General features: G+C 50.4%; 67 protein-coding genes and 2 tRNA genes. 57 read left to right on the top strand and 12 right to left on the bottom strand.

The window, feature by feature from the left end; genetic code table 11:
- Positions 1–6 precede the first annotated feature (6 nt).
- Positions 7–567: an AraC family ligand binding domain-containing protein gene (locus DWZ56_RS17855; RefSeq protein ID WP_118557961.1), complete on the bottom strand. Its 561-nt coding sequence runs from the start codon at positions 565–567 to the stop codon at positions 7–9.
- A gap of 392 nt (positions 568–959) precedes the next feature.
- Here DWZ56_RS17855 and DWZ56_RS17850 point away from each other — a divergent pair, with 392 nt between their 5' ends.
- From DWZ56_RS17850 to fucO, 7 genes are all read left to right on the top strand, one after another.
- Complete coding sequence (locus DWZ56_RS17850; RefSeq protein ID WP_118557960.1) at positions 960–2,627, top strand: extracellular solute-binding protein; 1,668 nt, start codon at positions 960–962, stop codon at positions 2,625–2,627.
- Between the two features lie 74 nt (positions 2,628–2,701).
- Positions 2,702–3,631, top strand: a complete 930-nt coding sequence (locus tag DWZ56_RS17845) for an ABC transporter permease (protein WP_243095347.1) — start codon at positions 2,702–2,704, stop codon at positions 3,629–3,631.
- A 20-nt stretch (positions 3,632–3,651) separates the two neighbouring features.
- A complete protein-coding gene (locus DWZ56_RS17840) occupies positions 3,652–4,545 on the top strand; it encodes a carbohydrate ABC transporter permease (protein WP_118557959.1) in 894 nt (297 codons plus the stop codon).
- Positions 4,546–4,583: 38 nt separating this feature from the next.
- Complete coding sequence (locus DWZ56_RS17835; RefSeq protein WP_118557958.1) at positions 4,584–6,803, top strand: hypothetical protein; 2,220 nt, start codon at positions 4,584–4,586, stop codon at positions 6,801–6,803.
- Positions 6,804–6,832: 29 nt separating this feature from the next.
- Positions 6,833–8,368 carry a hypothetical protein gene (locus DWZ56_RS17830; protein WP_118557957.1) on the top strand — a complete coding sequence of 512 codons (1,536 nt, stop codon included), beginning with the start codon at positions 6,833–6,835 and terminating at the stop codon, positions 8,366–8,368.
- Positions 8,369–8,436: 68 nt separating this feature from the next.
- Positions 8,437–10,539: a hypothetical protein gene (locus DWZ56_RS17825; RefSeq protein WP_118557956.1), complete on the top strand. Its 2,103-nt coding sequence runs from the start codon at positions 8,437–8,439 to the stop codon at positions 10,537–10,539.
- 130 nt (positions 10,540–10,669) lie between these two features.
- On the top strand, positions 10,670–11,818 hold the full coding sequence (gene fucO / locus DWZ56_RS17820; RefSeq protein ID WP_118557955.1) for a lactaldehyde reductase: 1,149 nt from the start codon (positions 10,670–10,672) through the stop codon (positions 11,816–11,818).
- 164 nt (positions 11,819–11,982) lie between these two features.
- Here the strand turns inward: fucO and DWZ56_RS17815 are convergent, their stop codons facing one another.
- Both DWZ56_RS17815 and DWZ56_RS17810 read right to left on the bottom strand, forming a co-directional pair.
- On the bottom strand, positions 11,983–13,770 hold the full coding sequence (locus DWZ56_RS17815; RefSeq protein ID WP_158584650.1) for a sensor histidine kinase: 1,788 nt from the start codon (positions 13,768–13,770) through the stop codon (positions 11,983–11,985).
- 48 nt (positions 13,771–13,818) lie between these two features.
- Complete coding sequence (locus tag DWZ56_RS17810; protein ID WP_118557953.1) at positions 13,819–14,559, bottom strand: response regulator transcription factor; 741 nt, start codon at positions 14,557–14,559, stop codon at positions 13,819–13,821.
- A 284-nt stretch (positions 14,560–14,843) separates the two neighbouring features.
- Here DWZ56_RS17810 and DWZ56_RS17805 point away from each other — a divergent pair, with 284 nt between their 5' ends.
- The 13 genes from DWZ56_RS17805 to DWZ56_RS17740 all read left to right on the top strand — a co-directional run bounded on the left by DWZ56_RS17805 (position 14,844) and on the right by DWZ56_RS17740 (position 32,315).
- Complete coding sequence (locus DWZ56_RS17805; protein ID WP_118557952.1) at positions 14,844–16,223, top strand: ABC transporter substrate-binding protein; 1,380 nt, start codon at positions 14,844–14,846, stop codon at positions 16,221–16,223.
- Between the two features lie 77 nt (positions 16,224–16,300).
- Entirely contained in the window at positions 16,301–17,194 is an 894-nt protein-coding gene (locus DWZ56_RS17800) for a carbohydrate ABC transporter permease (protein ID WP_118557967.1), read from the top strand.
- A complete protein-coding gene (locus DWZ56_RS17795; protein ID WP_118557951.1) occupies positions 17,195–18,040 on the top strand; it encodes a carbohydrate ABC transporter permease in 846 nt (281 codons plus the stop codon). It abuts the gene before it with no gap.
- 58 nt (positions 18,041–18,098) lie between these two features.
- Positions 18,099–19,823 (top strand): hypothetical protein, encoded by a 1,725-nt coding sequence (locus DWZ56_RS17790; RefSeq protein ID WP_118557950.1) that lies wholly within the window; start codon positions 18,099–18,101, stop codon positions 19,821–19,823.
- Complete coding sequence (locus tag DWZ56_RS17785) at positions 19,820–21,769, top strand: ADP-ribosylglycohydrolase family protein (RefSeq protein WP_118557949.1); 1,950 nt, start codon at positions 19,820–19,822, stop codon at positions 21,767–21,769. The genes DWZ56_RS17790 and DWZ56_RS17785 overlap by 4 nt, the downstream gene beginning before the upstream one ends.
- Positions 21,766–22,497 (top strand): SGNH/GDSL hydrolase family protein, encoded by a 732-nt coding sequence (locus DWZ56_RS17780; protein WP_118557948.1) that lies wholly within the window; start codon positions 21,766–21,768, stop codon positions 22,495–22,497. The genes DWZ56_RS17785 and DWZ56_RS17780 overlap by 4 nt, the downstream gene beginning before the upstream one ends.
- 294 nt (positions 22,498–22,791) lie before the next feature.
- A tRNA-Gly gene (locus tag DWZ56_RS17770) sits at positions 22,792–22,862 on the top strand.
- A 40-nt stretch (positions 22,863–22,902) separates the two neighbouring features.
- Positions 22,903–22,974, top strand: a tRNA-Gly gene (locus DWZ56_RS17765).
- A 248-nt stretch (positions 22,975–23,222) separates the two neighbouring features.
- Positions 23,223–26,516: a glycoside hydrolase family 2 protein gene (locus tag DWZ56_RS17760; RefSeq protein WP_199679621.1), complete on the top strand. Its 3,294-nt coding sequence runs from the start codon at positions 23,223–23,225 to the stop codon at positions 26,514–26,516.
- Between the two features lie 269 nt (positions 26,517–26,785).
- A complete protein-coding gene (locus DWZ56_RS17755; protein ID WP_118557946.1) occupies positions 26,786–27,970 on the top strand; it encodes a helix-turn-helix domain-containing protein in 1,185 nt (394 codons plus the stop codon).
- Between the two features lie 134 nt (positions 27,971–28,104).
- Positions 28,105–29,337, top strand: a complete 1,233-nt coding sequence (locus DWZ56_RS17750) for an MFS transporter (protein WP_118557945.1) — start codon at positions 28,105–28,107, stop codon at positions 29,335–29,337.
- A gap of 142 nt (positions 29,338–29,479) precedes the next feature.
- Positions 29,480–31,420 carry a glycoside hydrolase family 127 protein gene (locus DWZ56_RS17745; protein ID WP_118557944.1) on the top strand — a complete coding sequence of 647 codons (1,941 nt, stop codon included), beginning with the start codon at positions 29,480–29,482 and terminating at the stop codon, positions 31,418–31,420.
- A 22-nt stretch (positions 31,421–31,442) separates the two neighbouring features.
- Complete coding sequence (locus tag DWZ56_RS17740) at positions 31,443–32,315, top strand: AraC family transcriptional regulator (protein ID WP_118557943.1); 873 nt, start codon at positions 31,443–31,445, stop codon at positions 32,313–32,315.
- On the opposite strand, the gene DWZ56_RS17735 is transcribed toward DWZ56_RS17740, so the two are convergent.
- Positions 32,312–32,803, bottom strand: coding sequence for an MGMT family protein (locus DWZ56_RS17735; protein WP_118557942.1), 492 nt, complete (start codon positions 32,801–32,803; stop codon positions 32,312–32,314). The two genes, DWZ56_RS17740 and DWZ56_RS17735, sit on opposite strands and share 4 nt — an antisense overlap.
- Before the next feature lie 380 nt (positions 32,804–33,183).
- Here DWZ56_RS17735 and DWZ56_RS17730 point away from each other — a divergent pair, with 380 nt between their 5' ends.
- From DWZ56_RS17730 to DWZ56_RS17655, 16 genes are all read left to right on the top strand, one after another.
- Positions 33,184–33,546 carry a GntR family transcriptional regulator gene (locus tag DWZ56_RS17730; RefSeq protein ID WP_118557941.1) on the top strand — a complete coding sequence of 121 codons (363 nt, stop codon included), beginning with the start codon at positions 33,184–33,186 and terminating at the stop codon, positions 33,544–33,546.
- Entirely contained in the window at positions 33,546–34,244 is a 699-nt protein-coding gene (locus DWZ56_RS17725; protein ID WP_118557940.1) for an ATP-binding cassette domain-containing protein, read from the top strand. Before DWZ56_RS17730 ends, DWZ56_RS17725 begins: the two co-directional genes overlap by 1 nt.
- Positions 34,228–34,878, top strand: coding sequence for a hypothetical protein (locus DWZ56_RS17720; RefSeq protein ID WP_118557939.1), 651 nt, complete (start codon positions 34,228–34,230; stop codon positions 34,876–34,878). Before DWZ56_RS17725 ends, DWZ56_RS17720 begins: the two co-directional genes overlap by 17 nt.
- 118 nt (positions 34,879–34,996) lie before the next feature.
- Positions 34,997–36,685, top strand: a complete 1,689-nt coding sequence (locus DWZ56_RS17715; RefSeq protein ID WP_118557938.1) for an FAD-dependent oxidoreductase — start codon at positions 34,997–34,999, stop codon at positions 36,683–36,685.
- 70 nt (positions 36,686–36,755) lie between these two features.
- A complete protein-coding gene (locus DWZ56_RS17710; protein WP_118557937.1) occupies positions 36,756–37,934 on the top strand; it encodes an amidohydrolase in 1,179 nt (392 codons plus the stop codon).
- A 360-nt stretch (positions 37,935–38,294) separates the two neighbouring features.
- Complete coding sequence (locus DWZ56_RS17705; protein WP_118557936.1) at positions 38,295–39,278, top strand: lactonase family protein; 984 nt, start codon at positions 38,295–38,297, stop codon at positions 39,276–39,278.
- A gap of 113 nt (positions 39,279–39,391) precedes the next feature.
- The gene (locus DWZ56_RS17700; protein WP_118557935.1) at positions 39,392–41,809 is read left to right on the top strand and encodes a GNAT family N-acetyltransferase; all 2,418 of its coding nucleotides are present in this window, start codon (positions 39,392–39,394) and stop codon (positions 41,807–41,809) included.
- A gap of 121 nt (positions 41,810–41,930) precedes the next feature.
- Complete coding sequence (locus tag DWZ56_RS17695) at positions 41,931–43,100, top strand: aminotransferase class I/II-fold pyridoxal phosphate-dependent enzyme (protein WP_118557934.1); 1,170 nt, start codon at positions 41,931–41,933, stop codon at positions 43,098–43,100.
- Positions 43,097–44,854: a B12-binding domain-containing radical SAM protein gene (locus tag DWZ56_RS17690; protein ID WP_118557933.1), complete on the top strand. Its 1,758-nt coding sequence runs from the start codon at positions 43,097–43,099 to the stop codon at positions 44,852–44,854. Before DWZ56_RS17695 ends, DWZ56_RS17690 begins: the two co-directional genes overlap by 4 nt.
- A gap of 16 nt (positions 44,855–44,870) precedes the next feature.
- Positions 44,871–45,497, top strand: a complete 627-nt coding sequence (gene nth / locus DWZ56_RS17685; protein ID WP_118557932.1) for an endonuclease III — start codon at positions 44,871–44,873, stop codon at positions 45,495–45,497.
- Between the two features lie 327 nt (positions 45,498–45,824).
- Positions 45,825–47,306: a VanW family protein gene (locus DWZ56_RS17680; protein ID WP_158584648.1), complete on the top strand. Its 1,482-nt coding sequence runs from the start codon at positions 45,825–45,827 to the stop codon at positions 47,304–47,306.
- A 46-nt stretch (positions 47,307–47,352) separates the two neighbouring features.
- Positions 47,353–48,048: an AIR synthase-related protein gene (locus tag DWZ56_RS17675; protein WP_118557930.1), complete on the top strand. Its 696-nt coding sequence runs from the start codon at positions 47,353–47,355 to the stop codon at positions 48,046–48,048.
- A 41-nt stretch (positions 48,049–48,089) separates the two neighbouring features.
- Positions 48,090–48,572 carry an Lrp/AsnC family transcriptional regulator gene (locus DWZ56_RS17670; RefSeq protein WP_118557929.1) on the top strand — a complete coding sequence of 161 codons (483 nt, stop codon included), beginning with the start codon at positions 48,090–48,092 and terminating at the stop codon, positions 48,570–48,572.
- A complete protein-coding gene (locus DWZ56_RS17665) occupies positions 48,569–49,747 on the top strand; it encodes an aminotransferase class I/II-fold pyridoxal phosphate-dependent enzyme (RefSeq protein ID WP_118557928.1) in 1,179 nt (392 codons plus the stop codon). Before DWZ56_RS17670 ends, DWZ56_RS17665 begins: the two co-directional genes overlap by 4 nt.
- On the top strand, positions 49,744–50,232 hold the full coding sequence (locus tag DWZ56_RS17660; protein WP_118557927.1) for a tRNA (cytidine(34)-2'-O)-methyltransferase: 489 nt from the start codon (positions 49,744–49,746) through the stop codon (positions 50,230–50,232). Before DWZ56_RS17665 ends, DWZ56_RS17660 begins: the two co-directional genes overlap by 4 nt.
- A gap of 354 nt (positions 50,233–50,586) precedes the next feature.
- A complete protein-coding gene (locus DWZ56_RS17655) occupies positions 50,587–51,534 on the top strand; it encodes a calcium/sodium antiporter (protein ID WP_118557926.1) in 948 nt (315 codons plus the stop codon).
- Positions 51,535–51,593: 59 nt separating this feature from the next.
- On the opposite strand, the gene DWZ56_RS17650 is transcribed toward DWZ56_RS17655, so the two are convergent.
- Positions 51,594–52,121: a GNAT family N-acetyltransferase gene (locus DWZ56_RS17650; protein WP_118557925.1), complete on the bottom strand. Its 528-nt coding sequence runs from the start codon at positions 52,119–52,121 to the stop codon at positions 51,594–51,596.
- A gap of 732 nt (positions 52,122–52,853) precedes the next feature.
- On the opposite strand from DWZ56_RS17650, the gene DWZ56_RS17645 reads away from it, so the two are divergent.
- From DWZ56_RS17645 to DWZ56_RS17630, 4 genes are read left to right on the top strand one after another with little or no spacing between them, the layout of a single operon-like run.
- Positions 52,854–53,897, top strand: a complete 1,044-nt coding sequence (locus DWZ56_RS17645) for a hypothetical protein (RefSeq protein WP_118557924.1) — start codon at positions 52,854–52,856, stop codon at positions 53,895–53,897.
- Positions 53,897–54,748: a TPM domain-containing protein gene (locus DWZ56_RS17640; protein ID WP_158584647.1), complete on the top strand. Its 852-nt coding sequence runs from the start codon at positions 53,897–53,899 to the stop codon at positions 54,746–54,748. The genes DWZ56_RS17645 and DWZ56_RS17640 overlap by 1 nt, the downstream gene beginning before the upstream one ends.
- Positions 54,749–54,784: 36 nt before the next feature.
- A complete protein-coding gene (locus tag DWZ56_RS17635) occupies positions 54,785–55,318 on the top strand; it encodes a peptidylprolyl isomerase (RefSeq protein ID WP_118557922.1) in 534 nt (177 codons plus the stop codon).
- A 40-nt stretch (positions 55,319–55,358) separates the two neighbouring features.
- Positions 55,359–55,874: a GNAT family N-acetyltransferase gene (locus tag DWZ56_RS17630; RefSeq protein ID WP_118557921.1), complete on the top strand. Its 516-nt coding sequence runs from the start codon at positions 55,359–55,361 to the stop codon at positions 55,872–55,874.
- A 116-nt stretch (positions 55,875–55,990) separates the two neighbouring features.
- Here DWZ56_RS17630 and DWZ56_RS17625 read toward each other — a convergent pair whose 3' ends face one another.
- Positions 55,991–56,680 carry a hypothetical protein gene (locus tag DWZ56_RS17625; RefSeq protein ID WP_118557920.1) on the bottom strand — a complete coding sequence of 230 codons (690 nt, stop codon included), beginning with the start codon at positions 56,678–56,680 and terminating at the stop codon, positions 55,991–55,993.
- 404 nt (positions 56,681–57,084) lie between these two features.
- Here DWZ56_RS17625 and DWZ56_RS17615 point away from each other — a divergent pair, with 404 nt between their 5' ends.
- Positions 57,085–57,879, top strand: coding sequence for a DUF624 domain-containing protein (locus DWZ56_RS17615; protein ID WP_118557918.1), 795 nt, complete (start codon positions 57,085–57,087; stop codon positions 57,877–57,879).
- Between the two features lie 124 nt (positions 57,880–58,003).
- Here DWZ56_RS17615 and DWZ56_RS17610 read toward each other — a convergent pair whose 3' ends face one another.
- The gene (locus DWZ56_RS17610; RefSeq protein ID WP_118557917.1) at positions 58,004–59,236 is read right to left on the bottom strand and encodes an AI-2E family transporter; all 1,233 of its coding nucleotides are present in this window, start codon (positions 59,234–59,236) and stop codon (positions 58,004–58,006) included.
- 138 nt (positions 59,237–59,374) lie between these two features.
- Here DWZ56_RS17610 and DWZ56_RS17605 point away from each other — a divergent pair, with 138 nt between their 5' ends.
- From DWZ56_RS17605 to DWZ56_RS22960, 5 genes are all read left to right on the top strand, one after another.
- Positions 59,375–61,129, top strand: coding sequence for a M3 family oligoendopeptidase (locus DWZ56_RS17605; protein ID WP_118557916.1), 1,755 nt, complete (start codon positions 59,375–59,377; stop codon positions 61,127–61,129).
- A gap of 267 nt (positions 61,130–61,396) precedes the next feature.
- A complete protein-coding gene (ispE, locus tag DWZ56_RS17595) occupies positions 61,397–62,269 on the top strand; it encodes a 4-(cytidine 5'-diphospho)-2-C-methyl-D-erythritol kinase (RefSeq protein ID WP_118557914.1) in 873 nt (290 codons plus the stop codon).
- Between the two features lie 82 nt (positions 62,270–62,351).
- Positions 62,352–63,044: a GntR family transcriptional regulator gene (locus tag DWZ56_RS17590; RefSeq protein ID WP_118557966.1), complete on the top strand. Its 693-nt coding sequence runs from the start codon at positions 62,352–62,354 to the stop codon at positions 63,042–63,044.
- 4 nt (positions 63,045–63,048) lie between these two features.
- Positions 63,049–63,243: a hypothetical protein gene (locus DWZ56_RS17585; protein ID WP_118557913.1), complete on the top strand. Its 195-nt coding sequence runs from the start codon at positions 63,049–63,051 to the stop codon at positions 63,241–63,243.
- 49 nt (positions 63,244–63,292) lie between these two features.
- Positions 63,293–63,457 (top strand): hypothetical protein, encoded by a 165-nt coding sequence (locus DWZ56_RS22960; RefSeq protein WP_176927196.1) that lies wholly within the window; start codon positions 63,293–63,295, stop codon positions 63,455–63,457.
- 63 nt (positions 63,458–63,520) lie between these two features.
- Here the strand turns inward: DWZ56_RS22960 and spoIIR are convergent, their stop codons facing one another.
- The 3 genes from spoIIR to DWZ56_RS17570 all read right to left on the bottom strand — a co-directional run bounded on the left by spoIIR (position 63,521) and on the right by DWZ56_RS17570 (position 66,459).
- Positions 63,521–64,135: a stage II sporulation protein R gene (spoIIR, locus tag DWZ56_RS17580; RefSeq protein ID WP_118557912.1), complete on the bottom strand. Its 615-nt coding sequence runs from the start codon at positions 64,133–64,135 to the stop codon at positions 63,521–63,523.
- Positions 64,136–64,295: 160 nt separating this feature from the next.
- Positions 64,296–65,339 carry a lipid II:glycine glycyltransferase FemX gene (locus tag DWZ56_RS17575; RefSeq protein ID WP_118557911.1) on the bottom strand — a complete coding sequence of 348 codons (1,044 nt, stop codon included), beginning with the start codon at positions 65,337–65,339 and terminating at the stop codon, positions 64,296–64,298.
- Positions 65,340–65,343: 4 nt separating this feature from the next.
- Complete coding sequence (locus tag DWZ56_RS17570; protein ID WP_118557910.1) at positions 65,344–66,459, bottom strand: alanine racemase; 1,116 nt, start codon at positions 66,457–66,459, stop codon at positions 65,344–65,346.
- A 202-nt stretch (positions 66,460–66,661) separates the two neighbouring features.
- Between DWZ56_RS17570 and murI the strand changes: the two genes are divergently transcribed.
- Complete coding sequence (gene murI, locus DWZ56_RS17565; protein WP_118557909.1) at positions 66,662–67,480, top strand: glutamate racemase; 819 nt, start codon at positions 66,662–66,664, stop codon at positions 67,478–67,480.
- 88 nt (positions 67,481–67,568) lie between these two features.
- Positions 67,569–67,991, top strand: a complete 423-nt coding sequence (locus tag DWZ56_RS17560) for a DUF1934 domain-containing protein (protein ID WP_118557908.1) — start codon at positions 67,569–67,571, stop codon at positions 67,989–67,991.
- Between the two features lie 6 nt (positions 67,992–67,997).
- Here DWZ56_RS17560 and DWZ56_RS17555 read toward each other — a convergent pair whose 3' ends face one another.
- Entirely contained in the window at positions 67,998–68,462 is a 465-nt protein-coding gene (locus DWZ56_RS17555) for a hypothetical protein (RefSeq protein ID WP_118557907.1), read from the bottom strand.
- A gap of 338 nt (positions 68,463–68,800) precedes the next feature.
- Here DWZ56_RS17555 and rpoB point away from each other — a divergent pair, with 338 nt between their 5' ends.
- From rpoB to tuf, 9 genes are all read left to right on the top strand, one after another.
- Positions 68,801–72,655: a DNA-directed RNA polymerase subunit beta gene (rpoB, locus tag DWZ56_RS17550; RefSeq protein WP_118557906.1), complete on the top strand. Its 3,855-nt coding sequence runs from the start codon at positions 68,801–68,803 to the stop codon at positions 72,653–72,655.
- Between the two features lie 85 nt (positions 72,656–72,740).
- A complete protein-coding gene (gene rpoC, locus DWZ56_RS17545) occupies positions 72,741–76,415 on the top strand; it encodes a DNA-directed RNA polymerase subunit beta' (protein WP_118557905.1) in 3,675 nt (1,224 codons plus the stop codon).
- 150 nt (positions 76,416–76,565) lie between these two features.
- Complete coding sequence (locus tag DWZ56_RS17540; protein WP_118557904.1) at positions 76,566–76,730, top strand: FeoB-associated Cys-rich membrane protein; 165 nt, start codon at positions 76,566–76,568, stop codon at positions 76,728–76,730.
- 344 nt (positions 76,731–77,074) lie between these two features.
- Positions 77,075–77,680 (top strand): hypothetical protein, encoded by a 606-nt coding sequence (locus DWZ56_RS17535; protein WP_118557903.1) that lies wholly within the window; start codon positions 77,075–77,077, stop codon positions 77,678–77,680.
- 42 nt (positions 77,681–77,722) lie between these two features.
- Positions 77,723–79,351 carry a flotillin family protein gene (locus DWZ56_RS17530; protein ID WP_243095345.1) on the top strand — a complete coding sequence of 543 codons (1,629 nt, stop codon included), beginning with the start codon at positions 77,723–77,725 and terminating at the stop codon, positions 79,349–79,351.
- Between the two features lie 261 nt (positions 79,352–79,612).
- Entirely contained in the window at positions 79,613–80,026 is a 414-nt protein-coding gene (gene rpsL, locus DWZ56_RS17525) for a 30S ribosomal protein S12 (protein ID WP_118557902.1), read from the top strand.
- 272 nt (positions 80,027–80,298) lie between these two features.
- Complete coding sequence (gene rpsG, locus DWZ56_RS17520) at positions 80,299–80,769, top strand: 30S ribosomal protein S7 (protein WP_199679620.1); 471 nt, start codon at positions 80,299–80,301, stop codon at positions 80,767–80,769.
- A 44-nt stretch (positions 80,770–80,813) separates the two neighbouring features.
- Entirely contained in the window at positions 80,814–82,931 is a 2,118-nt protein-coding gene (gene fusA, locus DWZ56_RS17515; RefSeq protein WP_118557900.1) for an elongation factor G, read from the top strand.
- 103 nt (positions 82,932–83,034) lie between these two features.
- Positions 83,035–84,228 (top strand): elongation factor Tu, encoded by a 1,194-nt coding sequence (tuf, locus tag DWZ56_RS17510; protein WP_118557899.1) that lies wholly within the window; start codon positions 83,035–83,037, stop codon positions 84,226–84,228.
- 97 nt (positions 84,229–84,325) lie between these two features.
- Here the strand turns inward: tuf and DWZ56_RS17505 are convergent, their stop codons facing one another.
- The gene (locus tag DWZ56_RS17505; protein WP_118557898.1) at positions 84,326–85,966 is read right to left on the bottom strand and encodes a recombinase family protein; all 1,641 of its coding nucleotides are present in this window, start codon (positions 85,964–85,966) and stop codon (positions 84,326–84,328) included.
- Positions 85,967–85,979: the final 13 nt, after the last annotated feature.

The raw sequence follows: 85,979 nt of genomic DNA, 5'->3' as shown, positions 1-85,979 counted from the left end.
GGCGGTCTATCTCTTGTTTTCGGTTGCTTGCTTCCTTACCGTACATGAGCATTTTCGCAGGGTATCATTCAGATGCATCATAAAGGCATAAGCGCAGGCAGAGGCGGTAAAAAAGTTATTCATATCATTATCAACCGACAGCCTGTAGAGTGTTTCCCAATAGTCCATTGCGCTGCTGGAAGAAGGAAGTGTGAAGACATTACCGTATTCGTTTATGATGTTTTTCAATATATTATTGCTGACGGAATTAAAGGAAATGAATTTCAACTCCCAGTGTGAGCTGCCTTTGGGCAGAAAGTAATGTGTTACGCTCGGGCGTTCAATCAAAAATGCCTGTCCCGGTTTCAGAGAATAGGTATGGGAATTTATAGTGATGGCGCCTTCGCCGGAAACGGTGTACTGAAAGATAAACTGCTGCTCCGGTGAAAGCATATTGTTAATGGAGTATTTTTGCGGATACTGCCAATATTCCCATCCGATGGAACTGAAAGAGTAATAATCCTGATAAAGCTTGTAATATTTGAAGTGGTATTCAAAGGTCATTCGTTCATCATAACTCTTTTTCATGGATGTTCCTCCTGTTGGTCCGGTGTGAGGTCGGCGATGTGTTTGTATAAATTTACCAAAAAGCACGAATAGCACTATTTGCTCATTTTTTACAGAATATTCTTTTTAATTCGATTGGGAAAAAACCAGATACAGTAAGTGAAAAAGTGAATTCTGTAAATATATATTGAATAATAAAAAACGTGATTGTGCTATAAATGAATTATATCATATATTCACTATTATGTATAGAAATGATATGATTCCTTTATCACAAATCAGCAGTTTTGTTACTGTTTCCGGCTGCACGTGACGTTTCTGGCAGCCATGATCAGTAACGCAGTTTTCATATGTTTGGGCCCTCAATATGAAAAGTGATAACAACAGGTAATGAATAATTGGAGGAAGTTATTATGATGAAAAGAATACTGGCTATTGTTTTATGTATTTGTATGGTTCTGTCCGTTATGGGCTGCGGAAAAGATCATGACGCCGGCAGCACGGCTGCTGGCGCAACGGAAAGTCAGGGAAAGCAGGAAACCGTTACGGAATCGGTAGGAAACAGCGCGGCGGATCAAAAGCCGGAAGCCGCAGACCCGTTCGGAGGATATGAAGAGCCGATCACACTGTCTACCATTGCTTTTCAAACGCTTACCCAGTCCTGCCCGGAAGGCGTCACTCTGGAAGACAATCCATGGCTGGATCTGTGGGCGGGCAAGGGTATACATGTTGAATACTCCGCCATTGCCGCGGACAGCGAGGATATAACAACCAAAATCAATCTGGCGATTGCCAGCGGAGAAATACCGGATTATATGAGCGTGGGCTACAGCACATATAAAGAATTGCTGGAAGCGGATATGATTGCGGATCTGACGGATGTATTTGAGCAGTATGCCACGGACGATCTGAAAAGCATCATGTATGCGGACGGCGGTGCCATGGCAGAAAATGTAACAAAGGACGGCCGTTTGTACGGGATCACACAGCCGGCGGATTATCTGGATCGGGGCGGCGTGGTGGCGATCCGCACGGACTGGCTGCAGGAACTGGGGCTGGATGAACCTAAGAGCATGACAGAGCTGTGGGACGTTGCAAAAGCATTTAAGGATAATAAGATGGGGGGAACATGTTCGATCGGTATCGGCGCTACAAAGGAGATATCCGCGCTGCTGCCCATGCAGTATCTGATCAATGCCCATGGAGGACAGACGAGCATCTGGCTGGAGAAAGACGGCGGCCTGGTATTCGGGCTTGTTCAGCCGGAGATGAAGCAGGCACTGTCCGAACTTCATGATAAATATGCGGAAGGGCTGCTTGATCAGGAATATGGGACAAAGACAGAGCAGCAGCTGTATGAGGATGCGGTATCCGGCAAAAGCGGCGTGGTGATCGGTAACTTTACTTCACCGTTCTATCTGGATAACGGCATATCGTTAGGCCAGGAGTGGGGATATTTCCCTCTGTACGCGGATGACGGAAGTTTTGCGAAGGTAGAACAGAATGTCGGCTTCAGTTCCTGTGTGGTGGTGAGCAAGGAATGTGAGCATCCGGAAGCGGTTATCAAATTATTCAACATGTTTGTCAAATATGGTACGGAAGAAGCGGATACTTATGCCACGGACGGAATCAATAATCTGTCTTATCCGGCTGTGATCAGTGAGACAGGCGTAAACCCGGCGATTTATCAGGCGTATAAAGTATTTCTGGAAACCGGAACAGCGCCTGCCGATCTTCCTACCGGCTATGAGGGAACTGTGAGCTCGTGTGAAAAGTGGCGCCTTAACGGCGATGCTGAAGGGAGAACGCTCTACTGTATCTTCGGGCCAGACAGCACGGAAGCCGCTATTGCAGAAGAGATAGAAGGCGGAGGGTATCTGCTTAGCGCATTCACCGGGACGGCCGGAGATGCGGCGATCAAATACAGCGGAAATCTGGGCAGCATGGCGAATCAGATGATCGCCAATATCATTACCGGGGCGAAGGATGTGGATTATTTTGATGAGTTTGTAGAACTCTGGAACTCAAATGGCGGTGCAGAGATTACAAAGGAAGTAAATGAATGGTATCAGGAACGGTGATGCTGCATGGCTGAATAGATTATGAACAGGCCGTCTTAAGGGCGGCCTGTTTCTTTCGGAAAGTGAGGAAAGGAATGGCTGCAGTCAATACTTGCATGAACAGAAAGCGGCGCATGGTGAAGTTTAAGAAAAATATTCCTCTTCATCTGATGCTTTTGCCGGGAGTTTTGCTCATACTGATTTTTAATTATCTGCCGATGGGCGGAATCGCGATGGCCTTTCAGGATTATAAGGTAACAAAGGGGTTGTTCCGTTCGGAATGGGTGGGGCTTTATAACTTCCGATTTCTTATGTCCTATCCGGATTTTTGGAACATTATGAAGAATACGGTATGCATCGCCGGAATGAAGCTGATTCTGGGCCTGGCTGTGCCCGTGATATTTGCGCTGATGCTGAATGAGATCAGGTCCAAATATTTTGCCAAGATCACGCAGACGCTGGTTTACCTGCCTAATTTTTTGTCATGGGTAATCCTGGGAGGAATCTTTTCCACTCTGCTGTCTCCAAACGGGATTGTGAATCATGCTCTGGGGGCTTTGGGCATGGGAAATTACTATTTTATGGGAGATAATAAGCTCTTTCCGGGAGTGCTGATCGCCACAGATGTGTGGAAGGGATTCGGCTATGGTTCCATCGTTTACCTTGCGGCTCTTACCGGCATCGACACGGGCCTGTATGAGGCAGCCGCAATAGACGGAGCGGGAAAGTGGAAACAGACACTTCATATCACATTGCCGGGAATTGCGCCGATTGTATTTGTCATGGCGGTTTTGTCCATGGGAAATGTACTGAATGCAGGAATGGACCAGGTGATGAACATGTACAGCCCACAGGTATATTTGTCCGGCGATATACTGGATACCTATATCTACAGAATCGGTTTGGAAAATGCGCAGTACAGCCTTTCTACTGCGGCGGGGCTGTTCAAGTCGGCTGTTTCTGCGGTATTGATGTCCCTGGCATATTTCTTTGCGATTAAATACGGAGATTATCAGTTGTTCTGACAGGAAAAGGTGAAGCGAAAATGGTTGAAAATTCCAAAGCATATAAATGTTTTTTAGTATTTGATTACATAATAGTGGGCTTCCTAGCGTTATTGTGTTTCCTTCCGATTCTGCATGTGTTCGCAGTATCCCTAAGCGACAGGGTCGCCAATAGCGCCGGCATGGTCTCCTTCTGGCCTGTGAATCTCAATTTGGAATCGTATCGCTACATGATGAAGGATCTGGAATTTGTCCGGGCTTTTTTCATCAGTGTGGTTCGTACGGCGGTAGGCGGAGCCGTGCAGGTGGCGATGACGATCCTGTGCGCTTATCCTCTATCCAAAAGTTCAGTGAGGATGCCGTCCAGGATCGTTTATGTCTGGTTCTTTTTGATCGCTTCTCTGTTCAGCGGAGGCCTTGTGCCGACCTATCTGCTGGTTAAGCAGCTGGGGCTGTTGAATTCCTTTTGGGCGATGATCATCCCTGGGGCGGTGCCGATCGGCAATGTGATACTGATGCTGAACTTTTTTAGAAATCTGCCCAAAGAGATGGAGGAGGCTGCACTGATAGACGGAGCGGGCCAGATGAAGGTATTGCTTCATATCTATATTCCTCTCTCGAAAGCGAGCATAGCGACGATCGCGCTGTTTTCCATGGTTGGGCATTGGAATTCATGGTTTGACGGCAAAATTTATTTCACAAAGACAGCGATGCAGCCGCTGGCTACGTATCTTCATACTATGGTGAGCCAGTCCACGCTGAACGTGATTATGGAAACCACGGATATGAGCGTGTTGGAACAGCTTATGACAATTACCAATGAGAGTCTGAAATCGGCACAGCTTTTTATCGGCATGATTCCAATCCTCTGCGTATATCCGTTCATTCAGAAATATTTTACAAAAGGGATTGTGGTAGGAAGCCTGAAAGGATAAGCAGTATGGCCTGAACGGGCAAAGAAAGGACTTTAAATATGGCTGAATTTGAACATTGCCAGGCTGGGGAAATCCGCAATCGGTATTACAGCCTGTATATGGACGAGTATGGGGTAAAGACCTTCAGCAGGGTAAAAAGCGGACAGGTTTTATTTACGCTTACCCCCCTGTATGAATTTGCATTGCAGGTGGACTCCGGTGAGTGCAAGGGCATGGTGACTTCCGAGCAGTGCGGCAAGCAGTTTATACAGATGAATCACTGTATACGTACGGTTTATCGCCACGAGCTGTTTGATATGGATGTCCGTTATACGATAGATGACGAGGCTGTTTATAAAACGCTGCGCCTGACGGCCGGTAAGAGGATGACGCTTTTGTACGCTCAGACAGAAGTCAGCAGAACGGAGGCAGTTCTTAGGCGGGGAGGCGAAGGACAGCCCATATTTGTGGCGGACAGCGCATATATCAGCATTATCTTTCCGGCAGCTCAAAATTACTTCGACGGGAATACGGTCCGTCTCGAACAGGCGCCCTACATAACGCTTGGACCGGGAGAATCCTTCGATTTCTGCAAAATTATCTATGGCTTCAACACGGAAGGGACTCTGGAAAGGAGCTTTTCACAGTATATTATAAACCACAAAAAGAAAACTCCCGCTGGGCTGCGTATTTACGGCGACTGGGGAGCGCACGACGAATTGGCGGGTGAGGCCGGGCTCAATGAGGAGCTGGCGCTGCGGCTGCTTGAAGAGCTGGAAGGGGGCAATAAACAGGAAAGATGTTTTGACTATTATCTGATGGACGCTTTCTGGTTTGAAGCGGACGATTCCTATCAGTCCTTTAAGAGCGAGGCCTGGCCCAACGGCCCCGGCCGTTTTAAAACCCGGCTTAAGGAGCTGGGGATGCGCTTCGGGCTCTGGTTTGATGTTAATATGGAGAAGCTGATACTGCCCCGGGATTGTGTGAGGCAGGGGGACAGCGGCAGGAGCTGCCTTAGTTACGGTAAAAACTGCAGGCTGTTATTTGACGGAATTCGTGAGCAGATCAGACAGTGCGGCTGTGCTATGCTGAAACTGGACTTCGCATACTTTGACTGCACCTGTGCCGGACATGCCGCGCATTCTCCGGAAAGGATCAGATCGAAAGAACCGGCTATCCGTAACTTCCTGGAAGAACTGCTCTCTCTCTACAAACTGAATCCGGAACTGCTGGTGCTGGGATACAATGGATTTACGACGGATCTTGAGTGCATCGCATCCGTAGATCCCAATTACAAAGGCTATCCGATTTCACCCTGGTGGTGCCTGTATCTGGATTATCTTTACTGCGGTGACCCAAGGCCTTCCGAACTGCCGTCGGAGAGTATCGGCAGTTCTATGATCTGTTATACGGACTGCATGATAGAGCGCTTTTCGGACTCTCTGATGCCATATCCGGCGATTGACGATCACGGAACCATGATAGGCAATACCAACACGATCTACTATATTGGAAAAGATAATTTTAAGGATTCCTGGATCATGAATATTTCCCGAGGGGGAAGAAAACTCCATCTGTACGGTGCGCTGGAGCTGCTCGAAAAGGAGGACTGGGAGTTTATAAGAGAGAGCGGGGAATTCTTTGATTTTACCTGCAGGGAGGATGTACGGACGGCGCATGTGGCGGGAAGTGCGCAAAAAGGCGAGGTCTACGGATACAGCAACAGCGGCAGAGACAGCGGTTATCTCACGCTGGTTAATCCAGGTGATGCGGAATCATCGGTTTCACTTGCGATGGAGGAATGGGAGGGCGGTGAAGAAATTCTGTTCAGGCCCTGTTATAGAAACACGCAGTTTCAAAACAGCGGTTATGAGGCAATAAGGGGGAGAGCGGCCATCCGCCTAAAGCCTTATGAGGTAGCGCTGTATCACTGGAAGCGGGGGAAGAGAAAGAATCCCGGAAAGGAAGGATATGCCGTGCTGGAGGGAAGGGCCAGTCTTTTACTCACTCTGTCCGGAAGCTGTGCAGGATTTTCTTTGAGCATCACGGACGAACAGGCGTCTCCCATCCGGCTGTTTGGAGGGGAGGAAGATCCGGTCCGGGCGGAATGCCTGAATGAGGGAGCGGTGCTGACTAAGGCTTTCACAAATCCGATCTGGAGCGGCTGCTCCTGGGCGGCGTATACGGTTGCTGTCTGTCCGGATGCGAACGAAGCGAAACGGATCATGCTGCATAATCGGGGAGAACGGTGCCTTTTTATCCGGTGGCATGAGGAGTAGTTAAAGTGCATATGGAAGAAGGAGGAAAAATGAAGAGATCGGCGAGCTATTTTTGCACGTGGAATGCGCAGAATTTTGGCAGGAAGGATGCCGCCCTTGAAAAGAACGGGAGTATTTTTCTGGGATCGGAGGGCGCTAAGAAGGCCAGAGATGCCATGAATGAGGAGTTTATCTTTGGCCAGGGCGGGCTGGCGGACCAGTACGGGCCGATCCGTGACTGCCTTTATTTCGTATTGGATGACGGGTGGGATGTGCCGTATGGGGTACATCCCGACAGTCAGATTGAAGCCTTTGGTTCCCTGGAAATGTCCGGGGACCGTTTTCCCTCGTTTCCGGGTTCTCCGGCAGAGAGGCTGAAGGGAGTCAATCAGGCGCTTATGGAGCGGGGATGGAAAGGGCTTGGCCTATGGGTGGCCGCACAGGCAAAAGGAGAAAGCTATGAGGCGGGCTTTTTTGAGCCGGACAGATCGAGGAGGTACTGGCGGGAACGTCTCGCCTGGAGCCGGGAGGCTGGTGTGGGATACTGGAAGGTGGACTGGGGATGCAGGCAGTTTGATCCGGCATGGAGAAGGATGCTGGATGAGCTTAGAGATAAAGAGGCCCCTTCACTTCTGATTGAACACTGCCACCCGGCGGCAGCACCGGTCAATAACGCGTACTTTGAAGGTGGACGGCAGGTGACGGACGGACGTTTTGCTTCCTGGGGACAATGGCCAGAGAAATGGGCCGAAATCATGGAAGGGGCGGGAATTTTCCGGACTTACGACGTGCTGACCCAGTTCACACAGGTGAGCACGGTAGACCGGCTGGCGGCGCTGATGGCGGCCAGACCGGATGCGGATACAATCTTGAACTGCGAGGACGAAGCGTATCTGGGAGCGGTCATGGGCTGCAGCCTGGGGGTGATGAGATCGGAAAAATGCAGGGATATTCCGGTGTTTTGTTATGACCCGCAGGGAAATTCCCACAGGACGGCGGAGACAGTCAGGGCGGTGAACTGGCAGCGGATCGCTCCGCCTTATCCGATCCGGGAAGGGCGGTTATCAGCCGGCCGTGAATTAATAGAAGAGGCTTTCCTCTTCAACGCCGGTGAAACCTGGATGGAGGATTATGTGGGCCATGAAGTGATTCAGCGCTGTCCTAGCACTGTTATGAGAGGAGATATCAGCTGTGAGATCGTGGATCTGGAAGGGCGGCGCGCGCTGGCGGCTGTTTCACGCCATCCGTCCGGCCCGGTGGCGGCAGCAATTCTTCCCAGGGGGGATAAAAAAGGAGGAGTCAGTATACCGAAGGCCGGAATCGTGCTGGATCTGACGGACAGCGGACAGCCGATAGGGATATTTGGGAGCTGGGAATGGGTGCTGCTGAAGCACACATGCGGCAAACGGATTTTTGCATGCGATCTGGCGGATGATCCGGGAGCAGCGCTTACGGATGTGACCGGTGAGACCATATGGCAGGAGGATGAGATCACAATCCCGGCGCGGCTGCTTGACAGGATCTGCCAAAATCCGCCGGGCGGGGCCGGTCAGTCGGAACCGGGTGCGCTTTTTTGTCTGCGTTAATGAAAGCACACTGAAGTGTGCGTAGGTCATCAACCTTTGGTTGGTGACATTACATAGGAGATAAACGAATGATTTATGAGAAAGAAGTTTTTGAAAATCCTCCGTCGAGATACCGGATCCGTCCGATGACTCATGTCTGGCCAGGGCATGACAGGGAAATCTTTGTGCAGATGCTCAAAGACTATGGCTACGGCGGTGTGGTTACTAATGTCAGGCAGGAGGACGGATTTACCGCAAACCGGAAAAATCTTGAGGAATTTAACGGGCTGGTTGAGCTTCTAAAGAAAAATGAAATGAGCTACTGGCTTTATGATGAGAGCGGATACCCCAGCGGCAGCGGAGGCGGGTTGGTGCTAAAGGGCCATGAGGAGCTGGAGGCCAAAGGGCTTTATATGCACAGAATCGTATCCTATGAGAAACGCACGGCACACTTCCGGCTGGATATGGAATCGGATAAAATCGTATGGGCCGCAAAGTACAGGCTGGATACCGAGCGGCCGGAGGACAGCATTTTCCTTGAAAACAGCTGTCTGCCGGTGGCCTTTGAAAGGGAAACTCTCACATGTGAGATGGATGCAGGAGAGGTGCTGTATATTTTCTGCCGGAAATCTGCCTATGAGGGATCTCACTGTACGCATAATATCTGTTCCTATCACCGCTATATCAATATATTAGATCCGGCGGCGGTAAAACGTTTTTTGAAGCTTTGCTATGAGCCGGTGGCCGCGGTCTGCCCAGATGCTTACAGCCGGGCGGAAGCCGTATTTACGGATGAGCCCAGTCTGCAGAGCTTTTATGTAAGGGAGTATGAAGCCTGGCCATATGCGCTGATACCGTGGACAGATGATCTGCCGGAGATGTATCAGGAGGAGTACGGCAGTCCCCTGTATCCGGGCCTGCCGTATCTGTTCGAAGGGACGCAGAGCGCCGGGCCGGTTCGGGTCCGATTCTATAATCTGATCGGCAAAAGGATTGCGCGCGCTTATACGGGGCAGATTCGGGAATGGTGTGAAGCGCATGGCGGCCGTTTTTCCGGACACTATTTGGGCGAGGAAATGATGGCGGACCATGTCCGGGCATACGGAAGCCTGCTGGAGGTTTTGCTGGCGTCCTCCTATCCGGGGATCGATATTCTGGCCTGTTATCCGGAAGGATACTACTATAATACGGCAAAATACGCCCAGATGGCTGTGCGCAAGAATCGGACGAACGGCATGATGGCGGAAGTATGCCCATTTGATCATCCGGAGATATTTGAGCAGGCGCCGGTGGATAATTTCCTGGCCACCGTGGCGTTAAATTTTCTTTCGGGGGTCCGGGTGACGCACAGCTATTTTGAAGCGGATTATTCTGGCTATGATGGCGGGCGCTTCCGGGATTATAAACCCAGAGACGAGCAAAAATTCGGAAAATACAGAGGATACATGGATGAGGCAACAGCCCGCAGGGTTAATGAATATGTGGGACGTCTGGGATATGTGCTGGATAATCTTGAAAACAGGACCGATCTGTTTATCTACTATGGGCTGGAGGATGTACAGGCTAAAACAAAGCCCTCCCACACCGCGGCCGTGGGGGACGCCATACAGGCTGATATGAGGACTATTCCGGTAATGCGAAGAATCTATGAGGCGGGGTATGATTTTTATTATATTGATAAGGAGGATCTGACGGAGGCCGCCAGGTTCCAAAATGCCGGTAAAAAAACGGAAATTTCCGGAAATCCTGTCTCAGCAATCGTTATTCCGGCTCTGGATGTGATGTACGAAGAATCCATGGAAGCGCTGTGTTGTCTGCAGGAAAAGGGAGTGAGAATTTTCTTCCTGGATCAGATCCCGCAGCGGGGCTGCCAGGGAAATGAACTGCCAGGAAGGGAGAAGTTTGTGCCGGAAACGCTGGAATCGGTCATGACATATCTGGATCGGAGAGAAAAAACATTTCAGATAGATGTGGAGGGGACTGTGCCATTGCAGGCGGCTTTCTGTAAAGAAGGAAAGGAACTTCATTTCCTGGTAAACCGCAGCAGAGAGGACATCACATTTAAGTTTTCACACAGGGAAAAGACGGAAGGACAGTTGCTGAACCCGGAGGATGGGACAATAACCCCGGTCCGCGCCGGAGAACGCGAGCGGATAAAAGCGTTAAGAAGCGTGTTTTTATTGTTTGATTGACATGCTTAGAATAAGCACCCTCAGGATTGCATAATACCCCCGCTTGGTGTAAAATGGAAATATAGCAGGTCCCATATATTTCTGTGAATTCGGAACTTGCACAAACACATATTATAAGGAGGTAATTCCAATGAGCAATCGTTTTATCCTCAATGAGGTGGCATATCACGGACCGGGCGCGGTGAAAGAAATCGCGGCAGAGGCAAAGGGCAGAGGTTTTAGCAAGGCGTTTGTATGTTCCGATCCGGATCTGGTGAAATTCGGTGTGACTAAGAAGGTGCTGGATGTTCTGGAGAATGACGGGCTTTCCTATGAAGTTTATTCCAATATAAAGGCTAATCCCACCATTGAAAATGTTCAGGCCGGCGTAGAGGCTTTTAAGGCTTCCGGCGCGGATTATATCATTGCTGTGGGCGGCGGATCTTCCATGGATACGGCGAAAGCGGTCGGCATCATCATTGCAAATCCGGACTTCGCGGATGTGAGAAGCCTGGAGGGAGTAGCCCCTACGGCAAATAAATCGGTACCGATCTTTGCGGTGCCCACTACGGCAGGAACCGCTGCTGAGGTTACGATCAACTATGTAATTACGGATGTGGAGAAGAACCGCAAGATGGTGTGTGTGGATCCCAAGGATATCCCAGTGGTAGCGTTTGTGGATCCGGATATGATGTCTTCCATGCCCAAGGGCCTTACGGCCGCCACCGGCATGGATGCGCTGACCCATGCGATCGAGGGATATATCACGGCAGGCGCATGGGAGCTGTCCGATATGTTCCACTTAAAGGCCATCGAGATCATCGCCCGTTCCTTAAGGGATGCAGTTGACAATACGCCGAAGGGCAGGGAAGATATGGCTCTGGGCCAGTATATCGCAGGTATGGGCTTCTCCAATGTGGGCCTTGGTATCGTGCATTCCATGGCGCATCCTTTAGGCGCCCTTTATGACACGCCTCACGGTGTGGCCAACGCCATCATCCTCCCGACCGTTATGGAATACAACGCTCCGGCGACCGGGGACAAGTATAAATACATAGCGCAGGCCATGGGAGTGGAAGACACGGAGAGCATGAGTGTGGAGGAATACCGCAAGGCCGCGGTGGATGCGGTCAGAAAGCTTTCACAGGATGTGGGAATTCCGGCTGATTTAAAGGAAATTGTAAAGGAAGAGGATATTCCGTTCCTGGCGCAGTCCGCATATGACGATGCCTGCAGACCCGGCAATCCGAGAGAGACCAGCGTGGAAGAAATCACGGAACTTTATAAGAAGATGATCTAAGAGAACTATTTGCGGAGGCCGATTCGGCCTCCGTATTTTATTCAATAGAAAAATACGACCTATTGAATAAAAACGCTCCGCTTAGGATCGCACTGCGGCGGGAAGGTATTATGTCGCCAGGGCGACCCGCCGCAGGCGGAGAATCCCGCGAACGGGATTCTTTTTCATTTTGGTATCGTAAAGCTGATACAGGTTCCCTGGGAGGGAAAGCTGATTACGGTCAGACCGGGGTTGCCCGGATAGGAGAGAACCAGCCTGCGCTGTGTGTTTTTCAGGCCGATATGGGCGGATTCCCCGGACTCCTGCGCAAGGGAGGCGCGCAGCTTTAAGAGGGTCTCCCGCTCCATTCCTGCACCGGTGTCCAGCACATGGATACGGAGTACATCTCCCCGGTCGATGATTTTGATGCGGATCAGGCAGCGGTCGTTTTCCCCGTAAATGCTGTAGCGGATGCTGTTTTCAATCAGCGGCTGGAAGAGCAGGCGTATAATCTGACAGTCCAGAACCGATTCCTCATAATCCCAGAGAAGAGTGATCTGTCCGGGATAGTGAAACTTCTGAATTTCAAAATATTCTTTGCAGGAGCGTATTTCCTCCCGCAGGGGGACCGGTGAGGAAGAATCGTCCAGAGCATATCTTAAGATATTGGACAGATCGTGGATCAGCCTGCTGGCAGGAGCCTGGTAGCCTTCTTTTTTAATAATTTCCATATCGATGGACTGCAGCGTATTAAAGAAGAAATGCGGATTGATCTGCAGCTGGAGGGCATTCAGTTCGCTCCTCACCTTGTTGAGTTCCGCTTCCCTGATCTGCTTCTGCAGCGTGTTGTTGCGGATGAAGGTATGAATCACTTGATTCATGATCAGGGTATATTCGTCCAGATGCTGGCCTTTTCTGTCATCGGCGCCGTCCGGCGGGCAGGTGCCCAGCTCCGCCTTCCAGAGGATATCCATCAGATGCTCTATCTGATTGAAATTTTTATTGGTCAGATAAAAGCTGAATGCAAGGCAGAAGGCCGTTCCGATCAGCACGCCGATCACGGCACTGTAGATGATCTGATACAGAAGCTGGTAAATATCACGGTGCGGAACAAAGGAGAGAAAACGCAGGTCATAGTTTACCGAGTCGAAGTAGGTCAGAACATAGGTCTGTCCCCTGTAGAGAACTGTGCTCATATAATTGTGTCCTTCAGGAGAGGAGAGAACTTTCTGATATGTGATCTGATCCGTTATGCTGACGGAAGGATTAAACTGCAGATCCCAAGCATTTTCATTGGCAAACATGATATGGCCGCCGGCATCGGTGACCAGTATGGCTTCGCTGGGATAATTTTCAATGGAAGAGAGCTTACCGGAGAGCTTGTCAATATTCAGATTGGTAACCAGCACGCCGTCAAAGTACTTGATGCGCCGGAAAATGGATACGGCATCGTGTTCAGGCTCAAAGGCATAGTTGCGGAATGCGCGTTTCTCTATCCAGCTGTTTAATTCCGGAGACTGATTGTAAAAGGATTCCAGCCAGCCGCTATCGATGGAGTCTGCGATAGACTGAAGGTTTTTATCCGTCTGATAATACATTCCTTCATCATTGGCGAGATAGATATAGATGGATTCAATATAGTTGAAATTTGTGATGGCGCTTTCCAGGATGGAAGAGATCAGGCTGCGGGCTACATATTCCTTATAATTTAAGGAGGTCTGGTTTAAGATTTTATATAGGGACATGGATACCGTGGGGCTGTTGTTGAACAGCACCGCGATGTCATCCCCTTTTGTCATGATTTCATCCATGAGTTCCGTACCGATTTGAAAGGTCCTTTCGACCTTCAGATCGGTATCTTTTTTTATCCGGACATAGGAATAGGCGGACAGTACGGCGGCCATGATAATAACCGGAAGCGTAAATATGAAAAAATAGCGGATAAATTTATGTATAAAATATTTCCTTCTCACTTCATCCATGCTCCTGTACGAAGACTGTGTTACGCGGCAGCCGCTGTTCTAACGGTTATCGCGAAATTCCCTGGGAGTTACGTGATAATACTGTTTGAAGGCGCGCGTGAAATTTTTGGGATTATCATAGCCGACCATCAGGGAGATTTCATAGGTTTTGTAGTTTGTGCCGTGCAGATATTCGGCCGCCTTTTTCATGCGGCAGCCGGTCAGGTAATCGGAGAAGGTCTCTCCGGTGACCTTGTGAAACAGCCTTGAGAAGTACCCCGGGCTTAGGTTTACCGATATGGCGGCCTCTTCCAGCGAAGCGTCTGTCAGATGGGCCGTGAGATACTGTTTGGCACTTGAGATGATGCGTTCATGATAGGTGGAGTCTAAGGCGGAACCGGCGGGCCCGGCCTCCTGCGTTAAACCGGCCTCCAGCTTATCCCTGATGCGCAGGATGGCGGCGGTCAGTTCTTCATATTTGATGGGTTTTAGGAGAAAATCATCCACCTTATAGCGGATCGCCTGCTGGGCATAGTCAAATTGACGGTATCCGGTCAGTATGATGACCGGAATCATATTCCTGCCTTCCCGAAGCATCTGGACCAATTCCAGGCCGGTCAGCCCGGGCAGACGGATGTCCGTTAGCAGCAGATCGGCGGAATGGGACATAAGATATTTATAGGCTTCCTGACCGTTGGCAAAGGCGGCGGATACTTCCACTCCCAGGCTGCTCCACGGAAACAGGCTCTGCAAGCATTCGCGTATATTGGTCTCATCCTCTACAATTACAAGATTTATCATGAAATCCCCCCGGTGATCAAATTCGTAACAGTTGAGACTACACTGTTACTCAAAATCATGTTAAGAGTAAAAAAGGCAACAAATGATACCTTCAGAAATCAGGTTATCATGATATCGGAAGATTTGTCAAGAGCAGTGCCTGTTTTCAATCAGACGGCTATGTTAGAGTATGTTTACAGGGTGACCAAACGGTCACAGTGAGAATAGAGAAAAGGGAAGCACACTGAAGTGTGCGTAGGTCATCAGCCTCCGGCTGGTGACAGTAAAAAAAGGAGGTAGGATTTATGAGAAAAAGGATTTTGGCTCTGGGGTTGGCGGTTATGATGATCGTTCTTATGGCCGGGTGTTCAAAGGGAAAGGATAACGCACAGACGGATTCGGAAAGCAGTAAACCGGAAACCACAGCGGTATCGGAGAGCCCGAAGGATACGGAGGCGGAAACTGCCGGAGGTTCCCAGGAGAAGGTGACGCTCCGCTTTATGTGGTGGGGCAGTGATGTGCGCCATGAAGCGACCATAGCGGTGATCCAGCAGTATGAGGCGCTGCACCCCAATGTAACCATTGAGGCGGAATACGGCGGATATGACGGATATTTTGAGAAGCTGACCACACAGCTGTCCGGGGGAACCGCGGCGGATATCATTCAGTACAATGCCAATTCCATAACGGATTTGATGGCTATCGGCGATGTCTTTGCGGATCTGTCCGAATATGCGGACGTACTGGATACTTCCGGTTTTGATGAAGGATTTTTAAAGAATTTTTCCTATTATGACGGCAGGATGATCGCGCTTCCATCCGGCGTCAACGGAGGGATCTGGCTGGCCAATACCGCTTTGCTAGGAGAGGCCGGCATCAACATGGAGGATATTAAAACCTGGGATGACTTTATCGAAGCGGGAAAGAAGCTGCATGAGTATAACAGCAGCTATTATCTCTTTAATATCGACATTGATACCCTTGGCAAAGAACTGCTGGGTTCCATGATGGCGCAGCTGACCGGAGAGGATCTCTTTAACAGGGAAAGCTATGAGATGAATTTCACCAGAGAAGACCTGCTGAAGGTATTTACACTGATCAGCGACATGTATCAGAACAATGTGCTGGAACCGGCAGCCGACAGCGCTCCCTATGCGCTGAAGATCAACACCAATCCAAAGTGGATCAACCATGAACTGGCCCTAGCCTACGGCGCAACCTCCAATGTCTATACCGGATATTATGACTTCCAGGATACGGCGGCAGCCATGGATATGCCGGAATTTGAAGGGGCAAAAGAGAGCGGTATCCTGTATATGCCTCCGCAGATGATCGCGATTGCATCCACCTGTGAGCATCCCGAAGTGGCGGCGGATTTCCTGAATTATTTCTACAACAATGAAGAGGCGGTGAAAACGTTAAAGGACTGCCGTTCTATTCAGCCAACCGAGAAGGGTAGGCAGATCTGTGAAGAAAACGGATATCTGGATCCTGTGCTGGTGAGCGCGGTGGAAAAGGCGATGGAAACAGGAACCAATCATCAGAATATCTATACGCCTGCCGAGATCGTTGCGATTCTCCAGGATGCGACGGAGAAGATCGCGTATGGGCAGGGCGATATTGAGAGCATCACGGACGAGACAATGAAACTTTTGGAGGATACGCTGGCCCGTTTGAAAAAATAATAAAAGTCAGGTGCCGCCGCTAGATGCGGCACCTGTATTTTGAAGGGGCCGGTTCCGAAAGCGGGAAAGGCATGTATATGACAAAGAAAAAAAGTAAAAAAACAGGATGGGGACAAACATCGGGCTATCTGTACATCCTGCCTTGGATTCTGGGTTTTCTGCTTCTGCAGTTTCTGCCCCTGGCCAATTCGCTAAGGTATTCCCTGACGGATATCAAGCTGGGCGGAGATTACCGGTTCATCGGGCTGGATAACTACATAAGGATGTTCACCGGAGATCCTGATTTGGCAAATTCCATGAAGGTCACTTTAAAATACATATTGATGGCAGTGCCCTCCAAGCTGGTATTCGCTCTTCTCGTGGCAATGCTGCTTAGCGTAAAGATGAAGGGTATCCGATTTTTCCGGACAGTTTACTATCTGCCGTCCATATTGGGCGGAAGCGTGGCGATTTCCGCGCTGTGGCGTGTTATGTTCATGAAATCGGGCATTGTCAACAATCTGCTGGGCACCGATATCAACTGGCTGGGTGATCCAAAATACGCGCTACTTACGATAACGCTGATTGATGTATGGCAGTTCGGTTCCTCCATGGTGCTGTTCTTTGCGGCTCTTAAGCAGGTGCCAAAAGATTTGTATGAGGCGGCACAGATAGACGGCGCGGGAAAATGCGGCAGATTTTTTCGCATCACCCTCCCCATGATCAGCCCGATCATCCTGTTTAATATGGTGATGCAGACCATCAATACCCTGCAGAACTACACTTCCGCTTATGTTGTAACTGGAGGCGGCCCGATTAAATCCACCTATGTCATGGGATTAAAAATCTATGAAGACGCGTTTGTAAAATCGGATTTAGGCTATGCCAGCGCCGAATCCTGGCTGTTGTTTGTGACGCTTCTGCTTCTGACGGGAGTGATCTTTTTTACATCGAGGTACTGGGTATTTTATGCGGATGAAGGAGGGAGATAGATGAGACGAAGAGGGAGCAGGGCGGGCTCATGGATTTCTTTCCTTATTATTCTGGCGGTGGGAATCTGCATGATCTATCCCTTGGTATGGATGTTTTTTGCATCCTTTAAGACCAACAACGAAATCAATCTGGGAACGGGGCTTCTGCCGGCGCAGTATGACGTATCCGGATTTATCAAGGGCTGGAGATCCACCGGGCAGTATACATATACGGATTATTTTGCCAATACCTTTCTGCTGGTGATCCCCACCGTGGCGTTCACGGTCATCTCCAGTACACTGGTATCCTACGGATTCGCCAGGTTTGCTTTCAGAGGCAGCCGGCTGTTGTTCGGAATTATGCTTTCTACGCTGATGGTTCCCAATGCGGTGCTGATCATACCGAGATATCTGCTGTTTCGGGATCTGAACTGGCTGAATACGTATCTGCCGTTCTGGATGCCGGCGGTGCTTGGCTGTTATCCGTTCTTTATCTATCAGGAGGTGCAGTTTCTGCGGGGGATTCCCAGAGATCTGGACGAGGCGGCCAGAATCGACGGCTGCGGCAGTTTTCAGATACTCATCCGCATACTGATGCCTATATTAAAGCCGTCACTGATATCGGTCTGCATCTTTCAGACCATATGGACATGGAACGATTTTATGAATCCGCTGATTTACATCAACAGCGTATCGAAATACCCGCTGGCACTGGCGCTTCGGATGGGGCTGGATGTGGCGGCGGCAGCAAACTGGAATGAGATCATGGCAATGGCCAGCGTATCGATCGTGCCGCTGGTAATCATGTTTTTCTGCCTGCAGAAGTACTTTGTGGAAGGGATAGCAACGTCAGGGCTTAAGGGATAAAAAAAGGTACAAAACAAATGGAATAGTTCAGACAAATTAATATCAGGAGAGGTTAAAGATGGAAAAATATACGTTTCGTGCAATGGAGCTGCATGACAGCACGCAGATCTGGAATCTGGATGAGATCCGCAAAAGACTGGATTTTATGGTGAAGAATCACATGAACGCGCTGGTGTTTCATGAACCGGGAATTGAGGATAAGATTGTATTTCCGGCGAAGTTTCTGGGAGGAAGCGGGGAGCCGGACAGTTACTACGATGCCTTTTTGGAGGTGGATCACGCTATCCTGTACCATGCCTTAAGAGAGAATCTGAACCTGAACCGAAGGGACTATATGAACCATGTGATCCGCGAGGCGAAAGAGGCGGGGGTACAGATATTTTTTGAGAATAAAGAACTGTGGTTTTCGGATTTTATATTAAAATATAAAAAGGAGCTGATGCAGGACGGGGTCATCTGTCCCAGCGACCCTTTCTGGTATGAGGAGTTCCTTCCCTATAAATATAAAGAACTGTTTCTGGCGCTGCCTGACCTGGGCGGGATTGTCTGCTCAATCGGGACGGGAGAGGCGAGGCTTGCGATCAGCAATACCTTTGCGTGCGGCTGTGAGAGGTGCAGACATCTGGATCCGGTGGAATGGTATAAAAATATGATTATGGCCATGTATAAGCCGTTCCATGAGGCCGGCAAGAAGCTGATCATCCGCGACTTCATCTATACGAAAGAGGAACAGGAGCGGTTTAAGACCGCGTTTAACGCGATGCCGGAGGATATCGTGCTCTCTCTGAAAAATACGCCCCACGACTTTTACCCCACATTCCCCGATAACCCCCTCATGGGGCAGGTGGATCCTCATCCGCAGATCACGGAGTATGATGTCAACGGACAGTTTTTCGGATGGGGCGCGCAGCCGTCGGCTATGCTGAAGGATATACGCAGAAGGCTGAAATATGGCAGCGAGCATCATGTAACCGGTTTTCTGGCCAGAACGGACTGGGAAGGGGTGCAGGACTGGACTTGTTTTGATAATTTGAATATGGTTAACCTGTATGCGATCGCGGCCTATGCGGAAAATGAGAATGTGAGGGAAGAGGAAATCTATCTCAAATGGCTGCAGGGTGAGCACATGCTTCAGGAAGATCTGCTTCCCGGCGAGCTGAAGCGCTGCGTGGAAGACGTGGCGGAAATCATGAATGCCACCTGGCCCATCGTGGAAAAGACGAATTTTGTAAACGGATGCCTCTTTTCCAACGACAGCTGCATGCATCTGACTCCGGAACAGTTCACCTTTATCGGCGGGACGCACCACAGCTTAAGCGAGTGGGATCCGGAAAAAAAGGATGCGCTGGCCATGACGCCGGAAAATATCAGAAGCATTCTGGCGGACAAGGATGAAGCGAGACTTCGCTGTGAAGAGCTGGCGGACCGCGTGGCGGGAAGAAATATGGGGCTGACTGAAAAAGCATATGAACAGATGCGGGAGCATTTTGAATTTATGCGCTGGTACGTGAGAGGATTTCGCCTGACCGCCAGAGGATACTGCTTTGGAAGATATGTCACGGAAGCGGATCCGCAGGATGTGATTGCAGAGGGCAGGACAGCGGCGCAGCTTCTAAATGAGACAATCCGGGAGATGGAGGAGTACAGGGAAGCGCTTATAAAGACGGATTTTATAGGAAGGTATCCGTTTGACGCGCAGCTGAACCCGGAACGTGTGCTGTTTTATACCAATGCTTTGAAGCGGATGGCGCGGGAAATGTGTGAGGAAAGAGGCGTGATATGAGCGGAATAACAATTAACAGAGATGTCTTCCGGGATAAAGTAATGGGCTGCTGGCTGGGGAAAAACGCGGGCGGGACCCTGGGGGAGCCGCTGGAAGGAAAGTTCGGCAATAGAGAAATGCTGCATGTCGACTGGTACACCGAGCTGCCGGAAGGGGGGATACCCAACGATGATCTGGAGCTTCAGCTGATCTGGCTGCAACTGATCCTAAGTAAAGGCCCGGGACTGTCCTCTGCGGATTTTGTGGAAGCCTGGAACGACTGCATCGCTTATAATTTTGATGAATACGGTTTAAGCAAAGAAAACATGCAGAAAGGCCTGTCCGCACCTGTGTGCGGCTGGAACAACAATTATTTCAAAGACTGCATGGGCAGCCCGATCCGTTCTGAGATCTGGGCCTGCCTTGCACCCGGATGCCCGGAGGTAGCAGCCCGCTACGCATTTTTAGACGCCATTGTAGATCATGGCGGCGGGGAATCGGTCTATGGGGAGATTTTCAATGCGGTGCTGGAATCCGCGGCTTTCGTGCAGAATGATAAATGGGAGCTGCTTAAGCTGGCCCTGTCGTCCATTCCGGCGGACTGTCTGACCTACAGATGTGTCAAAAGGAGTATGGATAATTATAAGGCCGGCATGGGCTATGAGGATAACCGCAACGATGTGATGGAAGCTTTTTATCATCCGGTCGCCCAGTATTCCCCTTTAAATCTGGGCTTTCAGACCATAGGATGGCTGTACGGAGAAGATTTCGGCGATGCGATCTGCAAGGCGGTGAACTGCGGCTGGGATACGGACTGTACAGCGGCCACTCTGGGCGCACTGCTGGGTATTCTGGGAGGGGCCTCCTCGCTTCCGGATCAGTGGATCAAGCCTCTCGGATATGAGATTGCGACCAATATGGCGACCGGAGGTATCCGAAACCTGACTGCGCCGACAGACATCCGGGAACTGACCGCCGCGGTATGTGATGAGGCCGAACGGGTCGTCCGTTACTGGGGCTGTGATGTGACGTTTTCAGCGTCGGATATCATGACAGCAGGGGTGAGACTGGAGACACCGGATACAGGCTGGATGAAGCAATACCAGCCCGGCGGAATAAGGTATGATCTCGGAGGGCTTAAGGAAACTCTGATCTATGAAAAACATGCGGCTGTCTGCGCGGACCGTCCTTCAGCCGTGACGCTGTGCCTGGAAAATCCGCATCCGACAGCAAAAAATATCCGGATGCAGGTGAGCCTGCCGGAGGGTTTTGGTTTGGCGTGCGATGTCCCGGATACGCTGCAGATACCGGCGGGAGGCAGGAGACAAGTGCGCATGGAGATCGCAGCCGGCGGGAACGCCATCGCCGAATCCAACCGCGGCTGGATCCTTTTGACTCCCGAAGGCGAACCCGCTTTTCCCGCGGTCCCGCTGGTGCTTTTGGGGGGCAGCCGATGGCTGGTGTCCGGCCTTTTTAAGGGCAGAACCCTTGATGATAACTGCGGTATTGCGGAGGATCAGATTTTTACGCGGTGTCCGGAAGGTTTTGAAGAGCAGTGGAACCCCGGCAATGATCTGGAACTGGGGCATAAGTTCACGGAGAAAGGCGTGATCTTTGCGCTGCATCATATCTATACCGAAACGGAACGTGAGGCGGTGCTGGGAGTGCCCAACAACGGATTTATGAAGCTGTATGTAAACGGGGAGATGATCCACAGGACGGTGAAGCAGGTGAGCCTGCGCCCCAATCTCGGAAATGGCGGAGCGCTGGGAGATCTATCCAATTATAAGGTGACGAGGCTGAAACGGGGCTGGAATCAGGTGCTGATCAAGCTGGAGGCGGATGTACTGCCCCAGGAGGCGCATTTCACCATGGGAGAAATGAGCACCGTTTGTGCTAAGAACCACGGAATGCCGCTGCTTCATATAAGACGTTCCGGATTTTCCTGGGAGGGTGAGGATAAATGAGCGAAGGGGATATGCGGGCCAGGCGGTGCATACGGCCCGGATACTTAAGCAGGCAGGTGAAGTCCGATGACAGAAGGATGGAATTTGACTGCAAGAACGAAGTGCTCATCCGGAAAGAAATACCGGTGGATCTTTTGTTTATTGGGGATTCCATCACCCAGATGTGGGAGCTGTCCGCCTATTTTCACAGTACGGGACTGCGCATGATCAACCGCGGAATCGGCGGTGACCGGACAGAATATCTGCTGCACCGTTTTTATGCCGACGCGGTCCAGCTGAAACCGCGTTTTACGGTTTTGATGGCGGGAATCAACGATGCCTGGGAACTGGAGGCCGATGCGTGGAAGCAGGAAAGCGGGAAACCTCTGAAGGAAGTGCTGGAGCATGCGCTGGCCAATATGGACCGGGTGCTCGACATTGCGGCGGATCATCGGATGAGGATGGCGGTCTGTTCCATCCTGCCCACCTGCATGCGGTTTACCGGACAGGAAAAAGCCCGTCAGGAGTATGTGAAGCGATACAATGAGGGACTGAAAGAACTGGCTAAGCGGCATCAGATGTGTTTTGTGGATTACTATCCGGCGTTTGTCAGTGAAGACGGCTGTTCCATGAGAGAGAGCCTCACTGCCGACGGGCTCCACCCCAATGTATACGGATATGACAGGATGGCGCAGATATTGGCTTCGTGCCTGGAACAGGAAGGGGTAGTTCCAAACGGGAATCCGTAGAGGCAGGCCTTAACCGTTTTATAGAAATATAGAGTCGTATACATCCGTACACCGGCCGGCGGCCGGGTAATGCCGCCGGCTGGTGTGCTGCTTATTCCTTGTATGCGATGACTGTAAATTCACCCGGTACTTTCGGATTATCCCATGCGGGATGTTCATCGAAGCGCTTCAACACGAACCGGTTGTCTATTACTGAATTTATAATTTCACTGACAAGCGTGAACAGAAATTCTTGAAATTTATATTTTAGGTCTTTACAAATGTAAAATACAATGATATAATAACTACCGTTCTGCGGGTGTAGTTCAATGGTAGAACACTAGCCTTCCAAGCTAGATACGTGGGTTCGATTCCCATCACCCGCTTGTGTTATTTTATTTATGAGGTATTTTTAATCATTTATGTGCGCGAGTGGCTCAGTGGTGGAGTATCGCCTTGCCAAGGCGAGGGTCGCGGGTTCGAATCCCGTCTCGCGCTCTCACACAAAAACGTCTTCCCTTCGGAAGGCGTTTTTGTGTTATATGCCTGATACGTCCCGTCACACGAAAGCATGCGAAAGTGAACATTGACGGTGAACATAGCCCTAAGTGGCTTGTGTTTTCTCCCGCCCTATGTTAAAATTTGACTGTTCAGGCACCGGCACAAAATCCCATAGATAGGAAGTTACCGGGCATGGTGTTGAAACAAACCGGATACAAATAATTTCATCAAGAATGGAGGACATGATGAAGTACTCATTTCATTACTGCTGGCATTTTAAGCTGGCGGACTGCTTCCCTGTAAGGAAAGCGATGGACAGTTTCAGAGATCAGAACGGCCGTTATTTCTACGAGCCGGAGTATCAGGAAAATGACTGGCAGGAGGTTTCCCTTCCCCATACGTTTAACGATGCGGATCTGTTTCGCGACAGGATTGAAGATGCGGGCAGCGGACAGAAGCGCACCGTATCCTTTTACCGAAAATGGTTCACGCTGAAACCGGAAGAAAAAGGAAAGAAGGTCCTGATTGAGTTTGAAGGAATCCGTCAGACCTGTTATCTGTACATAAATGGCCATATGGCGGGTTATCTGGAATCCGGCGTAGCGCCCTTTGGCTTTGATTTGACAAACTGGATCAATTATGAGAACCCTAACCTGATTGCGGTGGTCACGGATAACACCAGCACCAGAAATCTGGATGTATGCACGGCGGAGACACCCAATGCTCCCGATGTGGAACCGGGATCTTATCTGTTCCCAATCACTGAAGCTGCGGATGTGCCGGCTGATCGGGTGGGAGTCAATTACTTTTGGAACTGCAACGATTTTAATCCGTCCATCGGCGGATTGAGCAAGAATGTATGGCTTCATGTGGTGAACCGCCTGTATCTGACACTGCCTCTCTACAGTAATCTGCGGACCAAAGGGCTGTATGTCTACGGGTCCCGGTATGACATCCCGGAAAAGAGCGCACAGATTCATGCGGTAGCCGAAGTGCGCAATGAAACCGGGACTGATAAGTCTGTCCGCCTGGACATCCGTATCAGAGATGCAGAGGGAAATGTGGCTGCTGCGTTTTCATCAGAGACCGTTTGTGTGCCGTCTGTAACCCTTCCGGCTCCGGAACTTTCCATCATACCGAAGGACGCTTACCGCAAAGAGGGGACTCACTATGTCCCCGTGGACGATGAGGATGCGGTGAAGGAGACAGAGACGGATTCCCTCATGGTATCCGTGGTAAAAGCCTGTGCCGGTGCGGCGGACCTGCGTTTCTGGGCGATCGATGATCCTTATTTGTATTCAGTGGAGGCAGATCTGGTCTGTGATGAAGAAGTGGTGGATTCACAGACAATCATCACGGGATTTCGCAAGGTTACCTATGACTGCAGCAAAGGGCTGATGATCAATGATATGCCTGTATGGCTTACCGGCTATGCCCAGCGTTCCGCCAACGAATGGGCCGCTGTGGGCGCGGCCGTGGACTGGCTGAAGGATTATGATGCGAAACTGATCCGCGAGAGCAACGCAAACCATATACGCTGGATGCATGTGGCCGCCTGTCCGGCGGATATCCGCGCCTGTGACCGCAGGGGCATCGTCTGCACACAGCCCGCTGGAGATAAAGAGCGCGAAAACTTCGGGCGCCAGTGGGATCAGCGTGTGGAACTGATGCGGGATGTGATCGTCTATTTCCGGAACAATCCTTCCATTGTATTTTGGGAAGTCGGCAACAACGCGGTAAACAAAAAACATATGAGGGAGATGCGCCTCTTAAAGGGGGTCCTGGATCCGAATGGCGGCAGGATGATCGGCTGCAGAACCATCAACACAAAAGAGGTGGTGGAAGAGGCCGAGTATACCGGTACCATGCTGAACCGTCATGCAGGTTCTTTCCAGGCAAAGCTGATGCCGATCACGGAGACGGAGTATCTGCGTGAGGAAGCCCCCAGGCGTGTGTGGGATGACTTTACACCTCCGGATTATGATTACGACAATCTGTGGCTGGGCAAGGCGGGAAAAAAACAGCCCGGCGGCGATTATCATGATTTGACCTCTGAGGATCTGGTTCTGCGCGCGGCATCCGGATACAGTGAGTTTTTCAATGACCGGATCGGGGGCGCTTCCGGCAAAGATCTGTATTCCGCGACAGCCGCTCTGTGCTGGACGGATTCTGCGCAGCACGGAAGACAGGCGTTCAGTGAAAATGCCAGGATGAGCGGAAGAGTGGATGCGGTCCGTGTTAAAAAACAGGTGTTTGATGTATTCCGGGTGATGCAGTCCGACGAACCGCAGCTAAAGATCGTAGGCCACTGGAACTATCCGCAGGAGGACGGCATAAGCTACCGATATGCTGAAAAAGAATTTGACGGCCATTACTGGGTGAAAAACGGAAAATATGCTTACCGTAATCCTAAGGATAAGACGGTCTATGTAATTGGAAGCTACTCCATTAAAAAGATGGAACTGTTTATCAACGGCGTATTGGCAGGCAGCTGTGACAAGCCGAACAGCACCTTTGTATTTGCGTTCCCCCATATTGACATAACACAGTCCGGAAGGATTGAGGCTGTGGGATATGGCTATGACGGCAAGGAAGCCGTGAGGGATCTGATTGAAACGGTGGGAGAACCTGCACAGCTGAAGCTGACGCTTCATACCGGCAGAAACGGCCTGATGGCGGATGGCGCGGATGTGGCCTATGCGGATGTGGAAGTGCTGGATGAAGAGGGGCGTCTCTGCCCTCTGTGCTATGACCGTATCGATTTTGATCTGGACGGCCCTGCGCAGTTCCTGGGTGGATATAACAGCGGTAAATTCGCCGGCTATGGACGGGATAACAGCGTGATTCATAAAAATCATGTATATGCTGAGTGCGGAAACAACAGGGTATTTATCCGTTCCGCCATGAGCGCGGGTAAAATCTGTCTGAAGGCGGTTATGAAGCCGTCGGAGGTTTCGGATGGAACCATGCATGCGGCTAAGGAACTGCGGGCGGAGGTCTCCCTGGAAAGCGTACCTGTAAAGCTTTCCGCTTTAAAAGAGAGCGCGGCGGTTCTGGAGCAGCTGCCCAGGCTTGAGTATGCTGCACAAAAGCCGGAAGGAAAGCCCGCATTTCTCCCGATACCGGAAGCGGATAAGCAGAAATATGTGCCGGAGCTTCATGAATACTGCAAGATACTGATTAACGGCGATGAGCCGGATACCCACAGCATCCGCAGCGTCTATGAGGATTACGGCGTATGGGGGCCGGTGCTCTACATCCTGGAGCGCCTGGTACAGCGGGATCCGGACCGCTTAAGCTATACCTATGATCCGGATGTGAAGCGCCTGGTCGTAAAGAGCGGCGGCCATGAAATACTGGCGGAGACGGGCAGAACCCATCTGCTGGTGGATGGCGAGGAAAATCTGATGAACGGTGAGCCCAGGATTCAGGAAGGCACCTTTTATATGGAAATCAGCGCACTGATTCCCTGGATTAAGGGGTTAACGGCAGCTTATGACGATGGAATCCGGGCATATCGGATTAAGACGGACAATTAAACGGTAAAAAGACAGCATGATGGTTTTTAACTGTCATGCTGTTTTCGTGGTAATATCTAACGGTAAGAGCGGTATACCGCGGACAAAACGGAGATTGGGGATATGTTATAAAGGATCTGAATCAAACATATGGGTGGGACAGCGTGCTGAAGTTGACGGACGGAGGAACCTGTGAGGAAGTCCTGGGAAAGAGTTCAAAGGACATTTATGCGGAATGGGTATCCTTTCTGAAAAATTACCGTAAGTAAAATGGGGGAACGGAGGGCGAAATGAATATTGCCGGAATGCTGCTTAGAATAGAACGCCTGAAACAGGGAAAAGGACAGAAGGAAATATGCCAAGGGATCTGTGTGGTCAGCTATTTGAGCAAAATAGAGCGCGGCAAAGTGGACCCGGATCCGGAGATTTTGCGACGGCTTTTTCAGGAGCTGGGCATTGACTACTGCTGTGACCGGGATTTCCTTGCATGGGCGGAGAACCTCATAAAAAAAGCCTATTACCAGTTGGATTACAGTCTGGACCGGGCTGCCTTTCGGGAGCTTACGCCCGAGGATAAAAAACTGTCCTACAGCCCGTTTGCCCTGGACTGGATCATACTAAAGGGACTGGAGCGGGATGAGATTCCCATTGAAGTCCTCGATGAGTGCGCTGACGCCATGGACCCCCAGCAGCTGGCCTGGTATTATATGGTTCCCGATGCCTGCCGCGGCCAGGAGAATATCCGCAGGGCAAAGCGGGCTTATGAGATATTGGGCAGCAGCACCAGCCTGCTGCATTTGGCGTTGGCATACTGGGAGGCTTCGGAGTATCTGAAGGTGCAGGAGCTGTGTGAGCAGGCGGCAGATCTGGCCGTGCGTGAAGGCAATACTTATAATATTGCTGACAGCTTCTTTATGGCAGGCAATTTGTATGCATGCCTGAAGCTGGATGAGCTGATGTTCTCCAACTATGAGCGGGGGATCCGGCTGCTTCAAAATACCTTCTGGGCGGAAGAATTAGATGGCGTTTATTATAATATGGGCGCCACATTTTTGGAAATGAACCGGTTCGACGAGGCGAGGAAATATCTGGACATGGTACAGGGGAAGCATTTTCTCCTGGATCAGAAAAAATGCCTGCTTGAAATCCGCACGGGTAATCATGAGAAAGCCATGCAGTATCTGGAGGAAATGGAAAAAGAGGCGGCAAAACTGCCTCCGGATCATGAGATACAGCTCCTGATGCTTGAGGAAGCGAGGATGGAGCTGAAAAAAGACTTTCTATCCGACCGGGCCTATCTTAATCTGCTGGATCGGCTGATGCAGCTGCTGGAGCAGGAGCTCCATTTCGGTTATATGAATTTTTACCATGACCAGTATAAGGAGGCCTGCTGCAGGCAGAGAATGTACAGGAAGGCTATGGAGATAGAAACGAAATTTTCCTCGATAACATCAAAAATGCTTTTTAAAAGATAATATAATATAAAGAATTTCTCAAACTAAATGATTTGCTCTTCTTTAAATAATCTCATATAATGACATAAACAAAAGGCGGCAAAGTTGTGCATGTCAGTGCGTCTGCTAATTCGGAGGCGCAGAGAGGAAGAGCAATGAAGAAAAAATTATGGACCAAAGATTTCACACTGATCACCGCATCCACCATCCTGTCCGCCGTGGGTGGGGAGGCCATGAGCCTGCCGGTCAGCCTGCTGGTATTTGATGAGACCCAGTCAACATTTCTGTCGTCGCTGATCCTGGTCTGCTCCATGCTGCCGGATATTCTGCTGCCGATACTGATCTCGCCGATCATCGACAAGTTCAGCAAGAAGAAATGGATTGTGGGGCTGGATATCCTGATGGCGGCTATCTATATCGGCATGGGGTTCTGGCTGCTGTCCCATCCCTTTCAGTACGGCCTTTATCTGGTTTATACGCTGGCGGTGGCGGCCATATCGGTATTTTACAACTTAAGCTATTGTGCATGGTACCCGGACCTGATCCCAGCCGGTTCCGAGCAGAAAGGATATTCTGTGAGCGCGACCATCTATCCGACGGTTACGATTTTGATGGCTCCGGCCGCAACCTTTCTGTATGAACATGTCGCGATGGGATATATCTTCCTGTTCGTAGGAGCGCTGACTGTTTTATCGATCAGCCTGGAGGTGCATATCCGGGAGATCCGGCTGGCTGCCCGGGAAGGATACGGGATCAGACAGTATTTTACGGATATCAGAGAAGGCTTCCGGTATATCAGAAAAGAGAAGGGAATACGGAATATTTATACCTATATGGGGATCACCAACGGCGTGTCAAACGGCGTGGGGCTGATCACCCAGGCATATTATCAGACGCAGGCCTGGCTGACCGTCACCATGCTTGGATTTTTAAAGAGCAGCGAGATGATCGGCCGGATGATGGGCGGACTTGTGCAGTATAAAAAGGAGATCCCTGTAAATAAGCGGTATGGTGTTACGAAATTTGTATATACCTTCTATAATGCGATGGATTCGCTGCTTTTGTATATGCCCTTCCCTTTCATGCTGGCCAACCGGTTTTTGTGCGGCGCCCTGGGAACGACTACGGCAACCTTACGGGAAACAGCGGTGCAGTGCTATCTGCCGCCGGAGATCCGGGCGCGGATCATGGCCTTTTTCCAGGTGTTTTTTGCTGTCGGCGGCATCGCTTTCCAGCTTCTGGCAGGCTTTCTGGGACAGTATCTGCCGTTTCGGCCGCTGGCATTCGGACTCGGGATGTTTTCCATGATCAGCATGGCAGCCCTGATTTTTGTACCGAAGAACCAGAACCGTCCCGTATTTGAGGCGGTCAGAGAAGAACCGAAATAGCAGCTGAAAAAGTAAAAATTTTATACCTTTTCTGTGGCCATGGAGGTTTTCAGATACAGGGCTTCTCTGCTATAATGAAAAACAGCAAGGGGTTATAAGATACCCGCTATAATAACGATTGTAGGAGAAAGGAAGTCATGTCATGAACAATGTTAGGCCGATTGACCTGACCGGAGCACGTGTCAGCGATAAGTTTTGGGGAGAGTATATGGAACTGGTGCGCAGCCAGGTGATTCCTTATCAGTGGGAAGCGCTCAATGACCGGATTGAAGGCGCAACTCCCAGCCACTGTATTCATAATTTCCGCGTTGCTGCCGGACTGGAAGAAGGAGGGTTTCAGGGATTCGTATTTCAGGACAGCGATCTTTACAAATGGCTGGAAGCTGTGGCCTGGTCGCTTGCCTGGCATCCGGATGCCAAGCTGGAGGTGCTGGCGGATGAGACCATCGATCTGATCGGTGCGGCGCAGCAGCCGGACGGATACCTGGATACAAAATACATCATCGACGGTTTGGAAAACCGTTTTACCGATCTTATGAATAACCATGAACTGTACTGCCTCGGGCATATGATAGAGGCGGCGGTCGCTTACTATAAGGCCACCGGCAAACGCAGATTTATGGATATCGCCATCGGATATGTGGACTGTGTGGATTCGCTCTTTGGTCCTGAGGAAGGGAAGCTGAAGGGTTATCCCGGACATGAAGTGGCGGAAATGGCGCTGGTGGGCCTCTATAAGGTGACCGGGGAAGAAAGATTCTTAAAGCTGGCGAAGTATTTTGTGGATCAGCGGGGACAGTCCCCTCTTTACTTTGAGGAGGAACTAAAGAAAAGAGGCCGGCAAAACGGCTGGAACGGTGGAACCTTGGGATTCCAATATTATCAGGCCGCATTGCCCGTGAGGGAACAGACGGAGGCGCAGGGGCATTCCGTCCGCGCCGTATATCTGTATTCCGGCATTGCGGATGTGGCGGCCCAGACAGAAGATGCACAGCTTTTTGAGACCTGTGAGCGCCTGTGGAACAATCTGGTCAACAGGAGAATGTACATAACCGGTGCTATCGGCTCTTCCGCATATGGGGAGGCGTTTACCTTTGACTATGACCTGCCCAACGATACGGTATACGGCGAGACCTGCGCGGCCATCGGGCTTTGCTTCTTCGCCCGCCGGATGTTTGAGAACACAAAGGATGCGAAGTATATGGACGTGCTGGAACGCGCGCTCTATAACGGCGTGATCAGCGGAATGTCGCTGGACGGCAGGAAATTCTTCTATGTGAATCCTCTGGAGGTGCTGCCGGAAGCCTGCGAAAAGGATCAGAATAAGCGCCATGTGAAATATGAGCGGCAGAAATGGTTCGGCTGTGCCTGCTGCCCCCCGAATGTGGCCAGAATCCTGTCCTCCCTGGGCGCATATGCGTATCAGGAGAGCGACGATACCGTATTCATGAGCCTGTTTGTGGGCGGAACCTTCAGTGCATGCCTGGGAGGAATGCATAACCGTTTTTCAGTTACTACGGATTATCCGTGGGACGGGACCGTTAAGGTAAAGGCGGAATCGCTGGAAAGGGCAGAGTTTAGTTATGCAATAAGGATACCGGCCTGGTGTGCGGATTATCAGGTGAAGATAAACGGTGAGGCTGTGGAAGGAACTGTGGACAGAGGATACCTGTATCTGAACAGAACCTGGAGCGAGGGCGATGAGATAGAGCTTACGCTTAATATGCCTGTGGAACTGATCGCGGCCAATCCACGTATCCGTGAGGATATCGGCAAAGCCGTGGTGATGAGAGGACCTCTTGTATACTGTTTAGAGGAGGCGGATAACGGAGGACAGCTGCAGACAGTGCGTCTGGATCCGAGGGCCGGATTTGAAGTGATCCGTAAACCGGAGCTGTTAGGCGGAGTGAATGTGATAAAGACGGCGGGCAAGGCGATTGATATAAACGCCTGGGATCCCGATACCCCATACCGCAGGTATGAGGCCCCTGTTTATAAAGAACGTGAGCTTACTTTTATCCCATACTACTCCTGGACGAACCGGACTCCGGGAGAAATGACGGTCTGGGTTCATACACTGTAATCCTAAGAAAGGCGGGGAAAGCATGTATGTGCTTATTTCAAATGCAGGATATCCGCTAAGGCATGTATCCTGCGGCACTCTGGAAAGCAGCGGCGGATTTGTGCATCCTAGAAGAAATCTGGATACCTTTGTGCTGATTGTGGTAAAGGCCGGCGTGCTGCATATCACAACGGACGGAAGATCCTATGATGCGGGTCCGGGACATGCGGTGCTGCTGCTTGCGGGTAAGAACCACTGCGGCAGCCGGCCGAGCACGGGCAGGCTTTCCTACGACTGGGTTCATTTTACGGTCGATGATCCGGACTATACCGTTGAAAATCTGGCGAATCCGGCCGGCAAAGCATTCGAACACGGAGCGGATTTGCCAGAGCGCTATTTGATTCCGGAATGTTTTAAAATCACCTTTGCGGAAAAGGTGAATGTGCTCTTTGCGCAGCTGGTGGATCTGTCGCGGAGCATGAACTATATGCGTTCCTGCCGCTGCGATTATGCCCTAAGCCTGCTGGCGCTCAGCCTGACAAATGACCGCCTGCGGGCAAGCGGGCTTCCCGAAGAGGCCCCGGCAGGCATTATCGGCAGCATCGAGTACATCCGGCGTCACTATAACCGCCCCATCAGCGTAGCTGCGCTGGCCGGACAGTATGACTATAATGTCAGCTATTTTTCCAGAATCTTTAAACAGCATACAGGCTGTTCCCTGACCTCTTATATTAACAAAACCAGGATTACGGCTGCCAAGAATCTGCTGGTGGCCACCAATGAGCCGCTAAAGCAGATAGCCGGGATGTGCGGCATTCCCAACGAAAAATACTTTATGAAAATATTCCGGGAGCTGGAGGGAATGACCCCCAGCCAGTACCGCAGGGCGTTTAGGCTGAAACATATAGTGGATTAGTCCTGCAGGGAATTCAGCGGAAACAGACACTTTTCGTAATCCTTTACATAATAGCGGATGTTGGTGCGTCCCCGGGCGATCACCGTATGGCCCTCGGCTTCAAGCAGGGCCTTCTGGGCTTTTATGCCGCCGGGATATTTGGCATTGAGCTCGCCATGTGCTTTTAACGTTCTCCAATAAGGTGTCGGATCCTCCGCCCGCTGCCTGCTGGCCCATGCCGCTATGGACACAAAGATGCCGGCGGTGATCGGATCGGTAAAATCCGCGCCGCCTCTTTTCGCGAACAATTCACGGATGTCTCCGACGGTGGTGAGTCGGCCTTCAGGAATCCGCTTCATGATCCGGTCATATTCTATGGGCGGGGCGAAATACATCCGTTCGCCGCCGTACTTTTTAATGGTGGCCGCGTCCGTCACGATTTGTATTTTCGGCATGCCGTTGTCCCGCCTAAGCATTTCATTAAAATCTTTCTTATCTTCGTTTGCCATATCCTGTACCTCCGCGTTTGCATTCCCATCTGAATTTAAATCTGGTTTCAGCATATACCATTCTGGCAGTTCATGCAATGAGACAGTTTAAAAAGTTCCTATTCACAGCTGCCGTAAACTTCCCGCGTATGACAGACCAGAGTATGGTTCTCATTGGGACACGCTCTCGCTCCGTGAAGCGCGCAGCGGTTCTAATGCTGCAAACTACGCAGCAAAAGAACCGGCGGGCTTCAAGGGATCCCAATGAGGACCATACTCTGGTCTGTCATACGCTGCTTGACCGGCAGCCGTGAATTGTAACTTGATTACTAAAGAGATTGACACAGCATATATTTACATATATACTGTTATACATAAGTAATACAGAATAGAGGTGAAAAATGGAATTTCAGACCGATACACCGATCTACCTGCAGATCGCGACGGATATCAAACAACAGATCCTAAAGGGGGCATTGTGCCCGGGAGATAAGCTGTTCTCCGTGAGGGAGTATTCCATCCTCTATGAGGTCTCGCCCCTGACGGTGCAGAGAGCGCTGCAGCAGCTGGAGCTTGAAGGCGTTATCTATGCCAGAAAAGGCGTGGGAAGCTTTGTGAACCATGGCATGCAGGAAAACCTGCGCCGGCAGATGGTAGCGGTTCAGGCCGCGGAATTTGTGGCGAGAATGAGAAACTGTGGGCTCACCAAAGCGCAGATACGAAAACTGGTGGAACAGTCGCTGAATGAGGAGGGAATGGAGTAATGGATGAATTGCTGCAGATGCGGGGAGTACGGAAGGGCTATGGCGGCGCTTATATTTTTCAAAATCTGGATCTGACCGTATCGAAAGGGCGCATTGTGGGCCTGATCGGTGACAACGGGACAGGAAAGACCACTCTGCTGCGCCTGATGGCCGGACTGATCCCCCCTGATGACGGGGAGGTGATCCGCCAGGAGAGCATCCTGGGAAAGAGCGGCATATCCTATCTGGCGGACAGCAGCTGGTTCTACGGCTGGATGAAGGTAAGAGATGCCGTTTCCTTTTACAGTAATTTTTATCAGGATTTTGACGTGAATAAGGCACGGCTGCTGCTGCAGGAGTCCTCGATTGAGCCTGGGAAAAAAATCAGGCACCTGTCCGCCGGCGAGGCGCAGCGGCTCTGCATGATTTTAGCAGTTTCCAGAAAAGCTGGTCTGTATCTGATGGATGAGCCGGCATCCGGCATGGACCCGGCTTTTAAAAAGAAGCTGAAACATTTTCTGCTTTCCTGCTTACCTGAGGGCGCAGCGGTCATCATGGCCACACACCTTTTGAAGGATCTGGAGACGCTGTTTGATGATGTGATCCTGCTTAAGGGAGGGGAAGCGCTCTGCCTCCGCACGGAGGAAATCCGCGAAAAATGCCACAAGTCCGTGGAAGAATATTATTTGGAGGTGCGAAACAATGCTGGCAATGCTTAAATGGGAGATCACGAAAACGGTACGCAGGCTCGGATGGATCTGTATCGGATACCTGCTGCTACTATGCCTGCTGTGGGTCCTGCCGGCCGGTGCCGGCAGAATCGGATGGATGCAGCCGCTGCTTCTGACATCCAGCACGTTTCTGGCGCTGGGAGCATTTGCTGGGATGCTTTACCCCACCTGGAATATGGTTTCCTATTTCAGCAAAGACAGCTATTTTATGGAAAGACTGACCGGGGTTCCTTATTGGAAGGTCATGCTGGCGAAATTGCCGGCAGGGGCCGGGGAGCTTCTGTTTATGATGGCGGCCGCCAGGGCCGGTGAAGCGCTGATGGCCAAATTCTGCGTGGCTTCTTCACACGGCTATTTTTCCATGAACCTGTCTGCGTCCGATCCGGTCTTCTTTCTGGAAGCCGCTGTATTTGTCCCGGTCATGTTCACATTCTTTTATCTTCTGTTCTCAGAGCGGATCAAAAGCTTTCGGATGTTCGCAGCGTTTCTGCCCACGGTGATACTGTTGACAGGGATCAACAAAAACGGTGATTTCGGCTGGAAATTTTATACTGGCGCTGCGGTGCTGCTGGCGCTGATGCTCTGGAGAGCCGGAGGAATTGCATCCAAACATTATGAGTAGTGACATTTCCGGCCTATTGTAACTTAGTCACGTATCTTTGCCCGCAGCTACGCTATAATTGAAAACATAAGCGAAGTGGTACAGCGAAATAAAAATAGCAAAGGAGAGGTGACCGGTTATGAAGATTTGTATTGTCGGAGGAGTGGCAGGAGGCGCCAGCGCGGCGACGCGGCTTCGCAGGCTGGATGAGGGAGCAAAGATCGTGCTGTTGGAAAAGGGGAAATTTATCTCCTATGCCAACTGCGGACTTCCCTATTATGTGGGAGGCGTGATCGAGAACAGGGATGAACTGCTGGTGACGGAGCTGGAGCTTTTAAGGGAACGGTTCCAGATCGATGTGCGCACCCAAAACAAGGTGCTTTCCATTGACCGGAATAAAAAGCGGCTGACAGTCAGAAACCGTGAGACCGGAGATTTATATGAGGAAAGCTATGATAAGCTGATCCTGTCGCCGGGAGCCGCTCCGAGGCGGCCGGACCTTACCGGGGCGGACCTGCCGGGGGTATTCACCCTGCGGGGCGTTCCTGATACACTGGCGATCGACAGTTATATAAGAGACAACGGCGTGACAGAAGCGCTGGTTGTGGGCGGCGGTTTTATCGGCATTGAGATGGCGGAAAATTTAAAGCGCCGGGGGCTTGCGGTGACGGTTGCGGAATTTGCGGATCAGGCGGCCGCCTCCCTGGACCGCGAGATGGCCAACCTCATACACCGCCATCTGGCGGAGCACGGCGTCAGTGTCCGGCTGAAAGCCGGTCTCGCGGCCATCAGCAGGGATGCCGACGGCGGGATGACGGCTGTGCTCACGGACGGGAACCGTGTGAGCGCGGGGCTGATCCTTTTGAGCATGGGAGTGAAGCCGGAGTCCGGTCTGGCCGAAGCGGCCGGACTAGAGCTGGATGTCGGAGGAAGCATCGCTGTCAACGAATATTATGAAACATCGGACCCAGATATCTATGCGGTGGGAGATGCGGTCAGTGTCCGCAGCCTGGTCAGCCATGAAAAATGCCTGATTCCCCTGGCCGGTCCCGCGAACCGTCAGGGGCGCATTGCGGCGGAGAATGTATTGGGAGCAAAAAAGACCATCGGGGCAGGCGTGCAGGGCAGTTCGGTGCTGAAAGTCTTTGATCTGACTGCGGCTTCCACTGGCCTGAATGAAAAGCAGCTGAAGGCGGCTGGCATCCCGTACCGTAAAACTTATGTGCATCCCATGTCCCATGCTTCCTATTATCCCGGCGCGTCCCAGATATCCATGAAGCTGCTGTTTGACGGGGATGGGAAGATACTGGGGGCACAGGCTGTGGGACAGGAAGGTGTGGATAAACGCATTGACGTGATTGCAGCGGTTATGCGGCTGTCCGGCACCGTTTACGATCTGGAGGAGATGGAACTGTGCTATGCGCCCCCTTATTCCTCTGCTAAGGACCCGGTCAATATGCTTGGATTTACGGCAGCCAACATCCTGAAAGGGGATATGCCGGTCTTTTACGCGGAGGAGATTGCGGGGCTTAATCCGGAAGAATCCGTATTTCTGGATGTCAGCACACCGCAGGAGGCGCGGGCCAATACCGTGCCCGGTTTTGTCAACCTGCCGCTGGATGAACTGCGCGGCCGGCTTTCGGAGCTGGACAGGAAGAAAACCGTCTATGTCACCTGCCGCGTGGGTTTAAGAGGATATATCGCGGCACGCATTCTTTTACAGAATGGGTTTTCGGTGCGAAATTTAAGCGGAGGATACCGCACCTACAGCCTGATGTCCGAGGATAAAACCGTATACGAGGGAAAAACACTACCCCTTTCACCGTAAATCTGGTAATATAGTAGCAAAACCCCGGCGCTGACCGGCGGCCGGAGGATGGGTAAAGGAGAGGACAGATATGTACTGTATAAAAAACGGGTTGATTCACGACGCTGTAAAAGAAGAGCCCTATGTGGCAGACATTCTAGTGGAGGAAGGAAAGATCAAAGCCATCGGATGCGGCCTTAGCATACCCGAGGATGCGAAGATCATTGACGTAGAGGGGCTGCAGGTGTATCCGGGGTTTGTGGAAGCGCACTGCCATCTGGGACTGGACGGATACGGTATCGGCTTTGAGGGTCAGGACTACAATGAGGCCAACGATATTGTGGCATCCCATCTGCGCGGCATCGACAGCTTAAATCCTATGGACCCGACCTTCCGTATGGCCGCGGAGGCAGGTGTGACCTGTGTGGCTACCGGCCCCGGCAGCGCCAATGTGCTGGGCGGCACCTTTGTGGCGGTCAAGACGGTGGGAAAACGCGTGGACGATATGGTTGTGAAGAATCCTGTGGCGATGAAATGCGCGTTCGGAGAGAATCCTAAGAGATGCTATAAGGATAAGAATAACTATGCCCGCATGTCCACAGCGGCCAAGCTTAGGGAAATGCTTTTTAAGGCCAAGGACTATCAGGCCAGGAAAGAAGCCGCAGGCGATGATGTGCTGAAGCGCCCTGCTTTCGATATGAAGATGGAGGCGCTGCTCCCTGTGCTGAACCGGGAGATCCCTTTAAAGGCACATGCTCACAGGGCGGATGATATCTTCACCGCTCTTAGGATCGCGCGCGAATTTGATCTGGATATCACCCTTGAGCACTGCACGGAAGGCCACCTGATCGTGGAGGAACTGAAGAAAGAACAGGTGCCGCTGGCGGTTGGCCCGTCTCTGGGACATGCCACGAAATTTGAGCTCCGCAATAAAACCTTTCAAACCCCCGGCATTCTGGCGAAGGCCGGCTGCCAGGTATCCATCATTACCGATTCACCTGTGATTCCCCAGCAGTATCTGCCGCTCTGCGCAGGACTGGCTGTGAAGTCCGGCATGGATCCTTTTGACGCCCTCCGGGCCATCACTATCAACCCGGCAAAGCATATCGGCATAGAGGACCGCGTGGGATCGCTGGAGGCTGGCAAGGATGCGGATCTTGTCATCACGGACGGATCGCCCTTTGAAGTTTCCACCAATGTGCTCTATACAATGATAGACGGGGAGCTGCTAAATAAAATAAGCGGGGAAACCCCATGCCTTAGCAGGTGAAGGGGAATGTCGGCTTAAGGACATATTGTAATAAAACGTGTCATTACACAAAGCGCCGGGTGCAGGAGAAACTGACCGCCCGGCGCGTGCATGGCGCGTTTTCTGACGTTTCAAGGTATTCTGTCGCGAAAGCGACCCGCCGCAGGCGGAGAATCCCGCGAGCGGGATTCTTATTTATTCAATAGGAAAATACGGCCTATTGAACAAAAATGCTCCGCAAGGATCGCACTGCGGCGGGAAGGTATTATGTCGCTAAAGCGACCCGCCGCAGGCGGAGAATCCCGCGAGCGGGATTCTTTTTCACAGACTTGGTAAGCGGCAGGGGGGAACTCCGTCCGCATAAAGAAAGGAACCGGCAAGATGGAAAAATTAAAAGTGCTAATGACTGGCAGCGGCGCGGACGGCGGGGAGGACATCGTCCTGTGTTCTGTAACCGAAGACGGGGAGATAGAAAAGCTGTCCGCCCTGCGTCAGGGGGATAACCCGACTTTTGCCTGTCGTGGAACGGACTGCATTTATACAGTCGCAGAGCAGGAGGATAAAGCTTGTATCCATTCAATTTTTACGGATGAACAGGGAAATTTAAGAAGCGGAAAAGTCATGGAGACGCCGGGAAGAGGGCTGTGTCATCTGACGTCTTCAGGACAGGCGGTATATGGAAGCTGCTATAACAGCGGTGACTTTTTTGCGGTGAGTCCGGATCTTGAGCGGCTCCTGTGGCACTGGCATCCGGACGGCGGGGACGGGGCCCATGCCCATTGGGTGTCGCTCATAGGCGGGACGGAAGGATGGGCCTTTATGGCGGACCTGGGAAACGATTCCGTATACCGCTGGAAGCTTCAGGAGGGACTGCCTATGAAACAGGAGGCGCCTCTTTCGTTTGCACCCGGCAGCGGGCCGAGGATGATCAGGCCTCTTGCGGATGGCCGGCTGCTCGTGCTGGATGAGCTGGACAGTTTCCTCTCTCTGTGGATAAAGGAAGGAGACCGGTGGGAATGTGTGGATAAAATCCGTTCATCGGCCGGTGCTGCTGAAAATTATCCATCGGCCGCGTGTATTATGGAAGACGGCACGGTTATGACCGCCAACCGGGGTCCGGACACGGTCAGCGCCTTTCGCCTGGAGAAGGGGTTTAGACGTGTCGGCGAGTGGAAAACGGGCTGCTGGCCCAGGCATCTAAAGGAACTGGCCGGCATGCCTGTACTGCTGGCAGCCTGCCAGAAGGAGAACGAGGTGCGCGGCTATCTGTGGGACGGCCGGAATTTAAAAGATGCGGGACGTCTGGATTTGGCCGGCGCTTCCTGTATTCTGCCTTTATATGTTGCGGATTCATATGGATTCTAACTTGCACAACTGGCCGTTTTCGCTTAAAATATACCTAAGTAATCGTATATATAGGCACACTGAAGTGTGCGTAGGTCATCAACCTACGGTTGGTGACATAGAAAGGCAGCAGTATGGAAGAAAACTTTAAGAGGGATTCCGGGGCGGAGACGGACGGCAGTCAAGTACATGAGCTGAAGGCTGAAATTGAAAGGCTGAACCGCAGCCTGAACCGCTTTCAGGTGATTTTGGATCAGAGCGAGGATATCCTGTTTGAATGGAATATCGTGGAAGACACCCTGCTATGTTCGGATAATTACAGGAAAAAGATGGGGTATATTCCTGCCGGCCAAAAAATTTTTGAACATATGAGAGATACCAGATATATCCTGGATGCCGACAGGACGGAGTTCCTCCGGATCATGCGTGAGATACTCGGGGGAAGGCCTTATACCGAGGCGGAATGCCGGATCGGAAAGGCGGACGGATCCTTTATCTGGTGCAGGATACGGGCGACCACCCAGTACGGGCAGGACGGCAAACCCATACGGGCCCTGGGCGTGATGCGCGATATCGATCGGGAGAAACGCAGATCCCAGAAGCTGATGGAAAAGGCGGATAAGGACGGTCTGACAAAGCTCTATAATAAAGCTGCGGTCGAGGCGATGGTCAGCGGGCTTTTAAAAGACGGTACCGCCACCGGCTGCAGCGCGCTTCTCATGATCGATGTGGATAATTTTAAACAGGTGAATGATACCAGGGGCCATCTGTTTGGAGATTCCTTTCTGATGGAGACGGCCAGGGAGATCCGGAAACTGTTTCGGGAGGACGATGTGGTCGGAAGGATCGGCGGGGATGAATTTCTGGTGTTCGTCAGAAATATTCCGGGCCCTCAAGTTGCAAAGAATAAGGCGCAGCAGATTACGGATGCCCTTCGGTCACTGGCTGCTTCCGGCGGTGTGGACAGTTTCGCCTCCTGCAGTGTGGGCATTGCGGTCTGCCCTCTGCATGGGCAGACCTTCCGTGAGCTTTACCGCAGCGCGGATTATGCGCTGTATGAGGCGAAACGCAGGGGGAAGGACCAGTACGTGCTCTGTGATAAGGAAATGTTAAGCTCACAGGCATTTCTCATGCCCCAGAAGGATTTGTCGGCGATCGGAGGCAAGATCGATTCTAATACGGGCGCCGTTTTGGGTCAGAATATGCTGGTGGAATTTATTTTCCGTTCGCTTTACCAGTCCACGGATGTGGAAGAAGCGGTGGACCGCGTGCTGGAGATCGTCGGGCGGCGTTTTGATGTGAGCCGCGTTTATATATTTGAGGATACGCCGGACGGTAATTACTGCAGCAATACGTTTGAATGGTGCAATAAAGGCATCGATTCCCAGATCGGTGTCCTGCAGCAGGTTTCCTACGAAAACGATATCGGCAGCGGCTATAAGGATAATTTTGACGAGAACGGCATATTCTACTGCCGGGACATCCGGGATCTGTCGCGCAGCCAGCATGAGATCCTGAAGCGCCAGGGCATCAAGTCAGTGCTTCAGTGCGCGATCCGGGATAACGGATATTTCCGGGGATTCGTCGGATTTGATGAATGCAGGACGAACCGCTTTTGGACTCAGGAACAGATCGATGCGCTGATGTTTATATCGGAGGTGGTGGGCACCTTTCTGTTAAAGGAACGTTCCCGAAAGAAGCTGGAACAGGCCAACCGGTCTATGAAGGAGATTTTGGACAATCAGAATTCGTATATCTATGTGGTGGATCCGGACAGCATGCGCCTTTTATTTGTAAATGAGAAGACAAGGCGCCTTGTGCCGGACGCAGAGCCCGGGCAGTGCTGCCACCGGGCGTTCTTTCACAGAGCGGACCGCTGTGCCCGCTGTCCGGCAAAAGATTTAAACGGAAAAAATAATCAGACACTCGAGATTTACAACCCGCTCCTGCGCGTATGGACGATGGCTGACGCCTGTATGATTTCCTGGGAGGGGAAGGAGGCACTGCTGCTGGCCTGCCACGATGTTACGATGTATAAACTGCCCTCTGATGAAAAAATGGAGCGGTCTGAAAAGCAGCCTCTGGTTCTAAGAGACTATGAAGCGGGGGATGAAGAAGAACTGTCTTCTCTGATATCGCGCAATCTCATGGAGGTAAACATCGCAGACTATCCGCAGGAGGAGATGGAGCGCATAGCGCGGCTTTACGGGCCGGAAAAGATCCGGGAATACGCGAAACAGCGCAGAATCCGGATCGCGCAGTACGGCGGCGTGTGCGCGGGAACACTCAGTATCGTAAGGCTTTTTGGGGAGGAGACGGTCTGGGAGATTCGGGCGGTATTTGTGGAGCCCAGTCTGCACCGCAGAGGGGTGGCCGCCGCATTGATGCTTGATGCCGAGCGGTATGCGGCAAGAAACGGAGGCGGCCGCATCCGGCTGTCATCTTCCGTGACCGCAGCGGGCTTTTATAAAAAGATGGGGTTTACCGCATCTGCGGGACAGGAAGGTCCCGGTGAGGACGGATGCATACAGATGGAGAAAGACCTTAAATGAGTTGGGGACAGCCATGTATTTTAGCGGGAGTGACAGCGTTATATCCCGTGCCGATACGGGGCTGTCCCTGAACTCTGCTGCGGGTCCTCAAATATCTATGTGACAGGAGGAACAGATTATAATGGAATTTGCAAAGAGAATGGATAAATTCGGCACGGGAATATTTTCCGTGCTGGCTGAACGCAAGAGCGAGAGACTAAGCCAGGGAAAGAGCGTGATTGATTTAAGCGTGGGAACGCCGAATATTCCGCCGGCCGATCATGTAATTGATGCGCTTTCAAATGCTGCGAGAGATAAAAGCAACTATGTGTATGCCTTAAGCGATCTGCCAAGGCTTAAGGAGGCGGTGGCGCAGTGGTATGATAGAAGATACGGAGTGGCTCTGGATCCGGAGAGCGAAGTGGTTTCTCTGCTGGGCTCACAGGAAGGGCTGGCCCACATCGCGCTGTCCATTGTAGATGAGGGGGATACTGTGCTGGTGCCGGATCCCTGTTATCCTGTGTTCGCGGACGGCCCGCTGCTGGCCGGCGCAGAGCTTTTTTATATGCCGTTAAAGGAAGAAAACGGATATCTGATCGATCTGGACGGGATACCGGAGGAAACGGCTAAAAAAGCGAAGCTGATAATTGTATCCTATCCCAACAACCCCACTACCGCCATGGCGCCGGACTGGTTCTATGAAAAACTGATCGCGTTTGCGAAAAAATACGATATTATAGTGCTCCATGATAACGCCTACAGCGAGCTGGTATTTGACGGCGTGCAGTGCGGCAGCTTCCTTCGTTTCCCACAGGCCAAAGCGGTGGGGGTGGAATTTAATTCCCTATCCAAAACCTACGGCCTGGCCGGTGCCAGGATCGGATTCTGTGTGGGAAACAGCCGGGTGGTTAAGAATCTGTCTACCCTGAAATCCAATATGGATTATGGGATGTTTCTGCCGGTGCAGGAGGCCGCTATTGCGGCTATAACCGGGGATCAGTCCTGTGTGGCGGCTACCAGGGCCGCCTATGAGCACCGCAGGGACGTGCTCTGCGGCGGCTTAAATTCCATCGGCTGGAAGATGGAGCCGAGCCGGGCCACCATGTTTGTATGGGCGAAGCTCCCGGCGGGCTATACGGACAGCGAGAAATTTGCCATGGAACTGCTGGAGAAAACCGGAGTTATGGTGACGCCGGGCAGCGCATTCGGTCCGTCCGGAGAAGGGCACGTGCGCATGGCGCTGGTGCAGGACGAGGAAGTGATTAGGGAAGCGCTGCAGTCCATTAAAGAAAGCGGAATACTGAACCTATGAAGATACTTCTTGTGGCGGTGAACGCCAAATACATCCATACAAACCCTGCTCTCTACAGCCTTAAGGAGTATGCTCTGTCCCATGCGGATGAGCGGGAGAGATACGGTGAGCAGATCGAGCTTGCGGAATACACGGTCAACCATCTGCCGGATCAGGTCCTTAGAGACATTTTTGAGAGAAATCCGGACGTGATCTGTATATCCTGTTATATCTGGAACATTGTTTATGTCAGAGCTCTTGTGTCCAGCCTTTGCAGGATACTGCCGGAAGCCGAAATCTGGCTGGGGGGGCCGGAGGTATCCTTTGAGAGCCGCGCCTGCCTTATGTCCATGCCGGGAATCCGCGGAATTATGGCCGGAGAGGGGGAGCGGACCTTCAGCCGGCTGGCTTCCCATTATATAGAAGGAAAGCCGGCGTTTCATGAGATCGGAGGAATCATCTGGCGTGAGGGGGACTCGGTGACGGAGGGAGAGCCCGCCCCGGTCATGGATTTAGACAGGCTGCCCTTTCTCTATGAGCACGGTTGTCCGGACAATAAGATACTTTACTACGAAAGCAGCAGAGGCTGCCCGTTCCGGTGCAGCTATTGCCTTTCTTCCGTGGACAAACATTTAAGATTCAGGGATCTGGCTCTGGTGAAAAAAGAACTGCAGTACTTTTTGGACAGGAAGGTGCCGCAGGTGAAATTTGTGGACCGCACCTTCAACTGCCGCAGGGAGCATGCGCTGTGCATCTGGCGGTACATAAAGGAACACGACAACGGGATCACCAATTTCCATTTCGAGATCGCGGCGGATCTGATGGACGAAGAGGAGCTTGCGCTGCTTAAAGAAATGCGCCCGGGACAGATACAGCTGGAGATCGGTGTGCAGTCCACCAATCCGGACACCATACGTGAAATACGGCGCAGCATGGATTTAGACCGCGTTCGTGAGGTGGTGGAAAGAATCAATTCCTTTGGCAATATCCATCAACATCTGGATTTGATTGCAGGGCTGCCCTGGGAGAATCTGGAGAGTTTTAAAAGGTCCTTCAACGAAGTGTACAGTATGAGGCCTGAACAGCTGCAGCTCGGTTTTCTGAAGGTGTTGAAGGGCTCCTACATGTATGAAAAAGTCTCTGATTATGGAATATCATACCAGGAATATCCGCCCTACGAAGTACTTTCCACAAAATGGCTGCCCTACAAAGACATTATCAGGCTGAAAAGCATTGAAGATATGACAGAAGTATATTATAATAGTGGACAATTCAAACATATGCTGCGGTATCTGGAGGGGTATTATCCCTCACCGTATGAAATGTATGATGAATTGGCGGAGTTTTACCGGCGGGAAGGGCTGCTTTTTCTTGCTCTCAACCGAATGGATCGTTACCGGCTGCTCTTCCGCTTTCTGGAAGAAACAAAAGAAGCGGATCTTTCGGTAGGCCGGCAGCTTCTGACCTATGACCTTTATCTTAGGGAAAATGTGAGGAACCGTCCCGATTTTGCGGCGGATGAAAGTCAGTACCGGAAGGAAATCGGAGATTTTTTTGCCGGAGAGAGTAAAAACCACACCTGGCTTCCTGGCTTGAGGGAGTTGAATTACCGCCAGCTGTTACATACTGCCCATATGGAAATACTGGATTTTAATCTGCAAAAGTTTCTGGAAAAGGGCGAGCTTTGCCGGGAGAAATGCCGCGTCCTGTTTGATTACAGCCGCCGAAGCCCGCTGGACGGCAATGCTGCGGTCTGTCAGATCTTAGACAAATGAAAAAAGGGAGGCGCTTATGAACAACCGTGTGCAGGCGATTCTGGATCTGCTGGACGAGCACTATACCAGGGAATATAAATGTTATCTTAACTATGAGACGCCGTGGCAGCTTCTTATGGCAGTGATCATGAGTGCGCAGTGCACGGATGCCCGTGTCAATATCGTCACAGCCACACTGTTTAAAAAATATGATACGCTGGAAAAGCTGGCTGCGGCCGATCTTGCACAGCTGGAGGAAGAAATCCACTCCACCGGATTTTACCATACTAAGGCAAAGAATATGATAAGCTGTGCCAAAACATTGGTGGAGAAATACGGCGGAGAGGTCCCAAAGGATATGGATGCGCTGCTGTCTCTGGCCGGTGTGGGCAGAAAGACGGCCAATGTGATCCGCGGGAATATCTATCATGAGCCGAGCATTGTGGTGGACACCCATGTGAAGCGTATTTCCAGAAAGCTGGGATTAACGGAGGAAGAGGATCCGGAAAAGATCGAATATGAGCTGATGAAGGTCCTCCCGAAGGACCACTGGATTCTGTATAACATTCAGATAATCACTCTCGGCAGGACAATCTGCACGGCCAGAAAGCCTGCCTGCGGTGAATGCTTTTTGAGAGAACTGTGTCCGTCGTCAGTGCGCTGACGCGGACGGCAGGCTGTATAAGGCCTTGCGGAAGGGAGAGAAAATATGTATCGCAAAAAGAGTCAGAGAATTATAGTGGCAGTGATTGTTGTAATTCTGGTTTTGGCCATGCTGGTTCCGCCGATTCTGGGACTTCTTATGTAGTATTTACAATTTGTTGCAATAGTGTTACATTTTTGGTTTTCTATTGAAAAAGAGAAGTGTTATGCTAAAATGGTAATAACCTGCCGCGCAGGCAGCGGATTACCCCTGTGTGGCCGCAGAAGTACATTGGCAGATAAAGGGAGAGTTACTGGTAGTCAGATGTTAGTATTAAGGAGAGACAGGATGAAAATAAAAAATATTCTTGCAGCCCTGTTCCTTGCTGCAGGGCTTTTATGGATTGGATCCGGCAGCACGGTGAAGGCAGCCGGCAGCGGGGATTTGGATGACCCAAGGATAACAGACGGTGTTTTTATTGAAGAGATCGATGTGAGCGGCATGACTGCAGGGGAAGCGCAGGCTGCGGTGGAAAGCTATGTGGATCAGCTTAAGGAACGCACGATTACCGTGCATGTAAACGATAATTCAGTGGATACCACTATCGGCGCGCTTGGGCTTTCCTGGACCAATACCGGTATAACGGAGGAAGCGGCCTGGATTGGCAAGCAGGGAACGGTGATAGACCGGTATAAGGACCTGCAGCAGCTTCAGAGCCATGGCAGCAGATACGATTTGGAGTTTGCGATCGATGATGCCGCAGTAACATCATTTGTGCAGAATGAGATCAGCAGTTTTAACATAGATCCGAAGGAGCCGTCCCTTAAAAGAGAAGACGGCAAGTTTATCGTGACCGAGAGCGTTACCGGCATAGCCGTAAACGAGACCGAGACGGAGAACTCAATTAAGTCAGCCATTCTTGAAAAGTGGCAGGGCTACAATATCGAGCTGGAAGCCACCGCCGAGATCACACAGCCCACGCATAGCTCTGATGAGCTCTATGCGGTGCAGGATGTGCTGGGAACAGCCACCACAGATTATAATTCCGGCAATGTGGGAAGGACAAAGAGCCTGGAACTGTCCACGACACGGTTGAATGGCGTGCTGCTTTATCCTGGCGAGGAGATGTCAGCATCGACGCTTATGGGGGAGAGAAGCATTGAGGGCGGCTATTCTACGGCAGAAGGTTATATCGGAACCCGAACGGAGGAAATGATCGGAGCGGGTATTTGCCAGACAGCTACAACACTTTATGATGCCGCGTTGTATGCAGAGGTAACTGTCACGGAGCGGCGCAATCACAGCAAGACGGTGAGCTATGTGCCCTATGCGTTTGATGCAACCATATATGCAGGGGCGGATTACCGTAACCCACAGCAGGATCTGAAGCTTCGCAATGATTTTGACTATCCGATCTATATTGAAGCGTCTGCGCGGAAGGGCAAATGCACGTTCACTATATACGGAAAAGAAACAAGAGCCTCTAATCGTAAGGTTGAGTATATATCTACAACTCTGGAGGAAATTTGGCCTACCGAGGATATGACACAATATGTGGAAGATCCGAATCTGCCTGCCGGGACGCAGGAAAAAACACAGGGTTCCTATCCAAAGGTAACTGCTACCCTGACTAAAGTTGTAACGGTGGATGGAAAAGAAATCGAACGTACAGTGTTGCATACGGATAAATATAAGATGGCACCTCCGGAATATCATGTGGGCACAGGTGCTGCATTGCCTGCGGACGGGCAGCCTACTGATCAGCCGCCGGCCGAACAGCCTCCGGTAGAACAGCCTCCGGCCGAACAGCAGCCCGTGGATCATCCCTGATGTCCCCGCTCTAAGGTTCCTATGCTGGCAATATGGAGGACACCATATGGAAAATGGTTTGAATAGAATAGAAAATATCCTGCCTGGAGGGGAGATCTCCCTTCCAGGCCTGAATACAGAATTTGACTTCTCCGGCTTGATGGAAAAAGCGGGAGAAGTTTTTGTTGTCCGAAAGGCGGTGCCCGGCCAGGACATCGTGCTCACGAATCCGGTCGGACTGGGCGGAACAGTGCTGCTTGCCGGGCTTTATAAAGAAAAGCTCTGCAGCTCTCTCGCAGAGAGCTTTGTGGAGGAAGCCGGAGAACTGCTAAAGTATCTGAAACTGGCTCCGGAGGCCGCAGTCGCCGGTCGGCATGGTGAAACAGCCATGCTAGCCGTGTCAAGAGGCGGTTTATTTGCGGCTCTCTGGATATTCGGGGAAGCTCTTAACACCGGCCTTGAGGTCCAGCTTAAGGAGATTCCCATAAAGCAGCAGACCATTGAGTTCTGCGAGGTGTTTGAATTAAATCCTTACCAGCTCCTTTGCGGCGGCTGCAGCCTGCTTGCCGTAGATAACGGCAGCGATGCGGTGCGGCTTCTAAAGGAGGAAGGGTGTGCTGCCGCTGTGATCGGGAAGATTACAAAAGGCCGTGACCGCGTAATTATTGGGAAGGAAGGGCGCCGGTACCTTACAAGACCGCAGCCTGACGAACTGTGTAAAATTGTCCGCATACCCGGCTGGCCGGAGATAAGCGGGCGATGAGTAACCTCATGAACAATGAAGAAAGGGTTATGGTATAAATTATGAGAGAGAAAATATTAGCGGTTATTGAGAAGAACAGCAGGATTGATCTCCATGATCTGGCCGTGCTGCTGGGCGAGAGCGAAGCAGCGGTTGCTAATGAGATCGCGGATATGGAGAAAGAAAATATAATCTGCGGTTATCATACTTTGATTAACTGGGATAATACAAGCGATGAAAAGGTGGTGGCCTTAATCGAAGTCAGAGTTACGCCTCAGCGAGGCATGGGATTTGATAAGATTGCCGAGCGCATCTACCAGTACAGCGAGGTTCAGGCGGTTTACCTGATGTCCGGCGCCTATGATTTCATGGTGATGCTGGAGGAAAAGACCATGCGTGCCGTAGCGCAGTTTGTTTCTGATAAGCTGTCTCCCATGGACTCGGTATTAAGCACCGCCACCCATTTTGTGCTAAAAAAATATAAAGATCACGGGACCGTGCTGTCGCAGAAAATTCAGGATGAAAGGATGTTGGTGACACCGTGAGAAATCCATTAGCAGACAAAGCGGTTGCGATAAAACCATCCGGAATCCGCAAATTTTTCGATATTGTCAGCGAAATGCCTGACGCGATTTCCCTGGGTGTGGGGGAACCGGATTTTGAAACTCCGTGGCATATCCGGGAGGAGGGAATCTATTCTCTGGAACGGGGACGTACTTTCTATACCTCAAATTCTGGATTAAAGGAGTTAAAGCAGGAAATCTGCAGTTACATAGACAGGCGTTTTCGCGTGCCGTACCGCTATCAGGATGAAGTGATCGTTACGGTAGGCGGCAGTGAGGCCATCGATATCGCCATGCGCGCCATGCTCAATCCCGGCGAGGAAGTGATTATACCACAGCCAAGCTATGTTTCCTATGAACCCTGCGCGATCTTGGCGGACGGGGTGCCGGTGATTGTGGAGCTTAAGGAGGAAAACGAATTCCGCCTGACCAAAGAACAGCTTTTAGCGGCGATTACACCGAAGACCAAGCTGCTGATCCTGCCCTATCCCAATAATCCCACCGGCGCGATAATGGAGAAAAAGGATCTGGAGGAAATCGCTTCCGTGATCATTGAGCATGATATATTTGTGCTCTCCGATGAGATCTATTCCGAATTGAGTTATAACGGCGGCCATGTTACGATAGCATCCCTGCCAGGGATGCGGGAGAGGACCATATTGATCAACGGCTTTTCCAAATCCTACGCCATGACGGGCTGGCGTCTCGGCTATGCCTGCGGTCCAGCCGAAATCATCAGCCAGATGGTGAAGATCCATCAGTTTGCCATCATGTGTGCTCCGACGACCAGCCAGTATGCTGCGGTGGAGGCCTTAAGAAATGGCGACGCCGATGTGGCCGTGATGCGTGAATCCTACAACCAGCGGCGCCGTTTTCTGGTGCATCGCCTGCGGGAAATGGGGCTGACCTGCTTTGAACCCTATGGTGCCTTTTACGTCTTTCCCAGCATACAAAAATTCGGAATGAGCTCAGATGATTTCGCGACCACGCTGTTGCAGGAAGAAAAGGTGGCTGTGGTGCCGGGAACCGCATTCGGTGACTGCGGGGAAGGGTTCCTTAGAATTTCCTATGCCTACTCACTGGAAAGCCTGAAGAAAGCGCTGGACCGTGTGGAGCATTTCATACAGCGTTTGGATAAAGGAGGCGCCAATTCATGAACGTAGTGCTGCTGGAACCGGAGATGCCGGCCAATACCGGCAATATCGGACGCACCTGTGTCGCTACGGGTACCAGGCTCCATCTGATTGAACCTCTGGGATTCCGGCTGAATGAGAAGGCCATAAAGAGGGCGGGGCTGGATTACTGGCAGGATTTAGACGTCACTGTCTATGACAATTACGCGGATTTTCTGGAGCGTAACCCGGGTGCAAAAATCTATATGGCCACCACCAAGGCCCATAAGGTATATACGGAGGTAGCCTATGAACCGGACTGCTATCTGATGTTCGGCAAAGAGAGCGCCGGCATTCCGGAAGAAATCCTGCTTAAGCATCCGGATACTTCAGTGAGAATTCCGATGAACAGCGAAATCCGTTCCCTGAACCTTTCTAACTCCGTCGCCATTGTGCTTTATGAAGCGCTGCGGCAGAATCAGTTCGCCGGGATGCAGATGCAGGGGGAACTGCACAGGCTGCACTGGTAGAGCGGATTTTGTATATAACTGTTTTTGATTGGGGCTGCCACAACAGCCCCTTTTGTTAGTATTCACGGCTGCCGATAAAGCAGCCGTGAATACTAACACGTTCTTTTATGTGTAAGAAAATAATCCCCTTGACAAGAGTTGATTTTACGGTTTATACTAATCAAATCGGTATATAAAAGGGAGTAGCTTGCATCCTCTGGATGCCTTATCGTTCGTCATCACGATTGAAAAATCCGGGCGATATCAAGAGCCGTTACATATCAGGCACCTGAAGCGAGACTTTTATTGCATTTTTGGTGCAATAAAGTCTTTTTTTATTGCCCGAATATACATAAATCAGGGAGGATGACAGTTATGATGTATTTATTGCTGCTTATTGGATTTGTTCTGCTGGTAAAGGGAGCGGACGTTTTTGTGGAGGGAAGCTCCTCCATAGCGAAATTGTTAAAGGTGCCCACCATTGTGATCGGCCTGACCATTGTGGCCTTCGGCACCAGCGCCCCGGAGGCGGCCGTCAGCATTACGGCAAGCATACATGGAAGCAATGAGATTGCCATAGGTAATGTCATCGGCTCCAATATGTTCAACCTGCTGGTGGTAATCGGTATTTGCGCGGTGATCGCTCCAATCCGGGTGGATAAAGGGATATTAAAGAAGGAGATGCCTTTTTCCATCATACTTACGCTGGTGCTCTTTCTTCTGGCGGGAGGTATGTTCCTAAAACGCGATACCGGTTTCGTCATCGGACGGCTGGATGGGATGATCCTGCTGGTGCTGTTTATCGCCTATGTGGTGTACATGGTCATCAGCGCCATGAAAAATCCCAGACAGATATCGGAAGATGAGGAAAAACCGCTGTCGCCCCTGCGCAGCATTATCTATGTGGTCGGCGGTGTGATCGCTGTAATCGCGGGCGGCCAGCTTGTTGTGGACAATGCCACCCTGATTGCAAAGGCATTCGGGCTTAGTGAAACCTTTATCGGGCTTACGATTGTAGCTATGGGCACATCCCTGCCGGAACTGGTGACTTCTGTTGTGGCGGCGCGCAAAGGGGAGAATGATCTGGCCATAGGAAATGTGGTAGGCTCCAATATCTTTAATATATTGCTGATTATCGGCGCTGCAGCTACGATCACGCCGATTCCGGTGCTGGGGCAGTCCATGTACGATATGCTGATCCTTGCGGTGGCCAGTGTGATTACGCTGTTCTTCTGCAGGGCCAGGTATACGGTGAACCGCGTGGAAGGCGGCGCGATGCTCGCCCTGTATGCCGGCTATATGGTCTATATAGCGATCAGATAACTCTGTTACTATCATAATGAAAAATGCCCGTCCATTTACGCAATGGACGGGTTATTTTTTCATTTTTTTCTGATGTAGATGTTGCTCATTCCTTCGCATTCATCGTACAAATCCTGATACATTTTAGTTTCAACCAGAACAAAATCTGCCTGTTCCAGTGTTTTGCAGGACGCGATGTTATGAACGTTCGCTGTAGCAACAAGTTTTGCGATATCATAGGTGGTGCATAAATAGTTAACAAAAGACAGCAATGCTTCGGCTGCATAGCCGTTTCCTCTGTATTTTGCCCCTATAAAATAGGTAACTCCCACTTCATCAAAGTCCTCATAAAATGAACTTCCCACGGAACCGACGACGGCATGGCTGACTTTTTCCTCTATGGCAAAAGCCAAATATTCATTTCGGGGATTATTGAGAGCCTCTAACTCCATGGCTTCGCTTATAAACCTACCCATCCATTTGTGGCATTCACCGCAGTCTCCGTAAATTTCTGTTAAGCTTCCGTCAGATGCCATCTCTATAAATGGCAGTTCATCAGACTGCTGTAAACTTCGGACAATCAGCCGTTCTGTTTCCAAATACATCATTTAATCCCCTTTTTTATAGAAAATTGTTAGTCATGCGGTTGTTACCTTTTTTGTTCATACTATTTCATAATATCATAGCATGACTGTTTTGTGTTCTTAACTAAAATTATTAAATGATATTGTGTTCGGGGTATAAACATATGTTTTTAAACGGCAAAAGAACTGCCTTGGCGAGCAGTTCTTTTTATATATAACTATGAAAAAGGGAGGAGAGCTGATACTGGTTATCAGCTCGTATTATGAAAAAATTTTTTAGTAGTATGCTGGCTTTTTATTTAATTGGTATTTCTTTGCTTCATCTTATGGTTTTATTATATTCAGGAATAATGAAGAAAACATGTTAATTGTGTAAAAGGTTTTTGAATGGTTTTTGAACAAAATATGAACATCAAAAAAGCAGTTATGTTAATTTTCACAGTTACCGTAAACCTCCCGCCATGTGCTGCTTGATCGGTAGCCGTGTACAGTAACCTGCTGTCCGTAGGGTTTGCGGACTTCATATGTTTTTCTGGACATGGATTCTGCTGGCATGGTATAATGTCGAAAGACATTATACCCGCGCTGATTTCCGTCTGCGAAGCAGACAGTTTCCAAAGGAAATCATGCGCATCCCCCCGGAGGGGCCATGTCAGCTGGCTGGCATGATATAATGTCGAAAGACATTATAAATCTAGAATAGAAACAGCATTTGAAACATAAATGTAAATACAGAAGACGGAGGTGTAAGGAGCTATGGCGGTAACCTATAAATGCCCAAAATGCGGTTCTTCCATGGAGTATAACGGGGAGCTGGGGAAAATGGCCTGTGATCACTGCGGCAACACCATGACTGTGGAGGAGCTGGAGCAAGCAAACGGCGTACAGGAAGAGTTTATAAAGGATCATGAGGAACGTACATATAAAACTGCGGATTTTAAAGAGTATCACTGTCCAAACTGCGGCGCCGAGCTTCTCACCGATGAACATACATCGGCGACTATCTGCAGTTTCTGCGGGAGTCCAGGTCTTTTGGAGGACCGGCTGACAGGGGCTGTGGAGCCCACGCAGGTCATTCCTTTCCGCATCACCAGAGAACAGGCGGTGGCAAGATTCCGTAAATGGACAAAGAACGGCATGCTTACACCGAGGGATTTCACATCCACAAACACAATAGAAAAGATTACAGGAATGTATGTTCCGTTCTGGCTTTACGATTACGATACGGATGTTCGGATGACTGCGCACTGCACCAGAGTACGGGTGAGCCGGAAAGGGGATATGGAATATACCTATACGGATCATTATGAGGTTTACAGGGATGTGAGCTGCCAATATGAAAAGATTCCGGCTGATGCATCGGAAAAGATGGAAGACGGGCTGATGGATTCCCTGGAACCCTATCAGTATCAGGAACTGAAGGAGTTTGAGATGCCGTACCTGTCCGGATATCTTTCAGAGAAATACAGCTATACGGCAGAGCAGCTTCAGGAACGCGCCAGATCCAGGGCCAGAAATTATGCGTTCTCGGAAGCCAGGGGCACGATTGCAGGATATTCCACTGTTAATGTGGTGGACCGTTGGATCGGAATCAAGGAAAAGGGAGAGGAATACGTGCTGCTGCCTGTGTGGATGTTAAACTACCGTTACAAGGGCAGGAACTATCAGTTTACGCTGAATGGGCAGACCGGCAAGATCATCGGAAAGCTTCCGGTCAGCGGCGGTAAAGCTGCCGCATGGTTTGGCACAATTCTGGCGGTAGTATTTGTCGCCGCTTCACTGATAGGAGGTCTGCTGTGATGAAACGTAAAATAAGCATGCTGCTTCTTCTTGTGTCGGCTGTTATAATGGTCTGCGGATTCAGGAGAAATGAAGATAAGGTATATGACTACGCGGGGCTGTTTACAGAAGACGAGAAGACCTCTCTGCAGGAGGACTGTGTAGAGCTGGCGGATCAGTTAGAGCTGGATGTGATCGTACTTACCATTGATGATGCAGGGGGAAAATCGTCCGAGACCTATGCCAATGACTTTTACGACAGCCGCAATTTTGGGTATGAGGGAAACCGGGGGTCGGGCATCCTGCTGCTGTATGATATGGATAACCGTATGGTTTATCTCGATACGGCCGGTGACGCGCAGAAACTGATCACGGACGATGAGGTGGAAGAAATTCTTGACGAGGTTATGAAATATTTCCCGGGTGATCCTTATAAGAGCACTCAGGCCTTTTTTGAGGCGGCACAAGAGCGCGCTGTTAATTCATGGGTTGCCAATAATATAGAAGGCTATTATAATGAGGAGAAGGGAATGTACATCACCGAAGACAGTTCCCGACGGGGCAGCTACTGGCAGCGGATTACCCGGCCTGCCGCCCTTTTAAGAAGCTTTCTGATCGCGGCAGCGGCTGCGGGTGTCACAGTGCTGTGCATGCTCTTATCCTGCAGGACCGGACATACCGGCGGTGTAAATGCCTACCAGAAGGGGCCTGCCAAAGTCAATGCCAGAACTGACCGGTTCGTCCATACAACAGTTACCAAGCGCAGAATCGAAACAAACAGCGGCAGCGGAGGGGGAGGCGGCGGTGGACATTCCTCAACGCATACCAGCAGCAGCGGCAGCTCGCATGGCGGCGGAGGAAGAAGCTTCTGACAAAATACAGAAAAATGATTAAAGGAGATCTTTATAATGGCACAGAATCCAATTGTTACAATTGAAATGGAAAATGGGGATGTGATCAAGGCGGAGCTGTATCCGCAGACCGCGCCCAACACGGTGGCTAATTTTATAAGCCTGATTCAGAAGAATTTCTATGACGGACTGATTTTCCACCGAGTGATCAAGGGATTTATGATTCAGGGCGGATGTCCGGAGGGCAGAGGAACCGGCGGCCCCGGCTACAGTATCAAAGGAGAGTTCTCACAGAACGGATTCCAGAATGATTTAAAGCATACCCCCGGTGTCCTTTCCATGGCCAGGGCACAGCATCCGGACAGCGCAGGATCTCAGTTCTTTATCATGCATGAGACTTCTCCCCACCTGGACGGCCTCTATGCGGCGTTCGGACAGGTAACAGAGGGTATGGATGTGGTGAATAAGATTGCAGAAACCAGAACGGACTGGTCCGACCGCCCGATGCAGCAGCAGAAGATGAAAAAGGTAACGGTAGATACCTTCGGCGAGGAGTACGGTGAGCCGGAAAAGACGGGATCTCAATTTTAAGGTTCTTTTGTAAGAGGGCTGCAGCTGATATCGGAGGTTTATGGACAGCATAACGGTAAAACGGGTGGAGCCCGGCGATTCCAATTTTTTATATCAACTGATGAACACTCCACAAATAATGAGTGCCTTAAACGAGCTCCCAACGAGCAGAGACAATTGGACGGATGCGGTGGCCTGCTGGGAGACTGATGACGATGAACTGGATTTTATCGTTTGGAGCGGTGACAGGCAGATCGGCTGGCTTGCATTTAATGGATTGTCTGCGCCTGACCAGACCGTATACCTGAAGATGGCTGCTATTTTGCCGGAATACCAACATAGGGGGATTGGAACGCATGCATTATCTCGGCTCCTGGACGTTATGAAGGAGAAAAATTTTGCCCGCGCGATCCTTTTTACCAATCAGGAAAATGAAAGCGCACTAAGGTGTTATCAGAAATGCGGCTTCAAAGTAACAGAAAAGCTGACACAGACAATGACCGACGGCACTGTGACGAGGCGTTATAAAATGGAGTGTATAATCAATGATGGTGACGAAAAAATCCGCTTGATCTAACAGATCAAGCGGATTTTCCTTGTGCCACAGATGGTAAATTTAGATTTGTAAACGGGCAAATGTTCTGCATCGTCTGTTTCAATGAAAGAGACCCTACTATTGTTATCTCAACCTGATCATGATTCAAACGCATAGGTGAGAAACTGCAGCACTGTCTCCAGATTGCCGGAATTGATCAATATAGAAAAATAGGGATGTTCGTTGGAAAAACCGGCAGTTTCGGTAATCCTCGTCCCTCCGATGTCGATGGCGGCGGCGTATGTATTCCCATCCGCATCCTTGGCAGTGATGATCCGGTCCTCGTCTGTCAGCTTCTGAAACAGTTCATCAGGCAGGGCCTCTTCCAGATCCATGAAGCCCATATCCCGCGAATACATGTTGATTAACGATTCCGGTGCGATCATGACATCCAGCTGTTTCGCAGCCACCATGGCTACGAGCTTGGCCTGATAGGCCATGGCGGATTCATCCGTGATAGAACCGTCCGGATTGAGGTACATGCTGGAATCAAAAAACATGCGCTGGCTGTTGGAGTCAAAACCGATAAACTGTCCGAAGTCCTCCTTTAGGGCATCCGTATCCAGGGTGACGTTTTCGTTGAGGATTACAACATTCAGTATTTCATCCTTCGAATTTTCCCGCACGGTGGTTATGACGCTAACTATTATGATCACAGCCACAATCACAAAAATGATATGAAATTTATAGTATTCTCCGATATACCAGAGCTTGTCCTTAAAGGACATGTCTTTCAGTTTGCCCTTCTCTTCCTTTAAGGCTTTTTTCAGGCTCTTTTCGTCATCCATTTTGTACATCCTTTCGCTTTCGGTTTTTATAACAGGCCACCCGGAAGATGTCTGCGATGCAGACAAAAAAATCAGCACAGTTATAATGTCTGCCGACATTATAGCATGTCAGAAAGCTGACATGCCCCTCCGGGGGATGTGCATGATTTTTCATGGAAAAATGTCTGCGATGCAGACAAAAAATCAGCACAGTTATAATGTCTGCCGACATTATAACATAAAATAAAAAAAATGGGGGAGGCATTTCATTAAAAAACTATAAATAAGGGACAAACAATTTGATTTTTAGAAGGTGTTTCGATATAATGTATAGTAATGCAAACAGCGGTGGGAAAATGTGCGGAATATGAACGTGCGGCCCGGCGGTCTGTAATAGAGAAGCTTAGAAAGACAGGAGATAAGAAATGAGCGGTTTTTTTAATTTGGACAATCCGGTATGGAGATTTATCGGAAAACTGGCGGACGTATTTATATTAAGCGTGCTGTGGACAATCTGCAGTCTGCCGATTTTTACCATAGGTGCGGCAACGACCGCTATGTACTATGTGACGTTGAAGCTGGCATCGGATGACGAGGGCTATACAGTCAGAGGATTCTTTAAGTCCTTTAAGCTGAATTTCAAGCAATCTACGATTATATGGCTGATTATAGTTGTGGTAGGACTTGTTCTGTATGTGGATATCCGGTTTTTCTGGAGCATGGACAGTACCGTAGGCAAAGTGTTCTCAACGATCTTCCTGGCTGTTATCCTCATGGGGATCTTTATGGTGAGTTACATATTCCCGGTCACTGCCAGATTTTATAACTCTACGAAAAAGATGTTTATCAATGCACTGTTCATGTCCATCAGACATCTGGGCTGGACCATATTAAATCTGATCATTGCGGTGGCGGTGCTGATCGCTTCCATCTTTTTCCCGCCGCTGATGATCGTGTCGGTTGGGCTGACAGCGTTTTTGACCTCATACTGCTTTAACCATATTTTTAAGAAATATATGCCGGAAACAGAACTTGAACATCTGGATGAAGCGGCTGAGATGCAGAGAGCCATCGACCGTCTGACAGATGAGATTAAGGCTAAGGAGGGCGAGGATGGTGAGAACGCCGGAGATGCGGTAGATGAAACTGCAGAAGAGGAGCCGTCGGACGCACAGGATTCTGAAACAGAGGAAGGGACAGCGGACGACAGCGAGGAGTAAAACCGGATCTGTTGGAAATGATACCTGTTAACGATTGAGGGTGAAGGACATGTTTGTATGTCCCTCACCCTTTTATTGTCAGAAGCAGGTTCGGTTGGTGGTGAAGGCAGTTTAGACAATTGCGTTAAGAAGGATCTTTGGAATTTTTATCCGATGATTTTGCGGGAGTATCGGGAGGAGTGACATCCACCCCTGCGAAGTGTCGGTCATACCATTCCGCGATAACGATCTTAAGCGTTGCAGCCACCGGTACGGCAATCAGCATGCCGGCAAGGCCGCTGGTGCTCCCTCCGATCAGAATTGCCAGCATGGTGAACACGGCATGAAGGCCTACCTTGCTTCCCACCACCCGGGGTGCCATCAGGTTATTGTCTATCTGCTGGACGATCTGCATGCCGATCACCACCCAGATCACCTTAATCGGCTCTCCCGACAGCAGCGCCATGACAGCGGCCAGCGCGGTGCCGATCCACGGCCCGATGTATGGGATCAGGTTGGTGATGCCGGCGATAATGCCGATCATGACTGCGCTGTCTATGCCGATGATGAACAGGGCGATGGTAGCCATGACTGCCACCACACAGGCTTCCAGCAGCTGACCTACGATATAGTTGGAAAAAGTTGTGTTGGCAATGCTCATGATATGCCGGATGCTCTGGCCCGTCCTGCCGTTCCTGAAGATTATGTAGAATAGCTTATTCCAGAGCCCCATAAAGTATTCCTTATCTTTCAGCAGATAGATGCTTAAGAAAAAGGCGGCGAATAAAGCGATCAGATTGCCGGCGATGCCGGCCAGTGAGCTGAACATGCCCTGCAGCGCGTTGCCGATATAGGTCTGAAGGCTGGCGAGAAGAGAGGTGATCTGGTCCATCAGGGTTCCACCGGCGGTAAGACCCAGGCTTTCCAGGCTCTTTTGTATGGCCTCAGGTGAGAGTTCGCTGTTATTGAGGTAATCGATGATGTATGCCACCACATTGGCGATGGTGGTGTTGCGGGAAATCTGTCCGCCGATCATCAGATAGATGCCCCATACGAAACCGATGATCAGAGCAAATATACCGAAATAGGACACGATGATTCCCACATTTCTGCGCGTTCCCTGCTTTTTGAAGATGCGGTGCGATTCCAGAAAATGTTCCATCCCATATACGGTGAAATGCAGGAGATATGCGGTGATGAGTCCCATGATCAGAGGTTTTATCAGGTTGATCAGAGTTCCGAATATCGATGTAAGCCTCCCGAGGAAAAAGGGCAGGTTATCCAGCAGCTTAAAGGCGAGATAGGTGACGATTGCGGAGATAATCAGATATTTGCAGAACTTCATCAGCTTTTTATCCAGATTGTCGTTGGATTCCATGTCAGAGATCCTTTCTATGTTTTATGCCGATAGTGTAACATACTTTTGGCAGAAAATCCATAGAGGGCAAATGTCCGGTATTCAAAACGTGAGAAATGTGCTACACTGATAATACCAAAAACAGGAGGAAATCAGACTATGAATGGTGAATGGTCATTGGATGTTCTTTATGAAAGCTTTGAAGACGAAAAATATCAGAGTGATTTAAAAAAAGCCCGTGAGCTGGTAGCTGAATTTCAGCAGACTGCTGCCGGACTTGCCGGGAAAGAGACTGCTGCTGCTATCCGTGAGCTGCTTCAGACAGAGGAAAACATGATGCGCGTTCTGGCGGATCTGATTATTTATACTTCATTGAGACAGTCTGCAAATACGGCGGATGTACCGGCCGCCAACTATATGGATCAGCTGCAGATGCTGGCCAGCAGCACCTCGAAAGAGGAGGCGGCGTGCAAGAAATTTATCGCGTCTGTGGATAATCTGGAGGAACTGATTGAACAGGACGGCTTTTTAAAGGAGTATGAGTATCTGCTTCTGGAGACTAAAAAGGAATCCAGGTATCTGCTTGGGGATGATGTGGAGGACGTGATTGCTAAGCTCGATATATCCGGAGGGATGGCCTGGAGCAACCTGCAGAGCTATCTCACCTCTTCGGTGGAAGTGGACTTAAACGGTGAGAAGATCACGCTGTCGGAAGTGCGCAACCTGGCCTACAGCCCGGATGTCAAGGTGCGCAGGGAGGCATATGAGGCAGAGCTTTTAGCCTATGAGAAGATTAAGGACGCCGTCTGCTTTTCCTTAAACAGCATAAAATGCCAGGTGAACACGGTGGCGGAGCTTAGAGGCTATGATTCCCCCCTGGATATGACGCTGAAACAGGCTAAGATGAAGCGGGAAACGCTGGATGCCATGCTGTCCGCCATGAAGGAGTATCTGCCTAAGTTCCATGCATATCTTAGGAAAAAAGCCGAGCTTTTAGGCTATGAAAACGGACTGCCGTGGTATGAACTGTTCGCACCCATGGGCGATCTTGGACGCAAGTTTACAGCAAAGGAAGCCAGAGAGTATCTGATCAGCCATTTTGCGCCGTTTTCACAGGAACTATCGGACATGATCAATCAGGCCTTTGAGGAGAAATGGATTGATTTTTATCCCAGGAAGGGCAAGGTTGGCGGAGCGTTTTGCTGCAATATGCCAAATCAGAAGCAGAGCAGGATCCTCACCAATTTCGACGGCGCTTTAGGGGATGTGGTGACGCTGGCACATGAACTGGGACATGCGTTCCACGGCAAGCAGATCGAGAATCACCGCCCTCTGAACACAGATTATTCCATGCCGGTTGCGGAAACTGCATCCACCTTTAATGAAAACGTGGTCATGAATGCCGCCATCGATGAGGCAGAGGGCAAGGAAAAAATGATCCTGCTGGAAAGCCAGCTGCAGGACACGACACAGATCATATGCGACATTTATTCCAGATATCTGTTTGAGACAGCGGTTTTTGAGAAGAGGAAAAACAGCTTTATGTTTGCAGATGAGCTGAAGGAGCTGATGCTTGACGCGCAGAAGGAAGCGTATGGCGACGGCCTGGACCACAGCGTGCTGCATCCTTATATGTGGGTGTGCAAAGGACATTACTACGACAGCGGTTTAAGTTTTTATAACTTCCCGTATGCCTTCGGAGGATTATTTGCCGGCGGCCTGTATGCACAGTATCTGGAGGAAGGGCCGTCCTTTGTGGACAAATACAAAGCCCTGCTGAAAGCCACGACCGTAAGCTCGGTAGAAGACGTAGCCGCCATGGCAGGCATTGATCTGACCAAAGAGGACTTCTGGAAAAAGAGTCTAAGCCTCATCTCCGCCCGCATCGACACCTTCCTGGCCTACAAAGGGTGAGCCGTTACTGTTCGCTTCTGCTTAACCCTCCCGCGCATGGTAACGCTGATACTTGCAAAGAGGGAAAAAGTTGATTATAATGGTTGCAGGCATGAGCAGTGCACGTAAGTACACAAACGAATTTGCGTTGTGCTCGCACATAAGCAAATTCGTTTGTGTACTTACGTATAGGGCGAAGCCCGAGCGCGAGATGAAGCGCAGCGGAATCGAGCCGCGCACTGCGGAGTTATGGGAAACGCCCCTATCGCCAACACATGGAGGAATCTGATGAACAGCTTACGGCTACGTGCATATGGAAAGATCAATCTGGCGCTGGATGTAGTCAGGAAGCGGGAGGACGGCTATCATGAAGTCCGCATGATCATGCAGACCGTCAAAGTATATGACCGCATCTGGATCCGGCGGGCGCTGGTGCCGGGCATCCGCATCCGGACCAATCTTCCGTATCTGCCCACAAATGAGAACAATCTGGTATATAAAGCCGCCAAACTGCTGATGGACGAAGCGGGTATAAAAGACGGTCTGCAGATAGACCTTCGCAAATATATACCGGTTGCCGCTGGCATGGCAGGAGGAAGCAGCGATGCTGCCGCCGTGCTGTACGGCGTGAACCGCATGTTCGGTCTGTCCCTTTCAAAAGAAGAGCTGATGCGGCGTGGGCTTATGCTGGGGGCGGATGTTCCGTACTGTCTGATGCGTGGGACAGCGCTGGCGGAAGGAATCGGGGAAAAGCTGACGCCGCTGCCGGCCCCCCCCCAGGCATTTGTGTTGATTGCGAAGCCGTCCGTCAGTGTTTCCACGAAATTTGTTTATGAGAACCTGCATGCGGATTCCCTGGCTTCCCATCCGGATGTGGACGGCATGATCCAGGCTATGAAAAACGGAGATTACCGGGGCATGACATCCAGAATGGAAAACGTGCTGGAAACAGTTACGATTCCCAATTATCCGGTGATAAACAGGATCAGGCAGCATATGCTTGGCTGCGGAGCGGACGGAGCGCTTATGAGCGGCAGCGGACCCACTGTTTTCGGGCTTTTTAGCGATCAGAGATCGGCGAGAAGAGCCTATAACAGCATGTTGAACTCAAGGCTGGCAAAACAGGTCTATCTGACCGGCTTTTTCCAGCCGGGCGTCTGAAGATGCATACTGTCGGAAAATATGCAGAAACTGTACTATCGGGACGGGTTTCTGTATGAATACTGTGAAAAATGAGGAATATATGGACGATACGCTGAAATTAGAAGCCAATGAATTTCTCCCGCTGCGCGATGTGGTTTTCCATACGCTTAGGGAAGCGATCCTTCGCGGAAAGCTCAAACCGGGTGAACGGCTGATGGAGATACAGCTTGCCAATAAGCTGGGCGTGAGCAGGACTCCGGTGCGTGAGGCGATCCGCATGCTGGAGCTGGAGGGCCTGGTCACGATGGTGCCGCGCAAAGGCGCTGCTGTGGCGGGCATTACAGAAAAGAGCATGAAGGATGTGCTGGAGGTGCGCAGAGGCATGGAGGAGCTGTGTGTGGCTCTGGCCTGTGAGCGCATGACAGAGGAAGGCTTTGCTGCCCTGGAAACGGCAGCTCTAAGCTTTGAACGCGCCGTTGCGGAAGAACGCGATGTTACGGCGCTGGCAAAAGCGGACGAGGAGTTTCATGATATCATCTATCTGGCGACGGATAACGATAAGCTGATCCTTTTGATCAGCCAGCTGCGGGAGCAGATGTACCGCTACCGGGTGGAGCATGTGAAGGACAAAGAACGCAGACAGCTGATTATTCGGGAACACAGGGAAATTGTCCGGGCGTTGAAAGCCAGAGATCCGAAACTCGCCAAGGAAACAATCTGCCGCCATATCGATAACCAGGAGATCAGTGTGGTGAAAAGCATACTCAAAAACACAGTAAAAGAAGAGGAATGAGGATATGACCTTTAAAGAGCGTTATCTGGCGGGAGAGATTGAGTTTGAAGAAATCGACAGCTATATCAGCAAGTGGAATTTCAGCGATCTGACCTGTACGCTGCGTGAATATCTGGGTTTAAATGCAGAAGAGGAAGATACATGGATCGAGGTCAGCGATGAAGCGCTGAAGGATATGCTGGATGCCCAGAAAAAATGAATGCATATTCTGGTAAAAACGGGAAATGCTATATTCCGAGGTGATAGATATGGCATCCTATGTAGATCCAAGCATTCGGGAAAAATTTGAGTCCCTGTCCATCAATCTGAAAAATGCCATTCTGGAGAAAGACGTCCAGCTGCATACAATTCATGATTTGATCGGAGTCCTGGAGGAGATTGTGGCCGAACAGGAAAGCACAGCGAAAAGATAAGCGGATAAGAAACGGGCCGCGCCATCGCAAATTAGATGTGATGGTGCGGCCTTTTTCCGCGCGCTATTTGCCCATGATCCAGTCAAGCAGCTTGAAGCGGATCTGCGGCTGTCCTGACTGCAGGGAGCGGTATTCCTCATCCGTCAGAACATCCTTCAGCTGTTCTTTGGAATCTGCGGGCACAACGCCCCTGGTGAGATCCGTAAAGCAGAGCGGTGGATAGAGCACGCACCACCAGTTTTTTCCCTGCGCATTTCCGATCTGTATGCGCAGCGCGTCATACCGGCCGGAAGGAAATGTCAGGTCACCGTAGGTTTTAACCGGGAAATAGCAGTTGGATATGGAGACGGCAACAGGCTCGCTGCATCCATTGTCCCTAAGCACCTTCTCGGAGAGAATGCGGATTTCTTCGAGATGGCCGGAGAGCACCTCCTTAGCTTCCTCCCTGTCAGAGAGCCCGAAAGAGAGGGGGGAGATATAATCCACTACGGCGGACTTAACCAGCAGCTTGAGCGCCTGATCCTCTTCGCTGTCACTGTTAGCGATCACATGCAGCCGCAGTATCCGGTCATAAACGCTGCTTCCCTGTGCTCTGGCCGTCCCGCAGAGCGCCAGACCGGAGCAGACCGCCAATAACAAAAGCAGCGCAGCCAATAAATTACGGTTTGATTTATCCATTCTATCTGTCACCTCATATTCTAATATTGATCCTTCGCCGCAGCCCGCGGCACATTATGTACATATGAAACAGGATAGTTAGAGTATGGACAGCCTGCAGGAATCTATACCGCCCTTGGGGCAAATAAAAAGAATCCCATCCGGGGATTCTTTTTAACGTCTATTTGCGCAGCTTTTTCACAGCTTTTTTTGCCATCGGCATTCCGTGCTCGATGATCTTATAAGCAATCGGCCGGAAAATATACCGGTATTCGCCGACAAATTCGGTAAATTCCGCATTGAACCCGCTTTTAAACCGGTACAGCCCATAAAGGTGGTTCTCTTCGCTTAAATCTCCAGAGATGCCCCTGAAGTCGTACAGACGGCAGCCCGTTTCCACAGCCCAACGGATCATCTCCCACTGAAGCAGATAGTTCGGCATCAAATTGCGGTGAGAGTTGGAGGAAGCACCGTACAGATACCATACCTTGTCCCCAAAATGTACGGCGATGGTTCCTGCGATGGCTTCCCCTTCGGAATAAGCCATATAGAGGCGGACATGCTCTCCAAGATTTTCCAGCATATCTGCGAAATACTGCTCCGGACGGATCATGAAATCGTCTCTGGAACCTGTTTCCACCATGATTTCGTAAAAAGCATGGACAGCTTCCCTGCCGCATACCCTTACCTCCACGCCTTTTTTTATGGCCACGCGGATGTTGTAGCGGGTTTTTGGCTTAAACATTGCCATGACCTCCTCTTCGGTTTTCCCTCCGATGGGCAGGCGCATGACGTACTGGGGCTGTATGTTTTCAAAATTCGGAGCCTTTGGAGCCAGAACAAAGCCCAGTTCCTCCATATGTTTCATAAATTCGGTTTCTTCAAACGTCACATCCGGGTCCAGCTTCAGCACATACGAACGGAAGGTTTTCGCTAATGCCTTTGCTCCGTCTAACAGACCCTTCAGAGTTTCTTTGTCATTGATATCACAGACCGGGCCTCTGGCCGCATACATTAGGGTATAGGGAGTCATGGGAATCTTGCGGATCAGGACGGACATGGCACCGCGGATGCTGCCTTCGCTGTCTCTGACCAGTATGCCGCGCCACTGCCAGAAAGGCTTCTGCCTGCCCCAGGCCCGCGTTTGAAGAAAATGTCCTTTGGGATGCTGTTCGATAAACGCTTCAAATTCCTGATGGCTGCCGGGTTCAATTATTTCGTACATGAGTTTACTCCTTTACAAATTCTTTGGGGGTGAATGGATGGATTAAAAGCGGGTTGACTGGGATCTTCACCACATCCCCCACTAAAGCCGGTACATCGGTCAGATCAATGACCATATGGGCAATGCCGAGGCGCCCGATCAGGGGAACCGGCCTGCCGGACAGATACACGCATTTTTGGTAACGCTTTTTAAGCAGAACCGTGGCCGCCAGATGAAGACAGCCATGAATAAATTTCTCAGGAGTATCCCCATAGGCCAGAAAAACGCCGTCGCTGTGTCCCACGCGGATCAGCCCCAGGGTGGAGTCCCTTTTTAAGCGGGCTGTGCTCTGATATCCAATAGTGTCTCCCTTTTTTCTATGGAACTTCTGGTAAATCCTGGCTTCCATCCAGAGGGCGGTTTTCAGTTTTTGGCCGCCGGAAGCCGCCTTGCCGATTAAGGCCGATCCGACGCGCACCGCGTCAAACCCCAGATCGCCCAGGGTCATGACCGCCTGGGAATTGCTGATATGACAAAGACCGGGGTCAATGCCGCAGGAACGTATGGTATCCAGAGCCTGGCGGAAACGGTCTGCCTGAAGCCTGGCATTCTTTTCATAATTTTTCGGTTTGCCTGCAAGGTGTGTATAGCATCCCTCCACCTTTACCCATTCCGTGAGAGATTTCAGGTCCGGCAGCCGGTTATAAAAAAAACCGTATCGGCCCATACCGGTATCGATTTTTAAATGCACCCGGGGTGTTTTGCCGGTTTCTCTGGCGGCAGCGCCAAGCAGCGCGGCCTCTTCCTCGCTTCCCAGCATGAACAGGATATCCTTATTAAGCAGGGCCAGGCACTCGCCGCCATCCAGCACCGGGGACATAAGCAGGATATCTTCCTCACAGCCGAAGCTTCGCAGGGCGAGCGCCTCTTTAGCGTTGGTTACGGCATACAGGGACGGATGCAGGTCTTTCAGTATGGAGTATTCATTATATAATCCCATGCCATATCCGTTTTCCTTCACTACAGCAATAATTTTACCCTTGGTTATGGAGCGGATCACACTATAATTGTGAGCGATGGCAGCAGGATCGATCTTAAGTACGCTTTCCTTTTGATAGATCAGATTGCTATCCTGGTTCATAAGTATACAGCCTGTGGCAATGAAACCACATATTTCCTTTCATAGATTCACTTAAGATATTATAAAGCGGCGGGGATAGGAATGCAAGGAGGAATTCAACCTTGCATTCCGGCTCATTACAGGGTAGAATAAAAAAGAATTCCTCCCGCAGGATTTACCGCAGGTATATTATGGAAAATCGAGTTAAGGAGAATAGAGTGTAATGGATATCAATGCACCGATCGGAGTCTTTGATTCCGGGGTTGGCGGTCTGACCGTGGCCCGTGAGATCATGCGGCAGATGCCGGATGAGAAGATTGTATATTTCGGGGATACTGCCCGGGTTCCGTATGGCAGCAAGTCACGTTCCACAATTATCCGCTATTCCAGGCAGATCATTGCCTTTTTAAATACACAGAAAGTGAAGGCCATTGTGATCGCTTGCAACACAGCCAGCGCCTATGCCCTGTCAGAGCTGGAACAGGAGACGGACCTTCCGATTCTGGGTGTGATCAAGCCCGGCGCCAGGGTGGCAGCCAAAGCCACAAAAAATAAACGGGTGGGCGTGATCGGCACTACCGGGACTGTGGAAAGCGGCGTGTATACGCAGTGCCTTCAGAGTCTGGATCCCCGGATACAGGTGTTCGGCAAGGCGTGCCCTCTGTTCGTCCCTTTGGTGGAAGAAGGCTGGCTCCATGATTTCGTGACTGAGGAGATCGCCAGGCGTTATATGAAAGATCTGGAGTATAAGACCATAGATACGCTGATCTTAGGCTGCACCCATTATCCGCTGATCCGCTCCATGATCGGTAAAATTATGGGAAGCAACGTGACGCTGGTAAATCCGGCCTATGAGACTGCCATAGAACTTAAGCGGCTGCTCGCCGCAAAGAATCTGGCATGCGAGCCGCGCGGCGCGGGCAGCGCGCCGGAGCATGAATTCTATGTCAGTGATGCGGCCGAAAAGTTCAATGAATTCGCAAACTCCATATTGCCCTATGATATCAAAACAACCAAACAGATTAATATAGAAGAATATTAATATTTCCGAAACTAAAAGCGGACTCTCACGAAATCTGTCTGAAGGGTTTGCGGATGTTTACATTGAGAGAATCTGGAGGAACACAGCCATGGATAAATCGGTGACCGTTGTCCTGAAAAGCCGCCAGTCAAACGGCGATGAAACACAGGACATGGAAGTGATGACTGACGGTGAATTTTACGTCAGAGGAGAGAAAAAATACCTTATTTTTGAAGAAATTTTGGAGGAGTCGATGCCCCCGGTAAAGACCATGCTCAAACTGCTGCCGGAGAAGGCTGTACTCACGCGCAAAGGACCGGTGGAATACCAGATGGAATTTGAGCGCGGGAAAAAGAACATTACCTATTATAATACACCCATGGGGAATCTGGTATTGGAAATTGATACGGAAGAAATCGATGTTGTGCAGGAGGAACACAGCTTACAAGTGAATATCCACTATCTTCTGGAGATGGATGGCGAGCCGCTTTCATGCAGCAGCATCGAAATCTGTGTAAAAGAAAAGAAGTAGCAGCTGCTACTTCTTTTCTTTTACATCTTTTTTTGTCTTTTTAAACCGGTCGAGCAGTTTTTTCTTCTTAGGAGCGACAATGGTATTTCCACGCACACCTCTGACCTCTGTTATGTAAATCCCGCTCACCACAGCTTTGACCTCCGTCTTCACCGGCAGCATGTCAAACACCTTCTGATCGCACATCAGTGTCATTACTTTGGGTCCAACCTTAGCCTTTACAATCGGCATCTTCATGCGGCGCGTATACTTCGGCATCTGATCGTAGACCTGTTTGGGAAATCCGGCTTCTGATAATTTCAGCCGCTTTTTATCGATGATCAGCATTGAGACCGTCTGCTTCATGGTCTCCATCAGCTCATTCTGTTCATCCTGCCGTTTCTGCAAGTGCCGGCCGAAAATTATGAGCGCAATGAAAAGAACTACAAGAACACCTAAGACACTTAATAATATAATAGCCCATAGTGGCATTTCGCGATTCCTCCTGTTTTAATTTCACGCTGTACAAGCTTAAGATATTATATCATCACTTCTTTTAAGTTGCAAGTAAAATGGGAATACTATGTAACAGTTCAGACGGCGAGAAAAATAGTGCAAAAGCAGGCGTTGAGCTTGCTCATAAGACTGTTTTTGTGCTATTTTTCACATCGGATGTTTGAACTGTTACACCAGCGGAAACCCAGAAACCCATTTTATGGTTGACAGCTTGACACAGGTATGCTACTATGTAAGATGCACTATTGTGGTGGCATATGCCTTTTGGCATTCATAAATATCACTTATTATAAGAAAATAGGGGTGAAACGTCAATGGAGAATTGCAGAATACGCCCGGTTACCTCCGGTAAGAGCGTAAGAATGAGCTACTCGAAACAAAAAGAAGTTCTTGAGATGCCCAACCTTATTGAGATTCAAAAAGATTCCTATCAGTGGTTTCTGAATGAGGGACTGAAGGAAGTTTTTGATGATATCTCTCCGATATCGGACTTCAGCGGACACTTGAGTTTAGAGTTTGTGAATTTTACATTGTGCAAAGATGATGTGAAATATACAATTGAAGAATGCAAGGAAAGAGACGCAACCTACGCCGCACCTTTGAAGGTAAAGGTCAGACTGATCAATCAGGAAACGGACGAAATCAATGAGCATGAGATCTTTATGGGAGATCTGCCGCTGATGACGGATACCGGTTCCTTTGTGATCAATGGTGCAGAGCGTGTCATTGTCAGCCAGTTAGTACGTTCCCCCGGCATCTATTATGGCGTAGCTCATGATAAATTAGGAAAGGAACTCTACTCCTGTACGGTGATTCCCAACCGCGGGGCCTGGCTGGAATACGAGACGGATTCCAACGACGTCTTCTACGTGCGTGTGGACAGAACCAGAAAAGTGCCGGTGACCGTGCTTCTGCGTGCGCTGGGGCTTGGCACCAATCAGGAGATCGTGGATCTGTTCGGCGATGAGCCTAAGATCCAGGCCAGCTTCCAGAAGGATGTTTCCACCAACTACGAGGAAGGCCTTTTAGAGCTCTATAAGAAGATACGTCCCGGAGAGCCGCTCTATGTGGATACAGCTAAGAGCCTGTTAGAGAGCATGTTCTTCGATGTAAGAAGATACGATCTGGCTAAAGTGGGCAGATATAAATTCAATAAAAAGCTGCATTTCAAAAACAGGATATCAGGCCATGTGCTGGCGGAAGATGTTGTGGATCTTTCCACCGGTGAAATTATCGCGTCCGCGGGCACGACCGTGAACAAAGCGCTGTCAACGGATATCCAGAACAGCGGCGTTTCTTATGTCATGATCCAGACCGAGACTAGAAACTGCAAGGTTTTAAGCAACCTGATGGTGGATATGTCCGCGTATGTGGATTTTGATCCCAGATCTGCCGGCGTGACGGAAAATGTGTATTATCCGGTTCTGATGGAACTGTTAAATAACTATTCCGGAGAAGAACTGAAGGAGGCCGTGCGCAAAAATGTACACAGCCTGATTCCCAAGCACATTACTAAGGAAGATATATTCGCTTCCATCAATTATAATATGCATCTGGAGTACGGCATCGGCAACAGCGATGACATCGATCATCTGGGCAACCGCCGGATCCGCGCCGTAGGCGAGCTTCTGCAGAACCAGTACCGCATCGGACTTTCCAGAATGGAGCGTGTGGTACGGGAGAGAATGACCACTCAGGACATTGAAGGGGTTTCCCCTCAGTCCCTGATCAATATCAAACCGGTGACCGCGGCGGTGAAAGAGTTCTTCGGAAGCTCCCAGCTGTCACAGTTCATGGATCAGAACAACCCGTTAGCGGAGCTGACCCACAAGAGACGTCTGTCCGCATTGGGCCCCGGCGGTCTGTCCAGAGACCGTGCGGGATTCGAGGTCCGCGATGTTCACTACTCCCATTACGGACGTATGTGCCCGATTGAGACTCCGGAAGGTCCTAACATCGGTCTGATCAACTCTCTGGCAACCTATGCGAGGGTGAACGAATACGGCTTTGTGGAGGCGCCTTACCGTGTTGTGGACAAGACGGATCCGAAGAATCCGGTCGTAACCGATCAGGTGGTTTATCTGACTGCGGACGAAGAGGATAACTATATCGTGGCGCAGGCGAATGAGCCCCTGGATGACGACGGCCATTTCGTGCATAACAATGTATCCGGACGTTTCCGCGAGGAAACATCCGAATTTGAAAAGAAGAGCGTGGATCTGATGGACGTATCGCCGAAGATGGTATTTTCCGTGGCGACATCCATGATTCCGTTTTTACAGAACGATGATGCCAACCGTGCGCTGATGGGTTCCAACATGCAGCGTCAGGCAGTGCCGCTTTTGCTCACCGAGGCTCCGGTTGTGGGCACCGGTATGGAAGAGAAGGCCGCCGTTGACTCGGGCGTCTGCGTGATCGCGAAGAAGGACGGCGTGATCGAGCGCTCCGCATCCAATGAGATCATCATTAAAAATGATGACGGCAGCAGGGATGTGTATCATCTGATCAAATTCAAGAGAAGCAACCAGAGCAACTGTTACAACCAGAAGCCCATCGTCTATAAGGGCGATAAGGTGAAGGCCGGCGATGTCATTGCCGACGGCCCTTCTACCGATAACGGAGAGATCGCTCTGGGCAAGAATCCTTTGATCGGATTTATGACCTGGGAAGGATATAACTATGAGGACGCAGTTCTGATCAGCGAGAGGCTGGTGCAGGACGATGTATATACTTCGGTCCATATCGAGGAATACGAGGCGGAAGCCCGTGATACCAAACTGGGGCCGGAAGAGATCACCCGCGATGTGCCGGGCGTAGGCGAAGACGCGCTGAAGGATCTGGATGAGAGGGGAATTATCCGCATCGGAGCTGAGGTGCGCGCCGGCGATATCCTGGTGGGCAAAGTAACTCCCAAGGGAGAGACAGAGCTGACCGCAGAGGAGCGTCTCTTACGCGCGATTTTCGGTGAGAAGGCCAGAGAAGTAAGGGATACATCCCTTAAGGTTCCTCACGGCGCTTACGGCATCGTGGTGGATGCCAAGGTATTTACCAGGGAAAACGGCGATGAGCTCTCACCCGGCGTTAACCAGACTGTCCGCATCTACATCGCGCAGAAGAGAAAGATCTCCGTAGGCGATAAGATGGCAGGCCGCCACGGCAACAAGGGTGTTGTTTCACGCGTGCTCCCGATCGAGGATATGCCCTTCTTACCCAACGGCCGTCCTCTGGACATCGTGCTCAATCCTCTGGGCGTTCCTTCCCGTATGAATATCGGGCAGGTGCTGGAGATCCATTTGAGTCTGGCCGCAAGGGCCCTGGGCTTTAATGTATCCACCCCGGTATTTGACGGCGCGAAGGAAATTGATATTATGGATACCCTGGACCTGGCCAACGATTATGTGAACCTGTCCTGGGAGGAATTTAAAGAAAAGCATGAAAAAGAGCTGGTTCCGGAAGTGATGGATTATCTGGGAAGCCACCTGGAGCACAGAGAGCTCTGGAAGGGCGTGCCGATCTCCAGAGACGGTAAAGTCCGCCTGCGCGACGGACGTACCGGCGAGGAATTTGACAGCCCGGTTACAATCGGACACATGCATTACCTCAAGCTGCATCATCTGGTAGACGATAAGATCCATGCGCGTTCTACCGGACCATACTCCCTGGTAACCCAGCAGCCTCTGGGCGGTAAAGCGCAGTTCGGCGGACAGAGATTCGGCGAGATGGAGGTTTGGGCGCTGGAGGCATACGGCGCGGCCTACACCCTGCAGGAGATCCTGACTGTTAAATCGGATGATGTGGTCGGACGTGTGAAGACCTACGAAGCGATCATTAAGGGTGAGAATATTCCAGAGCCAGGTATTCCGGAGTCTTTCAAGGTGCTGTTAAAGGAACTGCAGTCCCTGGGTCTGGATGTGAAGCTGCTGCGTGATGACAACACGGAAGTGGAACTGATGGAGACGGTGGATTACGGCGAGACCGATTATCGTAACCTGATTGAAGGGGATGACAGGCACTTTAATGAGTCCTATGATGATATGGGATATCAGCAGCAGGAATTTGAAGGCGAAGAGTTAGTCCCGGTTGTTGACGATGATTACACGGAAGAGGATGATTTCTCGGATCTGGAAGATATCGAAGAAATCGATGACGAGCCTGCCGAAATCGAATGACGGATGGCGCTGGCTCCGTGTAAAGCCGGAGGCGCACACGTCATAAAGGGGTAACTTAAGGTAAATATAGAAGGGAGTGCCACTCATGCCTGGAACAACAAACGAAACGTATAAACCTTTGGTATTTGACGCCATCCGTATCGGACTGGCGTCTCCCGAAAAGATTCTGGAGTGGTCCAGAGGCGAGGTGAAAAAGCCGGAGACCATCAACTACAGGACATTAAAGCCGGAAAAAGACGGTCTGTTCTGCGAGAGGATTTTCGGGCCCAGCAAGGACTGGGAATGCCATTGCGGTAAATATAAAAAGATCAGATATAAGGGTGTAATCTGCGACCGCTGCGGCGTTGAGGTTACGAAAGCCAGCGTCCGCCGTGAGCGTATGGGCCATATCAAACTGGCTGCGCCGGTATCTCATATCTGGTATTTCAAGGGAATCCCGAGCCGTATGGGTCTGATCCTGGACCTGTCCCCGCGAACCCTTGAAAAGGTGCTGTATTTCGCGTCCTATATCGTTTTGGATGCGGGAGACACCAATCTGCAGTACAAACAGGTGCTGTCAGAGAAGGAATACAGGGATGCCTATGATACCTGGGGCAACCGTTTCCGCGTGGGAATGGGAGCAGAAGCGATCCAGGAACTGTTAAAAGCCATCGATTTGGAAAAGGATTCCGATGAATTAAAGAGAGGGCTGAAGGACGCCACCGGACAAAAGCGCGCCCGCATCATTAAGCGCCTGGAAGTGGTGGAAGCATTCCGCACCTCCGGCAACAAGCCGGAATGGATGATCATGGATGTGGTTCCGGTCATTCCTCCTGATCTTAGGCCTATGGTGCAGCTTGACGGCGGCCGTTTCGCCACCTCGGATTTAAATGACCTGTACCGCAGGATTATCAATAGAAACAACCGTCTGGCAAGGCTTTTGGAGCTGGGCGCACCTGATATTATTGTAAGAAATGAAAAGAGAATGCTGCAGGAAGCTGTGGATGCGCTGATCGACAACGGCAGACGCGGCAGGCCGGTAACCGGCCCGGGCAACCGTCCGCTGAAATCTCTCTCCGATATGTTAAAAGGTAAGCAGGGCCGTTTCCGTCAGAACCTGCTTGGAAAACGTGTTGACTATTCCGGCCGTTCCGTTATCGTGGTAGGACCTGAATTAAAGATTTACCAGTGCGGCCTTCCCAAGGAGATGGCGATCGAACTGTTTAAGCCCTTTGTTATGAAGGAGCTGGTGGCCAACGGTACAGCGCATAATATTAAGAGCGCTAAAAAGATGGTAGAGCGTCTGCAGACAGAGGTATGGGATGTGTTGGAGGATGTGATCAAAGAGCACCCGGTTATGTTAAACCGTGCTCCTACGCTGCACAGACTCGGTATTCAGGCATTTGAGCCGATCCTAGTGGAAGGCAAGGCAATCAAGCTCCATCCGCTGGTATGTACCGCTTACAACGCGGACTTCGACGGCGATCAGATGGCTGTCCATCTGCCCTTAAGCGTGGAAGCGCAGTCCGAATGCCGTTTCCTGCTGCTGTCTCCGAACAACCTCCTAAAGCCTTCGGACGGCGGCCCCGTTGCGGTTCCTTCGCAGGATATGGTGCTGGGAATTTATTACCTGACACAGGAAAGACCCGGAGCCAAGGGGGAAGGAAAGTGTTTCAAGAGCGTGAATGAGGCGATTCTGGCTTATGAAAACGGTGCGCTCACGCTGCATTCCAGGATCACCGTGCGCGTCACTAAGAAGACGCCCGACGGCAGAGTGATTACCGGCAATGTGGAATCCACGCTGGGAAGGTTTATCTTCAATGAAATTATCGCGCAGGATCTGGGCTTTGTGGACAGAAGCGTTCCGGGCAATGAGCTGAAGCTGGAAGTGGATTTCCATGTAGGCAAGAAGGGCTTAAAGCAGATCCTTGAGAAGGTCATCAATATCCATGGCGCCACCAAGACGGCGGAAGTGCTGGATAACATCAAAGCGATGGGATATTCCTATTCCACCCGCGCGGCCATGACTGTTTCCGTATCGGATATGACCGTTCCGGAATGCAAGAAGGAACTGATCGAGAAGGCCCAGGCTACGGTGGACCGTATCGCGAAAAATTTCCGCCGCGGTCTGATCACCGAGGAAGAGAGATATAAAGAAGTTATTGAGACCTGGAAAGAGACCGATGATGTGCTCACCCATGAGCTGCTTTCCGGGCTGGATAAATATAACAACATCTACATGATGGCCGATTCCGGAGCCCGTGGTTCCGATAAGCAGATCAAACAGCTGGCCGGCATGCGCGGTCTGATGGCGGATACAACCGGACGTACGATTGAGCTGCCCATCAAATCCAATTTCCGTGAAGGTCTGGACGTTTTGGAGTACTTCATCTCCGCACACGGCGCCAGAAAGGGTCTGTCCGATACGGCTCTGCGTACTGCTGACTCCGGATACCTGACCAGACGTCTGGTGGATGTATCCCAGGATCTGATCATCCGCGAGACCGACTGCTGCGAAGGCAAGGAGATTCCTTTCATGGAGATCAGAGCCTTTAAGGATGGCCGTGAAGTGATTGAGAGCCTGGAAGAAAGACTGACAGGCAGATATATCGCCGAGACCATCGTGGATCCGGATACTGGTGAAGTGGTGGTGAAGGCCAACCACATGTGTACTCCCAAGAGGGCGGCCGCAGTGGTGAAGGTGCTTGAGAAGCTCGGCAGAGATTCCGTCAAGATCCGCACCATCTTAAGCTGTAAGTCCCACATCGGTGTCTGCGCAAAATGCTATGGCGCCAACATGGCGACTGGAAGCCCGGTACAGGTGGGCGAGGCTGTCGGCATCATCGCCGCTCAGTCCATCGGTGAGCCCGGTACACAGCTGACGATGCGTACTTTCCATACCGGCGGCGTTGCCGGCGATGACATCACACAGGGTCTTCCCCGTGTGGAGGAGCTCTTTGAGGCAAGAAAGCCGAAAGGACTCGCGATCATTGCAGAATTCGGCGGTGTGGCTCAGATCAAGGATACAAAGAAGAAGCGTGAGATCGTGATCACGGATCAGGAAACAGGAAACAGCAAGACCTATCTGATCCCTTACGGTTCCCGCATCAAGATTCAGGACGGAGATGTGCTTGATGCCGGCGATGAGCTGACAGAAGGCAGCGTGAACCCTCACGATATCTTAAAGATTAAGGGCGTGCGGGCCGTTCAGGATTATATGATTCAGGAAGTACAGAGAGTATACCGTCTTCAGGGCGTTGAGATCAACGACAAGCACGTGGAAGTCATCGTAAGGCAGATGCTTAAGAAGATCAAGATTGAGACCGGCGGGGACAGCGATGTTCTGCCCGGAACCTCCATGGATGTTCTGGAGTTCAACGATATGAACGAGAAGCTGATCGAACAGGGCTTAGAGCCGGCGGAAGGTAAGCAGGCGATGCTGGGTATCACCAAGGCTTCACTTGCGACGAACTCCTTCCTGTCGGCCGCTTCCTTCCAGGAAACCACGAAGGTTCTGACGGAAGCTGCAATCAACGGTAAGGTGGATCCTCTGATCGGACTGAAGGAGAATGTAATTATCGGTAAACTGATACCGGCCGGTACAGGAATGAAGCGTTACCGTTCGGTGAAGCTGGATACGGATATGAATATGGATGACGAGATACTTTTGTCAGACGATTTCGATGACGATCTGGTGCTGGACGATTTTTCCGATGATATGAATGAGGAGAGCGATGTGCAGGCTCAGGAGATGGTGTCTGCAGCGGAGATCGACGAGTGATGACAGGGTGCGGCCGAAATTTCGGCCGCACCTTTTTCTGTATGCCTTCCTGCTTCGGCCTTTCGGAAAGCTGCATCATCCGTTGACAACGTCGGACATAAAACGTATAATGGAGTTAAATGATAACTGTTATCATTAAGGAGGACATATATGGCAGATCTGATCATAATCGCAATATTGGCCGGCATAACGGCCGCAATCGTTATAAAAATGAGAAAAAACAAAAAAGCCGGGAAATCCGCCTGCGGCTGCGGCGGCTGTTCCGGCTGCTGCCCAGGCGCATCCTGCGGCAGGAAACAGGAAGACACTCTGTAAGTGTAAGCATCGGATGTGCGAGCTGGGTTACTGTACACGGCTGACGATAAAGCAGCGAATGACAGGGCAGAGTATGGTCCTTATAGGGATCCCTTGAAGCCCGCCGGTTCTTTTGCTGCGTAGTTTGCAGCATTAGAACCGCTGCGCGCTTCACGGAGCGAGAGCATGTCCCTATGAGGACCATACTCTGCCCTGTCATTCGCGGGAAGTTTATGGAAGCCATGGACAATAACCCGAGCTGGAATACTTTTAATTCCGAATGCGAAATTCCCTTCCCCAAACGCCCGATTTGTGTTAGAATATGACTAACAACTGCTTCATGTGATTGAAAGAGAGGTGGTTTTATGGAAAAAGTTTATACAATATGCATGGTGATTGGGATCACAGTCCCTCTGGTCATGCTGATTTTCCACGGTCTGTTCGATGCGTTAGACGGTGCGGGGGATGCGGTGAGCAGTATCTTAGACGGTCTGCACATAGATTTTGATCTGGATATAGGCGATACCTCCATCGGTCTGCTCCCGTTGTCCATTCACAGCATCTGCGCGGGACTGCTTCTGTTTGGCACCTGCGGCCGGCTGATCTACCGCGGGGATAATCTGGTGCTCACGAATGTGATTTCTGTGGCCGCAGGTTATGTGGCGGCAGTCATCGTGCATACATTTATTAAAAAGCTTAAGAAGGTGGAGAATACGACCTATTCCAAGGAACAGCTGCTGCTGTTTGACGCAAAAGTTGTGAATACCATACTGCCAGGTTCTTTCGGTTCCATCAGCGTAAGCACCTTTGACGGAATCACGAACTCGTTTCCGGCCAAGGCGGAAGATCCGCATGAAACCATCCGCCAGGATGAGATTGTTTCCATCGTGCGGTTTGAGAGAAACGTGGCGATCGTCAAGATTAAGGACTTGGCCAGGAAGTATGAAGAAGCGCAAGAAAACAGAGCTTGAGTGAGAAATCACTTAATATAAAGCTAAACGGAGGGAATACAAATGTTTGACTGGATGAGTGGCACCACTGTTACCGTTGTCGCCTGCGTTGTGGGAATCCTGATCATACTGCTGGTGATCCTGTCCATGTGGAAAAAGGTTCCGCAGGATAAGGCGGCGGTTGTAACAGGTCTGCACAAGAGGATTATCACCGGCGGGGGCGGTATTGTAATCCCCGTATTTGAGCGGATCGATTATATCTCTCTGGGCAATATCCAGCTGGATGTGATTACGGAAGAGAGCATGTCGTCCCAGGGCGTACCCATCGGAGTTGTGGGCACCGCCGTAATCAAGGTGAAAAATGAGCAGGGCTCCATATTCAATGCAATCGAGCAGTTTACAGGGCGCAATGAAAAGGAAATCGAAACGGCGATCCGCAACACGGCTACCAACGTGCTGGAAGGCAAGCTGCGTGAGATCGTTTCCAATATGACCGTAGAGGAGATCTACAGGGACAGAGAAACATTTTCCGCCAGAGTACAGGAAGTGGTTGGGACAGAGCTGATGGAGATGGGCCTTGAAGTGAAGGTGTTCACGATCAAGGATATCAACGATTCCAACGGATATATCCAGGCGCTCGGCGTAAAGCAGATCGCGGAAAAGAAGAAGGATGCCGAGATCGCCAAGGCAGAGGCGGACAGAGAGACACAGATCGAGACTTCCAAAGCCAGAAGAGCCGGCGAGCAGGCCAGACTGCAGGCGGAGTCAGAGATTTCAGAGGCAGCCAAGTTAAAGCTGGTCAAAGAAGCTTCCTATATGCAGGAACAGCAGGCAGCCAAGGCTAAGGCGGATGCCGCTTATGAGATACAGAAAAACATCACTCAGAAAGAAATCGTATCTGCGGAGATGGACGCCGAGCTGTTGAGGCAGGAGCGCCAGAAGGATATCGAGGCTGCTCAGGTTCAGATCGAGATTGCCAAAGAGCAGAAGAACATAGAGCTGGCGCAGAAACAGGCTGAACGCAAGAAAGAAAGCCTGCGCGCCGAAGTGCTGGAGCCTGCGGTAGCCGATAAGGAAAAACAGCAGACCCAGGCGGATGCGGAGAAATACCGCAAGATCGCTGAGGCGGAGGCACAGGCAGAGGCCCAGAAGAAATTTGCACAGGCGGAAGCGGAAGCCAGGAAGCTGAAGGCGATCGCTGAGGCGGAGGCAATCCGCAGCACAGGCCAGGCTGAGGCGGAAGTCATCAGCAGAAAGGGCCAGGCGGAAGCCGATTCCATCCGCGCCAGAGGTATCGCGGAAGCGGAGGCCATGGAGAAAAAGGCCGAGGCATACCAGAAGTATACCGGCGCTGCTGTGGCAGAGATGCTGATCGACGTGCTGCCGGATGTGGCGGGCAAGATCGCACAGCCTCTTTCCCAGATCGAAAAGATCATCATCATGGACGGCCAGGGTGGCGGAAACGGTGTTTCCAATGTGGCCGGCAATGTTACCGGCGTTATGACCCAGGTATTTGAATCCATGAAGGAAGTCACCGGCATTGACCTTAGTGACATCGTAAAAGCCAAAGGCTATGACGCCCAGGTCACCAGAAACATCAATGTGAACACCGGCGGAAATAAAAATCTGGACGGTGAAGCGGTGGATACGATCGTATCCATGGCAGGGCTTGACAAGGACGGGGACATCTAACAGTTCAGACATCCAATGTGAAAAATAGTACAAAAACAGTCTTATGAGCAAGCTCAACGCCTGCTTTTGCACTATTTTTCCCGCCGTCTGAACTGTTACAATAAAATAAAAGAATTTTCTTGACAATCGAAAACGGAATCGATATAATAAGTAGGCGTGCGAGTGTGCGCCTACTTTTTATGCAATCGTGAGTGGTTGCGGTCGTGTGAAAGGCAGTAAGCAGGATTCGTAGGTGATTATAAAAATCAGGAGGTGAAAAATATGCCTACATTCAACCAGTTAGTAAGAAAGGGAAGACAAACCGCTGTTAAGAAGAGCACGGCTCCCGCTCTGTTAAAAGGATACAACTCCTTAAAGAAGAGAGCGACGGACGATGCGGCTCCTCAGAAGAGAGGTGTTTGCACCGCTGTTAAGACAGCAACCCCTAAGAAGCCTAACTCAGCGCTTAGAAAAATTGCCAGAGTTCGTCTTTCTAATGGTATCGAAGTAACAAGCTATATCCCCGGCGAAGGCCACAACCTTCAGGAGCATAGCGTTGTTCTGATCAGAGGCGGCAGGGTAAAAGACTTACCCGGTACCAGATATCATATCATTAGAGGTACACTTGATACCGCAGGTGTGGCGAACAGAAGACAGGCACGTTCTAAGTACGGTGCTAAGAGACCTAAGAAATAAGCCGTTTTGGACTGACAGCTTATAATTAGGCGGATCGTCATTCACAATTATTTTGAGTAGTGCCGGAATGAAGCATATTTTGAACCATTTATGAGAACGCGCGCTTTATGTGCGCCGTGCCGGTCCTTAGGACCGGTGACAATAGATGAACGTTTAAGAATATCCACAGTGTGAGAACACACCATACCGAGCGCGAAACACAAGGACATTTGTGAGTACCGATGAATTAATGAGAGCCCGTAAAACCGGGTAATATTAAGGAGGGAAGTAACGTGCCACGTAAAGGACATACACCAAAAAGAGATGTATTGGCCGATCCCATGTATAATAATAAAGTGGTTACAAAGTTAATCAACAATATTATGCTGGACGGCAAAAAGGGTGTTGCACAGAAGATCGTATACGGAGCTTTTGGCAAAGTCGAGGAGAAGGCTGGAAAGCCTGCTCTGGAAGTATTTGAAGAGGCTATGAACAACATCATGCCTGTTCTGGAAGTAAAAGCAAAACGTATCGGCGGTGCGACCTATCAGGTACCAATCGAAGTAAAACCGGACAGAAGGCAGGCTCTGGCTCTGCGCTGGCTGACCATGTTCTCCCGCAAGAGAGGCGAGAAAACACAGGAAGACAGATTGGCAAATGAAATTCTTGACGCAGCTAACAACACTGGCGCAGCCGTTAAGAGAAAAGAAGACATGCACAAGATGGCAGAGGCAAACAAGGCGTTCGCTCATTACAGATTCTAGTTTTTGCCAGTCTTGCTGCTTAGCTTAAGAAGGAGGAAATTTCCTTGGCTGAAAGACAATATCCATTAGAGAGAACCAGAAACATCGGTATCATGGCGCATATTGACGCCGGTAAGACCACTCTTACCGAGCGTATACTGTTCTATACCGGTGTGAATTATAAGATTGGCGATACTCATGAAGGTACTGCGACCATGGACTGGATGGCGCAGGAACAGGAGAGGGGTATTACGATTACTTCAGCTGCCACCACATGTCACTGGACTTTGGAAGAAAAGACGAAACCCAAAGAAGGCGCTCTGGAGCACCGTATCAATATCATTGATACGCCTGGCCACGTTGACTTTACCGTTGAGGTAGAGCGTTCACTGCGTGTGCTGGACAGTGCTGTCGGCGTGTTCTGTGCGAAGGGCGGCGTTGAGCCACAGTCAGAAAACGTTTGGCGTCAGGCTGATAAGTACAACGTTCCGAGAATGGCATTTATCAATAAGATGGATATCATGGGTGCAGATTTCTTTAACGCTGTGAGCATGATCAAGTCCAGGCTGGGTCATAACGCAGTTCCGATTCAGCTTCCGATTGGTAAAGAAGACAATTTCAAGGGTATCATAGACCTGTTTGAAATGCAGGCCTATATCTATAACGACGAAAAGGGCGAAGACATCACGGTATGTGAAATTCCCGAGGATATGAAGGATCAGGCGGAAGAATACCGCACCGCTATGGTGGAGTCCATCTGTGAGACGGATGACGACCTGATGATGGAATATCTGGAAGGTGAAGAGCCTTCTGTGGAAGCACTGAAGGCAGCTCTTAGAAAAGCAACCATTTCCGTGCAGATCATTCCTGTGCTCTGCGGTACGGCATACAGAAACAAAGGCGTTCAGAAGCTTCTGGATGCGGTTCTCGAGTATATGCCCGCTCCCACAGATATTCCTTCTATAGAAGGAACGGATATGGACGGCAACACGGTTGTGAGACATTCTTCCGATGACGAGCCGTTTGCGGCTCTGGCATTCAAGATCATGGCCGACCCGTTTGTAGGAAAGCTGGCGTTCTTCCGCGTATATTCCGGAACGCTCAATTCCGGCTCCTATGTGCTCAATGCCACGAAAGGCAAGAAAGAGCGTGTAGGCCGTATCCTGCAGATGCATGCTAATAAGAGAGAAGAACTGGACAAGGTATATTCAGGAGATATTGCCGCAGCGGTTGGTCTGAAATTCACCACCACCGGCGATACGATCTGTGACGATCAGCATCCGGTTATTCTGGAGTCCATGGAGTTCCCTGAACCGGTTATCGGCGTTGCAATCGAGCCGAAGACGAAAGCCGGACAGGATAAGATGGGTGAAGCGCTTGCCAAACTGGCAGAAGAGGATCCGACCTTCCGCGTATCCACGAATGTGGAGACCGGTCAGACCATCATCGAAGGTATGGGCGAGCTGCATCTGGAAATCATCGTGGACAGACTTCTGCGTGAATTCAAGGTGGAGGCAAATGTAGGCGCGCCTCAGGTTGCTTACAAAGAAGCGTTCACTAAGATGGTGGAAGTGGACAGCAAGTATGCGAAGCAGTCCGGTGGACGTGGACAGTACGGACATGCCAAGGTTCGTTTTGAGCCCATGGATCCCAACGGTGAGAAGACCTACGAATTCGTATCCGCGATTGTCGGCGGTGCGATTCCGAAAGAATATATCCCTGCGGTAGACGCAGGTATCCAGGAAGCCACCAAGTGCGGTGTCCTGGCAGGCTACCCGGTACTGGGTGTTAAGGCCACCGTATACGATGGTTCTTACCATGAAGTCGACTCCAGTGAAATGGCATTTAAGATCGCCGGTTCCATGGCGTTTAAGGATGCGATGCACAAGGGCGGCGCAGTGCTGCTTGAGCCGATCATGAAAGTGGAAGTTACGACTCCGGAAGATTATATGGGAGATGTTATCGGTGATATCAATTCCCGCCGCGGCCGTATCGAGGCTTTCGAAGATGTAAATGGTTCCAAGCTGATTAAAGGATTTGTTCCGCTGGCTGAAATGTTCGGTTATGCTACTGACTTAAGAAGCAAGACCCAGGGCCGCGGTGCCTATTCCATGTTCTTTGACAGATATGAGCCCGTACCGAAGAGTGTACAGGAAAAAGTAATCGCTGCCAAAGAGAAATAATGCTTGAAAATATCGGTGTTATATCCTATAATAATACCAGCTATCTAAACCCAAAAATCAATAATGCCCGCCGACGGGCGATTATGAAGGAGGACTTTTAACAATGTCTAAAGCTAAATTTGAAAGAAGCAAGCCGCATTGTAACATTGGTACAATTGGCCACGTTGACCACGGTAAGACAACTTTAACAGCTGCTATCACCTACACACTGTTCAAGAGATATGGTTTAGGCGAAGAAGTAGCATTTGATCAGATCGACAAGGCTCCGGAAGAGAGAGAGCGTGGTATCACAATCTCCACTTCTCACGTAGAGTATGAGACTCCGAACAGACACTACGCACACGTAGACTGCCCCGGACATGCTGACTATGTAAAGAACATGATCACCGGCGCTGCACAGATGGATGGTGCTATCCTGGTTGTAGCTGCTACCGATGGTGTTATGGCTCAGACGAGAGAGCATATCCTGCTGGCTCGTCAGGTAGGCGTTCCTTACGTTGTTGTATTCATGAACAAATGTGATATGGTAGACGACGAAGAACTGCTTGAGCTGGTTGATATGGAAATCAGAGAGCTGTTAAACGAGTATGATTTCCCGGGCGATGACACACCGATCATTCAGGGTTCCGCTCTGAAGGCTCTGGAAGATCCCATGGGACCGTGGGGAGACAAGATTGTTGAACTGTTCGAGATCATCGACAAGTATATTCCGGATCCGATCAGAGATACAGATAAGCCTTTCCTGATGCCTGTAGAGGACGTATTCTCTATCACAGGCCGTGGTACGGTTGCTACCGGTAGAGTAGAGCGTGGTACAATCCATGTATCCGACGAAGTTGAAATCGTTGGTCTGAAGGATGAAAACCGTAAGGTTGTCTGCACCGGCGTTGAGATGTTCCACAAGCTGCTGGACGAAGGACAGGCTGGTGATAACATCGGTGCTCTGCTTCGTGGTGTTCAGAGAAACGAAATCGAAAGAGGCCAGGTTCTGGCTAAACCCGGTTCCGTTACCTGCCACAAGAAATTTACAGCACAGGTTTACGTACTGACCAAAGATGAAGGTGGACGTCATACTCCTTTCTTCAACAACTACAGACCTCAGTTCTATTTCAGAACAACCGACGTAACCGGTGTCTGCAATCTGCCGGAAGGCGTTGAGATGTGCATGCCTGGTGATAACGTAGAGATGACCATCGAGCTGATCCACCCGATCGCTATGGAGCAGGGTCTTACTTTCGCTATCCGTGAAGGCGGACGTACAGTTGGTTCAGGCCGTGTTGCTACCATTATCGAGTAATCGCTGTTAAATACAGTAAAATAAAGGCTCCCGAGGATTAGGCGGAGGCTCATAAGGAAGTAAATGAAATTTTTCGGTAGAACCGGCGTGGCGGAAGTCACGCCGGTTTTTCTGTGGTTGCAGGCAGCTCCGGTTTTTGAAGAGGGATCCGAATCTTACCCACATAAGTAAAGTAAATCTCAATCGTCACATGCTTTCTTCCGTCAATTTTCTCCGGGTTATGGATGACGATTTTTTCAATCAGTTCGTTGACTGTCGCAGCGTCAAGCTCCTGTATATCGGAATATCGTTCTGCGAGCTGTAAGAAACGTCCTATATCCGAGACCTGCTCGGCTTCTTCTGTGATTTCACGCTCCAGTGTTTCGGAAAGCTGCCGGATTTCCGACTGTTCCGTTTCATATTGTGCAGATAACTTCTGAAAACGAAGGTCGCTCAGTTTTCCCAGAACATTATCTTCATAAAGGTGCTGGATGATTTTATCCAAGTTCTCCATGCGCTTCTGTGCACCGGACAGGGCTTTTCGTTTCTGCGCCAGTTCTGCTTTTCGGCTGGCTTCATCCTGCATCAGCATTTCCTGCGTGAAGTCATCCTGAAACAGCCGCACATAGGTCAGCGTCCGCTGAACACATTCCAGTACCCGTTTATACAGCGTGATTTCACGGATATAGTGAATCTGGCAAGAACCGGTATTGCTTTTGTAATTGGAACAGACAAAATGATCTTGCGAATCATCTTTGTAGCTGTTGCAGGTACAGTAATAGAGCTTAGCTCCGCAGTCAGCACAGCGGACAAGGCCGGAGAAAATGCTTGTCTTGCCGGTCTTGGTTGCCCTGCGTTTATTTTCCCTGAGAGCCTGTATCCGTTCCCATTGTCCGTACTCAATGATTGCCGATTGTGTTCCTTCAAATATCCGTTGATTTTCTTTCGGATTTTCCAGTCGCTTTTTGAATTTCAGGGATTTTGTATAAGTCTTGAAGTTGACTGTACAGCCGGTATATTCCCGCCGTTCCAAAATACCGGCGATTGACTTTCTGTTCCATCCATATAAATTATCTGGCATTGTCCAGCTTTTCTGTTTGGCATGGTAGGCGGTGACGGTCAGCACCTTTTCTGCTGTCAGTATTTTGGCTATCTGCATCGGACCTTTCCCTGCAATACACAGGTCAAAAATACGCTGCACCACCTTAGCCGCTTCTTCATCCACAATCCATTTCTTTTTGTCCTGCGGGTCTTTGATATAGCCGTAGGGCGGGTTGCTGGCAAGGTGTTCCCCGGCTTCACCCCGCATTCTGACAACTGCCCGGATTTTCTTGCTGGTGTCCTTTGCGTAATAATCATTGAACACATTTTTGAAAACGGCAAAATCATTTTCTCCTTTCGCGCTGTCCACATCATCATTGATTGCGATGAAGCGAACGTCGTAAGCCGGGAAAATGAAATCCTGCAAACGCCCCATATAGGAATACTCCCTGCCGAGCCGGGACAGGTCTTTGACAATCAGTGTGGAAACAGAATAGTCCTCCACATATTTCATCATTTCCTGAAATCCGGGTCTTTGAAAGTTCGTTCCTGAAAATCCGTCGTCTACAAATAACATGGTGTTGCGGAAACCGTGTTCTACGGCATATTTGGAGAGCAGTGCCTTTTGATTGGTGATACTGTTGGATTCTCCGTCAAGGGCATCGTCCTGGCTTAAACGGCAATATAAAGCTGTGATTTTATCTGGCTGCTGGTTCATAAGTAGCTCCTTT

This window comes from Lachnotalea sp. AF33-28, assembly GCF_003477885.1.
Classification (GTDB): domain Bacteria; phylum Bacillota; class Clostridia; order Lachnospirales; family Lachnospiraceae; genus AF33-28.
The sequence above is the reverse complement of the archived record's forward strand: the minus strand, read 5'-3'. Positions and strand labels throughout refer to the sequence as shown.

Bases quoted from the DNA above. Each gene is read 5' to 3' on its own strand.
- DWZ56_RS17630 (WP_118557921.1), top strand. From the start codon at position 55,359: ATGGACAGCATAACGGTAAAACGGGTGGAGCCCGGCGATTCCAATTTT.
- DWZ56_RS17805 (WP_118557952.1), top strand. From the start codon at position 14,844: ATGAGAAAAAGGATTTTGGCTCTGGGGTTGGCGGTTATGATGATCGTT.
- DWZ56_RS17645 (WP_118557924.1), top strand. From the start codon at position 52,854: ATGGCGGTAACCTATAAATGCCCAAAATGCGGTTCTTCCATGGAGTAT.
- DWZ56_RS17585 (WP_118557913.1), top strand. From the start codon at position 63,049: ATGACCTTTAAAGAGCGTTATCTGGCGGGAGAGATTGAGTTTGAAGAA.
- rpoC (WP_118557905.1), top strand. From the start codon at position 72,741: ATGCCTGGAACAACAAACGAAACGTATAAACCTTTGGTATTTGACGCC.
- DWZ56_RS17710 (WP_118557937.1), top strand. From the start codon at position 36,756: ATGTACTGTATAAAAAACGGGTTGATTCACGACGCTGTAAAAGAAGAG.
- DWZ56_RS17760 (WP_199679621.1), top strand. From the start codon at position 23,223: ATGAAGTACTCATTTCATTACTGCTGGCATTTTAAGCTGGCGGACTGC.
- DWZ56_RS17670 (WP_118557929.1), top strand. From the start codon at position 48,090: ATGAGAGAGAAAATATTAGCGGTTATTGAGAAGAACAGCAGGATTGAT.
- DWZ56_RS17780 (WP_118557948.1), top strand. From the start codon at position 21,766: ATGAGCGAAGGGGATATGCGGGCCAGGCGGTGCATACGGCCCGGATAC.
- spoIIR (WP_118557912.1), bottom strand. From the start codon at position 64,135: ATGGATAAATCAAACCGTAATTTATTGGCTGCGCTGCTTTTGTTATTG.
- DWZ56_RS17695 (WP_118557934.1), top strand. From the start codon at position 41,931: ATGGAATTTGCAAAGAGAATGGATAAATTCGGCACGGGAATATTTTCC.
- DWZ56_RS17555 (WP_118557907.1), bottom strand. From the start codon at position 68,462: ATGCCACTATGGGCTATTATATTATTAAGTGTCTTAGGTGTTCTTGTA.
- ispE (WP_118557914.1), top strand. From the start codon at position 61,397: ATGAACAGCTTACGGCTACGTGCATATGGAAAGATCAATCTGGCGCTG.
- DWZ56_RS17700 (WP_118557935.1), top strand. From the start codon at position 39,392: ATGGAAGAAAACTTTAAGAGGGATTCCGGGGCGGAGACGGACGGCAGT.
- DWZ56_RS17535 (WP_118557903.1), top strand. From the start codon at position 77,075: ATGGAAAAAGTTTATACAATATGCATGGTGATTGGGATCACAGTCCCT.
- DWZ56_RS17840 (WP_118557959.1), top strand. From the start codon at position 3,652: ATGGTTGAAAATTCCAAAGCATATAAATGTTTTTTAGTATTTGATTAC.
- DWZ56_RS17810 (WP_118557953.1), bottom strand. From the start codon at position 14,559: ATGATAAATCTTGTAATTGTAGAGGATGAGACCAATATACGCGAATGC.
- DWZ56_RS17755 (WP_118557946.1), top strand. From the start codon at position 26,786: ATGAATATTGCCGGAATGCTGCTTAGAATAGAACGCCTGAAACAGGGA.
- DWZ56_RS17530 (WP_243095345.1), top strand. From the start codon at position 77,723: ATGTTTGACTGGATGAGTGGCACCACTGTTACCGTTGTCGCCTGCGTT.
- DWZ56_RS17625 (WP_118557920.1), bottom strand. From the start codon at position 56,680: ATGGATGACGAAAAGAGCCTGAAAAAAGCCTTAAAGGAAGAGAAGGGC.
- nth (WP_118557932.1), top strand. From the start codon at position 44,871: ATGAACAACCGTGTGCAGGCGATTCTGGATCTGCTGGACGAGCACTAT.
- DWZ56_RS17800 (WP_118557967.1), top strand. From the start codon at position 16,301: ATGACAAAGAAAAAAAGTAAAAAAACAGGATGGGGACAAACATCGGGC.
- DWZ56_RS17605 (WP_118557916.1), top strand. From the start codon at position 59,375: ATGAATGGTGAATGGTCATTGGATGTTCTTTATGAAAGCTTTGAAGAC.
- rpoB (WP_118557906.1), top strand. From the start codon at position 68,801: ATGGAGAATTGCAGAATACGCCCGGTTACCTCCGGTAAGAGCGTAAGA.
- rpsL (WP_118557902.1), top strand. From the start codon at position 79,613: ATGCCTACATTCAACCAGTTAGTAAGAAAGGGAAGACAAACCGCTGTT.
- DWZ56_RS17715 (WP_118557938.1), top strand. From the start codon at position 34,997: ATGAAGATTTGTATTGTCGGAGGAGTGGCAGGAGGCGCCAGCGCGGCG.
- DWZ56_RS17540 (WP_118557904.1), top strand. From the start codon at position 76,566: ATGGCAGATCTGATCATAATCGCAATATTGGCCGGCATAACGGCCGCA.
- DWZ56_RS17790 (WP_118557950.1), top strand. From the start codon at position 18,099: ATGGAAAAATATACGTTTCGTGCAATGGAGCTGCATGACAGCACGCAG.
- DWZ56_RS17575 (WP_118557911.1), bottom strand. From the start codon at position 65,339: ATGTACGAAATAATTGAACCCGGCAGCCATCAGGAATTTGAAGCGTTT.
- DWZ56_RS22960 (WP_176927196.1), top strand. From the start codon at position 63,293: ATGGCATCCTATGTAGATCCAAGCATTCGGGAAAAATTTGAGTCCCTG.
- DWZ56_RS17590 (WP_118557966.1), top strand. From the start codon at position 62,352: ATGGACGATACGCTGAAATTAGAAGCCAATGAATTTCTCCCGCTGCGC.
- DWZ56_RS17680 (WP_158584648.1), top strand. From the start codon at position 45,825: ATGAAAATAAAAAATATTCTTGCAGCCCTGTTCCTTGCTGCAGGGCTT.
- DWZ56_RS17855 (WP_118557961.1), bottom strand. From the start codon at position 567: ATGAAAAAGAGTTATGATGAACGAATGACCTTTGAATACCACTTCAAA.
- DWZ56_RS17705 (WP_118557936.1), top strand. From the start codon at position 38,295: ATGGAAAAATTAAAAGTGCTAATGACTGGCAGCGGCGCGGACGGCGGG.
- DWZ56_RS17750 (WP_118557945.1), top strand. From the start codon at position 28,105: ATGAAGAAAAAATTATGGACCAAAGATTTCACACTGATCACCGCATCC.
- DWZ56_RS17660 (WP_118557927.1), top strand. From the start codon at position 49,744: ATGAACGTAGTGCTGCTGGAACCGGAGATGCCGGCCAATACCGGCAAT.
- tuf (WP_118557899.1), top strand. From the start codon at position 83,035: ATGTCTAAAGCTAAATTTGAAAGAAGCAAGCCGCATTGTAACATTGGT.
- DWZ56_RS17675 (WP_118557930.1), top strand. From the start codon at position 47,353: ATGGAAAATGGTTTGAATAGAATAGAAAATATCCTGCCTGGAGGGGAG.
- DWZ56_RS17690 (WP_118557933.1), top strand. From the start codon at position 43,097: ATGAAGATACTTCTTGTGGCGGTGAACGCCAAATACATCCATACAAAC.
- DWZ56_RS17570 (WP_118557910.1), bottom strand. From the start codon at position 66,459: ATGAACCAGGATAGCAATCTGATCTATCAAAAGGAAAGCGTACTTAAG.
- DWZ56_RS17560 (WP_118557908.1), top strand. From the start codon at position 67,569: ATGGATAAATCGGTGACCGTTGTCCTGAAAAGCCGCCAGTCAAACGGC.
- DWZ56_RS17850 (WP_118557960.1), top strand. From the start codon at position 960: ATGATGAAAAGAATACTGGCTATTGTTTTATGTATTTGTATGGTTCTG.
- DWZ56_RS17785 (WP_118557949.1), top strand. From the start codon at position 19,820: ATGAGCGGAATAACAATTAACAGAGATGTCTTCCGGGATAAAGTAATG.
- DWZ56_RS17730 (WP_118557941.1), top strand. From the start codon at position 33,184: ATGGAATTTCAGACCGATACACCGATCTACCTGCAGATCGCGACGGAT.
- DWZ56_RS17725 (WP_118557940.1), top strand. From the start codon at position 33,546: ATGGATGAATTGCTGCAGATGCGGGGAGTACGGAAGGGCTATGGCGGC.
- DWZ56_RS17650 (WP_118557925.1), bottom strand. From the start codon at position 52,121: ATGATGTATTTGGAAACAGAACGGCTGATTGTCCGAAGTTTACAGCAG.
- DWZ56_RS17830 (WP_118557957.1), top strand. From the start codon at position 6,833: ATGAAGAGATCGGCGAGCTATTTTTGCACGTGGAATGCGCAGAATTTT.
- murI (WP_118557909.1), top strand. From the start codon at position 66,662: ATGGATATCAATGCACCGATCGGAGTCTTTGATTCCGGGGTTGGCGGT.
- DWZ56_RS17505 (WP_118557898.1), bottom strand. From the start codon at position 85,966: ATGAACCAGCAGCCAGATAAAATCACAGCTTTATATTGCCGTTTAAGC.
- DWZ56_RS17635 (WP_118557922.1), top strand. From the start codon at position 54,785: ATGGCACAGAATCCAATTGTTACAATTGAAATGGAAAATGGGGATGTG.
- DWZ56_RS17640 (WP_158584647.1), top strand. From the start codon at position 53,897: ATGAAACGTAAAATAAGCATGCTGCTTCTTCTTGTGTCGGCTGTTATA.
- DWZ56_RS17610 (WP_118557917.1), bottom strand. From the start codon at position 59,236: ATGGAATCCAACGACAATCTGGATAAAAAGCTGATGAAGTTCTGCAAA.
- fucO (WP_118557955.1), top strand. From the start codon at position 10,670: ATGAGCAATCGTTTTATCCTCAATGAGGTGGCATATCACGGACCGGGC.
- DWZ56_RS17825 (WP_118557956.1), top strand. From the start codon at position 8,437: ATGATTTATGAGAAAGAAGTTTTTGAAAATCCTCCGTCGAGATACCGG.
- DWZ56_RS17745 (WP_118557944.1), top strand. From the start codon at position 29,480: ATGAACAATGTTAGGCCGATTGACCTGACCGGAGCACGTGTCAGCGAT.
- DWZ56_RS17835 (WP_118557958.1), top strand. From the start codon at position 4,584: ATGGCTGAATTTGAACATTGCCAGGCTGGGGAAATCCGCAATCGGTAT.
- DWZ56_RS17655 (WP_118557926.1), top strand. From the start codon at position 50,587: ATGATGTATTTATTGCTGCTTATTGGATTTGTTCTGCTGGTAAAGGGA.
- DWZ56_RS17720 (WP_118557939.1), top strand. From the start codon at position 34,228: ATGCTGGCAATGCTTAAATGGGAGATCACGAAAACGGTACGCAGGCTC.
- DWZ56_RS17795 (WP_118557951.1), top strand. From the start codon at position 17,195: ATGAGACGAAGAGGGAGCAGGGCGGGCTCATGGATTTCTTTCCTTATT.
- DWZ56_RS17735 (WP_118557942.1), bottom strand. From the start codon at position 32,803: ATGGCAAACGAAGATAAGAAAGATTTTAATGAAATGCTTAGGCGGGAC.
- DWZ56_RS17740 (WP_118557943.1), top strand. From the start codon at position 31,443: ATGTATGTGCTTATTTCAAATGCAGGATATCCGCTAAGGCATGTATCC.
- DWZ56_RS17845 (WP_243095347.1), top strand. From the start codon at position 2,702: ATGGCTGCAGTCAATACTTGCATGAACAGAAAGCGGCGCATGGTGAAG.
- DWZ56_RS17615 (WP_118557918.1), top strand. From the start codon at position 57,085: ATGAGCGGTTTTTTTAATTTGGACAATCCGGTATGGAGATTTATCGGA.